This is a genomic window from Marinomonas sp. PE14-40 (assembly GCF_051623805.1).
GTDB lineage: Bacteria > Pseudomonadota > Gammaproteobacteria > Pseudomonadales > Marinomonadaceae > Marinomonas.
Genome location: NZ_CP130700.1, coordinates 4,176,371 through 4,291,713, shown reverse-complemented (window position 1 = coordinate 4,291,713; position 115,343 = coordinate 4,176,371). Strand labels below are relative to the sequence as shown.

The window sequence follows — 115,343 nt, the reverse complement described above, 5'->3', positions numbered from 1 at the left end:
CGATGAAGTTCGTACCTTGGCACAAAGGACACAAGCCTCTACAGACCAAATTCGTGATGCCATAAAAAGCCTGCAAACTGGCACCCGTTTAGCCTCAAATATAATGCAACTGTGCTCCACTCAAGCCGATAGCGCAGAAAACAAATCTCAACTTGCAGCTGAGACGTTAACTCAGATAACCAAAGCCGTTGATCGTATGACACATATGAATTTAGACATAGCAGATGCATCGGATTTACAGTCTCATGTGGCTGAAAACATTAATACGTCATTAGTTACCATCAATACCCAATCCCAAGAAGTAAAAACCGGTGCCGATAAAGTCACCCAAGCAAGCCAAGAACTAGAAACATTATCTAGCGAACTTCAAAGGCTTTTAGGTCGCTATCAAGTTTAAGATATCAAACTCTGTCCCCTTTTAATGAGCAGTAAAAAGCTTTTTATAAACAGTGCCTTTTTTTACATAAATTCAAGCATGAGTTTATGTAATGCTTCTATGTCATTAACTCGATTGTCCCTTCCCTTACTTTCCTCTTTTATAGGCGTTTATATAACAAATATAAAAGAGGTTAAGTCATGTCAGCCAATGACTTTTCGTTAGACAGCTCGTTAGAAACGCGCATAGAAACAGATTTGATTGGCGCACTAGAAGTGCCTCTTGATGCGCTATATGGTGTACAAACTCAAAGAGCCATTGCGCTCTACCCGCTCAATGGTGAAAAACCCTTAAGTGATTATCCCGTACTCATTAAGGCTATGCTGAAGGTAAAAAAGATAGCAACTCAAACTAACCTGAACATAGGTGAGTTAGAGCCTATTTTAGCCCACGCTATCATTCATGTGATTAATCAGCTGTTAGACGACTTACCGCTTGAGCAGTTTCCAGTACATGCCTGTCATGGTGGTGGTGGCATTTCTACCAATATGAACATCAACGAAGTGGTCGCGAATCTAGTAAATCGTGATGCGTTTTTTCGCCAGCTAGGCACTTACTCTCCCGTTCATCCCAACGATCATATCAATCTCAATAATTCCACCAGCGACGCTCAAACCACAGCTTGCCACTTTGCTGTGATAGAGCAATGGCAGTTGTTAGAAAGTAGCATAGATAGGCTTATTAACGAGTTTAATACCCAAGGAGCGAAATGGCAGCATGAACAAAAAATTGCCCGCACCTGCTTGCAAGATGCTGTAGAGATCAGCTTTGCCGACCTGTTTAGTGGTTATCAAAGCCTGATAGAGAGAAACAAAAAGCGCCTTAACCAAGGGGTGATAGAACTTTATAAGATTAACCTTGGTGGCAATATTATTGGTCGTAAAGGAGATGTGTCCGAGGCATTTTTTGAAAACATCATAGACGAGGTGAATACCCAGATGTACACCCGTCTGTTTTGCCATAGTGACAATCTGTTTGATAGCTCTCAAAACCATGATGACCTTATTTCCATTGCCAATCGTCTTGAGTTATTTGCTCGTGGCTTGATTAAAATCGCCAAAGATTTTCGCCTCATGTCATCAGGCCCTGAAACAGGCTTTGCCGAGCTAAACTTACCAGCAGTACAACCTGGTTCCTCTGCGATGCCGGGTAAGGTAAACCCAACCATTGCGGAGTATTTAGTGCAGTGTTGCATGCAGGTATGTGGGCGCTGCTACACGGTACAAATGACGCAAGATCATGGCGAGCTAGATCTTAACGTATGGCAGTCTCTTGTTATTCACAACCTATTAGATGCCATGAGCTGTCTAGAGAATGGTATCCAAGCGTTCACCCAGCATTGCCTGAGTGGCGTGACCCCCAACAGCCAACAAAACCAACAGAACATACAAACCATGATCCCGACTTTGATTCGCCTTAAACAAGAAAAAGGTTATTCCTATGCCTCCAAAGTATTCAAGGAGAGCCAAGGTGATATTACAAAAGTCAGGGCGCACCTTATAAAAGATAAACAAGGAAGCTAACAAGCGAGAAAACGGAATGAGAGCCAAGGAATGAGTTTTTAGCCATAGCAGTATTCAATAATCTCAATTGTGGCTTGAGGCAGGGCTTTTTAAACTTAAAACAAGTCACCAACACACTATTTTTGACAGCAAGATCAAAATAAAAATTAACCAACAGGATATGAAAATGACAACAGCACAAGAGATCCCGCTAGCTTGGGCAAACGACTGGCTAACTAAGCCAAAACAGCAGTATATCAATGGCCAGTGGGTTCAAGGTGAAAACACGGATTGGCAGGTTAAGAACCCAGCCAATGGCGACACACTTTGTGCGATTAGCATGGCGAGCGAAACGCAAGTTGAAAAGACAGCAGAAATCGCCAAACATCACCACGACATGGGCACTTGGAATAAAGTTAGCCGTACAGAACGCGCTAACTTATTACGTCAAATTGCGCACTTAATCCGTAAAAATGTCGAAAAACTGGCCCTATTAGAAACCCTGCCTAATGGTAAGCTGTTCTCTGAATCCATGACTGATGATATCCCAACCTGTGCCGATATTTTCGACTATTATGCGGGCTGGACAGACAAGTTCTACGGGGAAACGTCACCTGTTGATGAAGGCTTTTTAAACTACACGCTAAAAGAACCTATTGGCGTTTGCGCTCTGATTGCCCCTTGGAATTTCCCTCTATACCAAGCCAGTTTAAAAATCGCACCGGCCTTAGCCATGGGCAATACAGTGATTATTAAACCGTCTGAGTACACGCCTTTAACCACTGTTTTCCTAATGGAATTGATCGATGAAGCACTGGATATTCCAGCCGGCGTGATCAATATGTTGCTAACTAATGGCAGTAGCGCCAATCAACTTACCTTGAGCCAAAATGTGGATAAGGTGTCTTTTACCGGTAGTACCGGTGTGGGTCGTAAAATTGTTCAGAACTCTGGCCAATCCAACCTAAAAGCCGCTACTTTAGAGCTTGGCGGTAAGTCACCTTGTATCTTCTTTGATGATACGCCAAACCTAGATGGCGCGATTGATAGAGCCTTTAATGTGATGTTTTCTCACAAGGGTGAAAAGTGCTCCGAGCCTACTCGCTTCCTGATTCACGATAGCATTTACGACTATGTACTAGACAAGCTAGTGGAAAAAGCCAATGCGGTAGTTTGCGGTGACCCGCTGGCAGAAGGCGTTGACCAAGGTCCACAATGTAATCAGGTCCAATTTGACAAGATCATGGAATACATTGAAATAGGTAAAACTGAAGCCAAAATAGTGGCGGGTGGCTATGCGGATACCCAAGGTGACAATGCCAAAGGCTACTTTATCAGACCAACTATATTTGCCGATGTTGCCCCAGATGCCCGTATTGCCCAAGAAGAAATCTTTGGTCCAGTACTTAGCTGTATTCGCTTCAATACCACAGAAGAAGCTGTCGCCATTGCCAATAGCACTGAATATGGTCTAGCGGCCGGTTTATACACAACCAATGTTTCCCGTGCTCACAAAGTTGCCGAACAATTAGACGCAGGCATGCTCTTTATCAACCGCTACGGTTGTTATGGTTTAGCAGCCCCTTTTGGTGGCTTCAAGCAAAGTGGCTGGGGCAAAGAAATGGCAATACATTCCTTATCTTCCTACACAAAAACCAAAGGGGTTTGGGTCTATTACGGGGATGCTTAAGCTGTTATTAGCTCTCTCATAACAGCTCTTAAAGCTGCAACACACTTACACCCATGTTAGCGCTCCTAGGAGCGCTTTTTTTATTTCAAAAATACATTCATAAACTTAAAAAAGCCGGCTCAGAAATTATAATTAATCATTTATAAATCAATATATTAGAAAGGCATTACTTAAAGTCATGCTAGTTTGAATTTAAGTGATTTTTAAATTAATTAAGGCTAGTTCACTCTTGGCGGGTCTTACGATAAAGCCATTTTAACCTGCTCAATAAATAAAATAATAATTGGAAGATCATATGAAAAACATTCGCCCTATTACGTTTTGGCCAGCCTGTATTGGCTTGCTGCTAACAGTAATATATACCATCTTGGATAAACAAAATTTCATTGCTGCTACCTCAGCAATCAATACGGCCATCATAGATAATCTGTCTTGGTTATTTAACCTCAGTGCACTCTTTCTAGTGGGTGTTGTTGCTTATGCTTTTTTCGCACCGGTTAGCAAAGTAAAAATTGGCGGTGAAGGCGCTAAACCTATGCTTTCACCGTTTCAGTGGTTTGCCATTTCACTAACAACCGTTATCGCTATGGGCATATTATTCTGGTCTGTGGCTGAGCCTATTTTGCATTACCACACACCACCTGCTTATCTTGGCATTACCCCAGAAAGCCCAGAAGCAATGCGCTTTTCCATGTCTACCATATTCGTACACTGGACTATCACTCCCTACAGCATTTACACAGTGGCAGGCTTAGCCTTTGCTCTTGCTTTTCATAACCTAAAACTGAACTTTTCCATCGGCTCCATGTTGCGCCCTTTATTAGGCCGTTGGGTTGACGGTGTTGGCGGTCAAATCATCGACGGTCTAGCGCTGCTATCGGTTGTATTAGGTATGTCAGCCACTTTGACGTCTGGCCTACTTGTAATTGCCGATGGCATGAACTCAGTATTAGGCATTGAAAAGAGCCCTTTCATTTACGGCCTCATCGCTATCGCTATCATTGGCTCCGCAATTATCTCAGCAGCATCAGGCTTATATCGAGGCATTCAAACTCTAGCGCGTATTAATACTTGGTTATATTTTATCGGGGCAGCCTTCATTTTCGTTGTTGGACCAACCGCTTTCATTCTCTCTCTTGGCGTTGAATCTCTGGGTGTTTATCTGTCTGAATTTTTCGCTCGTAACCTAGTCACTGGCGCATCAGGTAACGACCAATGGCCAGGCTGGTGGACAGTGGCTTTCTTTGCTAGCTGGTTCGCTTGGGCTCCTGTCAGCTGCCTTTTCCTCGGCAAGATTGCCCGTGGTTACACCGTTCGCCAATTCATAATAGTTAATATGTTATTACCTTCTGCATTTGGTTTTCTTTGGTTCAGTACCTTCAGTGGTTCAGCGCTTTTCTTCGATACCACCATGGGCGGCATCATGTATGACGCTTATCAAGCGGATGGCTTTGCTGCGGTTATCTATGTGCTATTCGACCAACTCCCTGGCAGCACCTTACTTAGTGGTCTGTTTGTTTTTGCCTGCTTTATCACCTTTATCACAGCCGCTGACTCAAACACGGATGTTATCGGTGGTCTTTGCACCAAGGATAATAACTCTGAAAACCAGAAATCCCCTCTTTGGGTAAAAGCCTTGTGGGGCAGTGCTATCGCTTTTGTGGCCTGGATTAGTGCCTCTTTCATTGGTGTTGATGGGGTCAAAATGCTGTTCAACCTATCTGGTTTGCCCGGCATGTTAATCGTCCTCGGCTCAGGTTTTGCCTTTATTCGCCTGGCTCAGAAAGTCGAAATCAATGGCCAAATAGTTGAGATCAAACCTTCGACACTTGCTGCTCTTGAGTCTCCAACCAAGGCTCAGACATCAGGTGTCACAACCCCTGCTAACTAAAGCAAACCACTTATTAAGATCAGGTGTCTGAGCACAAACTTGGACACCTTGTTAGGAGTTAACTATGCAATACGTTCGTCTTGGTCAATCCGGCCTAAAAGTTTCTCGCCTCTGCCTTGGCACCATGAACATGGGCTCAAAGGATTGGAAACCTTGGATTTTTGATGAAAAGGAAAGTGAGCCAATTATCCATCACGCACTCGATAATGGGGTTAACTTTATCGATCTTGCAGATTTTTATTCCATTGGTGCTGGCGAAGAAGTGGTGTGTAATGTGCTTAACCGTATTGGCCGTCGTGATGACTTAGTGATCACCACCAAGGTAGGTTATGCCATGAGCGATGACATCAATGCACAAGGTCATTCTCGCAAAAATATTTTTAAAGCGATCGATGCCTCCCTCACTCGTATGGGAATGGATTATGTAGACATATATATGCTGCATTATTTCGATACCGATACTCCAGTCGAAGAAACTATGGGCGCATTGAATGATCTCGTTCTTGCAGGTAAAACTCGCTATATTGCTGTGTCTACCATGTACACTTGGCAGCTAGCTAAGATACTACAAGTGTGTGATCAAAACGGCTGGGCACGCCCTATTAATATGCAGTTACAGCTAAACTGCGCTTATCGTGAAGAAGAGCGTGAGATGCTACCTTTTTGCCAAGACCAAGGTATCGGTGTTTCCGTCTTTAGCCCTCTGGCGCGCGGTATTCTTACCAGCGACTTACAGTCTACCCGTAACAAGACAGACTTCTTTACCGCTGAAATGTATAACGACGAAGCATCTCGAAACATTGCTCATTCGGTTGCGAAAGTGGCTGATGCCCGTGGTTGCTTGCCAGCACAAATAGCACAAGCTTGGGTTTTAAATAAACCTGAAGTGGCCTCTATGTTGGTGGGAGCAGACACTACCGCACAATTTGACAGCGCTTTAGCAGCACTTGAAATGCAGCTCACTGAAGAAGAAATTTATGAATTAGAACGTCACTATACGCCATGTGATCTTATCAATGATTACACATCAGGAAAGCGAACACCGAGATTTTCGCGTCCGGCTAAAGCGCCATTTGCTTAAAGCTTGAGGCTTGAGTTCATGAACAAAAAAAGCGTTTGTGCTTACAACACAAACGCTTTTTCAGTGACTTTTGGCATTTAAACTTCCAGTGAAGCTTGTTGCTTTAACCATTCTGTAAAACGCATGACCTTAGACAAACCTTGTTTTTCAGCAGAGACATCAAGCCAATAACCATAAGGGCCTTGTGTACTTATCTCACTAAACTGTACCAGTTCACCTCGACTTAACTCTTCACCTATCATGTGCTTATCAATGATGGCAAAGCCAGCTCCAGATTTAAGGGCATTAATCACCTGATCCAAAGTACTAAAACCAACCCCTCTGGCCGTATCGACTAACCCATCTAGCCCTGCAGCAACCAACCAATCCTGCCAGACAGGTAGCTTTTTACCTTCGTGCACTATGTTTAATAAATTACTGCTTTCTAGAGGTAATTGTGCCGCTCTAACTTGCATATCAGGCACACAAACTGGCAGGTGCTCTTCAAGGAATAAGAGCTCACTATTGGCTTTCGCTTTCGGGCCAATACCAAAGCGAATTTCACAATCAAATAACACCTGATCATTCGGTCTGTCATAGATGCTTAATTCGAATTCAGGAAAGCTTTGTCGAAACTTGGCCAGACGCTTTACCAACCAACGTGTCGCCAAGGTAGGAGGTAATAAAATGTTAAGTTTCTGCCTTAAATTAGGGTCACGAATATCGGCTATGGCGGTTTCAATCAGGTTGAAGGAAATATCCAATTTTTGCAGCAATTCTTGCCCTGCATCCGTGAGTTCTAATTTATGGTGTAACCTGACAAATAAAGGCACACCTAAATAGTCTTCAAGCTGTTTTATTTGTCGACTAACTGCCCCTTGGGTTACATGTAACTGCTTGGCAGCTAAGGTAAAACTAAGTTGTTTAGCCGCGGTTTCAAAGACACGTAACGCAGTAAGAGAAGGCAGTGAGCGCATAAATTTAAAACTCTAACTTAGGCTGAAATTAAGACCCTAAAGTCCCTTAGGATAATCCTCAAGTATACGCCTAAATATGAGCTGCTTGAATGCAAATTAACGGCATTTAAGGTAGAAAAACACCCTATCTTTCTTAACCTAAGAAATAATGTTTTAGCAGTGAATTTTATTCATAAAAAAACACCTATAATAACCTGTTATTGAATATGAAATTCAATTCTTATCGTCTCCTTTTCTTGCTAATTTGATGACAAAACAACGGGCACTTTTGATCATCCATATCTTTAAAAACCTCATAAAAACACTAAAGCTCAATTCATTGGGTATTAGGCTGAGTGCCAAACTCTTTGTAGATTTTATTGATAAATAAGTCTTTCTGCTTAATATTTACCAAGAAGTTAGCCGTAGTCACAGCAAAAGGGAACTGCATGATCCCTGACTCTTGTCCCGTGGGAATTAAGGCCATCAAGGGATTGGTTTTATATGCTTTAGTCGGTTTTCCGGCTAATTCAGCACAAATCACTTTACCCAAATGCGCTCCTTGCTGTTTCGCGAGATAACCTAATTTAGCTTCACCAACCTCGGCAATATCTCCAAGCGCAAACAAGTTAGTATGCCCTAGCACACGAAATTTATTATCGATTTTGATATAGCCTTGCGCATTCAAAATGTCAGATAAGTGAGTCTGTAAAAACTGATTATTTGGCTTTACTCCGATTGCTTCAAAAACAAGATCAAACGTGCTTACTTTACCGCTGCTCTTATCCAGATATACATCATCCTGCTTTTGGTATTTGCGATTAAATTCAATGGTGACGCCTTGCTGCATTAACTGCTCTTTCGCCTTACGCTGTGCTTTTGTTTTAAAGCCTTCAAGCAAAACATTACCTGAATGACTCAAGGTCACCTTTTTATCAGGAAAGGAGAAAGCAATCTCACCCGCCAACTCGACCCCCACAACACCACCACCCATAACCAAGATAGAGTCGGCCGCTTGTAAAGCATCATTTTGGCTAGCAAACTCTTGATTACGCTGTTCTAGGTTTAATGCCGTTAGAGTCTTAGCCACTGTCATACTTGGATAACTGGTCCCAGAAGCAATAATGACACGTTTAAATTTAACCACTTCTCCATTAGCTAATAAGGCTTGATGATCATCTAGCTGCTCAACGCTGGTTTGTATAAAATCACTCTTTAAAAAGTCCTGATATCGCTTTCTTGCTCTATTCTTTGTTTTATTCGGATCAGTTAGATTTCTTAAATTCGCGAAGGTCACCTCAAAATAATCTTTCTTATCCACCAATATGGTTTTTATGCCGTTTTCCGCCAACTTTTGCGCCGTACTAACCCCTGCAAAACCACCACCAATAATGAGTACATCTGTCGTATTTATCATCTTAAAATCGCCTATTCATTTGCACCTGCTCCCTTAACCTTTGAGAAAGCTAAGTACTTAATAACTAATTGATTGCATCTTAAGATGTTACATTTTTGCTGTAAATGAGCGATTATACGCACTATATGTGCATAAATATGACAACCAAACACTTACCTCATTGAGTAATAAAGTATGGATAAATGGAACGAAATTAGAACGGCTTACAAGCTGGCTAAACTCAAAACCTTAAGTGCTACAGCGCAAGATTTGGGTGTTCACAGATCCACTGTTATGCGACATATTGATAGTTTAGAAGAGGCTCTCGGCGTCACTCTTTTTCAGCGTAATGATAAGGGTTATATCGCCACAGAAGCAGGTTTAGATATTATGCGTTTGGGCGAAATAACAGAAACTCATTTCGCCCAATTACCCGATAGATTAAAGCAAAATGAAGCCGCCTTAGAAGGTAGCTTAAGTATTACCAGTGTTGCAGATATCGCCAGCATGATAATGCCTAGCATACTGAAATATCAGCAAAAATTTCCTAAGATGCGGATAGATTATCTCGATGATATTCGAAACTTTAAACTCGAATATGGTGAAGCAGATATTGCCGTTCGCGCAGGTAAAAAACCCACCACACCCGATAATATTGTACTGCCTTTAATTCAAGTATCACTCACGTTTGCAGCCCATAAATCTTATATCGAAAAACATGGTCTACCCAGCCTAGAGACACTCTCACAACATCGATTTGTCGCTCTAAAAGATAGACCGAATCACCTTGTTTGGAATGAATGGATTTATCAAAATATCGCCGATGAGAACATCATCTTTAAAAGCACTAACCACCAAGTACTCGCCCAGGTTATCAGTAAAGGTGGCGGTATTGGCGCTATGCCAAAGCACAGCCTTGAACAAGTTCCAGACCTTGTTGAGGTCCCTACCCCAGATGACTGGCAAGTACCTATCTGGATATTAGTTCATAGAGACATGTTTAACATGCCAAAAATAAAAGCCTTTATCGATCTACTAAAACAAGATGAAGACATGTTACTTTCTTTGATTTGATGCCTTAAGTTAGCATTTTATATAAATGCTTTATTCTTCTCGTTGGAAGGCCAATGTATGCCAGCTATCATGCAGCGCATACTGCCGCCAGACAGCTCCACAGTAGTAAGATCAACACTTAACAAGGTTGCATATTTTTCGATAGCGATTCGCTGCTCTTCTGTTAAGCAATTTCGCCCTCTTTGGGACATGGCCAAATAGCGACCTTTTGTTCCTGTTAACTCAATGGCATTGCCTGCAAACGCATTTATCTGTCCCTCTTTTAATATTATGACTTCTTTACCACTCCTTTCTAATGTCTGTATGACATGAGCTCGTCCTTTTTTGTCACTAATCATGTCGGCAGACAATAGAGCAAAGTCAGTCCCCACACTTAATATGACATTGGTATGATAAACCGGCTGTTTAAGCTCAGACTCTGTATTAAAGATAACTGGCGTAAGACTTAATAAATGACAAGCTTCTTGAATTAATTCCACATCAGCACGGTTAGACAATCCCACATAAGCTAGATGATTGATATGATCAATACACAAGACACCTGTTCCTTCTAGGAAGCGGTTTTCCTGTTCGTAGTGAGACAAGTCAATCAGCTGATTCATTTTGAATATGGAAGACAATTGCGCTTCTATCTTAGGGTATGCGGTTTTTTCCGTTCGTCTAGCAGGCGAAAACATAGGGTAAATAACACTCGCGCCACAGCCATGAGTGGAGAGCCAATTATTAGGAAAAATAGCATCTGGTTGATCTAGGCGAGCATCATCTTGAAATACCTTAACATCTACTCCGACCTCTAATAGCAAGGCAACCACGTTATCAAATTCAGCTTGAGCACTTTGCAGAAGCGCTGCGTGATGGTCTATTGAAAGAGCATGGGATTGAAAGCCATTACAAGCTTGCGTATCTGGGTTTGGATAAAAAGCGCCAGGTCTCACCATCAACACAGTTTTCGGTGCTTGAAGAATCTGTTCCATCTTGCTTCCTTTGTTATCTAACTATTTGAGTAATATAGAGTTTAAAAAAGTCGCTAACAGCCCACAATAAACAAGCTGCTCATCTTGTATCTGTAAATAAACATAGTGATAATCAAAGTTAACAACTTGTATATAAGGTTTCTTTTATGGATTCCATTGATAGGAAAATTATTCAAATTCTTAGGGAAGATGCTCGAAAACCAGTGACCTTGATTGCTGAGATATTAGGTCTTTCTCGTTTAACCGTACAAAAAAGAATTAAGGCGCTAGAAGAGCAAGATGTCATTCGAGGCTATACAATACGAACAGGTACAGGTTATGAATCAGAAAAGTTCCGTGCCCATGTGCTTGTCGAGGTGAAAAGTAACCTAAACCAAGGTCTATTAGGCTTTCTAAAAAGCTTTCCCGAAATTACGACAATACATAGTCTTGCTGGCAGATTCGACGCTAATATCATGCTTGAAGCAGAGAGCTCGGAAGGCTTAGATGAAGTGCTTGCTCAAATACTTCAGCACCCAGAAGTAATAACGACTGAGACCTGTATTTTGCTCTCTACAAAGCTAGACAGGCAGGTAATCAGCGTTTAATTAGAGGTTTATAAGTAGTTGATAGAAAAAGAATAAAGTGAAAACTCACCCTATACTAACAACTGCATTACCTAATGAATTCGACACAGTTTATCCAAGATAAAATAGGTTTCTTTGACCATAGCAGGATAATCATAAGGCGAGAGTTCTGAACCATCCTCAGAATGTAAGGCGAAATCGACCTGTAAACTCAATTTGGCACTATAACAGCCATCCAAATCTAACTTTTTCTGTACTAAGACAACATCAAGCGCTGACTTGAGTGTTTGTGCCTTAAAGAAGTCTTCTCCAACCTTATTAGCACCTTGGGCGATTATGTCGTCCATTACCAAGTCGAGTTGCTCCACAGCGTTATAAGCCAGTTCATAATCTTGCGTGCTTTGAAGAAAGCGTAAAGTATTAATCATTTCAGTGATGACATTGAGATGGCTATGATCGACTCTGCTCTCTGTGTGATCCATTGCAGACACTGGCAAAGGCAGTATTAGCAGGCTAGCCATAAAAAAGGTGATTAGATATTTGAAGATCATCAACTGGAGTCCACTTAAAACTTACACCCATAATATTAAAGGGATTCAGCTAATAAAGGTATCTCTTATGCTTTAAGCCGTTTCTTGTTAAGCCCTTCATTCAAGACTTAACAAGGGTTTTTACTTAAGGAACCTGCGAATAAGTCCTCCCGCCTCAGCGTGTGGATAAAAGCCGCTAGATTTATGGCGAGGAGCGCAACTTAATAGTTATTCTATTGATAAGATTCTCAACGTAAAGATAGGGCTTTTAGACCACGCCCTTCGGGTCTTTCAGAAAAAGTAACACCCTGTGTTGTCACTTTTCGAAAGGTACCTACATTACGTCAAAGTAACGCCTTGTGTGATACTTTTTCTGAAAAGACTGAGAAGAGGTGACTTAATCGCAGGCTCCTTAAGCAAACAGGATATTAAAGGTGAAGCCTGCGAAGACAGCCATGCTAAAAATCACCATTAAGAAGGCGACTAGCATAGGCCAATGGAAAAGGCGTTTTAGCAAAATTAGTTCAGGTAAACTTGCGCCACCACTACCAATTACCAAAGCCATAACAGCGCCAATACTCACACCTTTAGCTAAGAAAGAACCTACCAAAGGCAACAAAGTAGAGACTCGAATATAAAGCGGAATACCAATTAAAGCAGCGGTTGGTACTGCCGCTGGGTTATCTGCATTCGCTACTTGAGAGAAAAACTCAGCCGGTACAAAGCCGTGAACCAAGGAGCCAATCATCATGGCAATAATCATATAAGGCAGCATAGATAGGAATAAAGGCCAGGTCTCTTTCCAAGCAGTTTGCCAAATGCTTGTTTTTTTTGTACTAGCAGAGTAATCTGAGCCAGCACAACTACTTGCTTTAGTACTTGGTAATAACATTTCCTGTTTGATAAAACGGTCAAAGCCCAGTGACTGTAATAGAACCCCTGCAAGCACAGAAACCACCAAGGCTAGAGACGCATATAAAAGCGTTATCTTAAACCCTAAAATGGGCACAAATAGCGCGATAACAATGGGGTTTAATAAAGGTGATGTAAACAAAAAAGTAATGGTCGGCCCAAAGCCAGCCCTCGCTTTTAACAAACCGATTAACATAGGGATAGTCGAGCAACTGCAAAAAGGCGTAATCGCACCAAGCCCTGCAGCAGTGATATAACCACGGCCTTTTTTACCGCCTAATAACGCCTGAATCTTATCCGCTGGCAGCTTTTGGTTAATCACAGAGACCAAATAGCTAATCGCAAGAAACAGTATGGTTAGCTCAACAAATAAATTAATAAACATGTACAGGGAATCCATAAGCATTGCCTGCATGTCGCTTGTTAGGCCCAAACTAGATAGATCTATCATAACCACCTTCTCGTTAATCTCTTGTTTAAAGTTTATTTTTCAAAACACTTAAATATTTTTAAAAATATCGAAATGTAATTTTGAAAAAAATGACCAACTACTTCTAAGTAGTTAGGCCATTTTTTGTCATCGATATCTATTATCTGAAACCTATAAGCAGCTCAATTTAGCGCCTTACAAGGTACAGCACTCATCTTCCAGATAACTCATCACATCACGAAAAGCATCCAGTTGAGCCACACAATATAAACTGCGACCTTCTCTGTTTTGTTTAACTAAACCCACAGAAGTAAGCCTTCGAATATGGTGCGAGAGCGTTGGCCCCGAGATATCCAAATGTTGTTGAATATCACCCACCACTAGCCCTTTATCTCCCGCTTTGACTAACAAGCGAAAGACAGAAAACCGAGTTGAGTGGCCTAACTCACATAAAATATTAGTTGCGTTGTCTTGATTCATGTTCGCAGTATGGATCAATACAAATAACATTTCAATACTTTTGGAAATATTAAAATATAAAGCTAATTACTCACACTTAAACTTACCTGTCATGGTGAGTAAGTCTTTAGCTTGTTCACTTACCTGATCCACGTAGTCTAATACTTGTTGGCTTTGCTCCTTATTACTGGAGACGTTTGAGGCCACTTGGTCCATATTTTCGGCTATCATCTGGGTCGCTTTTGACGCTTCATCTATGCTGATGGCAAGTTCCTGATTACGCTCGTTCACATCAAAAACCAAACCTTTGATTTGCCCAACAGCGGTTGCGGCTTCATCACCTCGTAGCTTGCCATTATCCACATGATTGCTACCCTCTTGCATGACTTTTAACAAGGACTGAATACTCGTATGCATGGCACCGATAATGTCATTGATATTTTGTGTGGCGTTGACTGTTTTCTCGGCAAGGCTTCTTACCTCATCTGCCACCACAGAAAAACCTCGGCCAGCATCACCAGCACGGGCGGCTTCTATCGCTGCATTCAAGGCCAGTAAATTAGTTTGCTCAGCCAAACCATTAATCATTTCAGTCACCCCATCCACCTTGCGATAGGTGCCTTCAAGTTCGCTTACTTGCTCATTAAGATGCTCAAAAACTTGAGCTAATTGACCTAAACTGCCAATGGCATTAGTAATCACTTCACCCCCTTGTTCGGCAGATTCATGGGCCTGCTGTGTCTTTTGTTGAGCCAGATTCGTCGCACTTGCCATATTAGCAATGGTGGAACTGATCTCTTCGGTTGCGACCGCTACAGACCCTGCTTGCTCGTTAGTCTTGGTGCTCTTTTCTAGCATGTGTTGCAACTTAGAGGATAAGTCACTGGCCCCAAGGTCAAGGCTTTGGCTGGTAGAAGTCACCCGATTAAGAATTTGGTTTAGTGAGGATGTCATTTCATTAACCGCTATACCGACCTTGTCGAGTTCATCTTTACGGTCCTGATTTACCACAAGTTTCTGAGTTAAATCACCCTCAGCCAGTTGGTACATCACCCCTGACATACGCCCCAAACTACCTACCAAACTTCGGCTCGTCGCAATTAATAAACCGACCACCAGCAAGGCCACTGCAATCGCGACACTAAAAATTTGTGTCTGAGCTTGGTCACTCACCAAGCTAGCATCCTGTTTAGCCAGAGTAAGTTGCTCGGCAAAATAGGCATTGGATAAAAGCACGCCTTTAGCCAAGGTATGGTAAGCCTTGCTTGCCTTTATTGCTTGTTCATTCATACTAAACACAGCTGTTGAAAGCTCGCTCAAAAGGCCTTCTATCTCACTGATGTTAGCGCCATATAATTCCTCAAACTCCATTTCATAGGTCAGTGCTTTAAAGCCAGTTAGAGCAAGCTTTACCTTTTGATATTCAGCTTCATTTCTCTGATCCATAAAGCCTGTAAAGCTTTGCTTAAGCTCGGCAAAAGGCTTACGAAAGTTAGCAAATAAGTTTTCTTCTAAGGCGCTAAAACTTGCTTGTATTTGGCCTCTTAAACCGTCTTCGGCACTGGCTCCAATTTTTTTATCCTGAGCTAGCCAAAGCATTCGACTAACAGTAAAAGCACCAAGTGATAATTGAATCTCACTGACGATTTGGGCTTGCTCGATAGGGGCCTTTTGTACAATTTGATCTAGCTGGTCTTTATAAATTTCAGGTAAGGCTCTCAGTCTACCTTCATCGGTATTCTGATTAATTTGCAGCACTTCAATTTGCAAGTCTTTGAGTAGGTTCGCATCATAGCTAATATCATCAACTCGTTTTGAGGCGATTGCTAACGTGCTTAGCACATTGGATGAGAGCACTAGCAGCAAGGAGAAACCCATCAGTGCTAAGGTGATAACTGTGTAGAGTTTATGTTTTAAACTTAAGTGAAATAACATCATGGGTTTCTCCTGCATTTATCACATTGAATAAATTGCTATTTTTTAATTAAAGTTTGGCGCTCTTTTTTCTAAAAAAGCGGCCATGCCTTCTGTTTGATCAGGGCTTGAGAAGCTCAAACCAAACTGATCACTCTCCATGATGCAGGCGTTATCTAGAGGTAAATCCTGTCCTCTTTGTACAAGTTGTTTAATAAGTTGCAGGGAAGTCCGACTTTTACTCACTATGTCTAATGCCATTTCCATCCCTTTTGTCATTAAGGACTCTTGAGGGAAGATATGATTTACCAAGCCAAAACGTTGAGCCTCTTCCGCCCCCAAAATACGCCCTGTATAAAGCAGTTCTAAGGTCATTGGCCGACCAACAAGACGAGTTAATCTCTGGCTACCACCAAAACCTGGGGGAATACCTAAGTTAATTTCAGGCTGACCAAATTTGGAATTGTCTGATGCTAGAATGAGGTCACAGCTCATGGCTAATTCACAGCCGCCACCTAAAGCAAAGCCGTTCACCAGAGCAATCACAGGGAAGGTGGCATTTTCTAAGCGTCTCAATACACCTAGCCCAAAGGCAGAGAAAGCCTTAGCTTCAAGGGAGTTCAATTGACGCATTTCTTCAATATCTGCCCCAGCAACAAAGGCTTTATCGCCTGCACCTGTGATTAATAACAAGCGTGTATTCTTATTTGCTTCAAGCAGGTCTAAAGCCTGATCTATCTCTTCTAAGGTTGCCCTATTAAGCGCATTTAATACCTTGGGGCGATTAATCGTCAGACGCACAACACCCGCTTCGATCGGCTCAAGTAAAATATGTTGGTAACGCATTACTTGCTCCTAATAAGTATAAAAACCACGGCCAGTTTTACGGCCTAAATAGCCCGCATCCACCATTTGCACTAACAAAGGACAAGGACGGTATTTGCTATCATTAAAGCTGGTATATAACACCTGCATTATGCTCAAACAGGTATCTAAACCAATCAGGTCAGCAAGCGCTAAAGGCCCCATGGGGTGGCTCATACCAAGCTTCATCACCTCATCAATATCCTCTGCTTTTGCCAAGCCTTCATGCAGGCAAAAAATGCCTTCGTTGATCATGGGCAGCAGGATTCGATTGGCTACAAAACCCGGTGAATCCTTCACATCCACGGGTGTTTTTCCGATTTCTTTTGCCACTTGGGTGACCTGATCAAATACCGTATCTTGAGTTTGCAAACCGCGTATAACTTCCACCAGTGCCATCACAGGTACTGGGTTCATAAAGTGCATCCCCACTACGTTTGAAGGGCGTTTAGTCACAGCCGCAAGGCGAGTAATGGAAATGGAAGAAGTGTTGGTGGCTAAAATGGCATCTGGATGGCAGATATCATCCAGCTGTCGAAAAATACGTTGTTTAATGCTCTCTTGTTCGCTGGCAGCTTCTATCACTAAATCCGCTTGTGCCATTGAGCTAAGCTCTGTTGAGGCTGAGATATTCGCCAAGCAACCTTGCATCTCATCTATAGTGAGCTTTTCTTTTTTGATCAATCTTTGCAGGCTGGTCGCTATGCCAGATAAGGCCTTTTCGAGGGCTTCGCCGTTTAAGTCAAACATGATGACTTGATAGCCTGCTAGCGCACAGACTTGGGCAATACCTGCCCCCATTTGTCCTGCACCCACTACCCCAATTTGTTGAATATTCATGCGTTATTCCTTACCGATTTCTTAGCAATTGCTCGCTCTTTATTCACTCTTTATGAGAGAAGCTTTACCAAGAAAATTAAGAATTAAAAAAGGCGCATGGCATAACGCCATGCTCCCTGTAACCAAGGCCTTCTCGTATTAAGCTAAGGGAACGAGAAGGGCTAAAAGGGTTACTAAGACCGAAAGTTGAAATTTATAAGCACTCTTTTGTGCATGGTGATTGGTTCATGACTTTTTATTCATAGAGAGCAACATACGATTCACGGCTTCAAGGTGTTCTGGCTCGTTATGGCACATACCTTGATAGCTGGCGCACACATCTAAAAAGTCTTTTAATTCAGTGCGTTGTGCCATCTTCATCAAACGTTTTGTTAAGCGTGTCGCTTTAGGAGGTTGGCTAGCAATACGCTCAGCTAAGGCTAAAGCGGCTGGCATTAACTGATCGGGAGCAACCACATCCAAAACAATATCGAGGGCTTTGGCTTCATTGGCATCAATCACGCGGCCAGTCAGGGTAAGTTCGAATGCTTTTTGATAGCCAATTAAGCGCTGCATAAACCAAGCGCCACCATCGCCTGGGATAATGCCAAGGTTTAAGAAGGTCTCACCAAACTTGGCTTTTTCAGAGGCGATCCGCATATCCGCCATATTGGCTAAATCAAAACCTGCCCCTATAGCAGGTCCATTAACCGCTGCTATGATAGGCACTTCCACTTCTTGCAGGGCCAACGGAATACGCTGAATACCACGACGATAACGCTCTTCACACTCGGCAACATCGCCCGCAAAATCCCCAGCACGTTCCGCCATATCCAAAATATTGCCGCCAGCGCTAAAAGCTGACCCTGCGCCTGTCATCACCAGCACTGACACGGCTTTTTCTTGATTCACCCAGCTAGCCGTTGTCACTATGTCATCAATCAAGTGAGAGCCAGTGAGTGCATTGCGCAGATCATGACGATCAAAAGTTAATATCGCCACACCCTCTTCAAGGGTTAACTTAGCGTCTTTTAGTTGTGGGATTTGATAGTCAAATGTCATCTTTATTTCTCCTGAGAGACAATGATTCTGGCATCGACAATGGCGTAGCCATTGTCATAAGCAATCACAGGGTTAAGGTCTAATTCGCTAATGTCTGGGTGGTTTTCAACAATGGCTGAGACGATTAACAAGAGGTCAACCAAAGCATCTTTGTCTAGGGGTAATTCTCCTCGAACACCGTCAAACACCTTGCTAGCTTTGATTTGATCTATCATGGAAATAGCGTCATAACGACTTAGGGGAATGGCTCTAAAGGACACATCTTTTAATATCTCGACAAAGATGCCGCCTAACCCAAACATGAGCACTGGGCCAAAGATAGGGTCTTGGCTCATGCCGATAATGACCTCTGTTCCTTTGCGGGCCATCGGCGTTATCAAGACACCCTCAATATCCGCATCAACCTTATAGGCAAGACAGGAAGCCAAGATGGATTCTCTGGCGGTATAAAGCGCGTCTTTTCCAACTAAGTTGAGTTTCACCCCACCCGCATCGGACTTATGCAGTATGTCTTTAGAGACGACCTTCATCACCAGTGGGATATCACCGAATTCAGCAAAAGCCCTCTCTAACTCGCTTTCATCACGCACGATAATTTCTTTTGCCACCTCTAACCCGTAAGCACTCAGTAAGTTTTTCGCTTCATACTCAAACAAGTCTCGCCCTTGGCTTTTGGCGTTTGCTAGCGTATCGGCACAGGCTTGATTGATCGTTAAAGGGGCTTTTCGTGCTTGATGCTGATTGTTTTTAAGATAAGCACCACGTTCGCCTAATGCAGACATGATCTTGACCGCATGTTCGATAGAGGCATACACAGGCAGGCCCGCTTGGCGCAGTTTCTCAAGTGGCTCAGGTTTTATATGAGCATAAAGACTGTCGATAATCAGAGGCTTATCTGTCTTTTTCGCAAGGGCTATCATCTCATCCGCACATTGCAGCTCTTCTTCGATTAATTCCTTGGCAAAACGAATACCGTACCCACCAAACATGCCAACCAAAAAGACCATGTCGACATTCTTATCGGCGACAAGTATCTCCATGCATTTTGATAACAGGCCCGGCGCCGCATCTGTACTACCCGCCACATCAATTGGGTTCACCAAGGAAGCTTGTGGAAAGAGAATTTGGCTTAAAGCCAGGCGTGTTGCAGTCTCAAGTTCAGCAAGCTCTAGGCCAGCTTCAGAAATACGATCCGAGGCAATGGTTGCTTGTCCGCCACCATCGGCGAGCACGGCGACACGTTTGCCCGAAGCGTGTTGCATCAAACCTAAACCTTCAGCGACAGGCAGGATCTCATCGGAATGTGCCACCACGCTGACACCCGCTTGCTGAAGAAGATCCACTGTCATCTGATAACTACCAGCAAGTGCCCCAGTATGAGAACTCGCCGCTTTCTGGCCTGCTTCTGTACTGCCAGATTTATAGACAACAACCGGTTTTAGTTGGCTGGTTACCTTAGCTTCGTCTAAAAAGGCGCGACCATCTTTAAAGCCTTCCACATAGAAAGTTGCCACCCCTGTATGCTTATCACTCCCTAGGTAAGCCAGATAATCAGCAAAGCCCACATCCGTTTGATTACCCGGACCCACATAGGTACTAAAGCCAATATGACCATTCGATTGCGCCTCTAACGCAAGAGATAACAACATGTTGCCAGACTGAGAAATAATGCCGATATCACCGGCACTAACATTATCTAATGCTAGTAAGTTCACCTTTTTATGCAGATTAAAAAGACCAGATGTATTTGGCCCGATAATGCGAACACCCGCATTTTGTGCCGCTTGCAGCACCTCTTGCTCAAGACGGGCACCCACTTCATCAACTTCACCAAAACCACTGGCAAGAATAATCGCGCCTTTAACCCCGACGTCACCACACTCTTTGATCAAAGAAGGGATGGTACTTGCTGGCGTACAAATCAGCGCCATATGCACACCTTCTGGAATGAGGTTCACAGAAGCATAAGCAGGTTTACCTAAAATGGTGTCGGCTTTTGGATTAACTGGGTAAATATCCCCTTGGTAGCCGCCGTCTATTAGGCCCATCATGGCCTTATAACCACGTTTAGTCGGATCGTTTGAGGCACCAACTATGGCAATCGAATCTGGCGCAAGCACCTGCTCTAATGAAGAAAAGGATTGGGTGTTAAATTGGGTGTTAAATTGCGTGCTCATGCTTAGCACCCCTTAAACTTAGGTGTGCGTTTTTGTGCAAAAGCATCCACACCTTCTTGCCAATCTTGTGTGGTTGTACACACAAAAACCGCATCTAATTCATGGATGAGCTGGGCATCTAGATTGTTATAAGAGGCTTGATTCAGCAGCTTTTTCGCAGACCTCATGGAAACAGGCGCTTTGCTTGCTAACTCAGAGATAAAGTCTTGAGCGCTGCTTGCAAGTTCATCTGTCGCCACAGTCTTGGTTACCAAGCCAATACGAGCCGCTTCTTTGCCATCAATCTTGTTACCTAGAAAGATCAGCTCGCGGGCTTTCGCCAAGCCCACTAGACGAGGTAGAAACTGAGTCACACCACCGCCGACACATGTGCCTATGCTGATTTCAGGAAAACCAATTTTGGCGTCTTCCGCCATGATGACAAAGTCGCAAGCACAGGCCATTTCAGCGCCAGCACCTAAGGCGTAGCCATTTACCGCAGCCACAACTGGCTTACCTAATTCAAAGATGGTTTCACACACATCATTACCAAGTTGTAGATATTGGCGACGATCAAACAAGCTGCGCTCACCTGCCCCATGCTCTTTCATATCTGCACCAACACAAAAGGCACGACCCTCTCCGGTTAGCAGAATTGCGCGAACCTCTTCATCCGCTTCAGCATGGGCAAGGGCAGCAATTAACTCTTGGTAAAATAGCTCTACCACAGCATTTAGTCTGTGTGGGCGGTTAAAGCGAATCTCGACATAATTCGCTGCTTTATTATAAATTAGTGTTTCAAATTTCATGGTCATCTCTCATTTTTGGATCAAAGCAGCCCCTCTCACCTTATTTGGAAAAAGTAAGGTAAAAGTAGGATGGGATTTAGGCTTAATAAAAAAACGAGATGAACTAGTCGGTATTACCGCGACGGCTCCAATGGCCAGGTCGCATTAAGATGGGTAGCTTGAGTTGAAAAACGGACAAGTGAAAAACCATGCCTTTCACCAGTGACAGCCCTTTTATAGAGAAGCCGTTCAATGATAAGCACTGGGGTGATGAACAATAAGGCGAAGATGCAACAAGGCCTCTACTTAAGGCCTTTAACCTAAAGGAAAGCGTCAACTTGCTTAATGTTTCATTCAATCCTGACATACAAGATTACCCACAGCGTTATTTTTTTAATTGTTAGATAAACTATAGGACTCTGCTTGGTGGCTCGACAATTTCGCAATCAGTCAAAAACTGACGCAAGTTGACGCTTATTCAACGTCAAATTACTCACACAAGCCAAACGATCTTACCCAAAGGATAAGAGGACAAACCGTAATAACCTCTGTTTTCTCCCTTCATTAAATTAGAAAGTTAAAAATGAGAGCTTTTTGCTCTTTAACTCTGTCATTCCAGCAAAGAAGAAGGTGAGTCAATCGACGCACGAAAAGCTCAAACTTGCTTCAGGTAACCATAGAGGGCGAAATTGAACCCCAACTCACTCCAAGCCTATAGTGGAAACAGAGTTAGTTACCGGGAATCACCCACAGCTAACTCTACTGAAGTAGAAAATAAAACAGATAGAAACACTTCAAGATTAAAGGTAATGCCAGCAGGCTTACTACAAGAAAAGATAACAAGGTTAAGCCTTATACCTCTCTTGTAATAATGATGAACTTTCTAATCTAGCATCAATGCTAGATATCTTATTTTTACTTCTTTAGTACTCACGAATTTCTAACTTTTCTTTTTAATCAGAGAGTTAGGTAAATCAAGTGAAGTAGCCAGATTATGCCAAACTTAATAACAACAATTCCTGGAGAATCTAGATGTTTAACCTCAACACCCTAAGCAAAAATGTGCAAAGAACACTCTGCACTGGTGCTACCTTAATCGCACTTACCACTGCTATGTCGGCCTCAGCAGCAGACCTTAGATTAAAGTTTGCAGGCACACTGCCTTTAGATCATCCAGGCACCAAGATGATGAAGCAAATCGAGAAGGACATTGAATCAGCGGATGTTGGTCTAAAAGTTTCTGTTTTCCCAGCGAACCAATTAGGTTCTGGTGAAGAACTGTTTGAAGACAGTATCCGTGGCAACATTGATATGGTGGCAGGCTTTATTTACTCACATAAAGACCCTGTACTTGAGATCAACTCACTGCCTTATCTTGCTAGTTCTTGGGCTGAAATGGACAGCGTGGTACGTAACAAAAATTCTGCCTACAACCAGATCATGCGCGAGCGTTTAGACAAGCTCGGCATTCACCTAATGGAAAACATTCCTGAAGGCTTCACCGGTATTGTGGCAAACAAAAAGCCAAAGAACTGGGAAGGTGTTGGCGAGAAAGGCATGAACATACGTGTTTGGTCTTCTAACGTAGTGAAAAACCTCGTTGAAATGATGGGTTATCGCTCAACAACTATGGCTTGGGGCGATATTTTCCCTGCATTGCAATCAGGCATAGTCGATGGTGCGATTTGCTGTACTAGCCAAGCAACTTACACCATCTTCGCCGTCAGTGATGTGGGTAAATACTTTATTGCTAACGATGCCATTATCGATATCTCTTCTTACTATATTTCGCAGAAAACTTGGAACAAGATGACCATAGAGCAACGTACTGTTGTGTCTAAAGCCTTCACCAAAGCGGCGGATCAATTGTTCGATATGAATAAGAAGAATGACGAAATCTATCGCGCTAAATTAGTCGATAAAGGTTATGAAGTCCTTGTGCCTACTGATGCTCAAAAACTTGCCCTGAAAGAGAAAGTAAAAGCTGAAATCTGGCCTCAGATTGAACCCACTGTCGGTAAGGACACACTTGATCGCATCAAGGCTGATTCTCACTAATCAGTCCTATTCAGAGTATGGGAACCTCCCACCCATACTCTGCTTTCAAGTTATCTGTTCACTAAAGTAAGGCTCATTTCATGGCAAATTATACGAATCAACTCCCCTCCGGGCTGCGGATACCACTGGACTTATTGATGAAGTTAATGAACGGCATCATTATCGCGTCAGGCACCATCATGGCGCTCACTTTTTTCTTTGTGGTGATTTTTAGATATGGCTTTGGGGCGGACTTGTTTGCTTATGAAGAATGGTTGATGACAATCGCCTTCTGGATGTTTTTTATGGCAAGTGCTGTCGCCAGCCATGATAGAGCCCATATTAATGCCGATATTCTTGGCACCCTAATTAAAGACCCCAAGCTTATTTGGTGGCGCTCTATCCTCGTTGAGGTCATAGAGTTATGCATAGTTGTCGTTGTGGCTTACTGGGGCTTCTTAATGTGCCAGGAAGAGTTTAATACTTACCCTAACTGGCAATCGACTATCGCTTTAAAAATCCCATTTCTGGTGCCTCGTATTGGTATTTTCCTTGGTTTTCTAATGATGGCTATCTATACCGCGCTTCACCTTTATCTGCTGTTAAGCAATGGCCCTAAAACACAACAACAGCCAGCATTACAGGACGCTCTAAAATGATTATTGCAGGTACTCTTTTTATTCTTTGCATGCTTTTGCTAATTGGTGTGAGTGTGCCCATTGCCTTTGGCGGTGTACTCATGTTTTTGGCTTCCATGGGTGGCCACGAAGTGTCAGGTTATCTCCCGACTGGCCACTGGAAAATGAACTCCTTAGTCCTATTGGCTATCCCTTTGTTTATCATTGCGGGTGCGGTTATGGAGAAAGGCAGAATTGCCGCGCCCTTGGTGAGTCTGGCGGAGATGTTTGTTGGCCACTTAAGAGGTGGTTTATCCGCTGCAGCAGTGATTGCCAGTGGTATCTTTGGTTCCATCTCAGGCAGTGCCAACGCGACCCTGACTTGTATTGGTGGCATCATGATGCCCCATTTAAGAAAGGCCAATTACCCTAAAGGATTATCGGCAGCGCTTATTGTCAGTGCCAGCCCGCTAGGCTTACTGATTCCACCAAGCTCGTCCCATATTCTCTATGCTTGGGCAGCGCAGCAATCGGTACTGAAAGCATTTTTATCAACGGTTATTCCAGGCATTATCCTGATCACACTGCTGATTATCGTTAACTACATTTGCCTACGTCGTCAGAAAGACTTGCAACTAAACCTAGGGCAAAAAGTCGATAATTTCGGCCTTATGTTCCGAACTCGCTCCTTTAAAGCCTTCCCTGCGCTTATGATGCCAGCCATCATTTTGGGCGGCATTTACGGCGGTATCATGACCCCAGTAGAAGCGGCAGGAGTAGCGGTTATCTATGCCATTCCGATCGGTATTTATGTTTATAAAGGCCTAACTTGGCGCACCTTCTTAGACACCATGCGTAATGCAGGTGTCACCGTTGGCGTGGTCATGGTGATGATCTTTATGGTGCTAATTGTTAGCCGCTTTTTAGTCTTTGAAGACATCCCGAGCATTGCCCAAGAGTTGGTTTACTCTGTCTCGGATAACCCGATTGTGATTCTTTTGATGGTGAATCTGGTGATGATCTTAATCGGCATGCTGATGGATGACATCAGTGGTTTGCTACTCTCAACACCTTTGTTACTGCCAATTGTCACCGGAGTAGGCATGGACCCCATTCACTTTGCCGCCGTGCTTGGCGTTAACCTAGGGATGGCAAACATTACGCCTCCTACTGCTCCTTTGCTCTATTTAGGCGCCAGAGTGACACAAGTTCCGGTTAATAAGATGATGAAACCAACCTTGATTTTTATCGTTTTCGCCTGGTTACCCACACTTATGCTAACCACCTTTATTCCAGAATTATCACTCTTTTTACCTGAGCTGCTTTTAGGCTAGTCACTAAGATTTGAAATTCTTTTTATCAAGCAATTTTTAATAAACACGCTTTATTAAATAAACCTAATGGAGTCATTCTGGTATGCGTATATTAGCTTGTCAGATTCATATTCCGGCGATAGATAGCCGAGAAAAACAGCTACAACACATCGACACTGTTATCACTAAATTAGAGACAGAGTTGAAAGATAAAAGCGTGGATTTGGTCGTCTTGCCCGAGCTTTCCACCATGGAATATTCGGCTGAAAACTTTCAGAACATAGACACCTTTAGTGAAGAGCTCTATGGTGAAACCTATGACAAGTTCTCCAGTTTTTGTCGCAGAAATAAGGTGGCTATTTGTTATGGCATGCCTCGTAAAGAAGACGGTGATGCCTATATTAGCCAAGTGACTTTAGGCCGTAATGGTGAGTATCTCACCCATTATGACAAGATACACACAGCCGAATACGGTGATGCGGCTGAGCTTAAATACTTTAAGCGTGGCAACCACTTATCTGTATTTGAAGTGGATGGCGTGCGTGCTGGCATTATCATTTGTTATGACATGCGTTTTCCTGAACTCATCAGACGTCTGTGTGGCGAGTTCTCGGTCGATGTCATCTTGCATCCTGTGGCCTTCGCCCAAGACTTGTCCTTCCATACTTGGAAGCAATTTGTGGTGAGCCGCGCCCTAGAGAATCAGGTTTATTTTATGAGCATCAACCAAAGTGGCGATCATTTTGGCCAATCTATCATTTGCCCGCCTTGGGTGGATAATAAAGTACAACCACTCATCTTTGGGCAAGAGGAAGCTTTCCATCTTGTTGAAGTCGACAGAGAGGTGATCAGCAAGGTGCGAAAAGAGATCCCTTATCGTCGTGATACCTTAGCCGATTATGACGTTTTGCCAGTGCGCAGCTCAGAAAATAAATAAGCGAGAAATAACAAAATAAAAAGCCCTTTATCAAATCATTGATAAGGGGCTTTTTAGATTGAAATTGAACGTCAGAACTATTGAACGAGAAACTAAAGTGGCCTTGCGTAAAACACCTTCTCTTCAGGGTCGAGATCATTACTTATATGTTTGCGAATCTGTTCTTCTATCTCACCGGAATCCTCTTCAAAAATGCCGCATGCTTTTAAGGCGTCCTTGTGATTACAGTTTTTTCCTAAATAGGACAGAATAACCCTTTGGCTCACAGGTTCTCTAGCATCCGTTCCTGATACACCTAACATCAAACCCGATAACAGAGACACCTTATTCTTATAAGTCGGAAACAAGGTCACATGTATCATTTCGTTTTGCAGTAACTCTTCGTAACCACTGATAAAAATACGGTTACCTAAGCCTGTCACCATGCCTTTAATCTTATAAATAAAATCGTTATGGCTAGATTTGTCTTTTTGCGAAAGGCGCTCTATCCACTTAATAAAATAACGCCCATCTTCTTTGAATATCATGCCGTAACCCTTGAGGATCTGGGTTGGAAACGAGGTGGAGTAATAATAAATATGATAGCTGCCTTCGTACTTGGACAAATCCATGGTCGAACTTGTCATCAGCTGGTCAATAATATGCAACTCAGGGCGATTCATGGAAGCGAGATTCAACTCATGCACAGGCCTAACCCTGATGATCTCTTCGAACTCTTCATGGGGCAAATAAATCTCGTGCTCTTCTAACCCAAAGTAGTCACAGATACGGCGTAAATTATTGCCAGAAGGCGTGGTTTTAGCACTTAAGTATTTATTGAATTGTTGGCGGTTAATCTCCAACTCGCGGCACACTTCTGAGATAGATTTTTTATAATTGCAGAGTAATCTAAGGTTATCGGCAAAGTTCTGTTTATTCATCTCTCATTGGGTCCATAGTCGGATTTAGCTCAATTTACCTATTTAGTAACAAGACGTTAGTAACTAGGTACTGATATTTAAAGACACATCAGTTAATTGAATAATAGTACACTTTTTATCGTTCTAACTTAATGACGTTAAAGCAAAAATATAATTTTGATTCAGGCTCACCCAGAAATATTTTGGGAGCCAGATACTTTCTTCTGTGTTATCCCTGCTCACAACTCGTTCGTCACACATCTATATTCAAGATAATCGTCAGAAGCACTGGATTACTCTTTTACAGGAATAGAGTAGGATAGAATCAGCAAAGGCTTCATGAGAGAAAGAACAAGCATTTAAGCCAATGACTCGAACCGATTACTTAAGCCGATTAAGACAGAAGAGAAACACACCTAGGTATTGGATTTTATTTGAATGGAAAACAACAAGCCCTTCTCTTTGCTAGAAAAGAAATCTATCTATTTTCTTGTCATTACAGTGTCCATGTACTTTTTTGCGCTTGATTTATACGCCCCTTCGTTGCCGCAACTTAAAAGCCTTTTTCAGGCACCATTTTACCAAGTTCAGTTAACCATCACCCTGTTTGCCATTGGTTTTTGGAGCTGCCAACTCTTCTTTGGGGCACTCATTTCTCATTATGATAAGCGTAAAATTTTATTAGCCACAAGTGCCGTTTTCAGCCTGACAAGCCTCGCCATAGTCAGCACAAATACGATAGAAACCTTATATTTATATCGCTTTATTCAAGGGGCTTGCTGCGCCTCTATGTATGTTATTGGCTTTGCAACAGCGAGGGAGTTGGTCTCAGAAGACAGACTCAAAACCATCATGCCACTCTCTTCACTAGGCTTTACTCTCATGTCTGCTCTTTCTCCCATAGTTGGCGGCCTTATTATCCAGTTTGGCCAATGGCATCAAGTGTTTAGCAGCATGGCCTTTATTGGTTTTATCCTCTTTGTTTCGACCTATTTTTTATTCCCCAAAACGGCTAAACAAACCGATGAAGCAGTAACGAAAATAAGCTTTGCCTACTTTGCAAAATCCTCATACACAAACTACAAAGCCATGCTGACAAACTCAGTATTTACCATCAGCTCGTTTATCAGCATTAGCGCCGTGGTTGCCATGGTGATTTTTTATCAGATCGCCTCTTTCATCTTCATAGAAGAGGCGCAAGTCAGCTCGTTAAACTTTGGTATCATCTGCTTTTTATTAATATTGGTGTCTGTGTTCGCAAGGCTTTACTACCTAAGGTATTTGCGAGAAACGAATGTGATGCAAGGGCTATTTAAATGGAGCTCATTGTCTGTTCTAGCGGCACTGATTAGCTACCTGAGCACCTTAGCTCAAGGGATGGATTTTATTATTCTCTTTTCTCTCAGCTATTCGGCCTTTATTTTTGCTCTGAGTGTCGTCCACTGTTACGCCCTAGTCTATGCCTTCATGAAGGTAGATAAGTCGAAAACAGGCTACTCTGCCGCCATCTACGGCACCTTAACCTCATCTTATATCGTCATAGGCTCGGCCATCTCTTCTGAGTATGAACCTAGCGTTAACTATCTCATATTATTGATGATCGCCATGGCGTGTATCTGCCTCGCTGGTACGGCTTATATTTATTTTAAAACATTGATGGTAAAGCCAAGACCAGCACCAAATTAGGTGTCTCAATCTAGACGGTCAGATTCGACAACTCTGAAAGAATAAACCACAATAATATCTGTATTAAGCGAATGAAAAGCCTAAGTTAAACCTTATAAAATACAGTTTTTAAACCTGTTATTAAGATAAACTTATCAATCAATATTTTTTATTAATGTATTTATAGAAGTATTTAGATCTAATCAAAACATATACATTCTAACCTTCGCTTTAAGAGCATAAACTCGCTTAAACTAGTTTCAATTTACTTTAAATTCGCGAAATTTAATAACTTTTACGTCTTTGTATAATTACTCTTGTCTGTTTAGTTTTTTAATTCTAATAAATAAAATAATGAGAGAAATATATGATAAAACCAGAGTTTACTGATGTTGTTATAAAAAAATCTGACACGGGGTTTTATCAAAACTATAGTGTTCCAATCGCTCTAGGAAGTAAGAGTATTATTATTGCCCTAGCGCTTTGGGCTCTCCTATGGCCTGAATCAACAAATAATTTACTTGGAAGTATAAAGTGGGCCCTTCTCGAAAACTTTAATGCTTTCTATATCATCTTATTTGGCCTTTTTTCATGCTTTCTCATTTTTATTGCGGTTGTTCCTTCGATAGGAAAACGCGTAATGGGCTTGCCTGGTGATAAACCAGAATTCTCAACCTTCTCATGGTTTTCAATGATGTTTGGGGCCGGTTTAGGTGTTGGCTTGATGGTTTTTTCGACCGCTGAACCCCTAGGCCTTTGGGCATCTAACCCCGCAATATTAGCCCAAGATGTTGAGGCAAATACGGTTGAGGCTCTCTTACCTACTTACCGCTATACCTTTGCGCATTATGGGTTTCATACTTGGGGAGTGTTTGTCATTGTAGGTTTAGCATTAGCCTATTGTTCATATACCCGAGGAATGCCTCTAACATTAAGATCTACTTTAGCGCCTTTAATCGGTAAATATGCAAATGGCGTATTGGGACATATCGTTGATATATTAGGTGTTGTTGCCACTATTCTGGCTGTATCAACAACAATTGGTTTTGGTGTTAGCCAGTTAATTGATGGTATTTATACTATTACTGGCATTGAATGGATTATGAATATTAGTGGCGATGTACCAACACCCAGTAATGCAGGGTTAATCGCTGGCTTAGCATTAATCATGATTTTATCAATTGTTTCTGCTGTATCAGGTGTCGGAAGAGGGGTTAAATACCTTTCTAACCTTAATTTAATTTTATCTATATTCTTGTTATTAATATTCGTTTTCTTTGGTTCATTTTTCTTTGCGATGACCACCTATGGCACTGCGTTTGTTGATTATATTTTGCATTATATTTCTCTATCATTTAATGCCTATTTACCAATGAATGAATCTCAATATTTAGATCTCATCCCTGAATCTGCAAAAGCATTTTCAAGCGAACTATTCGCTAACTCAACGAATGCTTGGGGAAGTTATCAAAGCTTCTTATCAAGCTTATCCGATAATGCAGCAGCACTTGATGAAAGTACTCTTAAACAAGCCTATATAGCAGGAAATGAAGGCCGTCAATTTGCATGGCAAGCAGGCTGGACAACCTTTTATTGGGCTTGGATGGTGGCATATGCGCCTTTTGTCGGCTTATTCCTTGCTCGAATTTCAAAAGGTAGGACGATTCGTGAATTCATTTTAGGCTGTGTCATCGCACCCTCTTTGGTTTGCTTTGCTTGGATGACAATATTAGGTGCGACAGCGATTGACCTTGAATTAAGTGGCGTTGCAGACGGATCAATTATTGACGCTTCAAATACAAATAAATTATTTATAACGTTAGGCTACTTATTAGAAGGTGAGTTTTTAGCACTGGTTAATATTATGTGTGTCATTTTGGTTCTCACATTCCTAATCACTTCGGCTGATTCGGGTATTCTTGTTATGAATACAATCATGTCAGGTGGCGATCAAGATGCAGGTATTAAGCATCGAATTGTTTGGGGAGCCATCCTCACTGCCGTCATTGGTACTCTGCTTTTAGCCGCAGGCGATAACAACCCTATGGAAGCACTAAGAAATGCCATGATAATAGGCGCATTGCCCTTCGCTATGATCCTAGGCTTAATGATGATTGCCATGTGCAAAGCCATGTACGTCGATAGCGTGTTACTCAAGCAAGAAAAGTAGCGTTAACTCGTATCGGTGGAAGTAGAACTAAAAATTTAGCGCTAGAAAAACTTAAAAAGCGAGTGATTTAGTTAATCTCAAAAGTCCAATAGAGCCGTATATTTACCGCTCTATTGGTGGTTTATCGCTAACGACATCGTATATTACAAATCAAAAGAAATAATATTAATCAGCCCCCTCCAACATCAGAATCCAAGTGAGCATATTTTTCCTGACTTATAGCTTGAATCATCTAAAACAATTTACGGCTAACATCGACTCGCCTTCAATCAACCTGTGTTAGAAATTTATATAAGTCTCTTTTTTCGCTTAAGCAAGCAGCATATACTTTCCGCTCATTTCAGTAAGGGACTGCATTAATGTTTAACATCATAAAAAGATTGTTTAAGAAAAATAAAACAGAAGCTCAACACATTGATAATGATACCCAACGAATAATAGATAGTGGAAACAGGCTTGTTGAAATCATCAATGAGTCACTAATAATATCTAATGAATCAAAAAACCTTGATACTAAAATATCTCGGATTAGAGTTGTAAAAAATAACCTTAGTAGTTTGAAAGAACTCACCTCTAATTACTCATTCTTCAAAATAACTCAGCTGGATGAACTAGAAAAAAACATTGCTGCGATTGAAGAAGAAGTTGAAGAACTAAAAATAGAAAAAATATTGAATGAGTTATACGAACCTAACAAAAGTATAATAGAGCAATCAATTAAGGTCGCTAAAGTTAATTCAGATATTTGCGATGGCGTTAAATTCAGTGCAAATCTTGACTATACAACACCACTCAAATATTTGGAGTTTGACCAATGTGTAAAAACAGCTGAAGAAGCGGAATTGTTAAATATTCCATCAAAGTATGGATGTTGGATGCCAAAAGTAAAAGAGCTGTATTCGCTTGATATTAAGTCAACACGTGCCACAAAGTTTGGGCCAGTACCATCATGTAAAAATGAGAATTGGGTATTACAATCTCTAATTAAATTTAGACAAGTTATGGAAAAACCTTTTAAAGATACAACTGATTTAAAAGAGTTACACTCTAGATCTATAGAGATAGTAGCCGCTACTCCTGAGATTTGGGTATCAGTGCCGCATTGCTTACATTTTTTGTTTAAAGAGTTTGTAATTGATCTAAAACACATAACACCAGAAATGCTAATTCAGCTTTTAGAAATGGGATTCTCATCATTAAGCGAACTAAAAGAAGGGACAGAAAAAGACTTTCAGAAGCTAAATAAGATAGGCCCGAAAAAGGCTAGAGAAATAGTAGAGCAACTACTCGATTGATATAATTAAAGAAATTTAATTCCTCCAATTTACATAATTTAGATAAGTATCAGTTAAGCTATCGAAACTTAGAGGAAAATATTTTCAATGAGACCTGTATTTAATACGTTAGCAATTATTTTCCTTTCCTTGTTTGGTATACGCAGCAAGCCAAAGTTGGCAAGTATCAAGTAAGATCGATCCTTTCAATGACAGAAAAAGCACAAGTGCTTATGTTTTAACTAGTAATGGGGAAACTTTAAGCTCTGTTCGTTGTAACAGTCTTGGAAAATTAGATGTGATTTTCGAGTTTGATCACTTTCTAGCATCAAAATCACCAATTACAGTGAGTTATAGAATTGACAAGAATAAAGCTCAGATGAACAGAAGGTGGTCTGTATCAACAGATGGTACAGCGATATTCGCTGATAATTTAGATCAATTTAGGTTAGCTAAAAAAATGATGAGCGGACAAAGTTTATACCTAAAAACAAAAGATTTTAGAGGCACTACTTACTCAATGAGAATCTCATTAAAAGGTTCATCAATGGCGATTCAAAAAGTATTAAATACATGCGAAATGTCAGACGATTATTTTAAAAAGCTTGGAATCGAATAGACTTTTCTAGTGGTAACATATTTAAGAATGATTAAAAGAAACTATAAATTTTATTAGATGAGAAAGTAGAAACAGAACAGACAGTGGCTGCTTGAAACAAAAAGTGCTGCACTTCTAGCAAGAATTCAAGAGTATTAACAATAACCTAGACATAAAAAAACCACCTTTGATTTCTCAAAGGTGGTTTTTAATATGGTGGGCCTACCGTGACTCGAACACGGGACCTGCCGATTATGAGTCGGATGCTCTAACCAACTGAGCTATAGGCCCTAAAACGGCCGCCATTATATCTAGCTTATGAGTTTCTGCCAAGCTTTGTTTAGGCTTTTCTCTTTATTTATTTCAGCTTTTTATCAGTTAAGCCAAGTCTTGCTTATTTATTGTTCAATCTCGGCTAAAAAAGCCCTATTCAATTGTTTTCATTCAGTTTTCACGAAATCTGCTGCTAGCTAGAAAAGCTGGCTTTTATGAGGCTGAAGGCAGTTGCAGCCTTTCCTCTTTTTGCAGTTTGCGTACTTGCCCTGGAGCGAAGCCTAGGTTCTTTTTAAAGGCACGACGAAAAGCGGTTTCACTTTGATAACCTAACTCTAAACTCAGGGCGGCAAGGTTATGTTGGCCTTGTCTGAGTTTTTGGTTGGCTAATCTCATGCGCCAAAGGGTGACATATTCAAGTGGGGTGTAACCTAGCTTGTCACGAAAGGCATTATTAAAGGCGGTGCGGGACATGCCGGCTTGCTGGGCGAGTTTTTCCACTGTCCAAGCTTGTTCGGGCTGATCGTGTATCACTACTATGGCTCTTGCCAGTTTGTCGTCAGATAAAGCCGCTAATAAACCAAATGGTAGGCGCTTTTGCTGCATCAGTAAGCGTAAGAATTGCACCAGCAAGGCTTCGGCGAGACGCTCACTAACCACTTGAAAGCCACATGAGAGCCTCGCTAGCTCTTGTTGCAGCACATCGAGAATAGGTTGAATTGCTAGGGCGATATTATCTTCTTGATTAATGCCCACCAGCTTGGATTGAGTATCCAATAAAGGGTTGAGACTAGAGAGACCAAAGTCATACTCACATACCAGTATGGCAGCGTCTTGCTCTTGTTCTAAGGTTTGTAGCTTGAGTTCTGTGCCTGCGGCTAACCAGAGAATACTGCCTTGGGTAAACTCACCTGCGTTCTCTCCTAACATAAACTCTTGCTCTAAAAAACTGAGCTTCCCCTGACAGACACACAGTAAATAGGAGGACTCGGGAGAGAGGTGTACTCTTTTTTGTGAGGCTTGGTGTGTTTCTTCTGACGCATTTTCGATACTTAAGTCGAATTCTTGTTTGGTATTTTGCTCGTGAGGCATGTCTTCATGCTGTTGCAAAAAGGACACGGATTTCACTTGCGGTCGAAAGTGAGTCAATAAAGTGGTTAATCTATCCATTTTGTACTATCTGCTACAAATTTAATTTAAATTGATACAAATAAAATACACAAGATCCCCTATGATTACTACTAAGACATCAAAACTGATCATTTAATAGACAAATCAGTCTTTGGTGCCACACTAGTTGGGCCAGTGAGTCATGAGAATGAAAATAGGTAATCAAGTTAAAATCACCAAATGGAATGGGTGTCTTACTGCTCTTGAACTCAACCTTGAAAAAGTTAGGAGCTTATTATGACAGTTTTAAAACCTCGCCAAGCCATGCCTGCTTTGCAGTTCCATTCCTTGCAAGATAATTGGTCTTTGGCAGAACAAGAACCCGCTCAATTCACCATGTTAGTGGTTTACCGTGGTCTACATTGCCCTATTTGTAAGAGCTATTTGACTGAGCTTAATCGCTTAGCTGAAGATTTTAGTGCCAGAGGCGTTAATATTTTTACAATTAGTAGTGATACCCATGAAAGAGCGCAAACCGCTTTTGATGAATGGAAGCTACCAAGACTAAACCTAGGTTATGGATTAAGCGTTGAGCAATCTCAAGCCTTAGGTTTACACAGATCGAAAGGTCGTGGTTTAACCAGCATAGGCATCGAAGAGCCAGAAGAGTTTACAGAACCTGGTATCTTTATTGTTCGCCCTGATAATACCCTTTATTGGAGCAATATCAGTACTATGCCATTTGCGCGCCCGCACTTTAAAGAAATACTAGGTGCGATAGACTTTGCGATTCAAAAAGACTACCCAGCCAGAGGCGAGTTAGTTTAATCAACAGCAATATCTAGATAAGGTGTGAGTATTCACTATTTATATTCACACCTAGTTTATTCCCTGTCTTTATTTCTAAGCAGATCATATCTCTATCCCCACTCTAAATTGTCTCTATCCGGATGATCCGCTAGCTCTGCTAACATCCAACGACAAAAAGCATCCACTTTAGGTGTGATAGTGGCATTTGATAGAATCAGGTACTGGCCACCTTCTGCTGGCATTATGTGATCGTGCACCTTAACCACCTTACCTTCATCTAACGCCATGCGAAAACAAAAAGACAAACCCAGTAATAAGCCAACGCCTGCTTGTGCCATTTCTAATGCGGTAGAGGTGTGGTTACTTTCAAACAAGGGCTCTGGCTGAAAGCCCTCTTCACCCAGCTCACTAAACCAGTTACGCCAACCTAGCTTAAAGCCCAATGTGCTAATAAGAGGGAGGCTTTTCATCTGGTCTAGGTCATTAAACTGGTTTTCACCCTCTGGTAGGTGCGTTTCGATAAAGCTGGGGCTGGCGATCACCATCCAGTCTTCTTTAATAATGCGTTGTACTCGATAACCAGAAAAGCCCCCTTCCCCATGGCAAATTTCCACATCGGCATCATTAACACCCTGACCTGTTGGCCAAGCCGAGCTTAGCAGTCTCACTCGATACTCTGGATGCTTAGCAAAAAACTTGGGTAATCTTGGCATTAACCAACATTGGGCAAAAGTGGTACCACAGGCCACTTTAATAGTGGGGCGATAGTCGGACACAAACAGCTCGTTGGTGGTTGCCTGCATATTGGTAAAAGCTTGGGTTAAAACAGGTAAATAAGCTTTGGCGCTGTCAGTTAGTTCTAGCCCTTTTGCTCTGCGATAAAAAAGCTGGGTATCAAGGTATTGTTCTAACAATTTAATTTGCTGACTCACTGCCCCTTGGGTGACATGTAGCTCGGCTGCGGCCTTGGCTAGGTTCTGTAATCGCGCTGCGGCTTCAAATGCGCGAAGGGCGTTTAATGGCGGTAAACTTTGAGCTTGAGGCATGAGGTTACTTCCTTTTCTTATCCTGTCTCGATTTTAGCAATTCTATAGCATAGATAAGATAAAATTCTCTATTGGCAATAAAAACGTCATCAAAATGCAATATTTATGGTGTCGGATCACTTTTTAACATAATTAAAACTCAAAGACTTTAGAAATTCTATACTAGCACTTTGGAAATTCTCAATGTTTTTATCCCTGTTAGTTTGTCATCATGTTCATACAAATCACAAGCATGCTTAACTTGTGGTAAGGCAAATATAATGAGGTAGTGAAACATGAGTATTGCAATGGCAAATGGCCATAAGCTCTCAATAGCGCACGATAGCACTCAGTTAAATATTGAATGGAATGATGGTCATAACAGCGAGTTTCTCGCGGTCTGGTTAAGAGACCATTGCCAAATGCCCGAGAGTCGCGATGCCCACAGTGGCCAGCGCCTTATGAATGTGACTGACTTTCCTTTAGATGTGAGTATAGAGTCAATCACGCCATTGGATAATCAGCATGTTGAGATTATCTTCTCGCCACTTCATCGCAGTGTATTTAGCTTGGACTGGCTTGAGCAAAATGCGTATGACAAACACCTCGCCAATGATATTTACTCAGAACAAAATAAGGTGTTATGGGACTCAAGCTTTAGCACAGAAAAGTCTGTGTTCGACTATGACGCTTACCTAAGCAACAAGGATACTAGCCGCGCTTTATTCGATCACTTTGCTCTTTATGGTTTTGCCATTTTAGAGAATGTCCCTTGTAAAGAAGGCCAGATTCTTGATGTGATCGATACCTTTGGTTATGTCAGAGACACTAACTATGGCAAGTTGTTTGAGGTGAAAACCCAAGTTGAGCCAAACAACCTCGCTTTTACAAATTTAGGCTTAGGTCTGCATGCGGATAACCCTTATCGCGACCCAGTACCAACAGTGCAATTACTGCATTGTTTAGAAAACACGGTAGAAGGTGGCGAGTCGATTCTTGGGGATGGCTTTAAAGCAGCCAGTATTCTAAGAGAAGAAAGCCAAGCTGATTTTGACCTTTTAAGCCAAACTTGGATCAATTTTCGCTTTCAAGATAAAGACACTGACCTTCAGTCCCGTGTGCCTTTAATTGAAGTAAATGATAAGGGTCAGGTGGTCAAAGTTCGTTTTAACAACCGTTCTATTGCGCCTATCAATATCGATAAGCAAAAGATGAAAGCCTTCTATAAAGCCTATCAGCACTATGCTGAGATACTCAATCGCACCAGCATCATGATTGATTTTAAACTCACGCAAGGCCAACTTGTGATGTTTGATAACACCCGTGTATTCCACGCGAGAAAGGCTTTTTCAACCTCTGGCAGCCGTTGGTTACAAGGGGCGTATGCAGATGTCGATAGCTTATACAGTTTGCAATCTGTGTTATCTCGTAAGACAGAAACTGACGCTCGAGTCACATCAAACCCATCAGCTAAGAAGACATCAAACTAATCAGATAAGGAGACGTAAAAATGACAAGCGAAAACTCCATTCTAGCCAAGATAGAAGCGCTCTTTAGCGACCATGGTGCTGACTGGTACATGGGTGAACCTGTCACCATGGCTGAGCACATGCTGCAATCTGCCTTTTTTGCTATGCAAGCCGGTGCAGACGACGAACTTATCATAGCGGCCCTATTACATGATATTGGCCACTACACCAGCGAATATGCCGAAGATTGCCTACAAAAAGGCATAGATAACGAACACGAAGACAGTGCAGCGGACTTTCTTGCTGGGCACTTCCCACAAAGAGTACTCGATGCGATTCGTCTACATGTGGCGAGCAAACGCTACTTATGTGCGGTAAAACCTGAGTATTACGAGGTGCTTTCTGAGGCATCGAAAGAGTCGCTAGCGGTACAAGGCGGCCCAATGAATACGGATGAAGTGGCGCAATTTGAAGCCGAACCTTATCATCAAGATGCGGTAAAAGTACGTTACTGGGATGATGCTGGCAAACAGGATTCTCTTACTGTACCAGACCTGAATCATTACATTCCTATGATGCAGAAGCTGTTAACTCAGCCTGCTGCTTAAGTCAGTATAAGGAGCTCTGTCTATGAGTAAGCTTATCCTCATTATGATAGATGGCATCAGTGCCGACCTATTTGTACAAGCAAAAGCTTGGTTACCCAACTTGCATGCGTTGGCGAGCCAAGGCACCTATGTGAAAGCCTTAACACCTGAAGTCTGCGGTACTTCTTTTCCCGGCCGTACCTCTATGATTGCAGGACAAACCGCCGCCGAACATGGGGTGTATGGTAATAAGGTTTGGGATGGTACTGAGTTTCGTTGGGCGATTCCTGAAGATGTATTAACCACCACAGTGGCAGGCTATGCCAAGCAAGCTAACAAGAAGGTAGCAGGCCTAGGTTATGGCATGGTGAATACCCAAGATTGTGACCTTTACCTTGACCCTTGGTGGTCTGATGAGACGACAAATCGCGCGAGAACTGACGACTCCTCATCCATAGAAGAGCAGCAAAAAGCACAAGCTAATCAAGCTTTAAAGGATGCATTAAGTAAACGTACTCAAGCGCGATTAGCTGAACTTGATCAAGCCCGAGTTGATGCTAGGGTGATCAACCCTAATGGCGCAAAGTATCAAGACTATAATACGACTGAGACGATGACTTTTGGCATGTTGGCTGATCAGCAATTATTAGACATAGGCGCTGGCCTTGCATGCTCGGATGATGCGCCAGACCTTATCTTATTAGAAATTGCGGCGACCGATTACTTTCTGCATAAGTACGGAGCAGGTGATCCTATGATGGAACATTCGCTTCGCACAGCCGATGCGCAAGTCGGCACCTTATTAGAAAGGCTAAGACAAGCAGGCAAGTTAGATGAGTATAACTTTGCCATCATGAGTGACCATGGCCATACGGCGATGACAGAGGCAATTTATTGTGACCAGATTCTGCCTGAAGGCGTACGTTGGTCTAGTGAAGGCGGCATGCTGCTTATCGCCCCTAGATCCCAAACGGAAGCGGAGCAAGTCACCAAGATATTGCTAGAAGCGGGTTTAGAAACCTGGAATAAGGTCTTTATTCCTGAACATCAGCAAGATGAGCTTTTAGTTTTCACCTCTAAAGAAGGGGCGCTAACTAGCTTTGAAAGGGACTTAAAAGACACAGGGCAGATTAGCGGAAAATCTAAATATCAATCTAATCACGGCATGCGACCTGGTTCTCGTGAAGACTATCGTTTTTGTCTGTTTGTTGGTCCAAATGTGCCACAACAAGAGGTGGAATTTGCGACAGCCTCTCAGATAGCACCGACTTTAGCATCGATTCTAAAAGTGGATACCCCTTGGAATGAAGAGGCGCTTTGTTAGCAGCGAAGAGCCTCTTTGTTAGCAGTGAAGAGCCGCTTTGTTAATTCAGTAATAATCACTTTTAGGAAATTCCTATAAGCGCAATAGAGCGTTACTCAAAAGTGAGTAGCGCTCTTTTTCTTTATTGATAAAGACGCTTCAAAACTCTCCAACACATCCAATGCAAAAGGTATCCACCCCTCTGCGCTAAAGGCGATAGGCCTCACACTGAACACCTTATCCATGGCTTCTTTAGCTGTCATACCTTCAAATTGAATCAGATAAGCTGCCATGACCAAGCCTGTTCTATCCTTGCCTGAACGACAATGAATCATCACTGGGCCCGACACTTTTTGTGCCTCAATAAAAGCCATGGCTTTTGGTAAATTCTCCAAGCAAGTTTCTTTATCACCTGCTTGTACAGGCGCATTAGGCGACATAGGAATATTGACATGGGCTATTCCTACTTTATCCATTTCATTAGAATCAACTGATTCGGCAAAATTGACACTTAAGATAGCCGCAATGCCATGTTCTTTAAGCTCCGCTAGGTTCCAAGCATCTAAATTAGGGCCAGAGCGCCCTGCTATCTTGCCTTCGATTAACCAAAATACCTTTTGCATTCTTCTCACCTACTCCCTTTAACCCGTTAATTTTCAACCTTATTATCAAGTATCAGATCATCACTATTCATTAAATCGGTTTGCTCTTCACCAACTAGCTCTTCATCAACTGGCTCTTTATCAACAGCTAGGGCATCATCTAGTCTTATTTCAGCTTCTGTTTTATTCTGTTCGAGTTCAAACATTATGGGTTCTAGTACACCTTCTTCTGCACTGGGTTCAATAGGTTCAGCGTTATTCTCTAACAGTAAAAGATCTAGCCCTTGCTGAGTGTCGGCCTCTTCCTTTTCTTTCCAGAACATAAGCCAGTCCATCAACTGTTTAGAACTCGTGATGACCTGCCCGCCCACAGACACAAGAGAACCAGATAAATCAGCCACAGCGTTTCTTATTTTGCCATCGTCACAGATACCTTCTTGTTCTATCCAGTGGATTGTATTTCCAGCCACCACAATCGAACCAGAGACCACAACCGAAGCAGTAAAAAGAGCAGCAAGAGCAAAAGGTAAACCGATAAATCCAACTGGATTCATTTTACTGTTACTAAAATCAAGTTCCTTAAGCCCAACGGTAAGCTCTTTAGTAATCAACTCACATTTAGGTTCTTGGAATTCATGCGTTTTCGGCACCATGATGCAACCAGATAAAAAGCTGATTAGTGTCATATATACAAGAGAACGCCTTATTACGTTTTTATTCCATACAAGCTTATTTAATCTTCCTTGCTTACTACTCTGCACTAAAGTTCATCCTTAATTCTGTATTGAATTAATAAGTTACCTTTAATATTCAGATATTTCAAAAACACTCTTTAGTTAATTTGATACAAACCTAGCTAAAGCCACTTATCATTCGATAGTTATTTCAAATCAAGATTCTATATTAATTAAGGTGTTCGCTATTTAAGCTATTTTTAAGCGTTACGAATAAGGTTTTGTATCTTAGATAACGCTTATTCAAACATCTGCTGCGTGACTGGTGAGCAGCAGGCGTAACACCAAACTGTCGGTATAAGCAGGCAGTAAAATAATTAAAAACAGGTGATCATTTTGTTACATAAATTAAGCGTAAAAGGTCGAGTAAAAAGTCTATCTAAGTCCATTGGCTTAGGTGTGAGCACGTTAGGTTTAAGTCTTGGATTAACTTTGGGGTTGAGCGTTTCGAGTACGGTTCAAGCACAAGAGATCTCTCTGACAACAACCGATTGGGCCCCTTTTTACGGTAGCTCTTTGAATCGTGGCGGATTTGTTTCTGCCATAGTTGCGGAATCCTTAAAGGCGTCAGGCTATACAAGTAATATTGTTTTTAGCGATTGGACAGAAGCCTTTGAGAAAGTAAAAGTGGGCGAGAAAGATATGCTAGTAGGCGCCTATTTCTCTGAAGATAGAGCAAGAGACTTTCATATTTCTATCCCTATTTATTCACTCATGACAGGCGTCATCAAAAAGCAAGAATTCCCACTTAACTTTGTTAATTCATTCGATGAATTGAACAAATATAAACTAGGTAAAATTGACGGTTCAGTAGTAGGAAAAAGCTTTGATGCATACTCCTTTAATAGCCTAACAGGTTACCCTGGTGTAGCTGATGGTTTGAAAGCCCTAGACCAAGGTAAAATTGATTTATACATAGATAGTGTGGCGGTTGTTAAACAGGTTGCTACCGATTTAGGTATGGACTCATCACAACTACAGCTAGTACAACCCCCTTTAGAAGAAAACGATTTATATGTGCTTATCTCTAAAAACATTCCTAATGCGATTGAATTAAGAGATGCTTTTAATGCTGGCTTTATTCAGATTCAAGCCAATGGTACTTATGAAACGATTTTGAAGGACTTTAACCAAATCTAGGTATCAGCTAAAAACAAGTTATAACCTAAGCCATGGATGGCGATTCATCATTTTAACGCAAATATTCACTCCAAATTGCTCATTCCCTTCCCTCATTTAGTCTCTTCTTGTTATATTGTTAGGCGCAATTTCAAGCCCCTTTAGCAAGCCGCCGCCAGCCAATCTTTTTACTCTGATATATTCAAATTAAGGTTAAGATACGCAGGCCAATTGCCATACAAATACTCAAAGGTTATTAAATGAAAAAGTCCCGTAAAGCTCCTCTTCTTTGCACTACTGTGTTTCCTGGGGCGGGGTATTTTATTTTGGCAAAACCTTGGCATGGTGGCATGGCGTTATTAGTAACCTTGCTTTCGTTAATCATCATAATGAAAGACGCTATGTTCAAAGCCGATATCATCTCTAAAGAAATTTTAGCGGGAGATATGAGCTTTGACCCTATTCTAATCACTCAAAAACTCATGGCTGGCCCTTCTCTTTATGGCCCAAACTTCATTCAATACTTATCTCTTTTCTTATTTTCCACTTGGTTAGTTACCGTTTTAGACTGTTATCGCTTAGGTAAAAAGTTTGATAATGAAGCCAACAAAAGCTGATATTGAGACCGTGTTTGACACTTTTTCTGATAAGACTGAGAAGAGTTGACTTAATCTCAGTTTCCCTAGTTAACTCACTCTTTTTCAATAAATAAAAATGAACGCATTTATAAATCTGCTTTTTTTGACTATCTTTTATCTTTAGCTGGCTTATTGATTAGTAAATTCTCGTATTCATATAAGCCGATATAAATTAAATTTTATGAGGCTAAAGGATGAAACTTTTAATCAGTTTACTTGCCACTATCTGTCTGAGTTTTAGTGGCTTAACTCACGCAAAAGAAATCAGTTTAACGACAACAGATTGGGCACCGTTTTACGGCTCTAAACTAGATGACGGCGGCTTTATTTCTGTCATTGTGACTGAGTCTTTAAAAGCCGCAGGCTATGATAGCAACTTAGAGTTCACCAGTTGGGGGAATGCATTAGAGCTAGTCAAAGCAGGTGATAAAGATATTCTTGTGGGTGCTTATTTCTCTGAAGAAAGAGAAAAGCTTTACCACTTCTCCCTCCCTATTTATTCGGTATTAACCGGTATTATCAAAAAAGATGGGTTGCCGTTAGATTTTTATAATTCTTTTGAAATGCTTGATGAGTACAAGATAGGCAAGATAGATCAATCCGTTGTTGGCAAAAGCTTCGATGCTTATCCGTTTAAAAGTTTAACGGGGTATGAAGGCGTTGATGATGGCCTAAAAGCACTCAATTCAGGCAACATTGACCTTTATGTAGATAGCTTTGCTGTGGTTAAGCAAGTTGCTGCAGATATAGGAATGGACCCAGCTTCACTCAAAATGGTGCAACCGCCAATTGAAGAGAATGACCTCTACATTCTTGTCTCTAAAAACATACCTGATGCAGAAAAGCTAAGAGATGCCTTTAACGCTGGTTTCATACAAATTCAGGTTAATGGCACCTACGATAAAATATTAGCGCGCTTTAATCAGAGCTAGTCATCACATCTTAAGCAAATAGTTTTCTATTTATTATGCCAAGGAAGGCCACTCTCTTTGCAATCACAAACCTTATTTTAAGTGTGCGAATACACCTCTTCTAATGTTTTTTGAAATGCCTTTTTTGCGCCACTCTGTATCGGCACCCCATGAGATGGAACGAGACACTCAAAGTCTTCTATAAAAATACGCTCAAAGTCTGCTTTTGTCGGTTCGCATACTCGTCGCCATTCTGGACCAATGTTTGCCGGTCGTATAAAGCCCATTTTTTGCATCTGAGCCAAAGCATTAGCACTGAAATATTCATCTTCCAGCCAGTTTTGTAAGCTGTCAGCTGTTAACAGAACCCCATCATTTTGCTCTAGCAAGATGACACCTTCAGGCATTTTGGAACTTGGTATGGAGAGAAATTTCGCCCGACTAAAAGGCAGCTCTCCTCCCTCTAATAGCTCAACATCTGTGACAAGACCATTCATGTGAGTCATATTTGGCATAGCCCATAACTTAGCTTGATAACGATCTAAATAAAACGCATCGTCAAGGCCATTATTTTTTCCTAAATGATAATTTCCTAGTTTCATTAGGTGTTTGACTTGCCCTAGTTCATCTAGTGCTTGTAGCCCTGCTTCATCTAAGCGCACTGGGCTAATTAAAGTTAAATCAGCCCCTTCACGCACTATGATCATATTACGGCTCACTTGAAAACCAGGGCCCATCATCACACTGCCTTGCACAAAAAAGACATGATCAAATACTTTTTGAATCTGGCTATGGGGTGTGACCTTTGCAAAATTAGAATTGGATAAGGATTGAGATGATAAAACTTGAGACATGGGAGTTTCCTCTTCAATTTAATTAGAATTGGCTAAGCCATATAAAGAGAATAACGAACTCAAATATGATTGATAACTAGCTATAATTAACTAACTTCGTTCCACTTTTGCACCAGTCGATAGAATTCATAAAAAACGTCACTCCAGATTAAACGCCAAAAACAAAAAACCGCTCACTTCAGATAATGAAGAAAGCGGTTTGTTTGCACCTTACTAAAACACTAGATCAGGTTTTATTTTGCTCGTTTTAGTGAACTTCGGCTAAAGTCACTTTCTTTTAGACCTGTTTTAAACTGATAGTTATTCCACACTAGGCTAGTACTCTTACCCGTTTGATGATTAAGCATCTCAGACTCTAATGCACGCCAGTATTGGCCTAGGTAAAGTTCGAAATTGTTATAAGATAAGGTTTTCAATAAAGCATTTTTTCTATCGTAGAAGTCGATTTTGATAATGCGATATTCATCCTTATCAACCCATACAATACGACGTGTATACCCTGAGTTGTCATCCACAGGATATTGCTCCACCTTAAAGCTTTCTAGGCCATCAACTTTCTCATCAGCAAGGTATTGATAACGATATTTATCGATTTCAAAAGAACTTAAGTCTTCAAACGAAAACTCAGACCCCATAAAAGGGCCTGACTTATTGCTAGATGAAATACGCTTCACCCGCTTTATAGAAGGTAAAAACAACCATTGATCATCTGCCCCCACAACATGGGAGTAGCTTAAAAAGGCGGTTCCTTTTACATCTTTTGGTTTATTAAAGATGGTCAGACTTTTATCTCCATCGGTAAGCTGCTCTAGTGATTTCATCTTCACTTCACGAACACTTTCTTGGCCTTGGTCATTGCGCAATACCATCAACATATCGGCAGTAAAATCGACCCAGCCTTCGTCTCTTTTTTTAGTTTCCATAAATATCTGTCTGCCTTTTTCAGCCAAGGCAGGGTCAAATTGATCACTTGCTTGTGTCGTCGCAAAGCTTGGGGCACTGAATAGGCTAATAGATAACGCTGCGCCTAATAGGTAACTTGTTTTAAACATTTTATTCTCCAATATTTTCATTAGGCATTTGGTAGGTCAGCAAAAGGACCTTGCTTGCTATCTAATTCGATTGTGACTTTGTTACCACCTCGCTTCTCATCCATTAAGATGAGTAAAGGCGGTAACAGTAGGAAGTCGATGAGCAAAGCGACAAGTATGGTGATGGCGGTTAATAACCCCATATCACCATTTAATTTAAAGCTGGATTGGGCTAACACGGTAAAACCAGCGACTAAGACCAAGGTGGTAATCCATAGGGCACTGCCAACGTTGCCAAAGGCATAATGCACAGCATCTATAGCATCTGCTTTATGATTACGTCTGGCGTGGAGGTACTTACTTAAGAAATGCACGGTATCATCGACGACTATGCCTAGCGTCATCCCAATTACCATGGACATACTCATACCAATTTGACCATTGATGATGCCCCAAATACCAAAGGCCACAGCAGCGGGTAATAGATTCGGAATTAAGCTTATCAAGCCATAACGCCAGCTCTTAAGTGCAAAACCTAACAAGACAGAGATAAGAACTAACGCAACCAAGGTGCCAACTAGCATGCTGACAATACTTTTCTGGCCTATGTGAGCGAACATAAAGCTTGGACTGGCAACATCTAATTCATATTCGCTGGCATTCACTGCAAACCAGTTTTCGACTCTTTCCCCTAGCTCTACCAACTCACCACTGGTTAGGTTTTTGAAGGTCACAATCAACTTGGTAGATGATTTATCTACATTCAATTGAGTATTCAGATCTAGGCCATAAGGCAAAGACATTTCATACAAGAGCAAATATTGCGCCGACATTTCAGGTGATTCAGGCAAGCGATACCAACTTTCATCATCCCCATGCATATTCATATTCAAGCGCTTGAGCACATCGGTCAAAGTGTTTACATGGTCCGTTTCTGGTTGAGTTCTTAACCAATCGCTAAAGTCTGACACTTGTTTTAAATAAGCCGGATTATTAACCCCATTTGCCTCGCCGGATTTCACCGACAGCTCCATCACTGTCATGCCTGATAGGTTATCTTGCATAAAGTCAGTGGCTTCTCTAAAAGGCACACTCGTATCAAAGTACTTAACAAAGTCATCATTGATAACGTTTTTCGGGATAAACACAGTCAGCACTACAACCACCATACTCACTAGTGGTAATAGAAGACGGCGTTTAGCGATGACAAAGTCCGCAAACTTGCTCATCTTGTCTTGCTTCGCCTGAGCGTTCACCTTGACGCGAATCGGCAACACCAATAACAAAGCAGGAAAAATAGTCACAGAGAAAACAAAGGCCAGCATGCCACCCATAGCAACGATATTACCTAGGTCACGATAAGGTGGAATTTCAGAAAAGTTCATGCTTAAAAAGCCAATCGCCGTGGTAATACTGGTGAGGAATATCGGCTGTAGATTCACTTTCAAGCTAGTCAAAATAGCTGAACGTTTATCTGCGCCATTACGCATCTCATAAAACATAGAAGCAAGTATGTGAATACAGTCTGCGACGGCTAAGGTCAGTATGATGGTGGGTGCTGAGGCAGATGCACCAGACAAGAAGAAGCCCATCCAACCGGCTAGCCCCATGGCAGTCACAATACTCATAAAGATAATTAGAACTGTGGCTATGGTGCCTGAAATAGTGCGCAGCAAAAGCCCAATAATTACAATGACGGTTAAGAACATGAGTGGGATTAAGGTTGCACTGTCTTCCATAGAGGCTTCGGCAAATGCATTATTCAGCATCACCATGCCAGACAAATAAACTTGAGCTCCTGGATTAGTCGCTAAAAAGCCATCTCTTAATTGACGTACATGAGAAGCCACTTCTGGAATCTCTGCAGTCGGATCAAGCCCTGGCAATTTGATCGAAACATCAACCACAGATACATGCCCAGAGCTAGAGACTATCTTATTCACCAGTTGAGGCTCAGCAAGTGCGATCTCTCTGATATTTTCTAACTGTAAAGGCGTCAAAGACTCAGGGTTATTCACTAGATTCGACACTATCATGTCGTCTTCTTCGGCATAGGTATGCTGAAAGTTAGTCAGTGAATTAACTCTGGTTGAATAAGGTATTTGCCAGCTGGCTTTCGTCAGCATTGTGAGCCCTTTAAGATGCTCTGGGGTAAATACCGTGTCACCTTTTGGCACGATAATAAAAGTAACGTTGTCACTTTTATTATAAATTTTTTGCATGGACTCATAGGCCATTAGTTGAGGGTTCTCATCATCAAAAAATATTCGATAATCACTTTTAAACACTAATTTTTGCGCCCCAGATGCAGCAGCAAATGCAAACACTAAAAATGCCAGAATCACCCACACTGGATGCCTGACAACAAAATTAAAAAACTTATCTCTCATGAGTCCTCCATGAACTGGGTCATGGTTAAAAATGGTTTACATGCAAAGATTCCAAATCCCCTGTTAATGAAATAACAGAGGATTTGGGATCAACTTGCGTCATGAAGGCTAAGATAACGAATTCATTTTCAATACAGAACTAGCTATAATTGCAACTCATGGTTCCGTTTTTGCACCAGCGTTACATTATCTTTATAAAGCCAAACTTAAGGTGAGCAATGAAAGTATTTGAGTGGGATGACTTAAGAGTTTTTTTAGCGATTTATCGGGGACGATCTGTTCGCGCTGCATCAAAGCTAATGGGAGTGAGCCATTCAACGATTTCTAGACGCTTACAAGCAATGGAATCTCAGTTAGATTTGAAGCTATTTGTTCGCCATAACGAAGGCTTTATTCTGACTGAAATGGGTGAGGCCATGGTGGAAAGAGCTGAAAGGGTCGAAAGTGAAATTTTAAGTATGGAACGAGAAGTCTTTGGCCGTGATGCTCTTTTATCCGGTCCAATCCGTATCACCATGCTACCCCACATCGCACAGCATTTGATTATCCCTCATATTGTTAAGTTCACAGCCCTTTACCCTGATATCCATATTGAGATTGATGCCAACAATAATATCGTTGACCTAGATAGACGCAATGCCGATATTGCTATTCGCTTTCAAGCAGAACCAGAAGATCACCTAATAGGTCGTAAACTGCCTGACTTTGGGCTCGCGGTATATGCCAGTTTGGATTATGAAGCAGAACACAGCTTTACAGGTAAAAAACCCAGTGCACGCTGGCTGTCTTGGGAAAAAGCGAATCAAAATGGTTTATTATCCCGTTGGATCAAAGCCACCCCTTACGCCTACTGCCAAGTTCAGCACAGTATTGCTGACCCTTTAGCCTTACAACAAGCAGTAATAGCAGGACTGGGGTTTGCTTATTTATTTAGCTTTACTGCAGATCAGGCCTCTCAATTAAAACGCTTACCCAATATTGATATGCAATTTATTCCTGCTTGGATCCTTACTCATCCAGATTCAATTGCTACTGAAAGAGTAAAAGTGTTCGCTCGCTTTCTTTGGGATGCTTTAAATGAAGACAAAGATTTAATCCAAGGCACTATTAATTAAAATAAGGCTGATTAAACTCTGAGCAACAACTTATCTTATTCACTTCAAAAAACGCTTTTTTTATTAAACGCGCGTTCAATTTTTAATCAATTACGACCCACATAAAGCCAGTGAAGCCATTCACTGGCTTTTTATTGTATTCCTCAAAAAGTTTTAGGTTAGGCTGCGAAACACTTAAAACGCACCTTTTAAAACGTCGCGTATTAACACTGCTTTTAAAACACAAAAAAATAAAAAATGAGGTTTATTCATGAAAGCTTTAATCAATACCGCTTTTGCTTTATCCGTTAGTTTTGCCAGTCTCGCTCAGGCTCAAGAAGTCTCTATGACAACCACTAATTGGGCCCCTTTTTATGGCAATGAATTAGAGCAAGGTGGCTTTATTTCCACCATAGTCTCCGAGTCATTTAAAGCATCAGGCTATGAAAGCCAAATTGAATTCACCCAGTGGAAAGAGGCAATGAAGCTGGTTAAAAGTGGTGACAAAGATGTGCTTGTTGGCGCCTATTATTCTGAAGATAGAGCACAAGATTATCATGTATCGATTCCTATCTATTCGGTATTAACTGGTGTTATCAAACAAGAAGGACTCGATCTAGATTTTTATTCTTCTTTTGAAATGCTCAATCAATACAAGATTGGCAAGATGGAAGGTTCCGTCATCAGCCAAAGTTTTGATGCTTTTCCTTTTCAAAGTATCCAAGGTTATAACGGTGCAGAAGAAGGTTTAAAAGCACTAGCCAATGGTGATATTAGCCTTTATGCAGACAATCTATCTGTGGTGAAAAGTATCGCAAGCAAAATTGGAATAGATCCAAGCCAATTAAGTATGGTGCAACCACCAATTGAAAAGAATGATCTTTATGTGATGATTTCGAAAAATATAGAGAATGCCGAAAAAATTCGTGATGATTTTAATGCGGGTTTTATTATGATTCAGGCAAATGGTACTTATGAAAAAATTCTAAAACAATTCGAGCAATTATAATCACCTTTTAATAAATACACTCTGTTTGCTAAGTGAAAAATGGATCTCTAATCCCTTTGGCCAAGGATGGCATTTTTTAAACAATATTCGAACTAGATTCATAAACATAATTAAGAAGATAAATATCAATTAATTTATATAATTTTTACAGCAAGACTCACCATCTAAACCTTATTTTATTAAAACTTGATCCTTTATATAATAAATCAGCATCATTTTTCGCTCTTGGGATATGAAAAATGGTTAATATAAGGCACTATATTAGGCTTATATTAAATACTCTTAAATGGATTACATAAGTAAGGAAAGCTTAGATGTCTGAATCAATTTCAGCTGAACTCGACTCGCCTAATATCGACTCTAAAAATACCAATATTCTCCCTTTTGAATTTCGAGGAAAAGGCTTTGAATATTTCAAATTATGGGTTGTAAATGCACTACTCACAGTGTTGACTCTCGGTATTTATTCGGCTTGGGCAACGGTAAGAAACAACCGCTATTTACACGCTAACCTATACCTCAACAAGACTCATTTTCGCTATCTAGCGACTCCAATGCAGATACTTAAAGGCCGTGTGATCGCGATTATTGCTCTGGCTATTTACACTGCGGCAATACAATTCATTCCCGTTCTTGGTGCTGTATTAGGCATAGCGCTTTTAATTGCCATCCCCTACTTTGTTAACCAGTCATTAGCTTTTGATCGTCGTATGACCTCTTATAACAATATTCAATTTCGCTTTAGTGCGACTTATTGGCAAGCAGTAAAAGCGATTATTTTATGGCCTTTACTTGGTATATTCACCATGGGTATTTTATATCCAAAAGCTTTTAAAGAAATTAATGCTTACCTTGTTAATAATTCTTCTTACGGTAAAACACAGTTTCAATTTAGCGCTAAAGCTTGGGATTATGGTAAACCTGCATTAATCGCTGCGGCTATCATGCTTGTTTTAGGCTTAATTGGCTTCGGGGTTATTAGTGCTGTGCCTGCTTTTGCAGCCTTATTACCTGTAATCGTTCTACCAGCTTATCTATTCCTTATTATCTTTGCGATTGTGACACTCAATAATATTTTTTATCGAAACCTGCATATTGAAGAGCATCACTTTAATGCAAACTTCACCATGCCAGGCTTATTTAAAGTTATTCTCATTAATACACTTTTAACGATTGTTACTTTAGGCCTTTACCTTCCTGCTGCGAAAATTCGTATGATTAAATATTTAGCAGAAAATGTATCGTTAGAAGTGAATGGTTCTCTTGAAAACTTTAGAGCAGCACCAGCACAAGACGTTGGGGCATTAGGCGAAGAAATGGGTCAGGCATTTGATTTTGGCGTTTAGATTTTTACCGTTAGAGAAAAACGACAAATGAGAATTAAGGGCTACTATCTTGATGGTCAATCATCAAAACGCCATGAAGCTAGTTTAGAACTCAATAGTCATAAAGGTATCAAGCTATATCTTTATGGCCCGAGTGCAGAACATATTGGTCATGAGATTATCATGTTCGATGCAGACTCGATTAAGGTCGAGTCTCGCGTCGCCAATACCGCCCGAGAAATCACCCTAGAGAAGGACCAGCTCTTTATTAGCTATGATAATGAAGGTGTCGATACGCTCGCTAATAGCCTGTCATTAAAGCAACATAAAGGTTCTTTTTTACATCGCCTTGAATCAAACCTAAGTACCATATTGATTGCGACTTTTGCTTTGATTTCCTTGTCTTATATTGGCCTTGTTTATGGCATTCCCAAATTAACTAATGTGATTGCTCAAAGCTTACCAGAAGTCATAGAAACCAAGTTCGATCAAAGCCTCACCCTACTTGATAATAGCTTTTTAGAACCAAGTGAATTATCACAAGCAGAACAAAGTAAACTTAGGTATTTAATGAAGCCTTATTATCAGGACTTCGATAGTTTAAATATCAAAATTGAATTCCGCTCTGGTTTTGGCGCAAACGCTTTTGCTTTACCCGGTGGCACTATCGTATTTACTGACGAGTTTATTGAATTAACAAAGAATGATGATGAGATCATTGCTGTCTTATTCCATGAAATTGGCCATTTAAAACACAAGCATATTTTGAGACGCGCGATTCAAGCATCACTTATGACAACCTTTATTTTATTAGTCACAGGTGACCTTGATACACTCGATATTATTACGGGTTTACCTAGCTTATTAGCTGACCTAACTTACTCACGTGATTTTGAACGTGAAGCAGACCAATTTGCTCTAGAGCAACTTACGCTTGCTGATATTAATGTAGAAAGTTTTGCCTTAATTATGGGCCGTTTAACGCAAGCTCATCGAATGAATAGTGATGAAGAAGCTGGCGCTTTATCCGGTTTAGAAAATTACCTTTCGACGCATCCAGCACCAGAAGAACGAATTCAAGCGATTTTGGATTATAAAGAGGCTCATCACTAACCCTTCTTCAGTTCTCTTACATCACTCTAAATCAATACTCTGGATAAATTATTGGCACAAAAAAGCCCGAACAAGAAAAACTTGTTCGGGCTTTTGCTTTTATTTCTCACTTAAAAACTTAAGTGCATTAAGCTTTTAAGAAGTTCACCATCCATTGAGTCATCACAATATCATCCAACTCCTGCTCTAATGAAGCTTGTCCCATTTCAATCACATCATGGGGAATACGATCTCGACGGGATTCCATTAGGTCATTGGAATAGGACTTGGAAAACTCAGGGTGGCCTTGTACACACAAGAAACACTCACCCACACTGTACATATAAGCTGGGCAAAACTCACTTGCAGCAAGCACCTGACTGTCCTTTGGCAATTGCACCACTTGATCCTGATGGCTCACTATCAGCTTCATTTCAGCTTTAGCAGGTTGCATCCAAGCTTCTTGCTGCTGATTGCCATCAAGCACTTCATTTACGGAAACACCAACCCCCCAGCCCTTATCTGATTTTACCACCTGACCACCTAAGGCTTTGGCAATAATCTGGTGTCCGAAACAAATACCCACTAGTTTTTTCTTAGCTTGGTAGAGCGTTTTTACAAAGCTGATCAGGTCCGTAATCCAAGGCAAGTCGTCTTCTGCACCAAAACGGCTACCTGTGGTGACATAACCATCAAAAGCGTCAATATTTTCTGGGTATTCACCTTCAATCACGTTGAAGACAGTCAATTCTATACGAGTATCAATTTGCGCAAATAACTCGCTGAACATAGCGGGATAATTGCCATGCTTACCTTGTAGCGAATCAATCACAGAATCACATTGTAATAATCCAATCTTCATCTAAAGCATCCTTAATGGGCTGCAGCTTACAAGGTGCTAAAGCACACCTTGTACCGCATTTTTAAATAATTGGCTGTATTGAGCTTCGGTAAAGCTAATCGGATTACCACCAGCAGAAGGGTCTTCTGTGGCCATACGCCCTACTAGTTCTGCTCTTTCTTCATCTATGCCAATTGCCGCGAGTGTATGCGGGATACCTAATTGTTCACGTAAGTCTAATACCCATTGTAAGAAGGCATCAAAGCTGCCTTCTAGGCCAATATAAAGGGCTAAGCGAGACAGTTTTTCAGCGACTACTTCTTGGTTCGCGTTGAGCACATAAGGCATCAGAATGGCATTCAATAAGCCATGGTGAGCATCGTATAAAGCACCTAAAGGATGAGCTAAGGCGTGCATACCACCAAGACCACGTTGAAAGGCGGTTGCCCCCATAGAAGATGACACTAGCATTTGCATTCTGGCATCTAGGTTATCGCCATTAGCAACGGCTTGAGGTAAGTACTCTTTGACCAAGCGAATACCTTCGATCGCAATCCCTTCTGCCATTGGGTGATAAAATGGAGAGCAATACGCTTCTAGGTTGTGAGATAAAGCATCCATACCTGTAGCGGCGGTAATCTTAGCAGGTAGACCTTGGGTTAATACTGGGTCCAAGATCACCACTTCTGGTAACATTTTTGGATGGAAGATAATCTTCTTCACATGATTAGCATCATCAGTAATCACAGATGCACGCCCAACTTCTGAGCCTGTGCCTGACGTCGTAGGAACGGCAACAATCGGTGCGATACCTGATTCAATCGCTTTGCTCCAGTTATCGCCCACATCTTCAAAAGACCAAAGATCAGCTGTTTGGCCAGACATAAATGCAATGGCTTTGGCTGCATCAAGACCAGAACCGCCACCAAAGGCAATCACACCGTCATGCTTACCTTCACGAAAAGCGACTACGCCATCATTGACGTTTTCACCCGTTGGGTTGCCTTTGATATTGCTGAACAAGCGACAATCTAAGCCTGCTTCAACACAGGCTGCGATAGCGTCTGTCACCATAGGTAAACTAGCAAGACCTGGGTCAGTGACTAACAGAGGTGCTTTCATCCCTAAAGATTGGCAAGCATCGGCTAGTTCGCTAATGCGGCCAACGCCAGCGCGAACCGCTGTCGGATAATTCCAGTTCATTGTGTATTGAGAATATGTCATAAAAAGCTCCGACTAAGGCAGTTTAATGTGGAAAGATTTTGGACGAGTAAGATAGTCATACCCTAAAGACGATAAGGTACAGCCCTTACCTGAATTTTTTACCCCAGTCCAAGCTAGCGCTGGGTCTAGGTAGTCACAACGGTTGATAAAGAAAGTCCCTGTTTCAAGGCGTTCACCAACTGCAATACCGGCTTCTACATCTGTGGTAAACACACTGGCAGTCAAACCAAACTCACTGTCATTCATTAAGGTGATCGCCGCTTCGTCATCAGCCACTTTTTGAATGCCTACAACAGGACCAAAGGACTCTTCTTGCATAATACGCATAGAATGATCCACATTGGTCAGTACTTGTGGTGCTAGGTAAGGGGTACCTTTTTCAGCCATGGTAAAGGCTTTACTATCAATATGTGCCACTGCACCTTGCGCTATGGCTTCGTCTATTTGACCTTGAATAAAGTCAGCAGAACTCGCTTTAACCACTGGGCCCAAGGTTGTGCTTTCATCATCTGAGCGGCCAAGTACATAGCCATTTACCAATGCGACTGCTTTTTCAACGAACTCATCATAAACAGATTCCTGCACATAAATACGTTCGATACCACAACATGACTGACCTGAATTAAAGAAAGCACCATCAATGGCGGTTTCTACCGCTTGATCAATATTAGCATCCGCGCGCACATAAGCTGGGTCTTTACCCCCTAGCTCAAGACCTGTGCCTTTAAAGGTGCCTGCCGCAGCTTTTTCAACCATTTCACCACCCGCCACAGAGCCAGTAAAAGCAACATAATCCACCTTATCTGAGGCGATAATGCTTTCTGTATCTGCATGGGAAAGATGTAGATATTGGAATACGCCTGCTGGTAACCCTGCTTTTTCAAAGGATTCAACCATACGCTCTGCACATAAAGGCGTTTGCGCTGAATGCTTAAGAACCACGGCATTACCTGCCATTAAAGCAGGCATAACCGCATTGATTGCTGTCATGAAAGGGAAATTCCAAGGAGCAACAACAAATACCACACCTAGAGCTTCACGTTTGATGTAGCGAGTAAAACCCGCTTTCTCTTCAAGCTGCAACGGTGCTAGCGCCTCCTCTGCTGCCTCTATCATGTAACGAGCACGTTCTTCATAACCACCCACTTCGCCTTGGCTATAACGAATAGGACGTCCCATTTGCCAAGTTAGCTCTTTAGCAATTACTTCTTTATTCGCCACAAAAGCATCAACAGCAGCGGTACAAATTTGTGCACGCTCAGCCACGCTCATTGCTGACCAAGCTTGCTGCGCTAATTTAGCCTTAATTAAGACATCGTCTATTTCATTCACTGTAGCAAGCGGGCGTTCTACATAAACCTCACCATTAATCGGTGAGATGGTTTTGATCATGTTTGTCATTCTAATTTCCTGTATTCAAAGCAGTTATGCTCTTAACTTAAAATAGGTGGCTCTCAACTCAAAATAGGTGAATCTCAAGCTGATTAAATAATTTCGAAGTAACGCTCCATTTCCCAGTCAGTAATATGGCGGCGGAACTCTCGCTCTTCCCATTCTCTGGTTGCGGCAAAATGCTCAACAAAGGTTTCACCAAATAAATCTTTAGCAGCAGTTGAGTGCTTCAGCCTTTGTGCAGATTCCCATAGAGTACGAGGCAGCGCTAATTCTGGTGAATGGGTTTGCTCATAGGAGTTCCCTTTGACTTGTGCTTCTGGCTCTAGTTTATGCTCTATGCCATAAAGACCAGCACCTAAAGCTGCCGCTAGTGCAAGATAAGGGTTGGCATCAGCTGAACCTAAACGGTATTCCACTCTTTGAGATTTTGGCGAGCCTGGGATAACTCGAAGTGCTGTGGTTCTATTTTCGACCCCCCAAGTGGCATCAGTCGGTGCCCAAAAGCCCGGAATCAAGCGACTATAGCTATTGACTGTCGGAGCAAACATCGCCAGTAATTCAGGCATAAGGCGCTGTTGGCCTGCAATAAAGTGACGCTGAACCTTACTAATATTGTGTTTATTATTGGCATCGTAAAAAGCTGAACTGCCATCTGAACTATTTGTAAGCGATAGATGAATGTGGCCACTTTGCCCCGGATATTCACCGGACCACTTAGCCATAAAGGTCGCCATCATATTATTACGCTGCGCTAAAACCTTCATGAAGGTTTTAAAAAGTGCAGCTTTATCCGCTGCTTTAGTCGCATCGTCTACCGCAAGGGCAGCTTCTAATACACCTGGTCCTGTTTCTGTATGCAAACCTTCGATTGGGAAATCCATTAACTCCCCCATCCCCATGATTTGCTGATACAACTCAGAATGTACTGAATTTCGAATCACAGAATAACCAAAGAAATCTGGTGTAATAGGTTTTAGGTTACGAAAGCCCTTTTCTCGAATGGAGTCGGGGGTTTCATCAAACATAAAGAATTCATATTCTAGGGCCGCAAACGCATCAAAGCCCATGGCTTTACCCTTTTCAATGACCTTACGTAGGGTGCCACGTGGACAGACTTTTTCAGCCTCATCTACAAATTCGGAAATAAATAGCAATTGGCCCGGCTCATCGACAATGTCACGACAGGTGTGAGGTAAAATACGCACAGGGGCATCTGGATAGCCTGTTTCCCAGCCTGTTACCTTGCCATTATCATAAAGCTGATCTTTTGAATCCCAACCCAGTACAACATCACAAAATGCAAAACCACTGTCCAATGAAGAAAAGAACTTCTCCTTGCTCATGTACTTGCCACGCATAATGCCATCGATATCAAATAAACCGACCTTCACATGACTCAAATTACGTTCATCGACGATGCGTTTGGCATCTTCAATTGTGTTTACATCTTTTGCATTTAACATAATGTCGTACTCTTGTTCGAAATATTCTTTTTATGAAGTGTCAGCTCACCAAAATTGGAGGGCAAGCGACGCATTTAACTTCTTTCAAGAGTTAAAAGAGCTCATCCTAAGCTCCCTTAACCAGTACTCTTGGTACATCCTTGTATTGCTTTTTTCATTTATCTTTATGATCAAAAATCGCTTTATTTGTTAGTTTTGGACGCTTAGCTCAGCTCTTTTTCAGCATTTGCAATCGCCTCAAACTCTTCTTCTGGTGCCTGTGCTACGAGATGATGACGGCTATACAAGAAGAAGTAAGCCACCATGATGCCGTAGAAAACCGCCGACCACATCGCCGCTTCACGGCTAACTAGGAAGGTTGAAATGAACGCGATAACAGCTAACACACAAGCAATACCTGACGTGAACACTCCACCCGGTGTTTTATAAGGACGCTCTAGATCAGGCTCTTTTACTCGCAAGATAATGTGAGACAAGGTCATCAAGGCATAAGACAAGGTGGCACCAAATACCGCCATAGTGATCATCAAATCACCTTCACCGGTTAAAGACAGTAAGAAACCTAAAATACCTGGAATAACTAACGCTAACGTTGGCACTTTTCGCTTACCTGTCAAAGATAAGAAGCGTGGCAAGTAACCAGCACGAGACAAGGCAAATACCTGACGAGAATAGGCATAAATAATAGAGAAGAAGCTAGCTATCAAACCGGCTAACCCTACTAGGTTAACAAAGGTCGCTACCATGGAGTTTTCACCATAAACAGCCTGAAGCGCGCCAACTAATGGTGCAGCATGGTCTTTCATCAACTCTGCACTAGAACCGCCTGGCGCTAAAACTAAGACTAAACCACCGAATACCAACAGAATTACCATGGCGGTGATAATGCCTTTTGGTAGATCTCTAGCAGGGTCTGTTGCTTCTTCTGCAGCTAATGGCACACCTTCAACCGCTAAGAAAAGCCACATAGCAAAAGGAATAGCAGCCCAAATACCGATATAACCTTGAGGGAGAAACGCACTGGCACCAACGGCACTCGTGTTAACAGAAATATCCATTAGGTTTGCGACTTCAAAGTGCGGAATCATGCCGAGAATAAAAGCAATAATGGCAAGCGCAGCAATGGAGGTGATAACCAACATGATTTTTAGTGCTTCACCAGCACCAAATAGATGAATACCAATAAAAATCACATAAAAGGCGGCATAGACGCTTGCGCCATCCCAGCCAAATAACTCATTACAATAGCCACCAATAAAGACGGCGATCGCAGCAGGTGCGATGGCATATTCAAGCAGTATGGCTGTACCAGTTAGAAAGCCACCCGTACGACCCAATGCACGTCTCGCATAACTATAACCACCACCCGCAGTAGGCAGTGACGATGAAAGCTCTGCTAATGATAAAACCATGCACGTATACATGATCCCCATAATAACAGTGGCGATGAGCATGCCACCAAAACCACCTTGTGCTAGACCAAAGTTCCAGCCGGCAAAGTCGCCTGAGATAACATAAGACACCCCAAGCCCCGCAAGTAGAATCCACCCTGCGGCCCCTTGTTTGAGTTGCCTTTTTTGAAGATATTCTTGGGCTACTGAATCGTAGCCTAGTGCGCTATTACTGTCTGACATCTTGCTATTCCTTTTCTAATTATTGTCGGGATAAAGCGATTGTTCTGATTTTCAAATAGCGATTCAGCGCTGAAAACTGAATACCTTTCGATAGTAAGAGATTATTTTTAGTGCCTGCAAACACCATCATCTGAAATAAAACCGTACTATTAAAAAAATTAATAGTGTCGAAATATTTCTTTAAAAAACAATCACTAACAGAGAAAAAATTTCCAATAGGAAACTTAATCAATCACAATTTGGCCTTCCAACCAGGGCAAGTGTGCCCCTACTTCCTGTAAAAACTTCTCTTTTAAAATCGCGCGACTGTCCTTGGCAATCGTCTTAGGTAAATCGAGTAATTCATTATTTCTTGCGACCAAGGTTAGGGATCTAACAAAGCTATCCCCGGGTAATGGCAGACATTGAACCTGATGCATCTTGATACCAGATTGGAACAAACATAGTGGGCTGGTAATGGTCCAACCAGCACCTGCTGACACCATAGAAGCAATCGCATAGGAGTTATCAAGTTGGAGACGCATGGCGGGTTCTAATTGAATGCGTCTTAAATACCTTTCTATTGTTTGACCGATTAAAGAATGTTCTGAATAACGCACAAAGTCTAAATCTCGACACAAGCTATTTAGGTCAAGTTGCTTCACTTTATAGTCATTCGGCAAGGCAATAATGAAAGGTTCTCGCAAAATCGGAAAGCGACACAAATCAGGATGATCTTCTAACGCATCGTCAGATAATATGATGTCTAGCTGATGAGATAAAAGCCCATGGGCATGCATATGAGAAGAGCCCGTTTTGATACTCCACTCTCTGGTTCTATGCTTTACCGCATCTAGAATAGGACCACCTACGGCCGTCACTAGGGAGTCAACGATAGCGATGTTCACTTGCCTTAGCTGCTCATAATTTTCTTGCTTGATATCACGACTTGTCTGCGCCGCTTCTTTTAATAAATAAGAGGCTCTATCGTAAAAGTAGCGACCTGCCGAGGTGATCACTAACGGTCTCACGCTGCGATCAATAAGCTGTGTTTTAAGGTTGGCCTCTAGACTTGAAAGGGTTTGCGAGATAGAGGATTGAGTCGTACCAAGGCGCTCTGCAGCTTGTGACATATTGCCTGTTTCTGCTACTAGCACAAAGACAGAAAGTGCTTTTAAATCAAACCCTAAGTTAATATCCATCTTGCTAACCTTTTACCTAAGAGCCAACATCATGCCTGTACAAAAACAGACTCGCAAGCATAGAAATGGACGCCTTATTTGGAACACAAAAGGCGAAAAGGCAGACGCTTTTTAAAAGCCAATAAAATCAATATTGTTTTGCTCAATAATTAGACAGTGACATAAATGCTGATGATTAAAGCTATAGCATCAAGGTTATAACAAATTCACTAAGACAGCAGAAAAGCGATTTTGTTAGTCTTTTTAGATCAATTTTTTTCGTTTTATTGACTTTATCTAGCGAGTCTTTAAAAACGGTATCCATTAGCCCATAAGATGAGCCCCAGCAGGTAGAGAGTTAAAAAAAGTCGCTTTTTAAAACTTAATCTCTTATCTTGTCCGGTTGTTCAACATCTAAATATACGAATTTCCTGGCCAATATTAGCAGCTAAAAATAATACACTGGCTTACACTTTATTGACGAAGTCCTCGTGAAAAACTGTAATAGAGCGGAGTTTATTGTGAACAACTTGTTAGGTTTCGTTATGGGCAATTTCTTATTCAAGGCTTTAATAAAAAGCCAAATGAATCAAACGTTTAAAAAAAATGTTTTTTATTCGCTTGTCTGCGTTGCGTCACTACTGCCTTCTTTTTCGCTTTTCGCAAGTAGTATTAATGATGAAAGATTACTCAAATCATTAATAGATAGAGGCATCATTTGTGCTGAATTAAGCCCATCTGAGCAGCAGCAAGCATTGCAGAACTATCTACAAAAGAAAATGCAAAAGAAAGCACATAACAAACCATCTAAAGCTGACCCTGACATGCAAGCAAAAGCAGAGTGTCAGACAGTGCCAGAACAAGTTAGTCCCAAAAAACTCAATTAAGTTTCTGTTTCCAGTAAACAAGCTGGCGTTTTTTGTAAATAAAAACGTTCGCTTTAGCTAAAGGACTAACGAATGATTCCGGTTAAAACAACCCTGATTGCAGCTTCTGTGGCGGTAGCATTATCTAGCATGCCAACACAAGCTCAACCTGTCGCCGATTTGGCTATCGCCAACGAAGACAAACTTGCTCAAATGCTTATCAAAAAAGGCGAACTGAGTGCTGATGCTAGCGTAGAAGAGCGCCGTGCTGCAGTACAAGCGCTACTAGAACGTAAGCGTAAAGGTGGCCAAATTGATAGCCACACACCAGATAAAAAAATGCTTGAGCAACGCTCTCGTGTATTGAAAGCCATTGGCAAAAACCGTGGTCATAAACAACTAAGAAGTGCAGCATTAACTGAGCCAGAAATGCGCACAGATAAAGTGTTAGCCCTATTAATCGACTTCCCTGATCTACCTTGGGATGATAATGGTTTGACATCTGAGCATACGGAAATGCTTTATGACACTTACGGCACAGATCATTATCAGGACTTACTTTTCTCCCCAGCAGGATATGCAGGCCCTAATGAGGAGAACCTCATTTCAATGCGTCAGTATTATGAAGACGAATCAGGTGAAACCTATTCTGTCGATGGTGCTGTTTATGGTTGGTATCGTGCGAGTGAAAAAGCCGCAACTTATGGTGGCAACTCAGCAACCACAGACAATGATATAAACGCACAAGGTTTGGTCCGTGAAGCGCTTGACCAACTCGCGAAAGATCCAAACATTAACCTTGCTGATTACGATATCGAAGACAGATACGATTACGATGGCGACGGTAACTATCGTGAGCCCGATGGCATGATTGACCACCTTATGGTTTTCCATGCGTCAGTAGGTGAAGAAGCAGGCGGTGGTGTTTTAGGTGACGATGCGATTTGGTCTCATAGATACAATCTAGGCAATGTTCACTCCCTATCAGGCACATCAAGTGGCCTTGATCGTTATAACGGCGAATATGTTGCTTACGATTATACAATGCAGCCTATCGATGCCGCAGCGGGTGTATGTACTCACGAATACGGCCATGACCTTGGCTTACCAGATGAGTACGATACTCAATACACAGGTAAAGGTGAGCCAGTCTCTTACTGGTCTATCATGTCATCAGGTAGCTGGGCAGGTAAGATTGGTGGTACTCAACCTAGTGCATTCAGTGCTTGGGCGAAGGTTTATTTACAAGAATACATGGGTGGTAACTGGATCAATGATCAAAGATTCACCCTAGAAGAGTTAACAAACAACCCAACCCTTGTGACTTTGAACGAAACCACAGATAACAGTAAAGATAACTTGGTTCGCGTAGATTTACCGCTTAAACAGGTTGACGGTATTGCCCCATTTGAAGGTGCGAACCATTATTACTCAAATAAGGGTGATGATCTTAACTCTTCTATGTCTGCTAATTTGACAGTGCCAACTGCTGGCAAGGTTAGCCTTCAATTTAAAGCTTGGTTCACAATCGAGAAAGATTATGACTTTGCGCGAGTCTTAATTAACGGTGAAGCGATTGCCGGTAACATTACAACCATGGACGACCCTTATGGCACAGGTTTAGTACCTGCCCTATCGGGTTCTTCTGATGGCTGGGTTGATGCTGAGTTTGATGTCACTGCTTGGGCAGGTCAAGACATCACTTTAAGTTTTGAGTATGTCACTGACGGCGGCTTAACAGAAGAAGGTTTCTACCTTGATAACCTTCAATTTATTGCCGATGGCACTATTGAGCCAATCTCTGACGCTGAAACTGACAATGTATTTAGCTATAACGGCTATAACATTAACCAAGGTTTCCATACGGCTGAGCATTACTATCTACTACAATGGCGTAGCCATAACAGCGTTGATGAAGGCCTAGCTAACATCAAGCGTATGGATCAAATCATGGACTTCCAGCCAGGATTATTGGTTTGGTATGTTGACCTTTCAAGCTCTGATAACTGGGTTGGTAACCACCCAGGTGAAGGTTGGTTAGGTGTAGTTGATGCAGACCAAAATGCGCTACTTTGGGCTAACGATAATGCCATTGCTCAAACACGCTACCAAGTACGTGATGCGACTTTCTCTTTACAAGGACAAACGCCTTTCACTCTGACAGCAAGTGATGGTAACCAATTGATTGATAACAATCTTGAAGGTAACCACTACTTCTCAGACGATCAAGACTACAGCTCTCCTCAAGCACCAGATTCTGGCCGCTTATTAACAGAGATGGGGTTGTCTGTTGAGATTGTTGAGCAAGAAGGCAACAACGAATATGCCATTATTCGTCTTAATGTTAAGGGAGAAGAACCAACAGAGCCTGACAACATTGCCCCAGTTGCTAAAGCGAAAGTGAAGCATATTGGTCGCCTTGTGATGCTCAAATCTAAGAGTAAAGACGAAGATGGTAAGATCGTTTCTACTACTTGGACCTTGCCTAATGGCAAAGTTAAAAAAGGACGTTTTGTTCTTCATGTCTTCCCATCAAAAGGCGAGAAAATCATCACTCTTACCGTCACTGACGACGATGGCGCAGTGACGACTAAGGAAATCACAATTAACCTTTAGGACTCATCCTTAGGTAAGCTGTGATACATAAAAAGTCATGCATTTCGATGCATGACTTTTTTAAATAAGAAATGTCGTTTTTAGATAAGTAATATCTGTTATTCAGATATACCTAATTAAGAAAATGCTTTCATAATAGTGAAGCTAAATTTGATAAAAATAACAAAATTTCATCAAATGGCTGACTCAATATTTACCTAACGTTCACCTAAGCCAAGTAAAACTCCTACTTTATGTAAGCATATCCTGATATTTTGATTCAATTTATACCCCATTAAAATCAAACCTTACAACCCTTCCAACTTGTTGTCCTGTATAGCTTTATTTTCCTATAAGACAAAAACGACAATTCTTTCATATAACGGAAAATCCTCTAGAACAGCAATAACATTTTGTTTACAATTCAACCGCTTTTTAACAATGACTTACATTGATGTTTTATATAGTTTCGTTATAAAAGCAATAACCAGTTGAAATGCTTAGGCTTTTTCACTTCCCCACACAATATTGATTAAACTTTAAACAAGAGAGCTTTGTTAATGAAATCAATTCAGTTAAAAATCTCACTCTTCACTGGCCTTGCAACACTAATCGCCATACTTTGTCTTTCTGCTTTCTCTATTTTGTCGACAAAACAATTACAGGAGCAAGTACAGGAAAATACTCAGGACGTATTTTTCGGTTTATTTGAAGATCAACTAGAAGGTCGTTTAGAAAATAGCGCTGAACACATCACTAACTTACTACAGAGCGCTTTTTTAATTAATGAAGACCTTGCACGCAGTTTTATCAGCCTCAAACAAGGTGCTGACACCCAAGAAACACAATCGCAACTACGTGATAACTATAATGCTATCTTAAAAAGCGCCCTCAAAGACCGCCCTGAAGTATTAGGGGTTTATACTCTTTGGGAACCAAATGCGTTAGATAACCAAGATGAGAAATACCAAAACCAAAATCACCTTGGTTATGATGCTAGCGGTCGTTTTATCCCTTACTGGACACGTTCTAACATAGGCAGACCTCAGGTTGATGCTTTGGTCGGTTATGAAGACAATAGCCGTCCAGATGGTGCTGATCGAGTAGGTGAATATTACCTTTGCTCTAAAGATAGCCACAATAATTGCCTACTTGAGCCCTATATTTATGAAGTTAATGGTGTCGATACTTTACTGACATCCTTGGTAACTCCCATTTTGATTAACCAAAAGTTTGTCGGTATTACAGGTTTAGATATTTCCCTAAAAAGTTTAGAAGAAATTGCTAAGCAACTTAGCGACAAACTTTACAATGGCCATAGCCGTGTTTTGATTTTGAGTAATCGTGGTGGTATCGCATCAGATAGCCAAGGTGAAGAAACCGGCAATAACATCAGAGACTTCTTACCTAAAAAAGCAAATCACATCATTAATAATATGAGTAGAGATGGCTTTGAACTAGTGAACGACCCTGAAGATCAGAACTTCCAGGCTATGATTAGCATCAAGGTTGGCGCTAACATCCCTAACTGGTCTCTTTGGATTAGTGTGCCTAAGGCTATTGTTCTAGCTGATTTCATTGAGCTAAACGAAATGACTCAAGCTGAACAGTTTGAACAGAACATCAGCTTTATTCTAGTTGGTTTGCTAATTACACTTATTTCAATTGTTGTTATCTGGTGGTTGTCTAGCCAAATCTCTCGCCCTGTGCTTAAGCTAACAGGCTTTATGAAACAGGTTGCTCAAGGTGACTTTACCCATAGATTACAGCATAAGTCTGTTGATGAACTGGGCCAGCTAAGTGATGCTTGTAATCAATTCCTTGATCAAATCCAACCTTTGTTAAAACAGGTCATTGTCTCTAGTGATCAGATCACAGGGAATGCAACACAGTCTGCTCGAATTTCTGCAGAAACCCTAACAGGTGCAAGCCAACAGCAAGAAGATGTTATGCAGCTGGCTTCGGCGGTAACAGAGCTAAGTGCAACCGCTCAAAACGTAGCGGATAACACTGTCACGGCCGCTGACTCTACTGGCCAAATGAAAGCCATTGCCGCTGAAGGTCAAAAGGTACTGGATAAGGCGAATAGCTCAATTGAAGCACTTGCACAGGATGTTAAGCACTCTAGCGAAGTCATCAACCGAGTTAGCCATGATAGTAAAGAAATTCACACTGTGATGGATGTTATTCGCGATATTGCAGATCAAACTAACCTACTTGCTCTTAATGCTGCCATAGAAGCGGCACGAGCGGGTGAGCAAGGTCGTGGTTTTGCAGTAGTCGCCGATGAAGTACGCTCTTTGGCTAAACGTACGCAAGACTCAACGGCTGAAATTCAAGAGAAAATTGAGCGTTTACAGGCCAGTGCGTTAGAAGCGGTTAACTCAATGGAAGTAGGCAGTGAAAGAGCGCACGAGTCTGAAGCCATGACAACAGAAGCTAATGAGAAGCTAGTCAACATCATTCAGAATATCGATGAAGTAAACGACTTGATCATTCAAGTTTCAAGTGCCGCAGAACAGCAAAGAAGTGTGACAGATAGCATTAGCACTAATGTGAATAACATCACTTCGATTGCCACTCAAACAGCTTCTGGTGCAACTAACTCAAATGAAACTAGCCAACAGCTAGAGCTTCATGCTGATGAACTAAAACAACTTGTCACTAAGTTTAAAGTGTAAAACAGGTTAACTCTCCCATCAGATGACTCACTTTATGCTTGTTATAAAGTGAGTCATCTCTCAAACCTTGCTCTAGTCACTAAAGGAAAGCTAAAAGAAAAGTAAAAGAAATTCGAAACTTTACCTTTTAGGTCATAGTATTAAAGCTAAATTCTTCAGCTTAAAGACTGATACTATGTTTAAAAATTTCTGCCTATCTTGCCTTTTAGTTTTACCTAACGCTTTAAAAGCCGAAACAATCGAGCTGTACGTTCAGGCTATTCCTGGATTATTTCAATATGATAATCAAGGGGTTTACGACCAAATCATTCAACTTGCTACTCCAGAGCAGCATTCAATTTCGTTACAAGTGCTTCCTAATTACAGAGCAAGTAACGAGTTTCAGACTTGCATAAACTGCTGCTTATCCCCAGCTAATCTCAACCCAAATTTCTATTCTTTTGGAAAAGAAGTCACAGCGACTCAGCCATTAAATAGCGCTAAAGCTTATATATTCAGTCTTACAGAAGATGAGGTTTATACCGAGTTAACCCAGTTAGTTGGAAAAAGAGTGGGACTAGAACGTGGAATGAATTACGGCAAAGCAGTGGCTGCAGGCAATTTTACCCACTCAGTCACCAATAGTTTATTGCAAAATTTTAAAATGCTGGCGATTCATAGAATCGACACTATGATCGCCTATGCGCCAGATATTTATCAGGCATTTAAAGAAGTCGATCCTAATCGCTTTCACTATGACGAGATGCAACCTATCGCTATCCATAATGACGCACTCGTCTGTCGCGGCGTTGAGCCAAGCTTTATCAAAGGTTTCAATACAAAGTTAGAAGCATTAAGAAATACAGGGAAGCTAAAAGAAGTGCTAGGCGAACTGTATGTGGCACCTTAAACCTTCTTAAGCTCACAATACTATTTTCTCAGCATAAAAAAACGCCGCATAAAGCGGCGTTTTTCTATCAACTAAGAACTAGTTTAAAAGCTTAAATTAGTCTTGGTTGATGAAGTAGTTCACAACATAACTTGCAAGCTCTGCTGCAGGTACTGTGATTTGCTCCATAGTATCACGGTCACGTACAGTCACTGGTGCACCTTCTTTCTCGATAGAATCGAAATCAACAGTCACACAGATAGGTGTACCCACTTCGTCATGACGACGGTAGCCTTTACCTACGTTACCTGTGTTTTCATAAAGAATACGACCTAGACCTAGTTTCTGTAGTTTGTTCTTAAGCTCTTTCGCTAGGGCAACAATCTCAGGCTTGTTCTTTTTAAGCGGCATGATAGCGACTTTGATCGGCGCTAGATGTGGCTTAAACTTAAGTACAGTACGAGATTTACCATCACCTAGATCTTCTTCTGTGTAGGCTTCTGTCATCACAGCCAATACACCACGATCAAGACCCGCAGAAGGTTCGATACAGAAAGGCACTTCCCACTTGTTTTCAGCCAAGTCACGTACAGCAAGTTTCGCGGTAGAGTCTGAGTTCTCTTTCACATTCGCTGTGATGCCAAATTCAGCTTGCGCTTTAGTGTGAGAGCCAAGGTCGTAATCAGTACGGTTAGCAACACCTTCAAGCTCTTCAAAACCATGTGGAAACTTGTACAAGATATCCACAGTTGATTTTGAATAGTGAGATAGATCATCACCTGTTACATATTCAAATTCGATATTTTCTTCACCCAGACCTTGATCCAACCACCATTGCTTACGCAAAGCGACCCAAGTCTCGTGCCATTTTTCGTCTTCACCTGGCTTACAGAAGAATTCTAATTCCATTTGCTCGAATTCACGTACACGGAAGATAAAGTTACGTGGTGTGATTTCGTTACGGAAAGATTTACCAATTTGTGCGATACCAAAAGGTAATGCACGAGAGGTTGAATCAACCACATTTTTAAAGTTGGTAAAGATACCTTGAGCGGTTTCAGGACGAAGGTAAGTATAAGACTCTTCATCCACCATAGGGCCAACGTTAGTTTTAAACATTAGGTTGAAGTCACGTGGCTCTGTTACATCAGAAGAACCACAGTTGTCACATACCTTGATGTCTTTCATGTGGTCAGCACGCATACGCGCTTTACACTCATGGCAATCAACCATAGGGTCAGTGAAAGTATCTTCATGACCTGAGTACTTATAAACAAGCTTGTTTTGTACGATAGCAGCGTCTAGACCTTCAACGTCATCACGCTCATACACCATGGCACGCCACCAAGCGCTTTTAAGGTTGTTTTTTAATTCCACACCAAGCGGACCATAATCGTAAGCCCCTTGCATACCACCGTAGATTTCACTGCCTTGGAAAATAAATCCGCGACGTTTACAAAGGGAGACGAGTTCATCCATTGTTTTAGCTGGCATTTCTAAACACACCTATATAGAGAATTAGTAAATAAAGTCAGACTCTGGCTCGTTTTCATATGTCGAGAGAGTCGATAGCCGCTCATTGTACTCGCTGAGGGTTTTTGTCTCAATGCCAAGCTCGGCTTTAAGCCAGATAACTCTCACCTAAAGCGTATTGACCCATTTAAAACAGGAGAAAACTGAATATTAGAGATTAATGAATGAAATTTGGCCATAAAAAAGGCCCTCTTAAAACTAAGAGGGCCAACGGAGGTTTAAGGAAGGCACGTCCCTTCCTTTACTTCTAAAAGAGTCAATCTCTATAAAGGTCGATTAGCTCGCACGACCTTCAGACCAAGCTTTCAACAAGTCGTTGTAAGGTACGGTTACACCTTGTGGCTTCTCGTTTGAAAGTTTCGCTTTAGGCGAACCTGGCTGATTTAACCAATAAGATTCATCTTTAATTGGGTTCAACTGAGGTCCACATACTTTTTGCGCTTTAGCACGCTCAAGACGTTGTAGTACTTTATCTTGTGCTTTAGCCAAACCGTTCAAAGCTTCTTGAGGTGTTTTTTCACCGTTAGCCGCTTCTGCAATGTATTGCCACCATAGCTGAGCTAGCTTAGGATAATCAGGCACGTTCGCACCAGTCGGTGTCCACATTACACGAGCTGGACTACGGTAGAATTCAACCAAACCACCTAGTTTAGGCGCTGCAGCTGTCATCTCAGGAGAGTTGATATCAGACTCACGAATTGGTGTTAAACCAACCAGTGTTTTCTTCAAAGAAACTGATTTAGCAACCGTGAACTGAGCGTATAACCAAGCAGCTTGGCGACGATCAAGTGGTGTGCTCTTCATCAGAGTCCAAGAACCTGTGTCTTGATAACCCAACTTCATACCTTCTTCCCAATATGGTCCTTTTGGTGAAGGAGCCATACGCCATTTTGGTGTACCGTCTGCATTTACAACAGGAAGATCAGGTGATGTCATACCCGCCGTAAAGGCTGTGTACCAGAAAATTTGCTGAGCAACGCTACCTTGTGCAGGTACAGGGCCAGCTTCGCCAAAGGTCATACCTTGAGCTTCTGGTGGCGCGTACTTACGTAGCCAATCAACATATTTAGTCGTTGCATAAACAGCCGCAGGACCGTTAGTTGCACCACCACGAGCGACACTTGAACCAACAGGGCGGCAATCTTCCATACGGATACCCCATTCGTCTACAGGTAGGCCGTTTGGAATGCCTTTGTCGCCCGCCCCTGCCATAGAGAACCAAGCGTCAGTGAAACGCCAGCCCAATGAAGGGTCTTTTTTACCGTAATCCATGTGACCGTAAACTTTCTTACCGTCGATTGTGCCAACATCTTCTGAGAAGAATTTAGCGATATCTTCGTATGCAGACCAGTTTTGTGGCACACCTAGCTCATAACCATAGATAGATTTGAACTGAGCTTTTAGGTCTTCACGCTCAAACCAGTCAGCACGGAACCAATATAGGTTGGCAAATTGCTGGTCAGGTAGTTGGTAGATTTTACCATCAGGCGCTGTGGTAAAACTGATACCGATAAAATCATCTAGATCCAAATCAGGGTTAGTCACTTGTGCGCCTTCGCCTGACATGAAATCACTGATAGGCACAACTTTACCGTAACGGAAGTGAGTACCAATCAGGTCAGAGTCATTTACGTAAGCATCATAGATGTTACGATCCGATTGCATTTGTGTTTGCAGCTTCTCAACCACATCACCTTCTTGAATCAAGTCATGGTTAACTTTAATCCCTGTGATTTCATAGAAAGCTTTAGCTAACACTTTTGCTTCATATTCATGTGTCGCAATCGTCTCAGAAGCAACGTTAATTTCCATACCACGATATGGTTTTGATGCTTTAGTGAACCAATCAAATTCACTCATTTGTTGGTCGGACGATAAAGTTGAGACGGTGAATTCGTCACTGATCCAGCGTTTAGCTGCATCTTGATATTGGTCTGCATAGAGGTTCCAGCTCGCGCTGCAGGCTCCAATAGCGCTGGCGATTAGCACCGATTTATACACTTTATTTTTATTGTATTTCATATAATCCTCACTAGTTGACGTACTACTTGCTTCATGGTGTTTGAAATTTCTAATCGCTCCTTAAGAAGGTATAAGGAGCGGATTACATGTACCGAACAAAGAAGGTGAAAACCGCCTACTCAGCCCTTTTTAAGTACAAACAAAAGCCAAACAATTGAGATCCCGAAGGGATACCAAATACTGATTTCGCTAACTCCCACTACGAATAGATGGAAAAAAGCACTACTTAACAAACCGATAAACAACCTGTCTCCAGGTGTCGTCATAATCGGTAAGAAACCTTTGCGCTCGACCGCCGGATGACGAATCTCATTGATCGTCATGAGTACAAGAATGCCAGCGATGCAGGCGAAAAAGATTGCGACAGGTAAGGTCCAAGCCATCCAGTTCATATGCTTTCTCCTATACTCGACCAAGGGCGAAGCCCTTAGCTACATGGTTACGAACAAACCAGATCACCAAGACACCTGGCACGATAGTTAAACAACCGGCGGCGGCTAAGACGCCCCAGTCGACCCCGGAGGCGGTGATTGTCCGCGTCATGACGGCACCAATTGGCTTGGCATCAATCGAGGTCAAAGTTCTTGCTAATAACAGCTCTACCCAACTAAACATGAAGCAGAAGAAAGCGGTCACACCTATGCCTGAGCGAATCATTGGCAGGAAGATCTTGGCAAAGAAATGCGGGAAGCTATAACCATCGATGTAAGCTGTTTCATCAATTTCTTTAGGTACACCAGACATAAAGCCTTCTAAGATCCATACCGCCAGTGGCACGTTAAACAAACAGTGCGCTAACGCCACCGCAATATGGGTATCAAATAGACCCACGCTTGAATAAAGCTGGAAGAATGGCAGTAGGAAAACTGCTGGTGGTGACATACGGTTAGTCAGTAACCAGAAAAACAAATGCTTATCACCAACAAACTTATAGCGAGAGAAGGCATAAGCCGCTGGCAAAGCAACAACCAAAGAAATAATGGTATTTAGAGATACATAGTAAATTGAGTTTAAGTAGCCGTTATACCAAGTCGGGTCTGTAAAAATGACGCGATAGTTATCCAAAGTGAAATTTTGTGGGAAAAGCGATAAGCCTCCCAAAATTTCTTGGTTGGTCTTGAACGACATGTTCAACAACCAATAGATAGGCACTAAAACAAACAGCAGATAGCACACCATCCCCACTTGACCTTTGGTAAAAGGTAGGGCGATGCCTTTGTTTTTCTTTGCAGCTTGAGCAAAATCATTGCTGCTATTGAGGGTTTTAGTCGACATATTATTCCCCTTTCTCTACATGTGTCATTGCTGTGTATAACAACCAACTCACCAATAGGATGATTAGGAAGTAAATAAGGGAGAATGCACCGGCACGACCTAAGTCGAATTGGCCAATCGCCATGGTTGTCAAAGTTTGGCTCAAGAAGGTTGTTGAGTTACCCGGGCCGCCACCTGTTAATACGAAGGGCTCGGTGTAAATCATGAAACTGTCCATAAAGCGCAGTAAAATACCGATCAGCAATACACTTTGTAGCTTAGGTAGTTGGATGTAGCGGAAGATGGCCCAGCCTGATGCGCGGTCAATTCGCGCGGCTTGGTAATAAGCATCCGGAATAGCACGCAAGCCTGAGTAACAAAGCAGAGCGATTAACGATGTCCAGTGCCATACGTCCATTAACAATACCGTTGCCCAAGCATCACCTGAGTTACCTGCATAGTTGTAATCAATCCCCATCGCATTGAGGTAGTAACCCATTAGACCAATATCAGCACGACCAAAGATCTGCCAGATGGTGCCCACAACGTTCCAAGGGATAAGCAAAGGAATGGCAAGTAAGATCAAGCATAATGCTGACCAGCGCCCTTCTTTAGGCATCATAAGTGCAACACTGATACCCAAAGGGATCTCAATCAGTAATACACAAAATGAAAAGATAAATTGACGGATTAAAGAGTCATGTAACCTAGGGTCACGCAATACTTCTTTAAACCATTCCACTCCGACAAAATAGCGGTTGGAGGCATCAAATATGTCTTGAACCGAATAGTTAACCACTGTCATCAGCGGCACGACGGCACTAAAGGCTACCAATAAAAATACCGGTAACACTAAAAACCAGGCTTTATTATTTTCTACTTTATTCATTTCAAAAGTCTCAGCAGTGTTTGCAAGGTCATTGTTTAAAGCAACTTACGAATTGCGAATTAATCGACTAAATATTCGTCGGCATATACTTTTAACCAGTTACCAGGGAAGCGCACATATACGGAACCACTTGGTACAGCCTGCTCTTCTGGTAATCGCGCCTTAAACTCAGTGTTGCCTAATTTAAGTGACGCTATCTTGTAGGTACCTAGATCACTGACCGTCACAACGTCACATTTAAAGCAGTTGTCACAGCTATCTAAGAGAGAAGTATCAGCTTCTAGACTGTCGCTGTTTAATTTGTTCAGTAAGGGGCTATTTGCCTCTAGTACTTCAACGAATTCAGGGCGAATACCTAGCTTAAGCTCGTTATACGGCGTGATAGACAGCTTGCTCTTCATCTCTTTATCAAGCGCCACTTTGTGACCTTCTAGATAAAGCTCATTTTGCTGAAAGCTACCTTCAAAGAAGTTCATACCAGGGCTACCAATAAAGTAACCGACAAAAGTATGTTCAGGTTTTTCAAACAGCTCTCTTGGAGTACCGAACTGGACTACTTGACCGCCATACATAACGGCGATTTTGTCCGCAAAGGTTGACGCTTCTAGCTGATCATGGGTGACATACACCATGGTGATATTGAATTGCTCGTGTATCTGCTTAAGCTTACGGCGCAGTTTCCACTTCAAATGAGGGTCGATAACCGTTAACGGTTCATCAAACAAAATGGCAGAAACATCGTCACGTACTAAGCCGCGACCCATGGATACCTTTTGCTTTTCATCAGCTGTCAGATTTTTCGCTTTTTTCTTGAGTACATCTTCCAGCTCAAGCATGTAGGAAATATCTTTTACCTTAGCGCTGATTTCTGCTTCTGATTTACCCACATTACGAAGTGGAAAAGCCAAATTGTCATACACACTCATGGTGTCGTAGATAACAGGAAACTGAAAAACCTGAGCAATATTTCGCTGCTGCGGTGTTAATGAGTTCACCTCATGGCCATCAAACAAAATTTGACCTTCTGATGGTGTTACCAAACCAGAAATAATGTTCAAAAGGGTCGATTTACCACAACCAGACGGGCCAAGTAGTGCATAAGCACCGCCTTTTTCCCACACATGGTCCATCTCACGAATGGCGTAATCCTTGTGTCCTTGAGGGTTTTCGCTATAACTATGGGCCAATTGTTTTAAATGTATCTCAGCCATGTTGAACACCTCCTGAAATCTGGCCAGCTTGATTCACTATGGGCAACCGCGTTGGCACCTTGAGAATTTTGCCATCTTCATCAAATACAAAGATCTTATGAGTCGGCATATAAACCTTGATGGAAGCATCCACCTCGTATTGATAAATACCGGTAAGGTGTAACACCAAAGAAAGGTGCTTATTACGAACATGCAAGAAGGTTTCAGAACCACTGATTTCAGCCAGCTCCACTCTCACCGAAATTTCTAAATCGTCTTCGTTAACAGGGAAAAGCGCTAAATGACTTGGGCGTACACCAAAGATGTAATTACCACGACCAAGGCCAGCAAGGTCTGCATTAAGTGGGAAGTGAGTCGCTTGGTCCAAGGTCACTTCACTGTCTGAGATCTCACCTTTGGTCAGATTTAGTGGCGGCTCAGAGAAAAGCTCGGCACAAGCCACTGTGTCAGGGAAGTTATAAACTTCAGCGGTTTCACCATATTGAATTGCTCGGCCTTCATGTAAAACCGTGGTGGTGCCACCAAGCGCTAGGGCTTCGTTTGGTTCGGTCGTCGCATACACAGCGATGGTATTACGTACCTTAAATAACTCGCGCATTTCTTGACGCAGCTCTTCACGTAACTTGTAGTCAAGGTTAACTAGAGGCTCATCAAATAGGATTAGGTCAGCGTCTTTAATCAAGGCACGAGCCATGGCCGTACGCTGCTGCTGACCACCAGATAGCTCTAATGGCATACGGGTTAGGAAGTTTTCAATGCGAAGAATTTCTGCCGTTTCTCGCACTTTTCTATCTATGGTTTGCTTGTCATCACCTGCCAAGCGTAACGGCGAAGCGATATTGTCATAGACACTTAAATTGGGGTAATTGATAAATTGCTGATACACCATTGAGACATTACGTTGACGTACAGGTACGCCCGTCATATCAGCACCATTCATTAGGACACGACCTGATGTGGGCTTTTCAAGTCCAGCCATCAAGCGCATTAAAGTGGTTTTACCGGCCAATGTACGACCAAGCAAAACATTAAAGGAGCCAGGTTCGAAGTTGAGGTTCACATCATTAATGTGAAGTTCACCATCAACTACCTTAGTTATCTTATCAAGAGTCAAAGACATGGTATTTCCAGTTTATTTATTGTTGTTGTCACTGTGTGCAAAAAGTACTGCACTTTGTAAAACGTGTCTTAGAACTAATTCAAGGGTCGTGCCAAAAGTCACAAGATTGAAATAAACATATGTTTTTATTAGGTTTATTTAATTTTTACGAAGATTTAGCCGTTAAATTGGAGATGATAAGTGAACAGCTAATCAGTGTTCACCTTGTTCATGACTGTTCAGTTGAACAGTCGAATGAACAGTTTAGTAAGGAAGATTAGCTTGCTTTTGAATGGCTAGTTAAGTGTTTTTTGAGAAGGGTTTAAACGGTTTATTTACTAGAAATTAAAGTTGCTTTTGATAAAAGACTAAGCAGTTTGCTTAGCCTTAATGCCTTGATTAGGTAACGCAATCGCTATCATGCTTGCAATAAATAATAGAGCGACAGAAAAACCGATGCAGGCTTCTAAACCATAACTCTGGTAGAGGTATCCTGACATCAGGGTGCCAAGCAACCTCCCCATGGCATTGGCCATATAATAAAAGCCAACATCTAATGAAACCCCATCGTCACTGGCATAATGTACAATCAAAAAACTATGCAAAGAGGAGTTAATCGCAAAGGCGACAGCAAAACCTGCCAAGCCAATCATCAATACCCAAAATGCAGGTAATTCACTGACTAGACCCAGTGTAATTAAGGCAGTAATCAGCGTTAAAACTAGCCCCCAAAAACAAGCCATTTTGGCTTCTTTGTTGGATGCGGTTGCAGCCTTAACTGAAAAACGATTGATCAAACTAGGTGCGCTCGATTGCACTAGACCATAAATGATCACCCATGCTGCTAAGAAGCCTCCAACCCATTCATGCTCCCAACCTATTTCAGAAGCAAGATAAACAGGTAAAGCCACAACAAACCAAACATCACGAGCACAAAACAAAAACAATCTGGCTGCTGATAATATATTGATGGCACGGCTCTTCGAAAAGATCTCTTTGAACTTAGGTTTGTTTTTTGCTTTACCTAGGTCTTGTTTGAGACGAAGTAAACTCACAATCAAGATACAAGATAAAAGTACTAGCATTGCCAGTACGGCACCTTGGAAACCAAGGAGCGCCAATAAAACGCCACCCAGAAAAAAACCAACACCTTTTAGCGTATTTTTAGAACCCGTTAGCACGGCAACCAATTTAAACAAACGCGCTTCTGCTGCAGCATTCATCGCACTTGAAGTGAGTGTTTTATGCTGATCAAACTTAAAATTAGCCAGACTTTTCACTGCACTTTTGGCACTCATTTTATTCAAGTCTTTGGCGATACCCGATAAGGCTTGGGCTGCCATTACCCAAGGAACCGTGAGATATACCTGAGGAACAAGCAACATACCAAGGGCTAAAATTTGGATAAATAAACCAATATTCATGGTTCGATTAAGACCAATCCTTGCCCCTAACCAACCACCAAAGAGGTTAGTAATCACGCCAAAAAACTCATAAAAAACAAAGAGTAGAGCGATATCTAACGCGCCATAGCCAAGCTGGTAAAAATAAAGTACTACCAGCATTCGTAAGGCGCCATCGGTCAGCGTAAAGCACCAATAGTTTGTCGTGACCAAAAGGTATTGCCTGAATAATTCAGGCAATTGTTTAAATTTTTCTATCATCTGCATCGTCAAAGACTCTGAGTTAGCTCACTTATGATTGATCAGACAAACCAACTTTCAGGGCAAGTTCAGCAGCGCGGTTCGCATAACCCCACTCATTGTCATACCAAACATACAGTTTTACCTGGGTATCATTTACCACCATGGTTGATAAAGCATCAATAATGCCTGAACGCTTATCACCTTTATAATCCACTGATACTAATGGCTTTTCTTCGTAACCAAGAATGCCTTTCAAGTCACCTTCAGCTGCAGATTGTAACAACTGATTCACTTCAGCTTGGCTAGTCGCCTTATTCACTTCAAATACGCAATCAGTTAAAGACGCATTCGCTAAAGGAATACGCACAGCATGACCATTCAACTTACCTTTAAGCTCAGGAAAAATATGGGTAATCGCTGTCGCAGAACCCGTTGTCGTAGGGATCAAACTTTGACCACAAGCACGGGCACGTCGTAGATCTTTATGGGGAGCGTCCAAGATAGTTTGGGTGTTGGTAATGTCATGGATAGTTGTCATTGAACCATGTTTAATGCCCAGTGATTCATGGATCACTTTTACCACAGGGGCAAGACAGTTAGTGGTACAAGATGCCGCCGTAACAATTTTGTGCACGTCTTTATCATAGGCATCATCATTCACGCCCATCACCACATTGAGCACACCCTCTTCTTTAACCGGTGCCGTCACAACAACACGCTTAACCCCTTGCTCAAGATAAGCTTCAAGACGTGCTTTTTTATTCATCTTGCCAGAGGCTTCAATAACAAGGTCACAGCCAGACCAGTCAGTTTCTGAAATGGCTTTATTTTGTGAGGTTTTAATCACCTTGTTGGCAATGTGAATTTCATCATCTTGTGCCTCAGCATTATGCTGCCAAGTCCCCTGAACAGAATCATAATTTAACAAGTGAGCCAAGGTTGTCGCATCACCAGCTGGATCGTTAATTTGCACAAACTCTAATTCAGGCCAATCCCAAGCGGCACGTAATGCTAAGCGGCCCATGCGTCCAAAACCGTTTATACCTACTTTAATCGTCATCTTTTTTCTCACTTAGTTTTAATCATTGTGACAGCAATTTATGACACGTTCTGGTCTATCGCCCATATTTGCTAATCGTGCTTTATCAAGTGTTAACTCTTCTTGATAACCTTCTGCCGCGCTATCAATAATGCTTAATGCCCACTTAGGTAAGGCTTCATTTATTCGATAATGAATCCATTGACCTTGACGTCTGTCACTCAAAAGTTTGGCCGTTTTCATTAGGGCAAGATGCCTAGAAATTTTAGGTTGGCTCAAATCTAAGGCTTCAACAAGCTCGCAAACACATAACTCTGACTCTTCTAATGTCAAAAGTAAGATACGTAAGCGAGTTGCATCCCCTAGGCATTTTAATAATGTAATCGCGTCCAAATGCGCTTCCTTATATATGCTTTTTCAAATATACGAATAATCATATATATGAAAAAACAGATATACAAGAAAAATTAAATACCGAGCTAAATAAATGCGTGAGAAAGGTCAGGTAAAAGCAGTGATTAAGTGAGAAATGAACAGGGAGTGCTGATGATCTAAGCTCAACTCAGATCATCTTAATAATTAACTAGGGAAGCTTGGAATACGTTGTAAGCAACCTAAGCAAGTAAAGGGTCATCTTTGGGTAGCACTTTTTGGATCCAAAGTGCGAGCTTGTGTTTCATGTTTGGTAAATCTTCTTTATCCGGTGGTAAGGCAACAAGTAATTTATCCTGCACCAATAATCGATATAAGACTTCGATTTTTTCATTTGCCGACATAGTTGCTTGAAAGCCTGAATAACCTCGTTTTAGAGCATACTTTTCGCCCACTTCAACCGCTTTTTTCGCTAATTGGGCCTCATTTTTAATCTTTTTCATTTAGTACTCTCCAAAAGACAACGCTATTTATTGAATCCATTTAAATCAAGAAGGAGCAATGCGCTTCTATGCCCACTACTCTAGCGTCTTTAAGCAAGCTCTTAAAGGGTTAGTAGAGTAAGAACTTAATCCAATTAAATTAAGCGCTCAAAATGAACTAAAGGCCCAGCTCATCAGACAGAATGGTTTGATATCTACCCGATGCCATCAAATTATCTAAGCCTTGGTTAAAATCTTCTATTAATTTTTCAGCTTTAGGGTGCTGTTTAGACACAAGCAAATGATTCGAATACTTGAAAAAAACTTTATCTAATACTTTTATTTCATCTAAAGATTTAAATTGTTTAGATGCATAGCTATAGCCTTCGAGCTTATCAACGACAACTATATCGACTCGTTCAGCTTTGAGCATATTAAAACAAGTTGCGACATCCGGCGGACTAAAATGAACCGCTACCCCAGAATTCATCAATACCTGAGAATGGCCTTGTAGGGTATAACCCTGTGGCCGGCATAATCGAATGCTTTTTGCGGAGGCCGTTCTAGCCACATCAAGTTGGGTTTTGCTTAAAGCAAAAGCTCTTTGCTCAAAGATAAATAAAGGTTTGGAATATAAAAAATGAGCCTGCCTATCCGCTTTGACAGACCAAGCATAAGTCGCATCCACCCGTCCTTTATCCGCCATTTTTAAGGCTCTATTCCAAGGGTTAAAATCTATAAGGGTTTGATATCCAAGCTCTTCAAATGACAAACTTACAATCTGAGATAGGGGGCCTAAATGCTGACTGCTCGATGAAATATAAGGGGGAAATTCTCCTGTGGTTAATTTAAGTGTGTCAGCTGCTATCACTGTTGGGGTGAAAGCGAATCCGATAGCGCTGAAAAAAATCGATTTTTTTACATTGTCCAAAACATGATTAACGCTTCGCAGGCGAAATTCAAACATGCATCCCTCTTTATTATTTTTATATGATTGCTGCTAGCACATCTCTTTAGCCTACCTTAGAGCGCAAGTTTTTAAAAAAGCGCTTGCTCATGATCAAGACTAAAAAGCAGACAATTAAGTACTCAACAAATATCAACTTTTATGATTGAGATCAACCAAATAGAACATAAAAACGATATTCGATGTACTCGAATTGAAGGGATATTACACTAATATGTCTGCCTATTTATTAAGAATAACACAAGCAGCTTATCTCTTTTAAAACCAACCAAAAGCCCGTTAATCAAGGCTTTAAACTGGTAAAGGAGCGAGCTTAAGCAAGGCATTAGTAACACCTAATTAATAAATATGTTAGTCACGCTGTACGTTCTCAAATTAAATTCAATCGAATGATGAAGGGATTTAAGAAGGCGTTTCATCCCTAGATTACATTCTCATTAAATTATGGAAGTTTCTATGAAAATCTCGCTAAAAAGGATGTCTTTACCCAAGCAATTAGGGTTAGGTGCTCTTTTCTCTGTCTCCGTTTTTATTCTGATCCTGCTATTACTTATCATTAGGGTATTTAATACTGCCATTGACGAGATAGCTCAGGATCATCAGTCCCAAGAAGTAAAGCTCATTGCGCAGCAGTTAGAATCTGATTTTTTAGCGATAAAAATGAGCCTTGATGTTCAAGCTAAACAAAGCTTGCAACACTTCTCAACGTTGACACAAACAAAGAATACAGCGTCAGCGACACAGTCCAATCTAAGCTTGTCTGGAACTCAGCTAGATACCGCTTATTTAGCTAAGATGGCTCAACTAAGCGGCGCCCAATATAGCCTTTATACCAACACAAACAATGGCTACCAAGAAGCCTTAAGCAGCTTATCTACACCAGCAAATTTAAAGCAAATAAGTGCGACAGACGTTAGCTTTGCCCCACTCTTTCAAGGTCAAGACCTTTATTTAAAACAACACTTTAATAACGCCGATTTTTTGATTAAATATCAGGTTATTCGCTATCAAGGGGAAGCACCGGTATTACTTGCGACTTATTACGACTATAGCCAGTTACTTGTTAATATCAGAGAGAAGATAAATGACATAAAAATCGGTCTATCGGGTTATATTTATGTCACAGATACAGGGGCGCAAGAATCTGTTTTGACGATTCACCCAAGCCTTGTTGGTAAAAGCCTTTATACCTTATTCCCGCAGATAAAAAGTACATTTGAACAGCTTTATCAAAGCAAGCAAGGTAGCGCGGTTTACTCTTTAAAAATAAAAGGCAAAGGCGATGACGTTAGAGCCTCTAAGGTGTTTTTTCATCATGTTGAAGGTTGGAATTGGGTCGCTGTTTTAAAAACCTATGATGATGAATATGCCGCTGTGATTAGAGACAAACTTATGCCGATTATCATAATCAGTATTATCGGTGCAGCTTTACTCAGCCTCGCCCTATGTTTACAGATTGCCTATGCCCTTGCCCCAATGAAAGAGATCACCAAAGGCCTTTCTAAGCTAGGTAAAGGGCAACTCTCTTTTCGCTTTAAATCGTTAAATCCAAGAACCAGTCGTAACGAAGTTGACCTTTTAAAACGTGATATCACCGCCATGCGCGACGGACTAATCAATGTGATTAAGCAAGTACGAGGTTCAAGCGAACGATTGATAGCCTCTTCAGAATCAATTAATAGTGCTAACTCTCAACTCAAGAGCCAAGCGAGCCAAAGTGAACAAGAGAGCTTGCATGTGGCATCTGCAATCGAACAAGTTGCACAATCCATTGAAGAGGTAGCGAATAACTCTAACCAAGTTTCGCAAGAAACGACCAATGCCAGCATGATTTCTAGCCAAGGTAACTCTGCTATGCAGGCAGTTGAAGCGACTGTGGCACAGTTATCAGAAGCATTCCATCAAGCATCTAGCATCATTAAAGAAGTGGAAACCAATAGCCAAGGCATAGGAGAAGTGGTTGATACCATTAATGGCATAGCCGAGCAAACAAACTTGTTAGCACTCAACGCAGCGATAGAAGCCGCACGAGCAGGAGAGCAAGGTAGAGGTTTTGCTGTCGTGGCGGATGAAGTCAGAGTGTTAGCTCAGCGTACTCAAACATCAACCGAGCAAATAAGACAGGTGGTTGAAAAACTGCAAACGAATACACAAGCTGCGGTTGATAATATGGCTAAAGGTAATCAGCAAGTATTAGAGAGCATAGATAAGGTTGCCGATGCAGGACACTTACTCACCCAAATTCAGCAATCCATTAGCGAAGTTGAAATCCGTATGGGTTCTGTTGCAGCTTCAACAGAGGAACAAAGTGTCGCCAGCTCACAAATACGTAGCAGCACTCACTCACTCAAAAGCAGTGCCAGTGAAACATTCCTACAGGCAGAGTCCTCTCAACAACACACTAAAAAGATAAAGCAACTTACAAACCAGTTACAAAATGACTTAAGTACATTCGAATTAAGCTAGAAATACTCGGCTAAAGGTCTACTATAAAGGCCTTTAGCCTTCCTAAACAGGTTTTCTAACTTCTTTACCTTACAACCACGCTTTCCCTCTTAATACTTACCTAAAACCATACCTTATTGTTCTTAAAGCGAAAAAATAGAAAATTAAGCAAAATACCTAGTGCAAAAAATAAGCATAAATGTAAGATTGCTCACTTTTGTTACTGATTGTCATTTACATGTAAGTAAAATAAATATAAATTATAATCAATTGATAATCATTCTCATTAAATAGTGAAATTCATCATACAAAGGATAGGTAATGTTTAATTTTTATTCTCGCTGGTCGCTCCCAAGACAGCTAAGTATTAGTGCGCTTATTAGCGTCGTACTCGCAATCTCTCTATTTTTATTAGTTGTCTCTATGGTGTTCTACAAAGAGATAAATAAAATTTCCGATACTAATCAGGTAAAAGAAGTCAGCTTAATCACCTCGCAGCTTGAAGCTCAATACGATTCGATTATGCAAATGACTCATACCCTATCAGCAGTATTGAATGATGAATTTAAAGCACTAGAAGTCAATCCAGACGAAACGATCAAGGTTGGTGCATTCGATAGCCCTGTTGTGACCTTAGAAGGTGAAGTACTCAACCTAAATTTCAAAAAAATTGATCAGTTCACTCGTTCTACTGGTGCTTCTGCCACTATTTTTGTACGTGATGGTAACGACTTTTTAAGAGCAACCACCTCACTTAAAAAAGAGAATGGCACCAGAGCCATTGGTACTTATTTAGGTAATAAGCACCCTGGTTATCAAAAACTCATGTCTGGCCAAGCTTATGTAGGTAAAGCCTTTTTATTTGGCAAAAACTACATGACTAAATATGTGCCTGTGACCAAGTCAGGAAGAACCATTGCCATTCTTTATATTGGTGTTGCTTATGATGATATTCTGGCTGAGATTAACCACTCTTTAGGTAAGCTTACCTTTGGCTCATCTGGTTATGTCTACATTACAGATACGGGTAAGAATGAAGCCCAACTTTTATTGCACCCAACACTCACTGGGAAGAACCTTTACCAAGAGTTTCCTGAGTTAAAAAGCACCTTTGCTAAAATGTATAAAAGTAAGCAAGGCAACATCATTTATTTGGCAAAAGTAGCCGGCCGTGACCAAGAAGCACAGCATTCTAAAGCAGTCTTCCAACATATCGAAGGATGGGATTGGGTCGTTGCGATTAAGCTTTACCGTGATGAATACCAAGGATTGATTATCAGCAATATTATTAATTTAGGTATGCTATCAATTATCGGTGCATTGCTGCTTTCAGCGCTACTTTGGTTCATCATCCGACGTGCACTTCAGCCTATGAAAGAAATCACTCAAGGTTTAGAGTTATTAGGTCAAGGTCAATTAGATTTTCGCTTTAAAGCACTAAACAGCCGCGCCAGTAAAAACGAAATGGACCTTTTAAAACGCGATATTACGGCTATGCGTGATGGCCTGATTGGCGTTATTACTCAAGTGCGTAATTCTAGTGAGTTGTTGATTGAATCATCTCACTCTATCGATCAGGCTAACAATCAGCTAAAGCATCAATCTAGTAAGAACGAAATGGAAAGCTTACAAGTGGCTTCGGCGATCGATCAGGTAGCAAGTTCCATTGAACATGTAGCTAATACCGCTAATGAAGTGTCTGAAGAAACCGTCAATGCACGAGTCGTTACCAATGACGGTAATGATGCAATGAAAGATGTTGAAGTCACTGTAGGTGAACTTTCAAATGCTTTTACTCATGCCTCTAATGTCATAGAAGAAGTAGAAGCGAACAGTAAAAGCATTGGCGATGTGGTTGATGTCATCAACTCAATTGCAGAGCAAACAAACTTATTGGCCCTTAATGCCGCCATTGAAGCTGCACGAGCGGGTGAACAAGGCCGTGGTTTTGCGGTTGTTGCTGACGAGGTTAGAGTATTAGCCCAGAGAACACAGCAGTCTACTGAAGAGATTCGTAAGGTGGTTGAAAGCTTGCAACAAAACAGCCAATCAGCGGTAAACAGCATGGCGTCTGGCAGTCAGCAAGTTGCTGATAGTGTGAAAAAAGCGGGTAAAGCAGGTGAGCTTCTAGCTCAAATACAGGCTTCTATCAGCACAGTTGAAGCACGTATGTCTTCCGTTGCGGCATCGACAGAAGAACAAAGTGCGGCATCAGGCCAGATACGCAGCAGCAGCCTTGAAATGAAAACGAGCGCCAGCGAAACCTTCTCTCAAGCTGAGATATCAGGCCAACACAGCCAAAACATCAAAGCGTTAAGCCAACAGCTACAGCAAGATTTAAGTTCTTTCAAACTGAAGTAGCAGTATAAAAGGTCGAGTTCATGATTGAACTCGGCTGTTTTCTTTTCGTTATTAGATTCTTATCTTGCTTGAGCACAAGCTAGATGGGCGAGTATGATTAGACATCTTGATTATGCTTACCAGCTAACACCTATCTATGTCTGATATTAACCCTGCTCATCATCACCGTCATTTTGTACTGCTTGAAGGCGACCTTGATGCGTGTCTTGACCATTTTTTCAGCCTAACTGAAAACTTATGTCAGCCAATATTAGCAGCACCAGATCTTGATATATTTCATGCGATCAAAAACCCTCAGCTTGAAACCTGCACCAAGATTGCTAACAAAAAACTTAAGCAAGTATTAGGACAAAGCCATGAAGCGGTTTTTCTAGACATAGAAGCAGGCCTATCCGCTTCTGCTATCAGCCTTATCGCAGGCACAATTAAAGGCGGTGGCGTTCTGGCGCTCGCCTTAAGAGATTTAAAGCATTGGCTAAATAGCATAGATCAAGAGCAGGCCCGTTATCTGCCTTGGCCGCTTACTTCTGCTGATGCTAAGCCTAACTTTAAAGAATATTTTTTAGCCAAGTTAAAACTAAACAAGATACAGCATATTAAACTTGGCACTTTCACTAGCGCACCTCATGCTCTCGCTAGCATTCAAAAAGGCCCAAAAGACCTTATCCCCAGCAAAGAGCAAAACCAGCTTATCGAAGCCATAAAAACCTTTGCGATAAAAGCCAATGAGCAGAGAAAAACATCCTTAGAAAATAAATCCGCTAGCTTCGTTCTTGCCCATAGAGGAAGAGGGAAATCAACAGCGTTAGGCATTGCTCTGGCACAACTTAATCAAATGTCAGCAGAGATGAGTGTTGCAATAACAGGCCCAAATAAAGCCGCTATTGCGCAATTAGAGAAGAGTTATTTTCAAACATTAGACAATAGTTCAAAGACAGAAAATTTAGCGCATAACTTATTCTTTTCACCCGATAGCTTGATACATAGTCCAAAAAAACTAGACGTCCTCATTGTCGATGAAGCAGCCGCTTTGCCCCTCCCCATGCTGACGTCTTTATTCGGTATTTATAAGCATTTAATTTTTTCCTCAACAAATCATGGTTACGAAGGTTCTGGCCGAGGCTTTGGTATTAAGTTTATTGATTATTTGAAACAAGAGAGTCAGCGCTTTAACACACTGACCTTATCTGAGCCTATTCGCTGGCGTGAAGGCGATGCATTAGAAGCCTTTATCAGTGACCTATTACTGATAAAAGCTCAAACCAATGAAGAGATAACCCCACACCATAATCGTCACCACTCACTTGAGCAAACGCATACATTAAACCTTGAGAAAATCAGTCAAAGTGATTGGCAAGTTAACCAACAAGCATTGCTCCAGTGCTTCTCTCTATTAGTGAGCGCACACTATCAAACATCACCAGATGATATAAGATGGATACTAGATGATCCAAGTGTTAGTACTTGGATTTTGAAAGCAGAAAATCAACTTATTTCTACTTCAGTTATTAGCGAAGAAGGTCAATTGGATCCCTCTCTTGCACTGGCTGTCGCACAAGGTATTAGGCGCCCTAGAGGCCATCTCTTACCTCAATCACTACTCGCCCATGAAGGTCATTTAGATGCTGGAGATTATCGATATTGGCGTATTAGCCGTATTGCCAGCCAAAGTCATTTACAAAAGCAGGGTTATGCCAGCGAGTTACTAACTAAAATAGGTCAGGCTGGAACAGAAAATAGAGTCGACTTTTTATCAACTAGCTTTGCAGCCACTTTTGATGTGGTTAACTTTTGGCAAAAAAATGGTTTTATCTGCGTCCGTTTAGGGACATCAAGAGATCAAGCTAGCGGCTGCTATTCTGTCATGATGTTAAAGCCACTAAATGCCAAAGCAGAAAAGCTGAGCCGTTTATATCAGGCCTTCTATTTATCAAACCTTAAACAAAATTTAGACAGAGACTACCCAGATATTGAGCAAAAACTCGCACAAGCACTAGTGCAAACAGGACCCAATAAGGATCAGTTAGACTATATAGAAACAGCCTCATTCAAAGCAATTGAGGCTGAAAAAGATCAGCATGATCTTAAGCTCTTTGCTCACCACCACAGACCCTATGAAACCATTAGAGCTCAGTTGTATCGCAGCGTGATAGCAAAAGAAAAGGACCAAAGCAAAGAAATGGCATTATTGAGAGAAGCGGCACTAAATCCTCTAAAAGAGGCTAACTTTACTCAGTTTAAACTCCACTCTAAAAAAGCCATAGATAAGGCACTTAGACAGTCTGTGTCACTTCATCTGTTATAAGCTCAACTTTATTTTTCTTGATCATTTAACAACTAGAAAGCTATTTCGATTAACGGTACCTGTCATGAATCATTTCATAGGTACCATCTTCTCTAAATTCAGCGAGTTTTTTGTTAAATTTCTCAGCGATTTCTTTATGGTTTTCTAACTGGTTACTAAAGCAGAGGTAATACTTTCTCACAGGGATATCTTGCATCGGAATATAAGCAAGTTGATCACTTAGCCCTGCCTCAGAGGCCAAATACATCCCCGCTTCTAAACTTAAAAATAGGGCATCAAAACGCTCACGAGATAACATAGGAAAAGCATTACTAATGTGGCCAATCTTCTCAAACTCAATATCCGCATCTTTTAGATATTGGTTTGCCGCATAACCTTCCACGGTACCAATGCGTAAACGTTTAAGATCAGACACATAACGAATACCTGACACATCAAAGCCACGCTTAACAATGATACCTTGTGTTGCTGTACTTAATAGATCTGAGTAATAGGAATAAGCTTCCCTTTCTGGTTTATAAGCACAAGAAAAGTAGCCTGCTGCCTCTCCTTTTTTGACCGTATTAATGACTCGATTCCAAGGTACAAATTTAAATTGAGCATCGACATCAATGTCTTTGAAAACTCTGTCTATCACTTCCACATCAAATCCCAAAGCTTTACCCATAGGATTAGCAAATTCGTAGGGAGGAAAGTGATCTGCTAAAAACACCAAAGGTGCCGACCTTGCAGCAACGGTAAGATTAAAAGCGAGAAAAATTAATAGCAGGCTGGCTTTCACAAAACCAGGGAATAAAGCAGGCAACACAGAAGGAGCTTTCATAGGAAACCCATCATAAATATTTTTTATTTTATTTAGCATAGCTAACTTATAGACAAGATATTAAAGATTAATGACCTAATTATGTAAAGAAACCACATTTAACTGATAATAGTTCAGTTTAGGCATTTTAATGTCATATTTTTGCTCACCATAAAATTAACCCTTTGTTTTTTAATCGCTAATTTTCAATTGGGTGGAATTACCCCTATTTAAATTTATAAGCAAAAATTTCACTTTTTGGAACATATATCGACAATATTATTTACATTCGATTTTATGTTTTTCTCTAGATTTAAGGGTTTTATTCTTATGTTTCAGTTACTTAGCATTATCAAAAAAGGTGAATTAGGATAAATAATGATTATGGGTGACATCCCACCCATCAGCCTTATTTCATGAGTCATATTACCCCCAAGAAGAAAGTGAAGACGTCGACGAAAATATAAAATAAAAAATAATTACCCTTATTATTCAAGTAGTTAAGTTTAAAATAATAAGTTGGCACCCTTCCTGCTATGTAAGCTCCGTAACATAGAAGTTTATATGCCATTAATCTCATAGTTAAGGCATTAACAGCTTAAAAGAAGCCCATAAGCCTCTTTTAAGTCATACAGACAAACAATAATAAGTACCCTGTCGGAGTCTAATAAAAATGAAAAAATTTAATCTTGCTCTTTCTGCTGCTGTTCTAACACTTGCTGCCACTGGCGCTCAAGCTAGCTGTGAATCAGGTGAACGCGTTGTTAAATTTAGCCATGTAACGGGCGGTACAACTCACCCTAAAGTGGTTGCATCTAACAAGTTCGCTGATCGTGTTAACAAAGAAATGAACGGCAAACTTTGTGTAGAACTTTATCCAAACTCGACTTTGTTTGGTGATAGTAAAGAGCTAGAAGCACTGTTACTTGGCGACGTTCAATTGTTAGCGCCTTCCCTATCTAAGTTCGGTTCTTATACAGACAAGTATGGTGTTTTCGACCTACCTTTCATCTTTAAAGACATGGACCATGCGATTCGTTTCACTCAATCATCTGAAGGTAAAGAACTACTAACCGAGATGGATGAGTACGCTGGCTTTGTTGGTCTAGGTTACTGGATGTCTGGCATGAAATACTTCTCTGCTAACAAAAAACTTGAAGTACCAAGTGATGCAAAAGGTTTGAAATTCCGCGTACAAACGTCTGATGTTGCTAAGCAAATGATCTCTGCAATGGGAGCTTCACCACAGGCGATGTCTTTCTCTGAGGTATACGGCGCATTACAAACAGGTGTTGTAGATGGTCAGGAAAACACCTGGTCTAACATTTACACTAAGAAATTCTTTGAAGTACAAAACAGTGTCACAGAAACAAACCACCAGCTATTGGCTTACTTGTTCATGACGTCTTCTGAGTTCCTAGACAGCCTAGATAGCAGCACGCGTGCTCAGTTCATGCAAATTGCGAATGATGTGACTCAAGAGGCAAACCAATCGGTTAAAGCGAAAGAAGCGGCTAACCGTGCCAACATCTTGAAGGCAGGCGGTAAGATTAACACCCTTACACCAGCACAACGTCAAGAATGGGTTGATACTATGAAGCCAGTTTGGTCTCAATTTGATCAATACATTGGTAAAGATCTAGTCAAAGCAGCAGCTGAATCCTAAGCTGCTAATGATAGGTGGGACCCTCATCTCCCACCTATTGCCCAGTTTTGTGTACTGTTTCATCTCCATTAAGCACTAAAAGTACACTCCTTTTGGCCCTATCCCATGCTGACTCGATCCGTGGGGTAAGGTCCGTTTTAAGTTACCGTCTATCTGAATATGAGTCTGGAGACTGTCATGGCATATTGGCCACACTTCTATCTATTACTATTTATTCTGATTCTCTGGGGATTAGAGAAGCGCTATCCTAACGCCGTGGATAAGGCTGAAGAAAACCTCATGGTTTTGGTTATTACCTCCATTATGCTCGTTTCGTTTGGACAGGTTATTGCCCGATATGGCTTTAATACTGGCTGGCATGCAGCACTTGAATTTACCACGATTGCGTTTTCTTGGTTGATCCTTCTAGGCATGAGCTACGGTATTAAAACCGGCTTACACCTAGGGGTGGATATTGTCTTAAACGCGGTTCCGTCTAAAACTCGCAAATTTCTGTCCCTCACAGGTGCATTTGCAGCCATGATGTATGGCTTCATCCTGCTTGATTCTACTTGGTTAACCCTACTTAACGTTGATGTAAGAGGCGGCGCGATTGAGTACTGGAGCAAGATGTTCAAGATTGGCATTGGCTCTGAAGAGTTAAGATACCCTGTATTCCTGCAAGAGTTATTAGATATTAAACCCCGTGTTCACCGCTGGTTAGTCTTGGTGATCTTACCCATAAGTTTAGCCATGCTTTGCTTCCGCTCGATTCAAGCTTTCATTGCCATTTATAAAGGCGAAAGAGAGATGCTGATCAGTGGTCACGAAGCACAAGATCTGGTTGAAGAAAATAAAGACGTTTTAAAAGACTAACCTATCTAACTTGCGGCTAAGGAGCTCGTTGTGGAATCATTAATTTTATTCGGCCTAGTGCTAGGGTTACTCTTTATCGGGGTACCTGTAGGTATATCTTTAGGTCTATCTTCTATTTTATTCGTGACCTTTTTCTCTCACGATTCATTATCATCAATCGCCTTATCCTTATTTGGAGCAGGCCAGCATTACACCTTACTTGCGATTCCGTTTTTCATCTTGGCATCGTCTTTTATGTCCACAGGTGGTGTGGCAAAACGCTTGATTAACTTTGCGATTGCCGCTGTTGGTCACTTCCGTGGTGGTTTGGCAATGGCATCGGTACTCGCTTGTATGATGTTTGCAGCATTATCAGGCTCATCACCAGCAACCGTTGTCGCTATCGGTACAATCGCCATTGCGGGGATGCGCCAAGTCGGTTATTCAAAAGAGTTCGCCTCTGGTGTTATCGCCAATGCAGGTACCTTAGGTATTTTGATTCCGCCTTCTATCGTAATGGTAGTGTACGCGGCTGCAACCGACGTCTCTGTTGGTCGTATGTTCCTAGCGGGGGTATTTCCAGGTCTATTAGCTGGCGGTATGTTAATGCTAGCTATCTATGTGGTTGCTCGTATTAAAGGCCTACCGGCAGAACCTTGGAAAGGGTTTGGTAATATTGTACGCGGTGGTAAAGAAGCGGGTTGGGGCTTGTTCCTAGTCGTTATCATCATGGGTGGTATTTATGGTGGTGTTTTCACACCAACAGAAGCGGCAGTAGTTGCTGCGGTTTACTCTATCTTTATCGCACTCTTTGTTTATCGTGATATGGGGCCACTTAAAAACACGCCTTGGGTAGAAGAGTCAGACTCTGCTATTGCCCGTGTTGGCTTTAATGGCAGTGTTTATGGTGTTTCTTTCTTCTTAGTATGGGAGATCCTATCCTTCTTCGCGCTAGCCGATAGCGAAACCATTACCTCTGGTGATCGTGCTATCTGGGGCCTAATAATGGGTGTTGGTCTCGCTATTTTCTATATTTACAAACGTGGTCATGCGATTAACGCACCTTTGTTCAAATGCTTGTTAGCAGGTCTGCCTATCTGGGCACGAAACCTAGGTCAAATGACTCGCGCCTTCTTCCCTGCCTTGTTTGGCGGTGAGTCTCGTAAGGTAATGCTAGATGGTACAAAAACGACCATCATGTTGATGTTCATTATTGCTAACGCCTTGTTGTTTGCTCACACCCTCTCTTCTGAACGTATTCCGCAAATGATTACCGAGTGGATGCTAGGTGTCGGCTTTAACTGGTTCACCTTCTTGATTGCTGTCAACGTACTTCTCTTGATTGGTGGTCAGTTCATGGAGCCATCGGGTCTATTAGTGATCGTGGCACCCGTTGTCTTCCCTATTGCGATGCAACTTGGCATAGACCCAATTCACCTAGGTATTATCATGGTCGTGAACATGGAAATAGGTATGATCACACCGCCTATCGGCCTCAACCTCTTTGTGACTTCAGGTATTACCGGTATGAGTCTGGCGCAAGTCGTAAGAGCGGCTATGCCATTCGTTGCTGTACTAATGGTATTCCTGATCATAGTGACTTATGTTCCAGCACTATCAACTTACTTGCCTTACAGCATTATGGGGCCAGAGCTAATCAATTAGCCCCATTAAACAATCTAACTAATGGCTTCTTAACAAAAGGAGCCAACAAGTGAAGATAAAAAACGCCATGACACTGCCCTGTCATGGCGTTTTTTTATATTCGCTTTTTGAATCCTGCTTAAGTTAATACTTTCAAGTCAGTAACTTAAACTCATTTATCTCTTTTGATTGCACTTCAAGCCAAGCGGCAAAGGTGTTCAATGCTTTGTTTTTTGGCATGGCGGGATTAGAGACTAATTGGTAATAACAAGGGTTCTTTACCTCAGTATGAGTTAAAGCAATCAAACTGCCAGCCTGAATCGCATCCATCACTAACGAGGTTCGCCCTATCGCTATTCCATGACCTAACTCAGCCAGTTGCAGAGTGATATTAGACTGGGATTGTCGATCAATATGATCCAGCGACAAATCGATTCCAACTGCTTTAGCCCAATAGGACCAAGTATCGTCAAAAGGCGGTGGTACTGGGCTTAAATCACCTAATAGCGGCAAGTTAACCAACTTCTCAAGTTGTTTTTTATTTAATGGTGGATGCAATTTATGTTGCTCAGCAAACTTGACTGAGCAAACAGGAATAAGATGCTCATCAAACAGTTTGGCCGTTTCACCCTCTTTAACTTCTTTCGAGCCATAATAGAGCCCAGCTTGAGCATGATACAAATAGAAATCCAGTGGGCTAGTGACCGTATTTACGCTGATTTTAAGTTTAGGATAAGCCTGATTAAAAGCCATAATACGCGGCAACAGCCAACGTATTGCAAAGCCTGGTTGGCTTGATATGACGATCTCATTCGCCTGCTTTTTTCGCTTTTCAACTTCAATTGTGTGTTGAATGTGTCCTAATCCATGCTTTACTGCATCTAATAAGACCTGCCCAGATGAGGTGAGAATAACCCGTCGTCCAGTACGTTCAAACACATCAAAACCAGCTCTAATTTCTAAGTTCTTGATATGCTGACTAACCGCACCCTGACTGATCCCTAGCTCATCAGCGGCTTTAGTAAAGCTGGCTAACCTAGCGGCAGATTCGAATATCTTTAAGGATTGAAATGAAGGTAAAATAAACATAAAGCATTAGTTTTTTCTAATAGGTTGTTTAGCAAATTAGGATAGGGGATAGAATTTTCTTTTGCTAGCCTTAGCTCTCTAAATATAAAAATAAAGTGGGAGAACCCAGATGTCTAACCAGCTACAAAGTCCAAGTTTTAGGCAATCCTTTTTAACCTTTGGCGCTATCATTTGTGTCATAGGGGTAGGCTTGTTTTATTTAAAGGCCAGTTTGCACAGCTTAATGCTTATCTGTCTTTTGATCGCAGGTATTAGCGCACTTAAACTCAGCCAAGATGGCTTTAAGTCTATTCGTAATGCCATGAACTCAGGCATACAAGGCGCCCTATCCGCCATCTATATTTTCATTCTCATCGGTGTCCTGATTGCCGCCTTTATTCAAAGTGGTACAGTGGCTGCACTTATTTATTATGGCCTTGAGATCATATCTCCCGCGCTCTTCTTACCCGCAGGTCTGATCCTATGTAGCTTTATGTCGGTCGCGACTGGCACTAGCTGGGGTACTGTTGGCACTGCAGGTGTGGTGCTTATGGGGATAGGTGAAGCAATGGGGATTCCACTGCCTCTAGTGGCAGGTGTTGTTGTCTCTGGTGCTTGTTTTGGCGATAAAATGTCGCCTGTTTCTGACACAACCAACCTTGCAGCTATGTCTTCTGGTACTGATTTATATACCCATATTAAAGGCATGCTCTACACTACAGGTCCCGCCTATCTTGTTTGCCTTGTCGTCTTTTCTTTCATGGGAATGAGCTATGCCGAACACGGCCTACCAGCGTCAGAGCTTCACGCCATGTTAACTGGGATAGAAAGCACTTACAGCATTAACCTAATCTGCCTATTACCTTTCGTCGTAATGCTGGTAATGAGTCTTAAAAAAATCAGTGCTGAAGTTGCCATGATGAGCGCAGCCGTTGTTGCTGTATTGATTGCTATCTTGATGCAAGGTGCTCAGTTTACGACGGTTTTAAACTCACTTTTTTCTGGCGGTTCCTTTGAGACGGGTATTAGCACGTTAGACAAATTATTTAGTCGTGGTGGCATCTCGTCCATGATGTGGACTTTATCTTTGGCGCTTATGGCGTTAGCACTGGGTGGTATATTAAATCAGTTTGGGTTTTTACGTGTACTTATCTCAAGCATCCTAAGCCGAGTGAAACGGGCTGCCAGTCTAGTCACAACCACCATTCTCGCTTGCTTCCTTGGCAATATGAGTATGGGTGAAGCGTATATGTCTATCATTCTAGGCGGCCAGTTATTCGGTGATGCCTATGATAAACATAATTTGGATAGAAGCCTGATGTCGCGTTCACTAGAAGAAGGGGCAACCTTAACCACAGCACTTATCCCTTGGACTACAGGCGGCGCTTTCTTTGCTTCTACTCTAGGTGTGAGTGTATTGGATTACGCACCCTACGCCCTTCTTAACTGGTTTAACCCGCTACTTTCTATTCTGCTGGCCTATTTAGGGATTGCACTATTCAGAGCTAAAACCAGCACCACAGAGACCAAAAGCCAAGCTCAAACAGATGATGCCCAGTTAAAACAAGCGGCAAACTAAAACGACTCGTAAAGGTTTAACGCCTTTACTCAGGTGGCGCATAACTTGCGCCACTTTATTCCCAAGGAGCCCTCATATGAAAACAGCCCATTGGACTGTTCAAGAAGATGTCCTATCAGGTTTAAGATCCCTACCTGAAGACCTACAAAAAGATGTACCTGTTTTAACGGTAAATCGCCAAGGGGCTAGCCCTGAATCTTATATGCGAACAGAGAATTACCTTGGATATGTGCAGCCTAATAAGGTTTATCAATTACAACTTGATGGCATGTATGAAGCCGAAGAGCTTGCCGTTGCGCCTTTACCTAGCCCTATTGCTCCCCCTAGAAGCAAGCTTACAGGTGACTGGCAAACTAAAGTCGACCTAACCATAGATGATGCCAATATATTAGGCGGCAATGGTCGATATTTATTAAACAAAGGTGAGACAAGTCTTAACATTGCCATTGCTGAAGCGACACCAGAGCATCTGGCTTATTACCATTCTCACCTAGTTAAAATTGGCGACGCTATCCAGTTTGATGCCAGTGGCAACCTTCCTTTAACGGTCACCTCTGTTGGTAAGGATTATCCTCAAGAGTATTTGCTTAAACCCGAGTTGGGTGGTGGTGCTTACCTTGAAGTCCATGATAGACCTCACTTTCATATGCCCTTAGATGAAACCTGTGGGGGCTATCTCATTATTGGCAAACGCAATGAAGAAGGCCTTGATGAAGTATCTGCCTTTCAGGTGCCTTTTGGTTATGGGATTCACATGGCCCCTTGGGCAATTCACGCCGATGCCTATATTACGGGTCGCTTTATGGTGATTTACTCAGCCACACCAGAATTCTCTACAGTGATCGTCAGGCAAGAAAATGGAGAGCTAGCCAACATAGAATTTACCAATTAGCTAAAAATGGAGAAAAAGTGAAATCACCCTAGTTCAACAATGGCTTCATTTTTTCTCCTTTATTTTAATTTATAAATATCAACCTAATGAATAAAGAAAAAACATAAGCTGCCGTTATAGATAATAGGCTCAAAGTTTTTACTGCTGCCAAAGGATGGACGCAAAGCAGGACAGCATCAGAACAAGACAGATTAAGAAGGTTGATTTTATGCACAATACATTGAACTCTCAGCAGAAAGTGACAAGAATTTGCAAAAGCAAAAGTCTTCTACTCATTATCGCCTGCTGTATTCTGCCTTTTGTCCTGATATTTACTGGCTTTAACACCCCTACCTCAAATCAATACATCTTTTGGCAAACCTATCAGAATCATATGGTGATCACAGGCCTAACAAGCTTATTACTCAGCTATTGGATGATACTATTTCGCCCTGATTTCGTGATCAGACTTGTAGTGAAAGAAAAGGCACATCACTGAGTCAGTCTCTTATCAAAGCTTATATGAAAAGCGTCTTAGAAAAATAAATTCAGCTCAATACACATCCCAAGCTTGCCAAATCATTCGTAAGGCTAACCCAGTAAGAATCAGATTAAAGGTACGGTGAAAGCTCTTATCAGAGACATATTTCAATACCTTCAATCCAACAAATGTCCCTATGGCGCCACTTAATATCATGCACACCAACAAAGGCAGCCAGTCTAGTAGGGGAAATCCAACTTGATAAAATACGCTGATTTTTAATAAGTGCTGGCTTGTCATTGCCACAGCGAAGGTGGCGATCGTGGTGAATTTGCAGGCATGCATTTGCTTGATAAAGGCTGCAACCAAAGGGCCTGAAGCCCCAATAAACAAGGTTAAAAAACTGGTCACAGCCGCCGCTATTCCTGTGCCTAGTGTTCCCAATACAAGTTTAGGTAGCTTAGGCCCCCAACACAGATAGAGAATAAACAATGCCACGGTTAAATATATAGTCGATGGGGTTAAGCTGACCAAGAGCAAGCTACCTAGTAAGATGCCCACAAAAGCCCCAGGTAAGAATCGCGAGATTAAGCGCCAATCAATATAGCGCCAGCTCATTAGCGCACGACCAGAATTAGAACCTAATTGCACCACACCGTGTAAAGGGATAATCACTTGTGGTGGCAGAACTTGTGCCATAGCGCCTAGCATCATAACCCCACCACCTGCGCCAAACACAGCCGTGGTAAAGGAGGTAAAGCAGGCAACAGCAACTAAGATAACAAACACGTTAAGTGAAGTAGTTGCCAAAGCATAAGTCTCAAACCAAACTAGAAATGCTGTGACATCCATCGAAGACCTACTCTGTTAAGAGATAAAAGAAATGATATTGATTAAAACATAGCTGAGTTTAAAGACTTAGCTTTAGAAGTAGAGATTAGCTTTGTGCTTCCAGTATTTTTCTCTGTTCAGCCAATAACCGGCTCACCGTAATCGCATCCTGCTGCATATCAGCGCTACCTAAACGCACATAAGTCCCTTTAAGTGGGTCTGTTTTAATATAAATAGGCTTTTGTTCTGGCGGGGCCTTCGGGACCAGAATATGAATCATATTCTTCCCCATAATAGTCACTACCTTGATCCAATTTTTGGGGATTAAATTCATGTTAGTGACCGTCTTGTTATTCAATCCTTGCCATAATTCATCGATCACTTTTTCAGTATTTTCAATTCCGGCTAACTGGTAGGATTCATCTTCTAACTCTTTCAAGCCAAGCAAAATATCGCCGCCATCAGTATTGGCAAACGCACTGTAACTTTCCCAGATGTCGTCCGGTAATTGCCCCTTACCATCTCGTCCTTGAGCTAGCTTGCACTCCACCTCGGATGACTCCCTCAGTGTGGCAATATCTTCTAACGTTACAATGCTAACCATCTTTTCTCCCAATGATTTACTTATAAAAATCCTTGTCTAAATCATATTTTCGCATCTTGTCGTAAAGGGTTTTTCGCGGTAAACCAAGTGCATCCATCGTGCCTTTTATTGACCCTTTTTGATGAGTTAACTCTTGTTCTAAAAGCGTTTTCTCAAACCTTTCTACCTGTTCAGGTAAAGTCATAACACCTGGGTTATGCTCATTCGTTGTAATGATTTGATCAAATTCAAAGGTACATGTCTCTCCCATAAGTACATACCTTTCCGCCAGATTTCGCAATTCTCTGACATTGCCAGGCCATTCATAACTAATCAAACTATGCATACGAGAAGCCGTCACTGGCTCTGATTCACGCTTGTATTGTGCGGTTGCAACCAAACAAAAGTGCTGCCACAAAAGCGGGATATCTTCGGTTCTATCCCTAAGGCTTGGGATATCGACTCTGACGACATTGAGGCGATAATAAAGATCTTGTCGAAACACACCCGTTTCACTCAATTCTTTTAAATCCACCTTGGTAGCAGCGAGAATTCTAAGGTCGAGATCTATGCCTTTATTCGAACCAAGGCGCTCCACTTTACGTTCTTCAAGCACTCTTAATAAACGAACTTGCATGGACATGGGCATGCTTTCAATTTCATCTAAAAAGAGTGTGCCACCATTGGAGTGTTCCAACTTACCGATGCGTTGAGTTTTAGCGTCGGTGAACGCACCTTTTTCATGACCAAATAGCTCACTTTCCATGATGGATTCAGGTACAGCACCACAGTTGATAGCAACAAAAGGGTTGCCTTGGCGACCACTGTGCTCGTGTATATAACGTGCCACCAGCTCTTTACCTGTGCCTGTTTCACCATTAATAAGAATATCAGCCGCTGTATCTGCCACATGTAAAAGCGTTTGTCTTAGACGATTTACCCCTGCGGTATTGCCAATAATACGCGGGCCTGGGGCGTTTTGTGCCTGTAGCTCTTGTCTTAAACGACGGTTTTCAAGGGTAAGTTTGCGTTTCTCCATGGCATGTCTCACCACATCTAGAAAAGCGTCATTGGAGAAAGGTTTCTCGATAAAGTCATAGGCCCCATCTCGCATGGCGCTTACCGCCATACTGATATCACCATGACCTGTGATAAAGATCACAGGGATGCTTTCATCAACTTGCTTAACTTGCTCAAAAAGCGCTAAACCATTCAATCCAGGAAGGTTAATATCGCTTACTATAATGCCAGGCCAATCTATCGAGAGGTTTTCAATCACCCCTTTACCATTGGCATATTCCAACACGTCAAAGGACTCTAGCTCTAATGTTTGAGAAATGGCAGAACGCACCATAGACTCATCATCAATCAATAACACCTTTCCTGCACTACTCATGTTAAGCGACATCCTCCTATTCGATTAAACAGCTTTTAAAGTCACGCTAAACTCTGCACCTATATTAACATCTTTATAGCACTCAGAATGCTCACCTTGAGTGATATTGGCGGCACTAATAGTGCCCCCCATGGATTCAACAATTCTTTGGCTAATGGACAGTCCCAAGCCCAAACCGACACTATCAGACTTAGAGGTAAAGAAGGGTTCAAACAAGGAGGCTAGGACCACGTCATCCATACCATTACCCGAGTCTAAAATACGTATCGTCAACCAAGAGTCTTGTTTATCCAAGTCATTCACTGGTTGGTCAATTTTTATCTCAATACGCTTTTGATTATGGTCTGACTCCATGATGGCATCAATCGCATTGGCGATAAGGTTAACCAATACCTGCTCCAACAAGACCACATCACCAATCACTTTCTCTGCATTAATTTCGGGCAGAATACACTCTATTTCAGCGTCTTTAATACGCTGCATCATAATAGTCATGGCCCCTTGAATCACAGTATCAAGAGAGACTGCAGAGTGTTGAAAGTTTCCTTTCCTAGCGAAGACTTTAAAACGTGAAATAATGTCAGACATATGACCACACAAGTTCACTATCTTATTTAGGTTACCTTGTGCCTGAGTAATATTTTCGCGCGCTATAAAGGTCAGCCCATTTTCGGCAAACGCTCGCATAGCGGTTAAAGGCTGGTTTAACTCATGGTTAATCCCTGCACTTAATTGACCCAACACGGCTAATTTGGCTGTTTGAATTAACTCTTGCTGCGTTTCTTTATGGTGTTGAATCTCATCTCTCAGCCTTTGGTTGGCTAGCTCTAATTCCGAGGTTCGCTCGACGACCCTGTGTTCAAGTGCATTTCTGGCATGCATAAGCTCTTGCTCATACTGCTTGCGCTCTGTCATATCATGGAAGGTCACCAGATACTTTAAGCTGTTAGGCAGATTCATTTTACATAAGGTCATCTCAACCGCGACCTGCTGCTTATGTCGCTGAGCTTGGCTATTAAGATGTAAAAAACCTTCCGAGGCTGTCACAATAAAAGGCGCTGAAACTTCAGAAAATAATGCTTTAGACTGGCCTTCTGGATCGTCTGAAATCGGGGTATACAAATCACTAAACGGCATACCAATTAAATCAGTTAAAGGATGATCAATTAGGGTTTCCATTGCTGGATTATAAGATTCTATTTTTTGCTCTTCATCTAGAGTAATAAGACCCGCTTGAGTATTGGTAATAATCTCTCTGATATAGGCTTGATTGTGGCGGCTCATTTCTAACGCTTGAGAACGCTCACTTAACATGCGACGTCTTAATCTGGCAGTAATTAACACCAAGATAAGAATTAATAAGCAGGCCATAAAGATGGTACGCCAAAGAGCCACCTCTTCTTCAATCAAGGTGATCGGGATCAATAGGTCTACTTTAAAGCCTAATGAATAAATCGAACTGGATAAGTGTAAATAACTTATCCTGTCTATCTTCTCTTCTCCCTTAAGGTCGATACTAATTTCTAATAATTGCAGTAAATGAGCATCTTCATCAAATGACTCTTCTGCCACGATAGGCAGTTTTTCAAATGCTTGGGTTTTATAACGGCGGCTTTGTACTATGCGTTGCAATTCTTCATGGGTGAGCTGATTAATGGTTTTATATAACCATTCACGACGTGAGCTGCTAAACACTATGCCATCAGGGTCTAACAATAAGAAATTAAACTTATTATTTTTTAGGCGAGATTCAAACTGGCTTAAGTCAACTTTCACCACAGCCACACCTATAATGTCGTGGCCATTTCGCACTGGGTAAGAAAAGTAGTAACCGCGTCGATTGGTCGTGGTCCCTAAAGCATAATAACGGCCCGAAAGGCCCGACATGGCTTGCTTAAAATAAGGCCTAAAGGAAAAGTCCTTACCAATAAAGCTCGTTTCTTGATCATAGTTAGAGGCCGCAATGGTGACCCCTGATGGTGAAATAATATAGCTCTCTGACGCCTCAGTAATTCGGCTTATCTGCTCAAGCTCAGCATTAAGTTGTCTTATGTCATAAGCTCGGCCATGCTCCAATACCCGAATGACACGGCTGTTACTCGCCAACAAGGTAGGCATATGTTGGTATTTTTCGATCGCGCTGACAATTACCTTGGTTAGTTGCACTAGTTCAGCGCTGGAGGATTGCTTTAAATTTTCAATTTGTTTTTGCTTTAATATTTCCCCACCTTTCCACATAAGAACTAAACTCATGCTAAAGAGAACAATATATAACCAACGTAAGAGGTAAACGGATTTATTAGTATGTTTGAGGTAGGGCATAAATGGACAACTCGACTAGATTCATGTTCAACTTAATGCTTATATTTTATTTTAGCGTTATTAAATATATTGTAATCAATTAAATAGACTTTAAATTCAATCAATACTTAATTGCGCCATGAGCTAATAGAGAAAACATGCATAGTAAAAGTTTTCATTGTATCTCAATTCAAGATCTCGAAGCGGTATTAGCTAATTTAAAACAGCCTGATTTAATTCAGTTTTACGCCAATACTGATATTGCTCAAACTAGAGCTTGGGTTGATTTACTGACCCATTATTGCCCGAATGCCTGCCGCATCGGCATGTCTAGCGAAAAACAGATTTTTAGAGGTGAACCTCAGCAAACAGGCGTCACTCTTATTTGCAGTTACTTCGACCATGTAAAGCTCATACATAATCACACTAGCATTCACCCAGATAAAGCAGAAAATGCCAGCCAAGAACTTTTCAATCCTATTCTTGAGCATGAAGGCGAAGCCATTCCAGCAGCCATAGTACTTGCTGACGATTTATCAATAACCAGTCCTAGTCTCTTTAGTAAAATGGGATTGAGTAAAACTAAATTCTGCGGTGGTCTATCCGGTTTATTTAAGAGTGAAAAAACTTGGGTTCTCTATCAAGACCAGCTTTTACAGCAACATGCCGTTATGGTTGCTTTGGAATCAGACCATTTAACCGTCGATAACGATGCCTTTGTTGATAGCATAGACATAGGTAAAAAGATGCGTATCACAGCCATCAAGGGCAATATTTTACAGCAGATTGATCATTTACCAGCTCAACAGGTTTTCAACCGCTATTTAGGTAACGGTGGCAGCACTGACATTAAGGTCATGAATCTGTTTGCCCTAAAATACAAAACCAGTCATAAAGAAGTGCACTCTGTTCCTCTCAACTTCACCGATAATGGTGGTATTTTGATGAGCGAACCACTTCCCATAGGTGCCCAGGTGAAGTTTGTTTATTTTCATCCTTGGCCTTCATTACAAGGCACACTAGATAAACTAAACAACCTTTATCAACAACCACCAGAGAGCCTCTTCGTCTTTAACTGCATTAGTCGAGATCAGGGAGAGATACTAAACGAGAACAGTAAACTGACTCTTTTAAGTCAGGTTCAAGAGCTCAATGGTACCTTTTGTTTTGGTGAATTTTTTAGCTCAGAAGCCTCCACAAAAAGCTTACAACACGCTCTAACTTATATAGGATTGAGTGAAACACCAGTTGAGACACGGCGCCAAAGTGGTTGTATAAAAACGCAAGCCATCGATAACTCTTTAGCTTCTATTTTCAACTTGATGAATAATGTTTTTAAAGATTTATCTCAAGAAAAAGATGCTCTGATTCATTTAGCAAAACACACAGACTCAGACTCAAGAGATTGGCTCTATGATTCACAAACAGGGCTGATGAATCGCTTCGCCTTACTCAGCCGCTTACAATCACCAGAAGAAAGTGACCATAAAGCACACTTAACTCTCTTTAGAATCCGTAACTTTCGCTTAATCAATGAACAGTACGGTTACGATGTGGCCGATGATCTACTTGCTCAGTTATCCCTCTATTTAAAAAACAGAATGGGCGATACCTTTATCTCCCTCGACTTCTCTTGCTATCGCGTTTCTGCCAATGAAGTTGCAGTGCTCTTGCAAACCGATATGCCGCCTCGCAAAGTTAACAAGTTCATGAGCCGCTTAAGTGAGGATGTGGAAAACAACCCCTTCTTTACGACCAGTCAGGCAACCGATGAGATCAACTTGAGTTTGTCTGTTGGTATTGCCTCTATTTTTGGTAGCACAGGCAAGCTTCTCTGTAAAAAAGAGCACTTGTTGATCAAGGCAAACGAAGCACGACGTCACGCCCATGAAACTAATCACCTTACCTTTTGGAACGGGGACTTAGATCAGGTTGATAAACAAAAAGACAACCTTAATTGGATAGTTAAAATTAAGCAGGCATTGGATGAAGATAATATTTTTCCCTACATTCAACCCTACTTTGATGCTAAGACAGGCCGGTGCGCCGGTGGTGAAGCACTGATAAGGGCTAAAATTGACGGCAAAGTCATAGGCCCAGCTAGCTTCTTAGATCTGATTAAACAAACCCAGCTTTATCCAAAACTCACCGTCAAAGTACTAGAAACATGTGGAGAACTCCTCAAAAAGGACCCAATGAGCCACCTTGCTCTCAACCTCTCTGTGATGGATTTTAAGCACTATAATACGCTCAAAGCCCTAAGGCAGTTTTTTAGAGAAAATGATGTAAAAGGCAGAATTATATTAGAGATTACTGAATCGGAAAGTATACAAGATTACCAATGGATCAGTTCGATAGTGTCTGAATTTAGAGAGGCTGGTGCTTTGTTGGCAATTGACGATTTTGGTTCAGGTTATTCAAATTTAGAGAAGTTAATAGAATTACAGCCGGATGTCCTTAAATTGGATGGCAGTATTATTCGTACCATAGATGTAGACCCGAAATTACAAATATTGGTTAGACACATCAACAGCTTAGCTCATTCATTAGGAATTAAGACCCAAGCCGAGTTTGTCCATAATCAAGCGGTACAAGATATTTTAGTCGATATGGGGGTTAACTATTTACAAGGCTTCCATTTAAGTGAACCTATTAGCATTAATGCTTGGAATAATTTTAATACTGAACCTCACCCTTCATTCGATAAATATTAATACGCCGTATAGGAAGGGAAGTATTTATTCCCTTCCTTATCAAGCTATACCCTTTGCTTTGCAAAAGGCATCACCTCTTGAATATCCTCACACTCTGTTAACACCATAAGCAAACGGTCAATCCCAATAGCAACACCAGCACAATTAGGTAAACCGGACTCTAATGCCGCTATTAGGTTTGTATCTAAGACTCTAACTGGCTTGCCTTGGGATTTTCTTTGCTCATTATCCATTTCAAAACGCTTGGCTTGCTCTTGAGCATCGGTCAACTCATGATAGCCATTCGCTAGCTCCATCCCCTTCCAGTAAAGCTCAAAGCGTTTCGCCGTTTCAATACCATCAAAACCAAACTTTAACTTGGCTAAAGCTGCCTGAGAAGCGGGATAACTATGAATAAAGCATGGTCTATCTTGCCCTATTTTAGGTTCGATCAAGGCATTAAAAATGAGGTCTAGCAGAGCATCTTTGTCGATTTCTTCTAAACCATACTCAGTACATTGGTGAGCCAAGGCTTGTAACTCTGACAATTCAGCCTCGAAAGGGTCGATATTGGCATAAGTCAAAAAGGCTTCTTGGTAGCTTTTATAATCACAAACAAGCTTCGGATTTAAACTAACACTCACTAAAAACTCTTCAACTTCAGCCATAAGCTGTCTATCATCCAGACCCACTCGATACCATTCCAATAAGGTAAACTCGATACCATGTCGCTTACTAGCTTCCTCTTGCCTAAACACCTTAGATAGCTGATAAATACAACCAGACCCAGAAGCTAATAAACGCTTCATCGCAAACTCAGGAGATGTTTGCAAATAGTAGGTTTTCTCCTCGCCCAAGCATTTAGCTTTAGTGGTGAGCACCTCAATATAAGGGTCACTGATAGAGGTTAGGGATAAGGCTTGGGTATCTACTTCAAGAATCTCTCTTTGCCAAAAAAACTCACGTATGTTGCGTAACAATTGCGCTCTTTTTTGTAGCATTTTCATATTGGCATTTGGCTGCCATGAGTCTGAGTGAAACATAGGTAAAATCTTACTAAGCTTGAGTTAAAAGGATAAAAAATTATAACACTGTTTTTTTTAATCCTCGAAAACAAATACTTATTAAGGGACCTGCCCACACCAATCTGTGAAGGGATTAAGTAGATATCATGTACAAAAAGTAACAAAGCAATCCACACAAATCCTGAACATCTTCCTATAATTAAGTTGCGCAGCTTCAATTGCGCGATGGAAAGCACCAAGGGTCGATGGCCTATTGACCGCTTTATGCTTTCCCCCCAGCGAAGTTCTGGCACTGTCAGAGCTTTGCTATTTTTTTAAGTTTAAACACATGCGTTGGAGTAAAGTGGTTCAATTTAGCTGTGTTTAAAAGTCTACAAACGGCACAGATAATTGATTTGTAGACTAGGTGCTAAGCACCTGATGTTAAACATAAATTCATAAGTTATTAGATACTTTTTTTGAGCTTAGGTTTTTATGTTCGTCCTAGAAAGGCAAGTTAGTTCAGTATATTTGCCTTTACTGCAAACTAGTCGGGCTTATGTGGTTTGCAGACTGTGAAATTGATTATTTACATCACAGTAAGATAAACGACTTTGATGGTGCTCTCTAAAAGGTACTAGAGAAGTTGTGAATTCTAAAAAGGCAGCTAACAAAAGCGTTAACGCATTGAGTTAGCCAAAGCAAACACAAGCTAACAGTGAGGTTTGATCACAAAAAAATGATTAAATTGGCACGCCTAAGTGAAGAGCAAGAAATATCTTAATAACTAAGATGCTTGTTAACAGACTTGATAACAAATGGGACTGCCACTAAGAATATTAAAATGCCTAATATTGAAGAGTATTAGCCATAAAGTCGGCCTAAAACGCCGTCTCTCATTGCAGAAAAATTAACTAATTTGATGTATTAATGGTTCGGCTGTTAAAGCAAGAATCAATGAATAGCCAAACTAAGTTAAACATCCAGAACGAGTGTCTTTACACTCGTTCTTTTTGTTTGTCGCTTACAGAAATTATTTACCTGTTGCGCGTGACACATACTCACCAGTACGAGTATCAACTCTTAGTACTTCACCAATATTGATAAATAAAGGTACACGTACCATAGCGCCAGTGGTTAGATAAGCAGGCTTAGAGCCGCCGTTTGCTGTATCACCTTTAAGGCCTGGATCTGTTTCTGTTACTTCAAGTTCAATAAAGTTTGGTGGCGCAATAGCAAGTGGTGAACCGTTATATAGAGTAACCACATACTTTTCTTGCTCTTTTAGCCATTTAACATTATCGCCTACGGCTGTTTCATCTGCTGCATGTTGTTCAAAAGAACCATCTGTTGCCATAAAGTGCCAGAATTCACCGTCTGTGTATAAATACTCCATATCTGTATCCATCACATCAGCAGAATCTAAAGAGTCACCTGATTTAAAAGTACGTTCCCAAACACGTCCAGATTTAAGGTTACGCAATTTCAAACGGTTGAAAGCTTGGCCTTTACCTGGTTTTACATGTTCATTATCTAGTACTGCACATGGATCACCATCGACCATGATTTTAGTACCATTACGCATATCACTAGCAGAAATTCCCATTATGATTCTCTTCTTTCAATCACCCAGCCTGAGCTGCTGACGGTTAATATTAGATGGACAAGCTGAGTAAAAACTAGGCTCGTCGCATTCAAGTTGTTGCCGATTATACATTAGATGCAAGGCTATAATAACCCTAGAAAAACGGGCCTTTAGTTGTCTCAAAGAGACTTAATTTAATTAAGAACCAAGTAAACGGGTCGATAGCGGTGTTTTTTGCATTTTTTTTACATCAGCATGAGGAGTTCTACTTGCTTAGACCCAGATGCAACAGAGATAATTCTGTCACCTCAATTAATAGCTCTCTTATTTTATGCTCAATCCAGCCAAACAAGTTAATCGTTCTCAAGATAATATAAATCTAACAGCCTTAGACGATACCCCTGACTGGTTACTAGAAATCAAAGCAGCAATTAAAAGCTTTGACGCTTTAGCTAACGCCCTTGAATTGGATGTAAATACGATAACGAAAGGTCAACAAGCCCATCAAAGCTTTCCTTTAATGGTGCCAGCACCCTATTTATCTCGAATTAAGAAAGCTAACTTACAAGACCCATTACTGCTACAAATATTGCCCTTAGAACAAGAGATGCATCAGCTTCCTGGCTATGTAAAAGATCCACTGGCGGAGAAAGAGCACAACCCACAAAAAGCGCTGGTCCACAAATACTCAAGTCGCATACTTGTTATTACCTCTGGTAGCTGCGCCATTAACTGTCGTTATTGTTTTCGTCGTCACTTCCCTTATGCGGACAACCACCTCTCGTCTAATGAATGGTCATCGCTACTTGATTACCTAAAGCTTCATCCAGAAATTAACGAGGTCATATTAAGTGGTGGCGATCCTTTAATGATAAAAGATAAGCCGTTGGCTAGTCGCATTAAGGCTCTCGAAAGCTTGCCGCAAATTAAGCGTATTCGCATCCATACTAGACTGCCTGTCGTGATTCCGTCTCGGATAAATGATGAACTGTTAAACTGGGTTAATGAAACACGTTTAAAAGTTGTGATGGTGTGGCATATAAACCATGCCAATGAAATTGACCATGCCGTTAGTCAAGCCGCAGAAAAGCTTGTGAAAGCAGGTGTGAAACTCTTTAATCAAGGTGTAATTTTAAAAGGCATCAATGATACAAGTGACGCCCAAGTAGCCTTAAGCGAAGCGCTATTTGATGCTGATATTCTGCCCTATTACATGTTCACACTCGACCCTGTCGAAGGGGCCGCTCATTTTGATATTTCACTGCAGCAAGCTCAAGTTTTAATGGGAGAAGTCGCAGCTAGGCTTCCCGGTTATTTAGTTCCTAAATTAGCAAAAGAAATTCCTGGAAAGAGCGCCAAAACCCTTTTTGCTCCCATTCTTTAATCAATAATGCATAACTAATAAATAGCCAGGTAAATGAGCCCTCATCGATAATAGAGCATAAAGCAAAACCTCAGCATCTAGTCTGAGGTTCTCTTACCAAACTTGCTTAACCTTCTCAGCCACCAGAGCCAGTTTCAACAGCTCTGATTCGGTCTGGCTGACACAATCCTTCGGCCATTTATTTCACATAACAAAAATGATTGATCACTTATCAGATACATGAATCATATTTATTTTAAGTATCACCATTATCTATTACTAAAACCTGCCTCATTAATGCTATTAATACTGTAACAGAACAAAATTAATTATGTATAAGTGGTGAGCAAGATGAATTCAGGTGAACAAACACGTCGTGAAGTAATGGGTGATGCTTTTGTTGATAAAGCAATGGATCAAAGCAATTTGTTCACTGAAGATATGCAAGACTATATCAATGAACATTGCTGGGGCAGTGTATGGCAAAGCAACGCCATTAACCGTAAAACTCGAAGCTTATTGACCCTGTCTTGCTTGGTTGCATTAAGAGCACCAGAAGAATTAAAAGGTCACATTCGTGGCGCAATTAATAATGGCTGTACCCTAATCGAAATTAAAGAAGCGCTACTGCACACGGGTGTATATTGCGGCGCACCCGCTTTACAGCAGGCATTTCGTGCGGCAAATGAAGTCTTAACCGAAATGGACTTAATTCCAAAAGACATGACAAACCATGACTCGCCATAAGCAGTAAACTAAAAGCTTAACTCTTTTAAATTCCGTTTATAAAAAGCACTTGTTAAGTTATGACTTACAAGTGCTTTTTTGTCGCAAAGACACAATAAGACTCTCTGTTTACCTTAATAAGAACTCTACGGGAATTCTACTAATATAGTTCTGTCCCGAGGCTAGATGCGTTGGCGCAGGGAAAGGTGCTGCTCTTCTAACGGCTTTCAATGTTGCCCTATCTAAGCGCTTTAATCCTGAACTTTTCACTACCTTCACTTCGACTAATTCACCAGTATATGAAATCGTCACTTGCACCAGCACTAACCCCGTTTCGTTTCGTTTCTTAGATGCCCTAGGATAGACTTTTTTACTGGCAATTTTGGCCTTTACTAGGCTGCCATAAGAGGCTTCTCCCTTAGCCCCTCCGCCGCCACCCGCGGCAAAACTATTCGTCCCTATTCCTGTCGTCATCTTACTTTGAGTCAAACTGGCGTTGCCATTTGGACTCGCATCTAACGGCGAGCTTTGTGCTTGGCTTGTGCTGTCTACTGGCTCAGCCGTCTCTTCTGGTTCTGGTTCTGGCTCTGGTTCTGGTTCTGGCTCTGGTTCTGGCTCTGGCTCTGGTTCTGGCTCTGGCTCTGGCTCTGGCTCTGGTTCTGGCTCTGGCTCTGGCTCTGGTTCTGGTTCTGGTTCTGGTTCTGGTTCTGGTTCTGGTTCTGGTTCTGGTTCTGGTTCTGGTTCTGGTTCTGGTTCTGGTTCTGGTTCTGGCTCTGGTTCTGGTTCTGGTTCTGGTTCTGGCTCTGGTTCTGGTTCTGGTTCTGGTTCTGGTTCTGGTTCTGGTTCTGGTTCTGGTTCTGGTTCTGGTTCTGGTTCTGGTTCTGGTTCTGGTTCTGGTTCTGGTTCTGGTTCTGGTTCTGGTTCTGGTTCTGGCTCAGGTTGTGGTTCTTGCTTCACCTCCACTTGTGCGACCTGAATTACCTCACTTACATTTGGAATTTCATTTTCAATTTGCGGCGTTATATCTGCTTTTATGGGCTCTATTTTAGGTAGAAGCTCTACTTTTGGCTGAGGTATTATTGGCCTAGTTTCGGCTTTAGCAATACTGGTTACTTCACTTTCACCTAAATCGCCCTGCATACCGATATCGATTAGAACGCCCACCTCACCTGCCGCTTGAGCACCTTGAGTAGTAGGCCTTAAGATAAGCGCCAAAATTAAAACGTGGCAAACTAAAGCAAAAAAAGAGGCACCAAAAATGTGTTTCCATGTCATCATTTTTTACACTAACCTGCCTGCTTCAGCTTAGTAACAAGATAAACTCGCGTTAATCCTGCTAACTCCACTTGTTTAAATACTTGCTGTAAACGAGCCACAGGTAAATCTTGATCCGCACTAATTTGTACTAAAAAATCATCTTGAGATTTAGATTCAAGATAAAGCAGCTTAAGACGTTTAGATAATTCTTCTTGATTTAACTTATCCCCATTTAGGTAGACACCAAGCTTAGTACTGACAAGGATTTTAGCTGGGGATTCATCTTGTTTGATCTCACTTAAAGAATCAGGGGGAGTAATAGGTACGGCATCTGTCGCACGTATTTGGCCTGCTACCATGAAAAATATCAGCATCAGAAAAACGACATTAATCAGGGGAACTAGGTTATCGTCTGAGTTTTTTTTGTCCGTATTAAGGCGATTAAATTTCACGCTAATTTCCTTTTAACGCTGCCGCAATGGACACATTCTTAGCTCCCGCCAAGGTTAATTGATCCAGCAAGCCGACCAATATGCCGGTTTCTATCTCAGGTTTTGCTTTTATCAAAAAGACGGCATCAGGGTTTTCCATAACTAATGCTACAAGGCTGGCTCGATCAGACATGAAGAAATCTTTATTGCCAGAAACAAAGTGTCCTTGATTGTCTAGGATCTCTAAACGCATAACATCAGTTTGCGATTGGCTACTCGCCGTTGGCATAGACACATTGATTTGTCGCCAAGGTATAAAGCTTGACGACAACATGAAGAAGAGTAGGAGAATAAACACCACATCAATGAGAGGCGTAAGGCTAATGGCTTGACGTCGTTTTGAGTTAGACTGATTAAGCCGCACAATCTTGCTCTGGCATAATTTCAGGTTGTTCAAGCAGGTTAAGTTTAGCCTCCTCCACTTCTCCTTTATGAGTAAATACCTGAGTGACAGAATCACTCATCAAAAAGATGATACGTTCAACCTTACGCTCAAATAAGGCATGCATAGCCACAACAGGAATAGCAACAGCAAGACCAACCGCGGTTGTTAATAATGCCTGCCAAATACCACCAGATAAAACAGAAGGGTCGACCTGACTTCCTGCTGACTCCATATTTTGAAAGGCCACTATCATACCCAAAACAGTACCTAATAAGCCTAACAAAGGACTCAGAGTGGCAACGACTTCTAATGGTCTCAAGTAAGCCTTAAGAGACTGGATTTTCTCATCTGCTAAGCGTTCAATTTCTTCTTTAACTTGGGCTAAGTCATAGTCATTTTTAGATAATTCAATCATGGCAAAAGCCACAACAGAGGAAACGGGGCGCTTTGTTTTTAATGACTCAATAGCCTGTTCTGGTTGCGCTTTACGCCAATGAGATAAGGCGGACTTTAAATCTTTGTTCGACTCAGCTCTAAGGCTAATAAACTGCCAACTTTTTAGAAAAATGATGGTCAATGCAAAAGCAGAAAAAAGGCAAAGAATCCAAACAACAGGACCACCTGTTTGTAAAAATCCAACCACTGGGGCCAGGCTTTCATGTTGTAAAAGACCTGTTAATTGAGCATTAAAGTCTGATGCGACTAAAGCCTCAGTAGAAATATCTGCAACAACCTCGTCAGTTTCTGGAGGTGACACTTGAACACCTTTGGCTATCTCGGTAGAGACACTAGGATCGGTATTATTGTTGAGGTCATTTATATCGGGATTTGCTGCTGAGCTTGCCACTTTAATCTAGCCTATTACAGATCATAACATGCAAACAATAACTATTATCAATATCGTTTGCAACCCGTTTTACAACTAGCTCAATAACGTCTGATTATTCAGCCTATAACCAAATAACAAATCATTTATTTAAAGCACTTAACTTTCGTTTCTTTACATAAATACTGAAGGGTTTTCATCGTGAAATGTGGAGATTATTGGCTTTTAGCAGAATCCCCTGTAATTCGCCTAATTTATTCCATTACAATATGGAGATATTGTGCAAATGCTTTTATTTAGACAGATTAATCTTAGGTTTTAGCCACTAGCTCATGAGGTTAGCCCCCTAACTTTGTTTAATCCTTGACTACAATTAGTAACATTACTCAGCTTTCTTGCAGTCAGTAACCGTGAATAATGCGCAGAAAGATACAAAACCATCAGGGTAAAACAGCCAGTTTTTATTATATTTAAAAGCAATATAAACAATAAAAAGAACAACAATTTTCAAAGCACTAACAACAAAGACCTCTACTCTCAATTTTGAAGGATGAATAAGGGTTGAAGATAAGGACATTTATCATGGGTTGGTATGCTTCAACATACGTTAAATGAGATCTTATGATTTTTGCAAAATTAGCTCTTTTTTCATTACTGATTCTGTTCAGCAAAATAAGTTTTGCCGAAGAAATTTCAGACGCTATTAAAGACTCCAGAGACAAGGTCAATCAAGCGAGCCAGTTGGCCAGCCAATATTGGCAAGGACCTACGTCAGGTCCTAAAGCTGCAAATGATAAAAACATCATTTTTGTCGCTGCGGACCTAAGAAATGACAGTATCAAAAGCCTTGCGCATAGCGTCATTGATGCCATCGACAGCATTGGCTGGAATATTCGCTTTTTAGATGGCTATGGCTCAGAGAATGGCCAAGCCAGCATATTAACCAAAGCAATTTCCAGTAAGCCCGACGGTATTATTCTGGGCGGAATCGATACTAAGCAAAGACAGGAGCTTCTCAAAGCAGCAAATAAGTTAAAGATTCCCGTCGTTGGCTGGCATGCAGGTGAAGTCCCAGGAGAGTCTGCTGACAACTCAGTGTTTTATAATGTTTCAAGTGACCCTGTTGAGGTTGCTGAGCTGGCAGCCCATTACGCTATCATCGATGGCAATGGTCAATCCAATATAGTCGTCTTTACCGATACCAGCTTTAGCATTGCTAAAACAAAATCGGATGTCATCATTAAAACCATAGAAAGCTATTGCGCTATGTGTAATATCTTATCCATTGAAGACATGCCAATAGCAGAAATTCCGCAACAAATGCCGACCACTATAGCGAGATTAATCGAAGACTTTGATAACAAGATCACGCATTTTATCGTTATTAACGATCTTTATATCGACTTTGCTCTACCCTCATTATTGTCTTCTAAACTCTCTGCTCAATACTTACCACGCAGCATTTCAGCCGGCGATGGTAGCAAGGCAGCCTACAAACGTATTGAAACGAATACCTTACAAGTGGCGACTGTACCTGAGCCTTTAGTACTCCAAGGTTGGCAGATTGTCGACGAATTAAATCGCGCCTTTAATGGAGAGGAGCCAAGCGGCTATGTTGAAAGAGCCCAGATAATTAACCGTCAAAATATGAAAAAGTATGTCGACAAGAGCAATAACTATGATCCAGATAAGCAATATCGCAAAGCTTATCTTCAGCTTTGGCATTAAGGTTTAACCCATATGAATACACCTAAAATCACGCTGGGCTTTAGATTTATATTTTCTGCACTATTAGTCCTTGCTTTGCTTTGTTCGCTTGGCTTTTACGTTATTAACTCCCTATCAAATATTCGCAGTATTATTGATTACCAATCCAATCAGCATATTAATAAATTGGCGATAAACTCATCAGTTAGCCGCGAAATGTTTGTTCTTTCAAACCGTATACAGTTACTCGAACAATCACTCTTGTACGATAAAGAAATTCTCAATAAAGAAGGCCAATTTATTGAGCAAAAGCTGAATGAAATTAGAACGTTATCTGATTCCACTAATTTCTCCCAACTAACCGATGTATTTATTCGAAACTTTCATCGGTTTATCGATAACTCTTTGTCTTTAAATCAGATATTGAGAGAGCTTAAAAGCGCAGATGAAGAGTTGCTAGACATACTCGAAGCCTTGGACCTGTCTGTTAGTGAAAACCATTTAATGAATGTGCTACGCCATGAAGACTCGCACATCACCACGCCAGGCGATAACTTTCATACTAGTAATAATGTGTTAGAAGGGGCCATCACCCGATTACAAGTGACCTATTTAACAATAGGTAAACTGACAGCAACCATTAGAAGCAGAATCACGCCAGACACGGAAGAAGTCTTGATTATTGAGATTGAGAACCAGCTGGATATTTTTGAGCTCCACCTATCGAATCTTAATGGTTTGTACTCTCCCATTATTGAGAACAAACTGAAAACCAAACAAAGCCTTGAGCAATACCGTCAGGTTTTAAAGAAGTTGCAAAACAAGCTCGCTCAGCGCTGGCGGATTTTATCTTCTCTCGCAAAATCAGAAGATGAGCTATTAACACAAGTAGAGAAAACAGAAGGCAGTGTAAAGTTCAGCGCTATCCTACTGAAAAATCAGCTTAAAACCGAAATTCAAACATTACGTTTGGAAGTAATTTACTTCGCCGGTTTTATCCTTATTTTCAGCGGCATCATCTTTATTCGCCAAATCCATAAGCACATTAAGTCTCCTATCAAGACCATCATCACACGCTTTAATGAAATAGAAGCCGACCAATTTAATCAGGTCATTCAACTACAGCGTCAGGATGAATGGAATACCATAGAAAAAGCCTTTAACAAGATGAGCCGACGTCTTGATGAAACCTATCAAGAGTTACAGGCAGAGCGTATAAAGCTTAATCATCTAGCTCATCATGATGTACTGACAGGCCTTGCTAATAGATTGCAGGTTTACCAAGACATAGAACACTGCATCAAGAAGTCACAACAAACGGGAGCTAAGTTCGGACTACTCTTCCTTGATATTGACCAGTTCAAACACGTTAACGACAGTTTGGGCCATGGGATGGGCGATCAACTGCTTAAGCTTATCTCAAAACGCCTACGTGAAACGGTCGCCTCCGATGGCATAGTTGCTCGCTTAGGCGGTGATGAGTTTATGATCATCTACCCTGATGAACAAAACCGAGCCTCATTACAAGATAGAGCAGAAGAGCTAAACTGCATCCTTAACCTACCCTTTGAGCTCAATGCAAACAGTGTTTTTGCTGGTAGCAGTATCGGTGTTTGCCTTTACCCTGAACATGGTGACACCTTAGAGAACCTAGTCAGCAATGCTGACGTTGCCATGTATCATGCTAAGCGCAAAGGCCGTAATACCTATAGTGTTTATCAAGCTGAAATGTCTACCGAAGCCCACAAGCTACTGCAATTAAGCTCTGGAATTCGCAAAGCCATTGAAAATGATGAGTTCTTTATTCATTACCAGCCGCAATACAACCTAATTACAGATGAGATAGTTGGCGCAGAAGCCCTTATTCGCTGGAATCACCCAGAAATGGGCCTGATCACTCCGGACAACTTCCTGCCTATTGCGGAGAAAACCGGCATAATTACAGAAATCGATACCTGGGTATTTACCCGTGTCGTAAAACAAATTAGCCAATGGAAAGAAGAAGGTGTCGATTTAACCGATAAACTCTTTTCAATTAACTTCTCGGCGAGAAAATTCTTAAGCCCAGATTTACCGGATGAGCTAATACATTTGCTTGAGAAATATAATTGCCCAACAAACTGCATCACCATAGAAATTACAGAGCAGGATCTTGTAGCGAATTTAGATGATTGTTCAGAAGCCATTATAGAGTTGCAATACAATGGCTTTAGAGTCGCTATTGATGACTTTGGCATTGGCTATTCGTCACTCAACTATCTCAAACGCTTACCCGCTCAGTGTTTAAAAATAGACAAAACCTTTGTCTCGGATTTAGATGCTGAAAAACAAGGTACAGATTCAGCTATAGTTAACGCCATAATCAGCTTGGGTAGCAATATGTCGTTAACCCTTATCGCTGAAGGCATAGAAACAGAGCAGCAAAAACAGAGTCTAATCCAACAAGGCTGTCACCTCGGCCAAGGTTACCACCTAAGTTATCCAATTTTGCCGGATGAGTTAAGTAAGTTAATGAGGATTAATGTTAAAAGCG

General features: G+C 41.4%; 94 protein-coding genes and 1 tRNA gene (2 of these 95 running past the window's edge). 44 read left to right on the top strand and 51 right to left on the bottom strand.

Features of this window, described 5'->3' with window-relative positions:
* The 5 genes from Q0A08_RS19735 to Q0A08_RS19715 form a co-directional block, all read left to right on the top strand.
* Positions 1-397, top strand: partial view of a methyl-accepting chemotaxis protein gene (locus Q0A08_RS19735; protein WP_438463173.1) — the 3' portion only. The gene continues 1,244 nt to the left of window position 1, outside the view; 397 of the gene's 1,641 nt are visible here — the last part of the coding sequence; its start codon lies beyond the left edge, outside the window; its stop codon occupies positions 395-397.
* A gap of 179 nt (positions 398-576) precedes the next feature.
* On the top strand, positions 577-1,959 hold the full coding sequence (locus Q0A08_RS19730; RefSeq protein WP_438463172.1) for a lyase family protein: 1,383 nt from the start codon (positions 577-579) through the stop codon (positions 1,957-1,959).
* A 166-nt stretch (positions 1,960-2,125) separates the two neighbouring features.
* A complete protein-coding gene (locus tag Q0A08_RS19725; protein WP_438463171.1) occupies positions 2,126-3,628 on the top strand; it encodes an aldehyde dehydrogenase family protein in 1,503 nt (500 codons plus the stop codon).
* 295 nt (positions 3,629-3,923) lie between these two features.
* The gene (locus Q0A08_RS19720; RefSeq protein WP_438463170.1) at positions 3,924-5,519 is read left to right on the top strand and encodes a BCCT family transporter; all 1,596 of its coding nucleotides are present in this window, start codon (positions 3,924-3,926) and stop codon (positions 5,517-5,519) included.
* Positions 5,520-5,583: 64 nt separating this feature from the next.
* Positions 5,584-6,600, top strand: coding sequence for an aldo/keto reductase (locus tag Q0A08_RS19715; protein ID WP_438463169.1), 1,017 nt, complete (start codon positions 5,584-5,586; stop codon positions 6,598-6,600).
* A 77-nt stretch (positions 6,601-6,677) separates the two neighbouring features.
* Here Q0A08_RS19715 and Q0A08_RS19710 read toward each other — a convergent pair whose 3' ends face one another.
* Positions 6,678-7,556, bottom strand: coding sequence for a LysR family transcriptional regulator (locus Q0A08_RS19710; RefSeq protein WP_438463168.1), 879 nt, complete (start codon positions 7,554-7,556; stop codon positions 6,678-6,680).
* A gap of 316 nt (positions 7,557-7,872) precedes the next feature.
* On the bottom strand, positions 7,873-8,952 hold the full coding sequence (locus Q0A08_RS19705) for an NAD(P)/FAD-dependent oxidoreductase (protein WP_438463167.1): 1,080 nt from the start codon (positions 8,950-8,952) through the stop codon (positions 7,873-7,875).
* 174 nt (positions 8,953-9,126) lie between these two features.
* Between Q0A08_RS19705 and Q0A08_RS19700 the strand changes: the two genes are divergently transcribed.
* A complete protein-coding gene (locus Q0A08_RS19700; RefSeq protein WP_438463166.1) occupies positions 9,127-10,005 on the top strand; it encodes a LysR family transcriptional regulator in 879 nt (292 codons plus the stop codon).
* Positions 10,006-10,022: 17 nt separating this feature from the next.
* On the opposite strand, the gene ctlX is transcribed toward Q0A08_RS19700, so the two are convergent.
* Positions 10,023-10,979, bottom strand: coding sequence for a citrulline utilization hydrolase CtlX (gene ctlX / locus Q0A08_RS19695; RefSeq protein ID WP_438463165.1), 957 nt, complete (start codon positions 10,977-10,979; stop codon positions 10,023-10,025).
* Between the two features lie 146 nt (positions 10,980-11,125).
* Between ctlX and Q0A08_RS19690 the strand changes: the two genes are divergently transcribed.
* Complete coding sequence (locus tag Q0A08_RS19690) at positions 11,126-11,566, top strand: Lrp/AsnC family transcriptional regulator (RefSeq protein WP_438463164.1); 441 nt, start codon at positions 11,126-11,128, stop codon at positions 11,564-11,566.
* 71 nt (positions 11,567-11,637) lie between these two features.
* On the opposite strand, the gene Q0A08_RS19685 is transcribed toward Q0A08_RS19690, so the two are convergent.
* The 9 genes from Q0A08_RS19685 to Q0A08_RS19645 form a co-directional block, all read right to left on the bottom strand.
* Positions 11,638-12,096 (bottom strand): hypothetical protein, encoded by a 459-nt coding sequence (locus tag Q0A08_RS19685; RefSeq protein ID WP_438463163.1) that lies wholly within the window; start codon positions 12,094-12,096, stop codon positions 11,638-11,640.
* A gap of 391 nt (positions 12,097-12,487) precedes the next feature.
* Positions 12,488-13,438: a permease gene (locus tag Q0A08_RS19680; protein WP_438463162.1), complete on the bottom strand. Its 951-nt coding sequence runs from the start codon at positions 13,436-13,438 to the stop codon at positions 12,488-12,490.
* Positions 13,439-13,612: 174 nt separating this feature from the next.
* Positions 13,613-13,927: an ArsR/SmtB family transcription factor gene (locus Q0A08_RS19675; protein ID WP_438463161.1), complete on the bottom strand. Its 315-nt coding sequence runs from the start codon at positions 13,925-13,927 to the stop codon at positions 13,613-13,615.
* Between the two features lie 36 nt (positions 13,928-13,963).
* On the bottom strand, positions 13,964-15,814 hold the full coding sequence (locus tag Q0A08_RS19670; RefSeq protein ID WP_438463160.1) for a methyl-accepting chemotaxis protein: 1,851 nt from the start codon (positions 15,812-15,814) through the stop codon (positions 13,964-13,966).
* A gap of 42 nt (positions 15,815-15,856) precedes the next feature.
* A complete protein-coding gene (locus Q0A08_RS19665; protein WP_438463159.1) occupies positions 15,857-16,636 on the bottom strand; it encodes an enoyl-CoA hydratase-related protein in 780 nt (259 codons plus the stop codon).
* Between the two features lie 9 nt (positions 16,637-16,645).
* A complete protein-coding gene (locus tag Q0A08_RS19660) occupies positions 16,646-17,494 on the bottom strand; it encodes a 3-hydroxybutyryl-CoA dehydrogenase (protein ID WP_438463158.1) in 849 nt (282 codons plus the stop codon).
* 225 nt (positions 17,495-17,719) lie between these two features.
* Positions 17,720-18,535 (bottom strand): enoyl-CoA hydratase-related protein, encoded by an 816-nt coding sequence (locus Q0A08_RS19655; RefSeq protein ID WP_438463157.1) that lies wholly within the window; start codon positions 18,533-18,535, stop codon positions 17,720-17,722.
* A gap of 2 nt (positions 18,536-18,537) precedes the next feature.
* On the bottom strand, positions 18,538-20,712 hold the full coding sequence (locus Q0A08_RS19650) for an acetate--CoA ligase family protein (protein WP_438463156.1): 2,175 nt from the start codon (positions 20,710-20,712) through the stop codon (positions 18,538-18,540).
* A gap of 2 nt (positions 20,713-20,714) precedes the next feature.
* Positions 20,715-21,500 (bottom strand): enoyl-CoA hydratase/isomerase family protein, encoded by a 786-nt coding sequence (locus Q0A08_RS19645; RefSeq protein ID WP_438463155.1) that lies wholly within the window; start codon positions 21,498-21,500, stop codon positions 20,715-20,717.
* A 1,011-nt stretch (positions 21,501-22,511) separates the two neighbouring features.
* Here Q0A08_RS19645 and dctP point away from each other — a divergent pair.
* The 4 genes from dctP (at position 22,512) to Q0A08_RS19625 (ending at position 26,383) form a co-directional block, all read left to right on the top strand.
* Positions 22,512-23,537 carry a TRAP transporter substrate-binding protein DctP gene (dctP, locus tag Q0A08_RS19640; protein ID WP_046018225.1) on the top strand — a complete coding sequence of 342 codons (1,026 nt, stop codon included), beginning with the start codon at positions 22,512-22,514 and terminating at the stop codon, positions 23,535-23,537.
* 137 nt (positions 23,538-23,674) lie between these two features.
* Complete coding sequence (locus Q0A08_RS19635) at positions 23,675-24,175, top strand: TRAP transporter small permease (protein ID WP_438463154.1); 501 nt, start codon at positions 23,675-23,677, stop codon at positions 24,173-24,175.
* A complete protein-coding gene (locus Q0A08_RS19630) occupies positions 24,172-25,467 on the top strand; it encodes a TRAP transporter large permease (RefSeq protein WP_046018223.1) in 1,296 nt (431 codons plus the stop codon). The genes Q0A08_RS19635 and Q0A08_RS19630 overlap by 4 nt, the downstream gene beginning before the upstream one ends.
* An 82-nt stretch (positions 25,468-25,549) precedes the next feature.
* Positions 25,550-26,383: a carbon-nitrogen hydrolase family protein gene (locus Q0A08_RS19625; protein WP_046018222.1), complete on the top strand. Its 834-nt coding sequence runs from the start codon at positions 25,550-25,552 to the stop codon at positions 26,381-26,383.
* 92 nt (positions 26,384-26,475) lie between these two features.
* On the opposite strand, the gene Q0A08_RS19620 is transcribed toward Q0A08_RS19625, so the two are convergent.
* The gene (locus tag Q0A08_RS19620; protein WP_438463153.1) at positions 26,476-27,303 is read right to left on the bottom strand and encodes a helix-turn-helix domain-containing protein; all 828 of its coding nucleotides are present in this window, start codon (positions 27,301-27,303) and stop codon (positions 26,476-26,478) included.
* A 417-nt stretch (positions 27,304-27,720) separates the two neighbouring features.
* Between Q0A08_RS19620 and Q0A08_RS19615 the strand changes: the two genes are divergently transcribed.
* From Q0A08_RS19615 to Q0A08_RS19600, 4 genes are all read left to right on the top strand, one after another.
* Complete coding sequence (locus tag Q0A08_RS19615; protein WP_438463152.1) at positions 27,721-28,968, top strand: MFS transporter; 1,248 nt, start codon at positions 27,721-27,723, stop codon at positions 28,966-28,968.
* Positions 28,969-29,314: 346 nt separating this feature from the next.
* The gene (locus Q0A08_RS19610) at positions 29,315-31,117 is read left to right on the top strand and encodes a BCCT family transporter (protein ID WP_438463151.1); all 1,803 of its coding nucleotides are present in this window, start codon (positions 29,315-29,317) and stop codon (positions 31,115-31,117) included.
* Between the two features lie 359 nt (positions 31,118-31,476).
* A complete protein-coding gene (locus Q0A08_RS19605; protein ID WP_438463150.1) occupies positions 31,477-32,412 on the top strand; it encodes a helix-hairpin-helix domain-containing protein in 936 nt (311 codons plus the stop codon).
* A 277-nt stretch (positions 32,413-32,689) separates the two neighbouring features.
* On the top strand, positions 32,690-33,010 hold the full coding sequence (locus tag Q0A08_RS19600) for a hypothetical protein (protein ID WP_438463149.1): 321 nt from the start codon (positions 32,690-32,692) through the stop codon (positions 33,008-33,010).
* Between the two features lie 193 nt (positions 33,011-33,203).
* Here Q0A08_RS19600 and Q0A08_RS19595 read toward each other — a convergent pair.
* Both Q0A08_RS19595 and Q0A08_RS19590 read right to left on the bottom strand, forming a co-directional pair.
* Positions 33,204-33,280, bottom strand: a tRNA-Ile gene (locus Q0A08_RS19595).
* Between the two features lie 195 nt (positions 33,281-33,475).
* On the bottom strand, positions 33,476-34,432 hold the full coding sequence (locus Q0A08_RS19590; RefSeq protein ID WP_438463148.1) for a helix-turn-helix domain-containing protein: 957 nt from the start codon (positions 34,430-34,432) through the stop codon (positions 33,476-33,478).
* A gap of 237 nt (positions 34,433-34,669) precedes the next feature.
* On the opposite strand from Q0A08_RS19590, the gene Q0A08_RS19585 reads away from it, so the two are divergent.
* Positions 34,670-35,200, top strand: coding sequence for a peroxiredoxin-like family protein (locus Q0A08_RS19585; protein ID WP_046018207.1), 531 nt, complete (start codon positions 34,670-34,672; stop codon positions 35,198-35,200).
* A gap of 92 nt (positions 35,201-35,292) precedes the next feature.
* Here Q0A08_RS19585 and Q0A08_RS19580 read toward each other — a convergent pair whose 3' ends face one another.
* Positions 35,293-36,228, bottom strand: coding sequence for a LysR substrate-binding domain-containing protein (locus Q0A08_RS19580; RefSeq protein WP_438463147.1), 936 nt, complete (start codon positions 36,226-36,228; stop codon positions 35,293-35,295).
* Positions 36,229-36,503: 275 nt separating this feature from the next.
* On the opposite strand from Q0A08_RS19580, the gene tmpA reads away from it, so the two are divergent.
* Genes tmpA through Q0A08_RS19565 form a run of 3 tightly spaced genes read left to right on the top strand, consistent with a single transcriptional unit; the run spans position 36,504 to position 39,587 of the window.
* Positions 36,504-37,697 carry a 2-trimethylaminoethylphosphonate dioxygenase gene (tmpA, locus tag Q0A08_RS19575; RefSeq protein ID WP_438463146.1) on the top strand — a complete coding sequence of 398 codons (1,194 nt, stop codon included), beginning with the start codon at positions 36,504-36,506 and terminating at the stop codon, positions 37,695-37,697.
* A 20-nt stretch (positions 37,698-37,717) separates the two neighbouring features.
* Positions 37,718-38,284, top strand: a complete 567-nt coding sequence (locus Q0A08_RS19570) for a phosphonate degradation HD-domain oxygenase (protein ID WP_438463145.1) — start codon at positions 37,718-37,720, stop codon at positions 38,282-38,284.
* Positions 38,285-38,306: 22 nt separating this feature from the next.
* Positions 38,307-39,587, top strand: a complete 1,281-nt coding sequence (locus Q0A08_RS19565; RefSeq protein WP_438463144.1) for an alkaline phosphatase family protein — start codon at positions 38,307-38,309, stop codon at positions 39,585-39,587.
* Positions 39,588-39,682: 95 nt separating this feature from the next.
* Here Q0A08_RS19565 and Q0A08_RS19560 read toward each other — a convergent pair whose 3' ends face one another.
* On the bottom strand, positions 39,683-40,189 hold the full coding sequence (locus tag Q0A08_RS19560) for a protein-tyrosine phosphatase family protein (protein WP_438463143.1): 507 nt from the start codon (positions 40,187-40,189) through the stop codon (positions 39,683-39,685).
* A 26-nt stretch (positions 40,190-40,215) separates the two neighbouring features.
* Positions 40,216-40,854 carry a hypothetical protein gene (locus tag Q0A08_RS19555; RefSeq protein WP_438463142.1) on the bottom strand — a complete coding sequence of 213 codons (639 nt, stop codon included), beginning with the start codon at positions 40,852-40,854 and terminating at the stop codon, positions 40,216-40,218.
* 384 nt (positions 40,855-41,238) lie between these two features.
* On the opposite strand from Q0A08_RS19555, the gene Q0A08_RS19550 reads away from it, so the two are divergent.
* The 3 genes from Q0A08_RS19550 to Q0A08_RS19540 all read left to right on the top strand — a co-directional run bounded on the left by Q0A08_RS19550 (position 41,239) and on the right by Q0A08_RS19540 (position 43,591).
* Positions 41,239-42,042, top strand: coding sequence for a substrate-binding periplasmic protein (locus Q0A08_RS19550; RefSeq protein WP_438463141.1), 804 nt, complete (start codon positions 41,239-41,241; stop codon positions 42,040-42,042).
* A 239-nt stretch (positions 42,043-42,281) separates the two neighbouring features.
* Positions 42,282-42,638 (top strand): hypothetical protein, encoded by a 357-nt coding sequence (locus Q0A08_RS19545; protein WP_438463140.1) that lies wholly within the window; start codon positions 42,282-42,284, stop codon positions 42,636-42,638.
* Between the two features lie 215 nt (positions 42,639-42,853).
* Positions 42,854-43,591: a substrate-binding periplasmic protein gene (locus Q0A08_RS19540; RefSeq protein WP_438463139.1), complete on the top strand. Its 738-nt coding sequence runs from the start codon at positions 42,854-42,856 to the stop codon at positions 43,589-43,591.
* Between the two features lie 77 nt (positions 43,592-43,668).
* Here the strand turns inward: Q0A08_RS19540 and Q0A08_RS19535 are convergent, their stop codons facing one another.
* The 3 genes from Q0A08_RS19535 to Q0A08_RS19525 form a co-directional block, all read right to left on the bottom strand.
* Positions 43,669-44,424 (bottom strand): hypothetical protein, encoded by a 756-nt coding sequence (locus Q0A08_RS19535; RefSeq protein ID WP_438463138.1) that lies wholly within the window; start codon positions 44,422-44,424, stop codon positions 43,669-43,671.
* Between the two features lie 233 nt (positions 44,425-44,657).
* On the bottom strand, positions 44,658-45,476 hold the full coding sequence (locus Q0A08_RS19530; RefSeq protein WP_438463137.1) for an outer membrane lipoprotein-sorting protein: 819 nt from the start codon (positions 45,474-45,476) through the stop codon (positions 44,658-44,660).
* A 20-nt stretch (positions 45,477-45,496) separates the two neighbouring features.
* Entirely contained in the window at positions 45,497-47,845 is a 2,349-nt protein-coding gene (locus tag Q0A08_RS19525; RefSeq protein ID WP_438463136.1) for an efflux RND transporter permease subunit, read from the bottom strand.
* A gap of 218 nt (positions 47,846-48,063) precedes the next feature.
* Between Q0A08_RS19525 and Q0A08_RS19520 the strand changes: the two genes are divergently transcribed.
* From Q0A08_RS19520 to Q0A08_RS19505, 4 genes are all read left to right on the top strand, one after another.
* Positions 48,064-48,960 (top strand): LysR family transcriptional regulator, encoded by an 897-nt coding sequence (locus Q0A08_RS19520; RefSeq protein WP_438463135.1) that lies wholly within the window; start codon positions 48,064-48,066, stop codon positions 48,958-48,960.
* Positions 48,961-49,210: 250 nt separating this feature from the next.
* Positions 49,211-49,948, top strand: a complete 738-nt coding sequence (locus Q0A08_RS19515) for a substrate-binding periplasmic protein (protein WP_438463134.1) — start codon at positions 49,211-49,213, stop codon at positions 49,946-49,948.
* Positions 49,949-50,262: 314 nt separating this feature from the next.
* On the top strand, positions 50,263-51,294 hold the full coding sequence (locus tag Q0A08_RS19510; RefSeq protein WP_438463133.1) for a YjgN family protein: 1,032 nt from the start codon (positions 50,263-50,265) through the stop codon (positions 51,292-51,294).
* Positions 51,295-51,321: 27 nt separating this feature from the next.
* Complete coding sequence (locus Q0A08_RS19505; protein ID WP_438463132.1) at positions 51,322-52,386, top strand: M48 family metallopeptidase; 1,065 nt, start codon at positions 51,322-51,324, stop codon at positions 52,384-52,386.
* Between the two features lie 127 nt (positions 52,387-52,513).
* Here Q0A08_RS19505 and Q0A08_RS19500 read toward each other — a convergent pair whose 3' ends face one another.
* The 6 genes from Q0A08_RS19500 to Q0A08_RS19475 form a co-directional block, all read right to left on the bottom strand.
* Entirely contained in the window at positions 52,514-53,227 is a 714-nt protein-coding gene (locus Q0A08_RS19500; RefSeq protein ID WP_438463131.1) for a glutamine amidotransferase-related protein, read from the bottom strand.
* 36 nt (positions 53,228-53,263) lie between these two features.
* Entirely contained in the window at positions 53,264-54,430 is a 1,167-nt protein-coding gene (locus Q0A08_RS19495; protein ID WP_438463130.1) for an iron-containing alcohol dehydrogenase, read from the bottom strand.
* Between the two features lie 12 nt (positions 54,431-54,442).
* Positions 54,443-55,831 carry an aldehyde dehydrogenase family protein gene (locus Q0A08_RS19490; protein ID WP_438463129.1) on the bottom strand — a complete coding sequence of 463 codons (1,389 nt, stop codon included), beginning with the start codon at positions 55,829-55,831 and terminating at the stop codon, positions 54,443-54,445.
* Between the two features lie 83 nt (positions 55,832-55,914).
* Entirely contained in the window at positions 55,915-57,288 is a 1,374-nt protein-coding gene (locus tag Q0A08_RS19485; RefSeq protein ID WP_438463128.1) for a glutamine synthetase family protein, read from the bottom strand.
* Positions 57,289-57,491: 203 nt separating this feature from the next.
* Entirely contained in the window at positions 57,492-58,922 is a 1,431-nt protein-coding gene (gene eat, locus Q0A08_RS19480; RefSeq protein ID WP_438463127.1) for an ethanolamine permease, read from the bottom strand.
* Between the two features lie 224 nt (positions 58,923-59,146).
* Entirely contained in the window at positions 59,147-60,103 is a 957-nt protein-coding gene (locus Q0A08_RS19475) for a LysR family transcriptional regulator (protein WP_438463126.1), read from the bottom strand.
* A 500-nt stretch (positions 60,104-60,603) separates the two neighbouring features.
* Between Q0A08_RS19475 and Q0A08_RS19470 the strand changes: the two genes are divergently transcribed.
* The 4 genes from Q0A08_RS19470 (at position 60,604) to Q0A08_RS19455 (ending at position 67,113) form a co-directional block, all read left to right on the top strand.
* Entirely contained in the window at positions 60,604-60,969 is a 366-nt protein-coding gene (locus tag Q0A08_RS19470) for a hypothetical protein (protein WP_438463125.1), read from the top strand.
* A 72-nt stretch (positions 60,970-61,041) separates the two neighbouring features.
* Positions 61,042-63,564, top strand: coding sequence for an immune inhibitor A domain-containing protein (locus Q0A08_RS19465; RefSeq protein ID WP_438463124.1), 2,523 nt, complete (start codon positions 61,042-61,044; stop codon positions 63,562-63,564).
* 539 nt (positions 63,565-64,103) lie between these two features.
* Positions 64,104-66,224 (top strand): methyl-accepting chemotaxis protein, encoded by a 2,121-nt coding sequence (locus Q0A08_RS19460; protein WP_438463123.1) that lies wholly within the window; start codon positions 64,104-64,106, stop codon positions 66,222-66,224.
* A 175-nt stretch (positions 66,225-66,399) separates the two neighbouring features.
* Entirely contained in the window at positions 66,400-67,113 is a 714-nt protein-coding gene (locus Q0A08_RS19455; RefSeq protein ID WP_438463122.1) for a hypothetical protein, read from the top strand.
* A gap of 96 nt (positions 67,114-67,209) precedes the next feature.
* Here the strand turns inward: Q0A08_RS19455 and Q0A08_RS19450 are convergent, their stop codons facing one another.
* The 12 genes from Q0A08_RS19450 to Q0A08_RS19395 all read right to left on the bottom strand — a co-directional run bounded on the left by Q0A08_RS19450 (position 67,210) and on the right by Q0A08_RS19395 (position 79,606).
* On the bottom strand, positions 67,210-68,586 hold the full coding sequence (locus Q0A08_RS19450) for a glycine--tRNA ligase (protein WP_438463121.1): 1,377 nt from the start codon (positions 68,584-68,586) through the stop codon (positions 67,210-67,212).
* Between the two features lie 315 nt (positions 68,587-68,901).
* Positions 68,902-70,647 carry an ABC transporter substrate-binding protein gene (locus tag Q0A08_RS19445; protein WP_438463120.1) on the bottom strand — a complete coding sequence of 582 codons (1,746 nt, stop codon included), beginning with the start codon at positions 70,645-70,647 and terminating at the stop codon, positions 68,902-68,904.
* 119 nt (positions 70,648-70,766) lie between these two features.
* Positions 70,767-71,039, bottom strand: a complete 273-nt coding sequence (locus tag Q0A08_RS19440; protein ID WP_009832728.1) for a DUF2160 domain-containing protein — start codon at positions 71,037-71,039, stop codon at positions 70,767-70,769.
* Positions 71,040-71,049: 10 nt separating this feature from the next.
* Positions 71,050-71,826: a carbohydrate ABC transporter permease gene (locus Q0A08_RS19435; RefSeq protein WP_438467674.1), complete on the bottom strand. Its 777-nt coding sequence runs from the start codon at positions 71,824-71,826 to the stop codon at positions 71,050-71,052.
* A 97-nt stretch (positions 71,827-71,923) separates the two neighbouring features.
* Positions 71,924-72,790 (bottom strand): carbohydrate ABC transporter permease, encoded by an 867-nt coding sequence (locus Q0A08_RS19430; protein WP_438463119.1) that lies wholly within the window; start codon positions 72,788-72,790, stop codon positions 71,924-71,926.
* A 59-nt stretch (positions 72,791-72,849) separates the two neighbouring features.
* Positions 72,850-74,001, bottom strand: a complete 1,152-nt coding sequence (locus tag Q0A08_RS19425) for an ABC transporter ATP-binding protein (RefSeq protein ID WP_438463118.1) — start codon at positions 73,999-74,001, stop codon at positions 72,850-72,852.
* Entirely contained in the window at positions 73,994-75,121 is a 1,128-nt protein-coding gene (locus tag Q0A08_RS19420; RefSeq protein ID WP_438463117.1) for an ABC transporter ATP-binding protein, read from the bottom strand. The genes Q0A08_RS19425 and Q0A08_RS19420 overlap by 8 nt, the downstream gene beginning before the upstream one ends.
* 347 nt (positions 75,122-75,468) lie before the next feature.
* A complete protein-coding gene (gene arsJ, locus Q0A08_RS19415) occupies positions 75,469-76,764 on the bottom strand; it encodes an organoarsenical effux MFS transporter ArsJ (RefSeq protein ID WP_438463116.1) in 1,296 nt (431 codons plus the stop codon).
* A gap of 31 nt (positions 76,765-76,795) precedes the next feature.
* Positions 76,796-77,806 carry an ArsJ-associated glyceraldehyde-3-phosphate dehydrogenase gene (locus Q0A08_RS19410; protein WP_438463115.1) on the bottom strand — a complete coding sequence of 337 codons (1,011 nt, stop codon included), beginning with the start codon at positions 77,804-77,806 and terminating at the stop codon, positions 76,796-76,798.
* A gap of 18 nt (positions 77,807-77,824) precedes the next feature.
* Positions 77,825-78,178 carry a metalloregulator ArsR/SmtB family transcription factor gene (locus tag Q0A08_RS19405; RefSeq protein WP_438463114.1) on the bottom strand — a complete coding sequence of 118 codons (354 nt, stop codon included), beginning with the start codon at positions 78,176-78,178 and terminating at the stop codon, positions 77,825-77,827.
* A gap of 221 nt (positions 78,179-78,399) precedes the next feature.
* A complete protein-coding gene (locus Q0A08_RS19400) occupies positions 78,400-78,660 on the bottom strand; it encodes a DUF5062 family protein (protein WP_438463113.1) in 261 nt (86 codons plus the stop codon).
* A 157-nt stretch (positions 78,661-78,817) separates the two neighbouring features.
* Positions 78,818-79,606, bottom strand: coding sequence for a substrate-binding periplasmic protein (locus Q0A08_RS19395; RefSeq protein WP_438463112.1), 789 nt, complete (start codon positions 79,604-79,606; stop codon positions 78,818-78,820).
* 456 nt (positions 79,607-80,062) lie between these two features.
* On the opposite strand from Q0A08_RS19395, the gene Q0A08_RS19390 reads away from it, so the two are divergent.
* The 3 genes from Q0A08_RS19390 (at position 80,063) to Q0A08_RS19380 (ending at position 86,717) form a co-directional block, all read left to right on the top strand.
* The gene (locus tag Q0A08_RS19390) at positions 80,063-82,072 is read left to right on the top strand and encodes a methyl-accepting chemotaxis protein (protein ID WP_438463111.1); all 2,010 of its coding nucleotides are present in this window, start codon (positions 80,063-80,065) and stop codon (positions 82,070-82,072) included.
* Positions 82,073-82,372: 300 nt separating this feature from the next.
* Positions 82,373-84,412 (top strand): methyl-accepting chemotaxis protein, encoded by a 2,040-nt coding sequence (locus Q0A08_RS19385; protein ID WP_438463110.1) that lies wholly within the window; start codon positions 82,373-82,375, stop codon positions 84,410-84,412.
* A gap of 136 nt (positions 84,413-84,548) precedes the next feature.
* On the top strand, positions 84,549-86,717 hold the full coding sequence (locus tag Q0A08_RS19380) for a GNAT family N-acetyltransferase (RefSeq protein ID WP_438463109.1): 2,169 nt from the start codon (positions 84,549-84,551) through the stop codon (positions 86,715-86,717).
* A 49-nt stretch (positions 86,718-86,766) separates the two neighbouring features.
* Here Q0A08_RS19380 and Q0A08_RS19375 read toward each other — a convergent pair whose 3' ends face one another.
* On the bottom strand, positions 86,767-87,540 hold the full coding sequence (locus Q0A08_RS19375) for a substrate-binding periplasmic protein (RefSeq protein WP_438463108.1): 774 nt from the start codon (positions 87,538-87,540) through the stop codon (positions 86,767-86,769).
* A 652-nt stretch (positions 87,541-88,192) separates the two neighbouring features.
* Here Q0A08_RS19375 and Q0A08_RS19370 point away from each other — a divergent pair.
* The 3 genes from Q0A08_RS19370 (at position 88,193) to Q0A08_RS19360 (ending at position 91,684) form a co-directional block, all read left to right on the top strand.
* A complete protein-coding gene (locus Q0A08_RS19370) occupies positions 88,193-89,185 on the top strand; it encodes a TRAP transporter substrate-binding protein (protein ID WP_438463107.1) in 993 nt (330 codons plus the stop codon).
* A 177-nt stretch (positions 89,186-89,362) separates the two neighbouring features.
* Positions 89,363-90,040 (top strand): TRAP transporter small permease, encoded by a 678-nt coding sequence (locus tag Q0A08_RS19365; RefSeq protein WP_438463106.1) that lies wholly within the window; start codon positions 89,363-89,365, stop codon positions 90,038-90,040.
* Positions 90,041-90,070: 30 nt separating this feature from the next.
* Entirely contained in the window at positions 90,071-91,684 is a 1,614-nt protein-coding gene (locus Q0A08_RS19360) for a TRAP transporter large permease (protein ID WP_438463105.1), read from the top strand.
* A 132-nt stretch (positions 91,685-91,816) separates the two neighbouring features.
* On the opposite strand, the gene Q0A08_RS19355 is transcribed toward Q0A08_RS19360, so the two are convergent.
* Positions 91,817-92,752 carry a LysR family transcriptional regulator gene (locus Q0A08_RS19355; protein WP_438463104.1) on the bottom strand — a complete coding sequence of 312 codons (936 nt, stop codon included), beginning with the start codon at positions 92,750-92,752 and terminating at the stop codon, positions 91,817-91,819.
* 109 nt (positions 92,753-92,861) lie between these two features.
* Here Q0A08_RS19355 and nhaC point away from each other — a divergent pair, with 109 nt between their 5' ends.
* The 3 genes from nhaC (at position 92,862) to Q0A08_RS19340 (ending at position 95,680) form a co-directional block, all read left to right on the top strand.
* Positions 92,862-94,310, top strand: a complete 1,449-nt coding sequence (gene nhaC / locus Q0A08_RS19350) for a Na+/H+ antiporter NhaC (protein WP_438463103.1) — start codon at positions 92,862-92,864, stop codon at positions 94,308-94,310.
* A 76-nt stretch (positions 94,311-94,386) separates the two neighbouring features.
* The gene (locus tag Q0A08_RS19345; RefSeq protein WP_438463102.1) at positions 94,387-95,202 is read left to right on the top strand and encodes a hypothetical protein; all 816 of its coding nucleotides are present in this window, start codon (positions 94,387-94,389) and stop codon (positions 95,200-95,202) included.
* Positions 95,203-95,410: 208 nt separating this feature from the next.
* Positions 95,411-95,680, top strand: a complete 270-nt coding sequence (locus Q0A08_RS19340) for a hypothetical protein (protein WP_438463101.1) — start codon at positions 95,411-95,413, stop codon at positions 95,678-95,680.
* 54 nt (positions 95,681-95,734) lie between these two features.
* On the opposite strand, the gene Q0A08_RS19335 is transcribed toward Q0A08_RS19340, so the two are convergent.
* From Q0A08_RS19335 to Q0A08_RS19320, 4 genes are all read right to left on the bottom strand, one after another.
* Positions 95,735-96,514 carry a sulfite exporter TauE/SafE family protein gene (locus Q0A08_RS19335; RefSeq protein ID WP_438463100.1) on the bottom strand — a complete coding sequence of 260 codons (780 nt, stop codon included), beginning with the start codon at positions 96,512-96,514 and terminating at the stop codon, positions 95,735-95,737.
* A gap of 85 nt (positions 96,515-96,599) precedes the next feature.
* Positions 96,600-97,097 carry an AlbA family DNA-binding domain-containing protein gene (locus Q0A08_RS19330; RefSeq protein WP_438463099.1) on the bottom strand — a complete coding sequence of 166 codons (498 nt, stop codon included), beginning with the start codon at positions 97,095-97,097 and terminating at the stop codon, positions 96,600-96,602.
* A gap of 16 nt (positions 97,098-97,113) precedes the next feature.
* On the bottom strand, positions 97,114-98,472 hold the full coding sequence (locus Q0A08_RS19325) for a sigma-54-dependent transcriptional regulator (protein WP_438463098.1): 1,359 nt from the start codon (positions 98,470-98,472) through the stop codon (positions 97,114-97,116).
* A gap of 24 nt (positions 98,473-98,496) precedes the next feature.
* Positions 98,497-100,725 carry an ATP-binding protein gene (locus Q0A08_RS19320; RefSeq protein ID WP_438463097.1) on the bottom strand — a complete coding sequence of 743 codons (2,229 nt, stop codon included), beginning with the start codon at positions 100,723-100,725 and terminating at the stop codon, positions 98,497-98,499.
* A gap of 206 nt (positions 100,726-100,931) precedes the next feature.
* Here Q0A08_RS19320 and Q0A08_RS19315 point away from each other — a divergent pair, with 206 nt between their 5' ends.
* Positions 100,932-103,487: an EAL domain-containing protein gene (locus Q0A08_RS19315; RefSeq protein WP_438463096.1), complete on the top strand. Its 2,556-nt coding sequence runs from the start codon at positions 100,932-100,934 to the stop codon at positions 103,485-103,487.
* Between the two features lie 44 nt (positions 103,488-103,531).
* Here the strand turns inward: Q0A08_RS19315 and epmA are convergent, their stop codons facing one another.
* On the bottom strand, positions 103,532-104,509 hold the full coding sequence (gene epmA / locus Q0A08_RS19310) for an EF-P lysine aminoacylase EpmA (protein WP_438463095.1): 978 nt from the start codon (positions 104,507-104,509) through the stop codon (positions 103,532-103,534).
* Positions 104,510-105,503: 994 nt separating this feature from the next.
* Positions 105,504-106,079: an elongation factor P gene (efp, locus tag Q0A08_RS19305; protein WP_438467672.1), complete on the bottom strand. Its 576-nt coding sequence runs from the start codon at positions 106,077-106,079 to the stop codon at positions 105,504-105,506.
* A gap of 307 nt (positions 106,080-106,386) precedes the next feature.
* On the opposite strand from efp, the gene epmB reads away from it, so the two are divergent.
* Both epmB and Q0A08_RS19295 read left to right on the top strand, forming a co-directional pair.
* The gene (gene epmB, locus Q0A08_RS19300) at positions 106,387-107,439 is read left to right on the top strand and encodes an EF-P beta-lysylation protein EpmB (protein ID WP_438463094.1); all 1,053 of its coding nucleotides are present in this window, start codon (positions 106,387-106,389) and stop codon (positions 107,437-107,439) included.
* Between the two features lie 330 nt (positions 107,440-107,769).
* Positions 107,770-108,165 carry a carboxymuconolactone decarboxylase family protein gene (locus Q0A08_RS19295; protein WP_438463093.1) on the top strand — a complete coding sequence of 132 codons (396 nt, stop codon included), beginning with the start codon at positions 107,770-107,772 and terminating at the stop codon, positions 108,163-108,165.
* A gap of 108 nt (positions 108,166-108,273) precedes the next feature.
* Here the strand turns inward: Q0A08_RS19295 and Q0A08_RS19290 are convergent, their stop codons facing one another.
* Genes Q0A08_RS19290 through Q0A08_RS19275 form a run of 4 tightly spaced genes read right to left on the bottom strand, consistent with a single transcriptional unit; the run spans position 108,274 to position 111,124 of the window.
* Positions 108,274-109,422, bottom strand: coding sequence for an energy transducer TonB (locus tag Q0A08_RS19290; RefSeq protein ID WP_438463092.1), 1,149 nt, complete (start codon positions 109,420-109,422; stop codon positions 108,274-108,276).
* A gap of 8 nt (positions 109,423-109,430) precedes the next feature.
* Positions 109,431-109,853: an ExbD/TolR family protein gene (locus Q0A08_RS19285; RefSeq protein WP_438463091.1), complete on the bottom strand. Its 423-nt coding sequence runs from the start codon at positions 109,851-109,853 to the stop codon at positions 109,431-109,433.
* A gap of 1 nt (position 109,854) precedes the next feature.
* Positions 109,855-110,256 carry an ExbD/TolR family protein gene (locus tag Q0A08_RS19280; RefSeq protein ID WP_438463090.1) on the bottom strand — a complete coding sequence of 134 codons (402 nt, stop codon included), beginning with the start codon at positions 110,254-110,256 and terminating at the stop codon, positions 109,855-109,857.
* The gene (locus Q0A08_RS19275) at positions 110,246-111,124 is read right to left on the bottom strand and encodes a MotA/TolQ/ExbB proton channel family protein (RefSeq protein ID WP_438463089.1); all 879 of its coding nucleotides are present in this window, start codon (positions 111,122-111,124) and stop codon (positions 110,246-110,248) included. Before Q0A08_RS19275 ends, Q0A08_RS19280 begins: the two co-directional genes overlap by 11 nt.
* 600 nt (positions 111,125-111,724) lie before the next feature.
* On the opposite strand from Q0A08_RS19275, the gene Q0A08_RS19270 reads away from it, so the two are divergent.
* Both Q0A08_RS19270 and Q0A08_RS19265 read left to right on the top strand, forming a co-directional pair.
* Complete coding sequence (locus Q0A08_RS19270) at positions 111,725-112,831, top strand: substrate-binding domain-containing protein (RefSeq protein WP_438463088.1); 1,107 nt, start codon at positions 111,725-111,727, stop codon at positions 112,829-112,831.
* 12 nt (positions 112,832-112,843) lie between these two features.
* Positions 112,844-115,343, top strand: the 5' portion of a protein-coding gene (locus tag Q0A08_RS19265) for an EAL domain-containing protein (RefSeq protein ID WP_438463087.1). The gene runs 5 nt beyond the window's last position; 2,500 of the gene's 2,505 nt are visible here — the first part of the coding sequence; its start codon is at positions 112,844-112,846; the stop codon falls past the right edge of the window.

What these genes read in the sequence shown, in the direction of transcription:
- Q0A08_RS19730 (WP_438463172.1), top strand. Translation starts at nt 577, where the DNA reads ATGTCAGCCAATGACTTTTCGTTAGACAGCTCGTTAGAAACGCGCATA.
- Q0A08_RS19725 (WP_438463171.1), top strand. Translation starts at nt 2,126, where the DNA reads ATGACAACAGCACAAGAGATCCCGCTAGCTTGGGCAAACGACTGGCTA.
- Q0A08_RS19720 (WP_438463170.1), top strand. Translation starts at nt 3,924, where the DNA reads ATGAAAAACATTCGCCCTATTACGTTTTGGCCAGCCTGTATTGGCTTG.
- Q0A08_RS19715 (WP_438463169.1), top strand. Translation starts at nt 5,584, where the DNA reads ATGCAATACGTTCGTCTTGGTCAATCCGGCCTAAAAGTTTCTCGCCTC.
- Q0A08_RS19710 (WP_438463168.1), bottom strand. Translation starts at nt 7,556, where the DNA reads ATGCGCTCACTGCCTTCTCTTACTGCGTTACGTGTCTTTGAAACCGCG.
- Q0A08_RS19705 (WP_438463167.1), bottom strand. Translation starts at nt 8,952, where the DNA reads ATGATAAATACGACAGATGTACTCATTATTGGTGGTGGTTTTGCAGGG.
- Q0A08_RS19700 (WP_438463166.1), top strand. Translation starts at nt 9,127, where the DNA reads ATGGATAAATGGAACGAAATTAGAACGGCTTACAAGCTGGCTAAACTC.
- ctlX (WP_438463165.1), bottom strand. Translation starts at nt 10,979, where the DNA reads ATGGAACAGATTCTTCAAGCACCGAAAACTGTGTTGATGGTGAGACCT.
- Q0A08_RS19690 (WP_438463164.1), top strand. Translation starts at nt 11,126, where the DNA reads ATGGATTCCATTGATAGGAAAATTATTCAAATTCTTAGGGAAGATGCT.
- Q0A08_RS19685 (WP_438463163.1), bottom strand. Translation starts at nt 12,096, where the DNA reads ATGATCTTCAAATATCTAATCACCTTTTTTATGGCTAGCCTGCTAATA.
- Q0A08_RS19680 (WP_438463162.1), bottom strand. Translation starts at nt 13,438, where the DNA reads ATGATAGATCTATCTAGTTTGGGCCTAACAAGCGACATGCAGGCAATG.
- Q0A08_RS19675 (WP_438463161.1), bottom strand. Translation starts at nt 13,927, where the DNA reads ATGTTATTTGTATTGATCCATACTGCGAACATGAATCAAGACAACGCA.
- Q0A08_RS19670 (WP_438463160.1), bottom strand. Translation starts at nt 15,814, where the DNA reads ATGATGTTATTTCACTTAAGTTTAAAACATAAACTCTACACAGTTATC.
- Q0A08_RS19665 (WP_438463159.1), bottom strand. Translation starts at nt 16,636, where the DNA reads ATGCGTTACCAACATATTTTACTTGAGCCGATCGAAGCGGGTGTTGTG.
- Q0A08_RS19660 (WP_438463158.1), bottom strand. Translation starts at nt 17,494, where the DNA reads ATGAATATTCAACAAATTGGGGTAGTGGGTGCAGGACAAATGGGGGCA.
- Q0A08_RS19655 (WP_438463157.1), bottom strand. Translation starts at nt 18,535, where the DNA reads ATGACATTTGACTATCAAATCCCACAACTAAAAGACGCTAAGTTAACC.
- Q0A08_RS19650 (WP_438463156.1), bottom strand. Translation starts at nt 20,712, where the DNA reads ATGAGCACGCAATTTAACACCCAATTTAACACCCAATCCTTTTCTTCA.
- Q0A08_RS19645 (WP_438463155.1), bottom strand. Translation starts at nt 21,500, where the DNA reads ATGAAATTTGAAACACTAATTTATAATAAAGCAGCGAATTATGTCGAG.
- dctP (WP_046018225.1), top strand. Translation starts at nt 22,512, where the DNA reads ATGTTTAACCTCAACACCCTAAGCAAAAATGTGCAAAGAACACTCTGC.
- Q0A08_RS19635 (WP_438463154.1), top strand. Translation starts at nt 23,675, where the DNA reads ATGAAGTTAATGAACGGCATCATTATCGCGTCAGGCACCATCATGGCG.
- Q0A08_RS19630 (WP_046018223.1), top strand. Translation starts at nt 24,172, where the DNA reads ATGATTATTGCAGGTACTCTTTTTATTCTTTGCATGCTTTTGCTAATT.
- Q0A08_RS19625 (WP_046018222.1), top strand. Translation starts at nt 25,550, where the DNA reads ATGCGTATATTAGCTTGTCAGATTCATATTCCGGCGATAGATAGCCGA.
- Q0A08_RS19620 (WP_438463153.1), bottom strand. Translation starts at nt 27,303, where the DNA reads ATGAATAAACAGAACTTTGCCGATAACCTTAGATTACTCTGCAATTAT.
- Q0A08_RS19615 (WP_438463152.1), top strand. Translation starts at nt 27,721, where the DNA reads ATGGAAAACAACAAGCCCTTCTCTTTGCTAGAAAAGAAATCTATCTAT.
- Q0A08_RS19610 (WP_438463151.1), top strand. Translation starts at nt 29,315, where the DNA reads ATGATAAAACCAGAGTTTACTGATGTTGTTATAAAAAAATCTGACACG.
- Q0A08_RS19605 (WP_438463150.1), top strand. Translation starts at nt 31,477, where the DNA reads ATGTTTAACATCATAAAAAGATTGTTTAAGAAAAATAAAACAGAAGCT.
- Q0A08_RS19590 (WP_438463148.1), bottom strand. Translation starts at nt 34,432, where the DNA reads ATGGATAGATTAACCACTTTATTGACTCACTTTCGACCGCAAGTGAAA.
- Q0A08_RS19585 (WP_046018207.1), top strand. Translation starts at nt 34,670, where the DNA reads ATGACAGTTTTAAAACCTCGCCAAGCCATGCCTGCTTTGCAGTTCCAT.
- Q0A08_RS19580 (WP_438463147.1), bottom strand. Translation starts at nt 36,228, where the DNA reads ATGCCTCAAGCTCAAAGTTTACCGCCATTAAACGCCCTTCGCGCATTT.
- tmpA (WP_438463146.1), top strand. Translation starts at nt 36,504, where the DNA reads ATGAGTATTGCAATGGCAAATGGCCATAAGCTCTCAATAGCGCACGAT.
- Q0A08_RS19570 (WP_438463145.1), top strand. Translation starts at nt 37,718, where the DNA reads ATGACAAGCGAAAACTCCATTCTAGCCAAGATAGAAGCGCTCTTTAGC.
- Q0A08_RS19565 (WP_438463144.1), top strand. Translation starts at nt 38,307, where the DNA reads ATGAGTAAGCTTATCCTCATTATGATAGATGGCATCAGTGCCGACCTA.
- Q0A08_RS19560 (WP_438463143.1), bottom strand. Translation starts at nt 40,189, where the DNA reads ATGCAAAAGGTATTTTGGTTAATCGAAGGCAAGATAGCAGGGCGCTCT.
- Q0A08_RS19555 (WP_438463142.1), bottom strand. Translation starts at nt 40,854, where the DNA reads ATGACACTAATCAGCTTTTTATCTGGTTGCATCATGGTGCCGAAAACG.
- Q0A08_RS19545 (WP_438463140.1), top strand. Translation starts at nt 42,282, where the DNA reads ATGAAAAAGTCCCGTAAAGCTCCTCTTCTTTGCACTACTGTGTTTCCT.
- Q0A08_RS19540 (WP_438463139.1), top strand. Translation starts at nt 42,854, where the DNA reads ATGAAACTTTTAATCAGTTTACTTGCCACTATCTGTCTGAGTTTTAGT.
- Q0A08_RS19535 (WP_438463138.1), bottom strand. Translation starts at nt 44,424, where the DNA reads ATGTCTCAAGTTTTATCATCTCAATCCTTATCCAATTCTAATTTTGCA.
- Q0A08_RS19530 (WP_438463137.1), bottom strand. Translation starts at nt 45,476, where the DNA reads ATGTTTAAAACAAGTTACCTATTAGGCGCAGCGTTATCTATTAGCCTA.
- Q0A08_RS19525 (WP_438463136.1), bottom strand. Translation starts at nt 47,845, where the DNA reads ATGAGAGATAAGTTTTTTAATTTTGTTGTCAGGCATCCAGTGTGGGTG.
- Q0A08_RS19520 (WP_438463135.1), top strand. Translation starts at nt 48,064, where the DNA reads ATGAAAGTATTTGAGTGGGATGACTTAAGAGTTTTTTTAGCGATTTAT.
- Q0A08_RS19515 (WP_438463134.1), top strand. Translation starts at nt 49,211, where the DNA reads ATGAAAGCTTTAATCAATACCGCTTTTGCTTTATCCGTTAGTTTTGCC.
- Q0A08_RS19510 (WP_438463133.1), top strand. Translation starts at nt 50,263, where the DNA reads ATGTCTGAATCAATTTCAGCTGAACTCGACTCGCCTAATATCGACTCT.
- Q0A08_RS19505 (WP_438463132.1), top strand. Translation starts at nt 51,322, where the DNA reads ATGAGAATTAAGGGCTACTATCTTGATGGTCAATCATCAAAACGCCAT.
- Q0A08_RS19500 (WP_438463131.1), bottom strand. Translation starts at nt 53,227, where the DNA reads ATGAAGATTGGATTATTACAATGTGATTCTGTGATTGATTCGCTACAA.
- Q0A08_RS19495 (WP_438463130.1), bottom strand. Translation starts at nt 54,430, where the DNA reads ATGACATATTCTCAATACACAATGAACTGGAATTATCCGACAGCGGTT.
- Q0A08_RS19490 (WP_438463129.1), bottom strand. Translation starts at nt 55,831, where the DNA reads ATGACAAACATGATCAAAACCATCTCACCGATTAATGGTGAGGTTTAT.
- Q0A08_RS19485 (WP_438463128.1), bottom strand. Translation starts at nt 57,288, where the DNA reads ATGTTAAATGCAAAAGATGTAAACACAATTGAAGATGCCAAACGCATC.
- eat (WP_438463127.1), bottom strand. Translation starts at nt 58,922, where the DNA reads ATGTCAGACAGTAATAGCGCACTAGGCTACGATTCAGTAGCCCAAGAA.
- Q0A08_RS19475 (WP_438463126.1), bottom strand. Translation starts at nt 60,103, where the DNA reads ATGGATATTAACTTAGGGTTTGATTTAAAAGCACTTTCTGTCTTTGTG.
- Q0A08_RS19465 (WP_438463124.1), top strand. Translation starts at nt 61,042, where the DNA reads ATGATTCCGGTTAAAACAACCCTGATTGCAGCTTCTGTGGCGGTAGCA.
- Q0A08_RS19460 (WP_438463123.1), top strand. Translation starts at nt 64,104, where the DNA reads ATGAAATCAATTCAGTTAAAAATCTCACTCTTCACTGGCCTTGCAACA.
- Q0A08_RS19455 (WP_438463122.1), top strand. Translation starts at nt 66,400, where the DNA reads ATGTTTAAAAATTTCTGCCTATCTTGCCTTTTAGTTTTACCTAACGCT.
- Q0A08_RS19450 (WP_438463121.1), bottom strand. Translation starts at nt 68,586, where the DNA reads ATGCCAGCTAAAACAATGGATGAACTCGTCTCCCTTTGTAAACGTCGC.
- Q0A08_RS19445 (WP_438463120.1), bottom strand. Translation starts at nt 70,647, where the DNA reads ATGAAATACAATAAAAATAAAGTGTATAAATCGGTGCTAATCGCCAGC.
- Q0A08_RS19440 (WP_009832728.1), bottom strand. Translation starts at nt 71,039, where the DNA reads ATGAACTGGATGGCTTGGACCTTACCTGTCGCAATCTTTTTCGCCTGC.
- Q0A08_RS19435 (WP_438467674.1), bottom strand. Translation starts at nt 71,826, where the DNA reads ATGGTGTGCTATCTGCTGTTTGTTTTAGTGCCTATCTATTGGTTGTTG.
- Q0A08_RS19430 (WP_438463119.1), bottom strand. Translation starts at nt 72,790, where the DNA reads ATGAATAAAGTAGAAAATAATAAAGCCTGGTTTTTAGTGTTACCGGTA.
- Q0A08_RS19425 (WP_438463118.1), bottom strand. Translation starts at nt 74,001, where the DNA reads ATGGCTGAGATACATTTAAAACAATTGGCCCATAGTTATAGCGAAAAC.
- Q0A08_RS19420 (WP_438463117.1), bottom strand. Translation starts at nt 75,121, where the DNA reads ATGTCTTTGACTCTTGATAAGATAACTAAGGTAGTTGATGGTGAACTT.
- arsJ (WP_438463116.1), bottom strand. Translation starts at nt 76,764, where the DNA reads ATGATAGAAAAATTTAAACAATTGCCTGAATTATTCAGGCAATACCTT.
- Q0A08_RS19410 (WP_438463115.1), bottom strand. Translation starts at nt 77,806, where the DNA reads ATGACGATTAAAGTAGGTATAAACGGTTTTGGACGCATGGGCCGCTTA.
- Q0A08_RS19400 (WP_438463113.1), bottom strand. Translation starts at nt 78,660, where the DNA reads ATGAAAAAGATTAAAAATGAGGCCCAATTAGCGAAAAAAGCGGTTGAA.
- Q0A08_RS19395 (WP_438463112.1), bottom strand. Translation starts at nt 79,606, where the DNA reads ATGTTTGAATTTCGCCTGCGAAGCGTTAATCATGTTTTGGACAATGTA.
- Q0A08_RS19390 (WP_438463111.1), top strand. Translation starts at nt 80,063, where the DNA reads ATGAAAATCTCGCTAAAAAGGATGTCTTTACCCAAGCAATTAGGGTTA.
- Q0A08_RS19385 (WP_438463110.1), top strand. Translation starts at nt 82,373, where the DNA reads ATGTTTAATTTTTATTCTCGCTGGTCGCTCCCAAGACAGCTAAGTATT.
- Q0A08_RS19380 (WP_438463109.1), top strand. Translation starts at nt 84,549, where the DNA reads ATGTCTGATATTAACCCTGCTCATCATCACCGTCATTTTGTACTGCTT.
- Q0A08_RS19375 (WP_438463108.1), bottom strand. Translation starts at nt 87,540, where the DNA reads ATGAAAGCTCCTTCTGTGTTGCCTGCTTTATTCCCTGGTTTTGTGAAA.
- Q0A08_RS19370 (WP_438463107.1), top strand. Translation starts at nt 88,193, where the DNA reads ATGAAAAAATTTAATCTTGCTCTTTCTGCTGCTGTTCTAACACTTGCT.
- Q0A08_RS19365 (WP_438463106.1), top strand. Translation starts at nt 89,363, where the DNA reads ATGGCATATTGGCCACACTTCTATCTATTACTATTTATTCTGATTCTC.
- Q0A08_RS19355 (WP_438463104.1), bottom strand. Translation starts at nt 92,752, where the DNA reads ATGTTTATTTTACCTTCATTTCAATCCTTAAAGATATTCGAATCTGCC.
- nhaC (WP_438463103.1), top strand. Translation starts at nt 92,862, where the DNA reads ATGTCTAACCAGCTACAAAGTCCAAGTTTTAGGCAATCCTTTTTAACC.
- Q0A08_RS19345 (WP_438463102.1), top strand. Translation starts at nt 94,387, where the DNA reads ATGAAAACAGCCCATTGGACTGTTCAAGAAGATGTCCTATCAGGTTTA.
- Q0A08_RS19340 (WP_438463101.1), top strand. Translation starts at nt 95,411, where the DNA reads ATGCACAATACATTGAACTCTCAGCAGAAAGTGACAAGAATTTGCAAA.
- Q0A08_RS19335 (WP_438463100.1), bottom strand. Translation starts at nt 96,514, where the DNA reads ATGGATGTCACAGCATTTCTAGTTTGGTTTGAGACTTATGCTTTGGCA.
- Q0A08_RS19330 (WP_438463099.1), bottom strand. Translation starts at nt 97,097, where the DNA reads ATGGTTAGCATTGTAACGTTAGAAGATATTGCCACACTGAGGGAGTCA.
- Q0A08_RS19325 (WP_438463098.1), bottom strand. Translation starts at nt 98,472, where the DNA reads ATGAGTAGTGCAGGAAAGGTGTTATTGATTGATGATGAGTCTATGGTG.
- Q0A08_RS19320 (WP_438463097.1), bottom strand. Translation starts at nt 100,725, where the DNA reads ATGAGTTTAGTTCTTATGTGGAAAGGTGGGGAAATATTAAAGCAAAAA.
- Q0A08_RS19315 (WP_438463096.1), top strand. Translation starts at nt 100,932, where the DNA reads ATGCATAGTAAAAGTTTTCATTGTATCTCAATTCAAGATCTCGAAGCG.
- epmA (WP_438463095.1), bottom strand. Translation starts at nt 104,509, where the DNA reads ATGTTTCACTCAGACTCATGGCAGCCAAATGCCAATATGAAAATGCTA.
- epmB (WP_438463094.1), top strand. Translation starts at nt 106,387, where the DNA reads ATGCTCAATCCAGCCAAACAAGTTAATCGTTCTCAAGATAATATAAAT.
- Q0A08_RS19295 (WP_438463093.1), top strand. Translation starts at nt 107,770, where the DNA reads ATGAATTCAGGTGAACAAACACGTCGTGAAGTAATGGGTGATGCTTTT.
- Q0A08_RS19290 (WP_438463092.1), bottom strand. Translation starts at nt 109,422, where the DNA reads ATGATGACATGGAAACACATTTTTGGTGCCTCTTTTTTTGCTTTAGTT.
- Q0A08_RS19270 (WP_438463088.1), top strand. Translation starts at nt 111,725, where the DNA reads ATGATTTTTGCAAAATTAGCTCTTTTTTCATTACTGATTCTGTTCAGC.